This window comes from Limosilactobacillus sp. WILCCON 0051 (assembly GCF_039955095.1).
Lineage (GTDB): Bacteria > Bacillota > Bacilli > Lactobacillales > Lactobacillaceae > Limosilactobacillus > Limosilactobacillus allomucosae.
The window spans coordinates 1-115,343 of sequence record NZ_CP154878.1 but is presented as its reverse complement, the minus strand read 5'-3'; the positions used below and the strand labels follow the sequence as shown (position 1 = coordinate 115,343).

At 47.4% G+C, this 115,343-nt stretch carries 94 protein-coding genes, 2 tRNA genes and 1 other annotated feature (1 of these 97 running past the window's edge); of the genes, 17 read left to right on the top strand and 79 right to left on the bottom strand.

What is annotated here, in order from left to right:
• From ABC765_RS00480 to ABC765_RS00310, 35 genes are all read right to left on the bottom strand, one after another.
• Positions 1-324, bottom strand: the beginning of a protein-coding gene (locus ABC765_RS00480; RefSeq protein WP_347980491.1) for an FRG domain-containing protein. 909 nt of this gene lie to the left of the window's left edge; 324 of the gene's 1,233 nt are visible here — the first part of the coding sequence; it begins with the start codon at positions 322-324; its stop codon lies off the left edge, out of view.
• Positions 325-651: 327 nt separating this feature from the next.
• Complete coding sequence (gene rfbD / locus ABC765_RS00475; protein ID WP_347980490.1) at positions 652-1,503, bottom strand: dTDP-4-dehydrorhamnose reductase; 852 nt, start codon at positions 1,501-1,503, stop codon at positions 652-654.
• 70 nt (positions 1,504-1,573) lie between these two features.
• Positions 1,574-2,614 carry a dTDP-glucose 4,6-dehydratase gene (gene rfbB / locus ABC765_RS00470; RefSeq protein WP_347980489.1) on the bottom strand — a complete coding sequence of 347 codons (1,041 nt, stop codon included), beginning with the start codon at positions 2,612-2,614 and terminating at the stop codon, positions 1,574-1,576.
• Positions 2,615-2,625: 11 nt separating this feature from the next.
• On the bottom strand, positions 2,626-3,207 hold the full coding sequence (rfbC, locus tag ABC765_RS00465) for a dTDP-4-dehydrorhamnose 3,5-epimerase (protein ID WP_006499898.1): 582 nt from the start codon (positions 3,205-3,207) through the stop codon (positions 2,626-2,628).
• 3 nt (positions 3,208-3,210) lie between these two features.
• Entirely contained in the window at positions 3,211-4,080 is an 870-nt protein-coding gene (gene rfbA, locus ABC765_RS00460) for a glucose-1-phosphate thymidylyltransferase RfbA (protein WP_347980488.1), read from the bottom strand.
• A gap of 19 nt (positions 4,081-4,099) precedes the next feature.
• The gene (locus ABC765_RS00455; RefSeq protein ID WP_275264484.1) at positions 4,100-5,191 is read right to left on the bottom strand and encodes a glycosyltransferase; all 1,092 of its coding nucleotides are present in this window, start codon (positions 5,189-5,191) and stop codon (positions 4,100-4,102) included.
• A 29-nt stretch (positions 5,192-5,220) separates the two neighbouring features.
• A complete protein-coding gene (locus ABC765_RS00450; RefSeq protein ID WP_347980487.1) occupies positions 5,221-6,642 on the bottom strand; it encodes an oligosaccharide flippase family protein in 1,422 nt (473 codons plus the stop codon).
• Between the two features lie 3 nt (positions 6,643-6,645).
• On the bottom strand, positions 6,646-7,548 hold the full coding sequence (locus tag ABC765_RS00445; protein WP_347980486.1) for a glycosyltransferase family 2 protein: 903 nt from the start codon (positions 7,546-7,548) through the stop codon (positions 6,646-6,648).
• 1 nt (position 7,549) lies between these two features.
• Entirely contained in the window at positions 7,550-8,143 is a 594-nt protein-coding gene (locus ABC765_RS00440) for a CatB-related O-acetyltransferase (protein WP_347980485.1), read from the bottom strand.
• Positions 8,144-8,145: 2 nt separating this feature from the next.
• Positions 8,146-9,054, bottom strand: a complete 909-nt coding sequence (locus ABC765_RS00435; RefSeq protein ID WP_347980484.1) for a glycosyltransferase family 2 protein — start codon at positions 9,052-9,054, stop codon at positions 8,146-8,148.
• Between the two features lie 2 nt (positions 9,055-9,056).
• A complete protein-coding gene (locus ABC765_RS00430; RefSeq protein WP_347980483.1) occupies positions 9,057-10,052 on the bottom strand; it encodes a hypothetical protein in 996 nt (331 codons plus the stop codon).
• A 254-nt stretch (positions 10,053-10,306) separates the two neighbouring features.
• A complete protein-coding gene (locus ABC765_RS00425) occupies positions 10,307-11,038 on the bottom strand; it encodes a glycosyltransferase (RefSeq protein ID WP_347980482.1) in 732 nt (243 codons plus the stop codon).
• A gap of 16 nt (positions 11,039-11,054) precedes the next feature.
• Entirely contained in the window at positions 11,055-11,828 is a 774-nt protein-coding gene (locus ABC765_RS00420; protein ID WP_347980481.1) for a glycosyltransferase family 2 protein, read from the bottom strand.
• Complete coding sequence (locus ABC765_RS00415) at positions 11,825-12,460, bottom strand: sugar transferase (RefSeq protein ID WP_302517503.1); 636 nt, start codon at positions 12,458-12,460, stop codon at positions 11,825-11,827. The genes ABC765_RS00420 and ABC765_RS00415 overlap by 4 nt, the downstream gene beginning before the upstream one ends.
• Positions 12,461-12,537: 77 nt before the next feature.
• The gene (locus ABC765_RS00410; RefSeq protein ID WP_180304911.1) at positions 12,538-13,308 is read right to left on the bottom strand and encodes a tyrosine-protein phosphatase; all 771 of its coding nucleotides are present in this window, start codon (positions 13,306-13,308) and stop codon (positions 12,538-12,540) included.
• A gap of 33 nt (positions 13,309-13,341) precedes the next feature.
• Positions 13,342-14,100: a CpsD/CapB family tyrosine-protein kinase gene (locus ABC765_RS00405; RefSeq protein ID WP_347980480.1), complete on the bottom strand. Its 759-nt coding sequence runs from the start codon at positions 14,098-14,100 to the stop codon at positions 13,342-13,344.
• Between the two features lie 12 nt (positions 14,101-14,112).
• Positions 14,113-14,967 carry a Wzz/FepE/Etk N-terminal domain-containing protein gene (locus ABC765_RS00400; RefSeq protein ID WP_347980479.1) on the bottom strand — a complete coding sequence of 285 codons (855 nt, stop codon included), beginning with the start codon at positions 14,965-14,967 and terminating at the stop codon, positions 14,113-14,115.
• Between the two features lie 12 nt (positions 14,968-14,979).
• Positions 14,980-15,987 (bottom strand): LCP family protein, encoded by a 1,008-nt coding sequence (locus ABC765_RS00395; RefSeq protein WP_347980478.1) that lies wholly within the window; start codon positions 15,985-15,987, stop codon positions 14,980-14,982.
• A gap of 250 nt (positions 15,988-16,237) precedes the next feature.
• Positions 16,238-16,849 (bottom strand): hypothetical protein, encoded by a 612-nt coding sequence (locus tag ABC765_RS00390; protein ID WP_347980477.1) that lies wholly within the window; start codon positions 16,847-16,849, stop codon positions 16,238-16,240.
• A gap of 149 nt (positions 16,850-16,998) precedes the next feature.
• Positions 16,999-18,147: an IMP dehydrogenase gene (locus ABC765_RS00385; protein ID WP_006499311.1), complete on the bottom strand. Its 1,149-nt coding sequence runs from the start codon at positions 18,145-18,147 to the stop codon at positions 16,999-17,001.
• Positions 18,148-18,374: 227 nt separating this feature from the next.
• Positions 18,375-19,154, bottom strand: a complete 780-nt coding sequence (locus tag ABC765_RS00380) for a DUF1129 domain-containing protein (RefSeq protein WP_347980476.1) — start codon at positions 19,152-19,154, stop codon at positions 18,375-18,377.
• A gap of 34 nt (positions 19,155-19,188) precedes the next feature.
• On the bottom strand, positions 19,189-20,286 hold the full coding sequence (gene ychF, locus ABC765_RS00375; protein WP_006499309.1) for a redox-regulated ATPase YchF: 1,098 nt from the start codon (positions 20,284-20,286) through the stop codon (positions 19,189-19,191).
• 22 nt (positions 20,287-20,308) lie between these two features.
• Positions 20,309-20,509 carry a DUF951 domain-containing protein gene (locus ABC765_RS00370; RefSeq protein WP_006499308.1) on the bottom strand — a complete coding sequence of 67 codons (201 nt, stop codon included), beginning with the start codon at positions 20,507-20,509 and terminating at the stop codon, positions 20,309-20,311.
• A gap of 15 nt (positions 20,510-20,524) precedes the next feature.
• Positions 20,525-21,400, bottom strand: coding sequence for a ParB/RepB/Spo0J family partition protein (locus ABC765_RS00365; RefSeq protein WP_278783291.1), 876 nt, complete (start codon positions 21,398-21,400; stop codon positions 20,525-20,527).
• A gap of 18 nt (positions 21,401-21,418) precedes the next feature.
• Positions 21,419-22,384 (bottom strand): nucleoid occlusion protein, encoded by a 966-nt coding sequence (locus ABC765_RS00360; protein WP_347980475.1) that lies wholly within the window; start codon positions 22,382-22,384, stop codon positions 21,419-21,421.
• 16 nt (positions 22,385-22,400) lie between these two features.
• Positions 22,401-23,126: a 16S rRNA (guanine(527)-N(7))-methyltransferase RsmG gene (gene rsmG / locus ABC765_RS00355; RefSeq protein WP_270637666.1), complete on the bottom strand. Its 726-nt coding sequence runs from the start codon at positions 23,124-23,126 to the stop codon at positions 22,401-22,403.
• 276 nt (positions 23,127-23,402) lie between these two features.
• Positions 23,403-24,323, bottom strand: coding sequence for a ribonucleoside hydrolase RihC (gene rihC, locus ABC765_RS00350; protein ID WP_278768964.1), 921 nt, complete (start codon positions 24,321-24,323; stop codon positions 23,403-23,405).
• 136 nt (positions 24,324-24,459) lie between these two features.
• Entirely contained in the window at positions 24,460-25,662 is a 1,203-nt protein-coding gene (locus tag ABC765_RS00345; protein ID WP_347952557.1) for a nucleoside transporter C-terminal domain-containing protein, read from the bottom strand.
• 496 nt (positions 25,663-26,158) lie between these two features.
• Positions 26,159-27,280, bottom strand: coding sequence for an aminotransferase (locus ABC765_RS00340; protein ID WP_347980474.1), 1,122 nt, complete (start codon positions 27,278-27,280; stop codon positions 26,159-26,161).
• An 11-nt stretch (positions 27,281-27,291) separates the two neighbouring features.
• The gene (locus tag ABC765_RS00335) at positions 27,292-28,701 is read right to left on the bottom strand and encodes a basic amino acid/polyamine antiporter (protein WP_347980473.1); all 1,410 of its coding nucleotides are present in this window, start codon (positions 28,699-28,701) and stop codon (positions 27,292-27,294) included.
• 71 nt (positions 28,702-28,772) lie between these two features.
• Positions 28,773-28,895 carry a hypothetical protein gene (locus tag ABC765_RS00330; protein ID WP_347980472.1) on the bottom strand — a complete coding sequence of 41 codons (123 nt, stop codon included), beginning with the start codon at positions 28,893-28,895 and terminating at the stop codon, positions 28,773-28,775.
• A 77-nt stretch (positions 28,896-28,972) separates the two neighbouring features.
• Entirely contained in the window at positions 28,973-29,212 is a 240-nt protein-coding gene (locus ABC765_RS00325; RefSeq protein ID WP_347980471.1) for a hypothetical protein, read from the bottom strand.
• 1,894 nt (positions 29,213-31,106) lie between these two features.
• On the bottom strand, positions 31,107-32,471 hold the full coding sequence (locus ABC765_RS00320) for an amino acid permease (protein WP_278764203.1): 1,365 nt from the start codon (positions 32,469-32,471) through the stop codon (positions 31,107-31,109).
• A 331-nt stretch (positions 32,472-32,802) separates the two neighbouring features.
• Complete coding sequence (locus tag ABC765_RS00315) at positions 32,803-33,546, bottom strand: amino acid ABC transporter ATP-binding protein (RefSeq protein WP_275264371.1); 744 nt, start codon at positions 33,544-33,546, stop codon at positions 32,803-32,805.
• 1 nt (position 33,547) lies between these two features.
• Complete coding sequence (locus tag ABC765_RS00310) at positions 33,548-34,963, bottom strand: ABC transporter substrate-binding protein/permease (RefSeq protein WP_347953962.1); 1,416 nt, start codon at positions 34,961-34,963, stop codon at positions 33,548-33,550.
• A 581-nt stretch (positions 34,964-35,544) separates the two neighbouring features.
• Here ABC765_RS00310 and tyrS point away from each other — a divergent pair.
• Complete coding sequence (tyrS, locus tag ABC765_RS00305) at positions 35,545-36,801, top strand: tyrosine--tRNA ligase (protein WP_347980470.1); 1,257 nt, start codon at positions 35,545-35,547, stop codon at positions 36,799-36,801.
• Between the two features lie 324 nt (positions 36,802-37,125).
• Positions 37,126-38,151 carry a tryptophan--tRNA ligase gene (gene trpS, locus ABC765_RS00300; protein WP_006499294.1) on the top strand — a complete coding sequence of 342 codons (1,026 nt, stop codon included), beginning with the start codon at positions 37,126-37,128 and terminating at the stop codon, positions 38,149-38,151.
• 48 nt (positions 38,152-38,199) lie between these two features.
• On the opposite strand, the gene hdcC is transcribed toward trpS, so the two are convergent.
• From hdcC to ABC765_RS00275, 5 genes are all read right to left on the bottom strand, one after another.
• Positions 38,200-39,684 (bottom strand): histidine-histamine antiporter, encoded by a 1,485-nt coding sequence (gene hdcC / locus ABC765_RS00295; protein WP_347980469.1) that lies wholly within the window; start codon positions 39,682-39,684, stop codon positions 38,200-38,202.
• Positions 39,685-39,866: 182 nt separating this feature from the next.
• Positions 39,867-41,036, bottom strand: a complete 1,170-nt coding sequence (locus tag ABC765_RS00290; protein ID WP_347980468.1) for an MFS transporter — start codon at positions 41,034-41,036, stop codon at positions 39,867-39,869.
• Between the two features lie 164 nt (positions 41,037-41,200).
• Positions 41,201-42,505 carry a serine--tRNA ligase gene (gene serS / locus ABC765_RS00285; protein ID WP_270371818.1) on the bottom strand — a complete coding sequence of 435 codons (1,305 nt, stop codon included), beginning with the start codon at positions 42,503-42,505 and terminating at the stop codon, positions 41,201-41,203.
• 285 nt (positions 42,506-42,790) lie between these two features.
• Complete coding sequence (locus ABC765_RS00280; protein ID WP_347980467.1) at positions 42,791-45,901, bottom strand: SMC family ATPase; 3,111 nt, start codon at positions 45,899-45,901, stop codon at positions 42,791-42,793.
• Positions 45,898-47,019 carry an exonuclease SbcCD subunit D gene (locus ABC765_RS00275; RefSeq protein WP_347980466.1) on the bottom strand — a complete coding sequence of 374 codons (1,122 nt, stop codon included), beginning with the start codon at positions 47,017-47,019 and terminating at the stop codon, positions 45,898-45,900. Before ABC765_RS00275 ends, ABC765_RS00280 begins: the two co-directional genes overlap by 4 nt.
• A gap of 304 nt (positions 47,020-47,323) precedes the next feature.
• Between ABC765_RS00275 and ABC765_RS00270 the strand changes: the two genes are divergently transcribed.
• The 5 genes from ABC765_RS00270 to dltD are packed head-to-tail and all read left to right on the top strand — an operon-like array spanning position 47,324 to position 51,782.
• Entirely contained in the window at positions 47,324-47,464 is a 141-nt protein-coding gene (locus ABC765_RS00270) for a teichoic acid D-Ala incorporation-associated protein DltX (RefSeq protein WP_006499288.1), read from the top strand.
• Between the two features lie 11 nt (positions 47,465-47,475).
• The gene (gene dltA / locus ABC765_RS00265) at positions 47,476-49,008 is read left to right on the top strand and encodes a D-alanine--poly(phosphoribitol) ligase subunit DltA (protein ID WP_347980465.1); all 1,533 of its coding nucleotides are present in this window, start codon (positions 47,476-47,478) and stop codon (positions 49,006-49,008) included.
• The gene (dltB, locus tag ABC765_RS00260) at positions 49,008-50,225 is read left to right on the top strand and encodes a D-alanyl-lipoteichoic acid biosynthesis protein DltB (RefSeq protein ID WP_376752308.1); all 1,218 of its coding nucleotides are present in this window, start codon (positions 49,008-49,010) and stop codon (positions 50,223-50,225) included. Before dltA ends, dltB begins: the two co-directional genes overlap by 1 nt.
• 29 nt (positions 50,226-50,254) lie before the next feature.
• On the top strand, positions 50,255-50,494 hold the full coding sequence (dltC, locus tag ABC765_RS00255) for a D-alanine--poly(phosphoribitol) ligase subunit DltC (protein ID WP_048345643.1): 240 nt from the start codon (positions 50,255-50,257) through the stop codon (positions 50,492-50,494).
• Positions 50,487-51,782 carry a D-alanyl-lipoteichoic acid biosynthesis protein DltD gene (gene dltD, locus ABC765_RS00250; protein ID WP_347980464.1) on the top strand — a complete coding sequence of 432 codons (1,296 nt, stop codon included), beginning with the start codon at positions 50,487-50,489 and terminating at the stop codon, positions 51,780-51,782. The genes dltC and dltD overlap by 8 nt, the downstream gene beginning before the upstream one ends.
• 56 nt (positions 51,783-51,838) lie before the next feature.
• Here dltD and ABC765_RS00245 read toward each other — a convergent pair whose 3' ends face one another.
• The 3 genes from ABC765_RS00245 to brnQ form a co-directional block, all read right to left on the bottom strand.
• Positions 51,839-53,095 (bottom strand): NAD(P)H-dependent oxidoreductase, encoded by a 1,257-nt coding sequence (locus ABC765_RS00245; RefSeq protein WP_347952546.1) that lies wholly within the window; start codon positions 53,093-53,095, stop codon positions 51,839-51,841.
• Positions 53,095-53,691, bottom strand: coding sequence for an NADPH-dependent FMN reductase (locus tag ABC765_RS00240; protein WP_275691265.1), 597 nt, complete (start codon positions 53,689-53,691; stop codon positions 53,095-53,097). Before ABC765_RS00240 ends, ABC765_RS00245 begins: the two co-directional genes overlap by 1 nt.
• A gap of 258 nt (positions 53,692-53,949) precedes the next feature.
• Complete coding sequence (gene brnQ, locus ABC765_RS00235; RefSeq protein WP_347952544.1) at positions 53,950-55,326, bottom strand: branched-chain amino acid transport system II carrier protein; 1,377 nt, start codon at positions 55,324-55,326, stop codon at positions 53,950-53,952.
• 92 nt (positions 55,327-55,418) lie between these two features.
• Positions 55,419-55,667, bottom strand: a binding site (T-box leader).
• 141 nt (positions 55,668-55,808) lie between these two features.
• Between brnQ and rlmD the strand changes: the two genes are divergently transcribed.
• Positions 55,809-57,236, top strand: a complete 1,428-nt coding sequence (rlmD, locus tag ABC765_RS00230; protein ID WP_347980463.1) for a 23S rRNA (uracil(1939)-C(5))-methyltransferase RlmD — start codon at positions 55,809-55,811, stop codon at positions 57,234-57,236.
• A 730-nt stretch (positions 57,237-57,966) separates the two neighbouring features.
• On the opposite strand, the gene asp1 is transcribed toward rlmD, so the two are convergent.
• The gene (asp1, locus tag ABC765_RS00225) at positions 57,967-59,463 is read right to left on the bottom strand and encodes an accessory Sec system glycosyltransferase Asp1 (RefSeq protein WP_347980462.1); all 1,497 of its coding nucleotides are present in this window, start codon (positions 59,461-59,463) and stop codon (positions 57,967-57,969) included.
• Entirely contained in the window at positions 59,463-61,004 is a 1,542-nt protein-coding gene (locus tag ABC765_RS00220) for a glycosyltransferase (RefSeq protein ID WP_347980461.1), read from the bottom strand. The genes asp1 and ABC765_RS00220 overlap by 1 nt, the downstream gene beginning before the upstream one ends.
• A gap of 149 nt (positions 61,005-61,153) precedes the next feature.
• Between ABC765_RS00220 and ABC765_RS00215 the strand changes: the two genes are divergently transcribed.
• Complete coding sequence (locus ABC765_RS00215; RefSeq protein WP_006499275.1) at positions 61,154-61,564, top strand: hypothetical protein; 411 nt, start codon at positions 61,154-61,156, stop codon at positions 61,562-61,564.
• A gap of 33 nt (positions 61,565-61,597) precedes the next feature.
• Here ABC765_RS00215 and pyrE read toward each other — a convergent pair whose 3' ends face one another.
• The 5 genes from pyrE to ABC765_RS00190 all read right to left on the bottom strand — a co-directional run bounded on the left by pyrE (position 61,598) and on the right by ABC765_RS00190 (position 66,083).
• A complete protein-coding gene (gene pyrE / locus ABC765_RS00210; RefSeq protein ID WP_347980460.1) occupies positions 61,598-62,236 on the bottom strand; it encodes an orotate phosphoribosyltransferase in 639 nt (212 codons plus the stop codon).
• Between the two features lie 2 nt (positions 62,237-62,238).
• Positions 62,239-62,970 carry an orotidine-5'-phosphate decarboxylase gene (pyrF, locus tag ABC765_RS00205; protein ID WP_270635079.1) on the bottom strand — a complete coding sequence of 244 codons (732 nt, stop codon included), beginning with the start codon at positions 62,968-62,970 and terminating at the stop codon, positions 62,239-62,241.
• Positions 62,970-63,884, bottom strand: coding sequence for a dihydroorotate dehydrogenase (locus tag ABC765_RS00200; RefSeq protein WP_347980459.1), 915 nt, complete (start codon positions 63,882-63,884; stop codon positions 62,970-62,972). The genes pyrF and ABC765_RS00200 overlap by 1 nt, the downstream gene beginning before the upstream one ends.
• 133 nt (positions 63,885-64,017) lie before the next feature.
• Positions 64,018-64,548: a bifunctional pyr operon transcriptional regulator/uracil phosphoribosyltransferase PyrR gene (gene pyrR / locus ABC765_RS00195; protein ID WP_006500912.1), complete on the bottom strand. Its 531-nt coding sequence runs from the start codon at positions 64,546-64,548 to the stop codon at positions 64,018-64,020.
• Between the two features lie 245 nt (positions 64,549-64,793).
• Positions 64,794-66,083: an adenylosuccinate synthase gene (locus ABC765_RS00190; RefSeq protein ID WP_056968127.1), complete on the bottom strand. Its 1,290-nt coding sequence runs from the start codon at positions 66,081-66,083 to the stop codon at positions 64,794-64,796.
• A 210-nt stretch (positions 66,084-66,293) separates the two neighbouring features.
• Here ABC765_RS00190 and ABC765_RS00185 point away from each other — a divergent pair, with 210 nt between their 5' ends.
• Positions 66,294-67,268 (top strand): GMP reductase, encoded by a 975-nt coding sequence (locus ABC765_RS00185; RefSeq protein WP_033934575.1) that lies wholly within the window; start codon positions 66,294-66,296, stop codon positions 67,266-67,268.
• 1,040 nt (positions 67,269-68,308) lie between these two features.
• On the opposite strand, the gene arcC is transcribed toward ABC765_RS00185, so the two are convergent.
• Positions 68,309-69,241, bottom strand: coding sequence for a carbamate kinase (gene arcC, locus ABC765_RS00180; protein WP_006500909.1), 933 nt, complete (start codon positions 69,239-69,241; stop codon positions 68,309-68,311).
• A 49-nt stretch (positions 69,242-69,290) separates the two neighbouring features.
• Positions 69,291-70,292, bottom strand: coding sequence for an ornithine carbamoyltransferase (gene argF / locus ABC765_RS00175; protein ID WP_347952537.1), 1,002 nt, complete (start codon positions 70,290-70,292; stop codon positions 69,291-69,293).
• A 290-nt stretch (positions 70,293-70,582) separates the two neighbouring features.
• Here argF and ABC765_RS00170 point away from each other — a divergent pair, with 290 nt between their 5' ends.
• Positions 70,583-71,425, top strand: a complete 843-nt coding sequence (locus ABC765_RS00170) for a DNA-binding domain-containing protein (RefSeq protein WP_347963170.1) — start codon at positions 70,583-70,585, stop codon at positions 71,423-71,425.
• Positions 71,426-71,461: 36 nt separating this feature from the next.
• Here the strand turns inward: ABC765_RS00170 and addA are convergent, their stop codons facing one another.
• From addA to cls, 3 genes are all read right to left on the bottom strand, one after another.
• Positions 71,462-75,295 (bottom strand): helicase-exonuclease AddAB subunit AddA, encoded by a 3,834-nt coding sequence (addA, locus tag ABC765_RS00165; protein WP_347980458.1) that lies wholly within the window; start codon positions 75,293-75,295, stop codon positions 71,462-71,464.
• On the bottom strand, positions 75,288-79,001 hold the full coding sequence (locus ABC765_RS00160; RefSeq protein ID WP_347980457.1) for a PD-(D/E)XK nuclease family protein: 3,714 nt from the start codon (positions 78,999-79,001) through the stop codon (positions 75,288-75,290). The genes addA and ABC765_RS00160 overlap by 8 nt, the downstream gene beginning before the upstream one ends.
• Positions 79,002-79,463: 462 nt before the next feature.
• A complete protein-coding gene (gene cls / locus ABC765_RS00155; RefSeq protein WP_347952533.1) occupies positions 79,464-80,933 on the bottom strand; it encodes a cardiolipin synthase in 1,470 nt (489 codons plus the stop codon).
• A gap of 142 nt (positions 80,934-81,075) precedes the next feature.
• On the opposite strand from cls, the gene ABC765_RS00150 reads away from it, so the two are divergent.
• Positions 81,076-81,210 (top strand): hypothetical protein, encoded by a 135-nt coding sequence (locus ABC765_RS00150; protein WP_278768225.1) that lies wholly within the window; start codon positions 81,076-81,078, stop codon positions 81,208-81,210.
• Positions 81,211-81,249: 39 nt separating this feature from the next.
• Here ABC765_RS00150 and ABC765_RS00145 read toward each other — a convergent pair whose 3' ends face one another.
• Positions 81,250-83,373: an ATP-dependent Clp protease ATP-binding subunit gene (locus ABC765_RS00145; RefSeq protein WP_347980456.1), complete on the bottom strand. Its 2,124-nt coding sequence runs from the start codon at positions 83,371-83,373 to the stop codon at positions 81,250-81,252.
• A gap of 105 nt (positions 83,374-83,478) precedes the next feature.
• Positions 83,479-83,703: a hypothetical protein gene (locus tag ABC765_RS00140; protein WP_033934622.1), complete on the bottom strand. Its 225-nt coding sequence runs from the start codon at positions 83,701-83,703 to the stop codon at positions 83,479-83,481.
• Positions 83,704-84,143: 440 nt separating this feature from the next.
• On the opposite strand from ABC765_RS00140, the gene ABC765_RS00135 reads away from it, so the two are divergent.
• From ABC765_RS00135 to ABC765_RS00125, 3 genes are all read left to right on the top strand, one after another.
• On the top strand, positions 84,144-85,397 hold the full coding sequence (locus ABC765_RS00135) for an argininosuccinate synthase (protein ID WP_006500899.1): 1,254 nt from the start codon (positions 84,144-84,146) through the stop codon (positions 85,395-85,397).
• A complete protein-coding gene (gene argH / locus ABC765_RS00130) occupies positions 85,387-86,769 on the top strand; it encodes an argininosuccinate lyase (RefSeq protein WP_347980455.1) in 1,383 nt (460 codons plus the stop codon). The genes ABC765_RS00135 and argH overlap by 11 nt, the downstream gene beginning before the upstream one ends.
• Positions 86,770-87,541: 772 nt before the next feature.
• On the top strand, positions 87,542-90,457 hold the full coding sequence (locus tag ABC765_RS00125) for an LTA synthase family protein (RefSeq protein WP_347980454.1): 2,916 nt from the start codon (positions 87,542-87,544) through the stop codon (positions 90,455-90,457).
• Between the two features lie 101 nt (positions 90,458-90,558).
• Here ABC765_RS00125 and ABC765_RS00120 read toward each other — a convergent pair whose 3' ends face one another.
• The 8 genes from ABC765_RS00120 to yycF form a co-directional block, all read right to left on the bottom strand.
• Complete coding sequence (locus ABC765_RS00120; RefSeq protein ID WP_347980453.1) at positions 90,559-90,981, bottom strand: Rrf2 family transcriptional regulator; 423 nt, start codon at positions 90,979-90,981, stop codon at positions 90,559-90,561.
• Positions 90,982-90,995: 14 nt separating this feature from the next.
• Entirely contained in the window at positions 90,996-91,475 is a 480-nt protein-coding gene (gene rlmH, locus ABC765_RS00115; protein WP_056968141.1) for a 23S rRNA (pseudouridine(1915)-N(3))-methyltransferase RlmH, read from the bottom strand.
• A 394-nt stretch (positions 91,476-91,869) separates the two neighbouring features.
• Complete coding sequence (locus ABC765_RS00110; RefSeq protein WP_347980452.1) at positions 91,870-93,117, bottom strand: trypsin-like peptidase domain-containing protein; 1,248 nt, start codon at positions 93,115-93,117, stop codon at positions 91,870-91,872.
• Between the two features lie 63 nt (positions 93,118-93,180).
• Complete coding sequence (locus ABC765_RS00105; protein WP_347980451.1) at positions 93,181-93,990, bottom strand: MBL fold metallo-hydrolase; 810 nt, start codon at positions 93,988-93,990, stop codon at positions 93,181-93,183.
• Between the two features lie 21 nt (positions 93,991-94,011).
• Entirely contained in the window at positions 94,012-94,839 is an 828-nt protein-coding gene (locus ABC765_RS00100; protein ID WP_347980450.1) for a two-component system regulatory protein YycI, read from the bottom strand.
• Positions 94,840-94,850: 11 nt separating this feature from the next.
• Complete coding sequence (locus ABC765_RS00095) at positions 94,851-96,158, bottom strand: two-component system activity regulator YycH (protein WP_347980449.1); 1,308 nt, start codon at positions 96,156-96,158, stop codon at positions 94,851-94,853.
• Entirely contained in the window at positions 96,158-98,011 is a 1,854-nt protein-coding gene (walK, locus tag ABC765_RS00090; RefSeq protein WP_347980448.1) for a cell wall metabolism sensor histidine kinase WalK, read from the bottom strand. The genes ABC765_RS00095 and walK overlap by 1 nt, the downstream gene beginning before the upstream one ends.
• A gap of 15 nt (positions 98,012-98,026) precedes the next feature.
• On the bottom strand, positions 98,027-98,734 hold the full coding sequence (gene yycF / locus ABC765_RS00085) for a response regulator YycF (protein ID WP_347952519.1): 708 nt from the start codon (positions 98,732-98,734) through the stop codon (positions 98,027-98,029).
• A gap of 212 nt (positions 98,735-98,946) precedes the next feature.
• On the opposite strand from yycF, the gene ABC765_RS00080 reads away from it, so the two are divergent.
• Both ABC765_RS00080 and ABC765_RS00075 read left to right on the top strand, forming a co-directional pair.
• Positions 98,947-99,019 (top strand) — tRNA-Lys (locus ABC765_RS00080).
• Between the two features lie 169 nt (positions 99,020-99,188).
• Positions 99,189-99,261: transfer RNA gene (locus ABC765_RS00075), tRNA-Lys, on the top strand.
• Positions 99,262-99,356: 95 nt separating this feature from the next.
• On the opposite strand, the gene ABC765_RS00070 is transcribed toward ABC765_RS00075, so the two are convergent.
• The 14 genes from ABC765_RS00070 to dnaA all read right to left on the bottom strand — a co-directional run bounded on the left by ABC765_RS00070 (position 99,357) and on the right by dnaA (position 115,343).
• Positions 99,357-99,668, bottom strand: coding sequence for a hypothetical protein (locus ABC765_RS00070; RefSeq protein WP_347980447.1), 312 nt, complete (start codon positions 99,666-99,668; stop codon positions 99,357-99,359).
• 17 nt (positions 99,669-99,685) lie between these two features.
• Positions 99,686-100,885, bottom strand: coding sequence for an MFS transporter (locus ABC765_RS00065; RefSeq protein ID WP_347980446.1), 1,200 nt, complete (start codon positions 100,883-100,885; stop codon positions 99,686-99,688).
• 104 nt (positions 100,886-100,989) lie between these two features.
• Positions 100,990-102,390, bottom strand: a complete 1,401-nt coding sequence (gene dnaB / locus ABC765_RS00060) for a replicative DNA helicase (RefSeq protein WP_270359538.1) — start codon at positions 102,388-102,390, stop codon at positions 100,990-100,992.
• 18 nt (positions 102,391-102,408) lie between these two features.
• Positions 102,409-102,861, bottom strand: a complete 453-nt coding sequence (gene rplI, locus ABC765_RS00055; protein ID WP_006500883.1) for a 50S ribosomal protein L9 — start codon at positions 102,859-102,861, stop codon at positions 102,409-102,411.
• A 3-nt stretch (positions 102,862-102,864) separates the two neighbouring features.
• Positions 102,865-104,895 (bottom strand): DHH family phosphoesterase, encoded by a 2,031-nt coding sequence (locus ABC765_RS00050; protein ID WP_347980445.1) that lies wholly within the window; start codon positions 104,893-104,895, stop codon positions 102,865-102,867.
• A 147-nt stretch (positions 104,896-105,042) separates the two neighbouring features.
• Complete coding sequence (gene rpsR / locus ABC765_RS00045; RefSeq protein WP_006500881.1) at positions 105,043-105,279, bottom strand: 30S ribosomal protein S18; 237 nt, start codon at positions 105,277-105,279, stop codon at positions 105,043-105,045.
• Positions 105,280-105,316: 37 nt separating this feature from the next.
• Entirely contained in the window at positions 105,317-106,060 is a 744-nt protein-coding gene (gene ssb / locus ABC765_RS00040) for a single-stranded DNA-binding protein (protein WP_347952515.1), read from the bottom strand.
• A 50-nt stretch (positions 106,061-106,110) separates the two neighbouring features.
• Positions 106,111-106,407, bottom strand: coding sequence for a 30S ribosomal protein S6 (gene rpsF, locus ABC765_RS00035; protein WP_048345664.1), 297 nt, complete (start codon positions 106,405-106,407; stop codon positions 106,111-106,113).
• A gap of 204 nt (positions 106,408-106,611) precedes the next feature.
• The gene (gene gyrA / locus ABC765_RS00030) at positions 106,612-109,122 is read right to left on the bottom strand and encodes a DNA gyrase subunit A (RefSeq protein ID WP_347980444.1); all 2,511 of its coding nucleotides are present in this window, start codon (positions 109,120-109,122) and stop codon (positions 106,612-106,614) included.
• Positions 109,123-109,144: 22 nt separating this feature from the next.
• Positions 109,145-111,097: a DNA topoisomerase (ATP-hydrolyzing) subunit B gene (gene gyrB, locus ABC765_RS00025; protein ID WP_347980443.1), complete on the bottom strand. Its 1,953-nt coding sequence runs from the start codon at positions 111,095-111,097 to the stop codon at positions 109,145-109,147.
• Entirely contained in the window at positions 111,094-112,218 is a 1,125-nt protein-coding gene (gene recF / locus ABC765_RS00020) for a DNA replication/repair protein RecF (RefSeq protein WP_347980442.1), read from the bottom strand. The genes gyrB and recF overlap by 4 nt, the downstream gene beginning before the upstream one ends.
• Before the next feature lie 3 nt (positions 112,219-112,221).
• Positions 112,222-112,446, bottom strand: coding sequence for a S4 domain-containing protein YaaA (gene yaaA / locus ABC765_RS00015; RefSeq protein ID WP_006500875.1), 225 nt, complete (start codon positions 112,444-112,446; stop codon positions 112,222-112,224).
• Positions 112,447-112,727: 281 nt separating this feature from the next.
• Positions 112,728-113,867: a DNA polymerase III subunit beta gene (gene dnaN, locus ABC765_RS00010; RefSeq protein WP_347980441.1), complete on the bottom strand. Its 1,140-nt coding sequence runs from the start codon at positions 113,865-113,867 to the stop codon at positions 112,728-112,730.
• 165 nt (positions 113,868-114,032) lie between these two features.
• Entirely contained in the window at positions 114,033-115,343 is a 1,311-nt protein-coding gene (gene dnaA, locus ABC765_RS00005) for a chromosomal replication initiator protein DnaA (RefSeq protein ID WP_270648516.1), read from the bottom strand.

Genomic DNA, 115,343 nt, shown 5'->3' with positions numbered 1-115,343 from the left:
ATCAACATTATTTTGACAATCTTTGAATAAATCAGGATACTTGGCAATAAAATCATTAATCATGTTTGCTTCATATTCATAGCGTTCATTATTGCGAAATAAACTAGGACATGTATTTCCATATTCAATGTTGTCTTGTCCACGGAAATATAGTTCCTTTCTATCATAATCCCCATTGTTAACCATGTTTTCTTTATTGTCTCTATCTTCTTTTTCCAATATCGAATAGAGTTCTTCCACTTTTTTTACATAATCAGCTAGACTAGTAATCTCATTATCTTCAAAATATTGATTACCTAAATTTTCAAGTTTTAATTCGTGCATACTTATTCCTCCCAACCATTTAGTTTATCCATTAATATATACTAATTATACATTAAGCGCTTACATCGCGAAACAAGGAAATAATTTAATGATGCATTTCCTTGTTTCGTACTATAATAAACTTAAATTAGACATCTAAATTTAAATTCATGCAAGCTAATAGTAGCTACTTACAAGCTGCTTCCTTAAACTGCCATAATTATACACTTTGAGATTACCATTTCTGTACAATTTTCGATTGCCTTATATGTATGCGCTTTCTTAGATAGCTAATATGCACCCTTCTATACGCGAGTCATCTCATGTATAGAAGGTTATTTTCAATTATTAATAATTGTCTTGAATCTGGTTCATAAATTCCTGTAAAGCAGTTTGCCACGTTGGGATGGTGAATCCAGTGACTTCCGCTTTCTTCAAGCTCATAATGGAATGACGTGGCCGATATGCCTTTTGCGGATATTCTTCAGAGGTAACTGGAGCAACCTCTACGTCCTTGTCTTTCAAGATTTCACAGGCAAATTCATACCAAGAGCAACTGTCTTCATTCGACAATTGATAAACGCCATATTCACAATGATGGTCAACTAGATACGTCATAAATTCTGCCAACGTCCGAGTCCATGTCGGGCGACCAACTTGATCATTAACTACTGTCAGACGATCATGATCCTTAGCCAGGCGCAGCATCGTGTAGACAAAGTTCTTGCCATATTCGCCAAAGACCCATGAAGTCCGAATAATGTAATAATCAGTCATAGCAGTTTGAATAGCCTTTTCTCCAACCAGCTTGGCTTTGCCATATTCGTTTTTTGGATTGGTTGGATCATCAACCTCATATTCACTGACCTTGGTACCATCAAATACATAATCAGTACTGAGGTAGACCATTTTAGCCCCAATCTTGGCAGCTGCTTCAGCCAGATTACGCGTACCATCTTCGTTAACTTTCCAGTTGATTTCCTTACCTTCATCCTCGGCCTTGTCAACTGCTGTGTAGGCTGCACAATGATAGATTACTTCTGGCTTCAGTTGATTCAACTGTTCATCAACCGTTTGCCGATCCGTAATATCCATATCTTTAGCATCACGGGCAGCATATTCAATTCCGCGTTCGTCCAGCAAATGACGCAGTTCAGTACCCAGTTGACCATTGGCACCGGTAATTAAGATTTTTGCCATTATCATTTCCTCACAATCTTTTTGATGTTAAAAATCGCCGAATATTTTATAATTCGACGATTTCAGCAATTTATTGACCGTTCTTTGCGTACTTGGCTTCCACAGCGGCTTTTTCCGCTTCCCACCAATCACGGTGTTCGGTATACCACTTGATCGTGTCCTTTAGGCCTTCACAGAAGTCCGTGTACTTAGGCTCCCACCCCAGCTCGGTCCGCAGCTTAGTAGCGTCAATCGCATAGCGCAGGTCATGGCCAGGACGGTCCTTAACGTGATCATAGGCGTCTTTAGGCTGACCCATCAGTTCCAGAATCAATTCCAGAACCTCTTTATTATTTTTTTCGCCATCGGCACCAATCAAGTATGTCTCGCCAATCTTGCCCTTGGTCAAAATCGTCCAAACCGCTCGTGAATGATCATTAGTATGAATCCAGTCACGCACGTTCTTACCTGAGCCATAAAGCTTTGGCCGAATACCACTCAAGATATTGGTAATCTGCCGCGGAATAAACTTTTCGATGTGTTGGTAAGGACCATAGTTGTTTGAACAATTGGAAATCGTTGCCTTTAATCCAAAGGAACGAACCCATGCCCGTACCAGCAAGTCGGAGCTGGCCTTGGATGATGAGTAGGGGCTGGATGGACGATATGGTGAATCAGGCGTGAATTTTTCACCCGGACCTTCACCGTGACCAGGCAAGTCTTCCCGCAATGGCAGATCACCATAGACCTCATCAGTCGAGATATGGTGGAAACGGACATCATACTTGCGGCAAGCTTGAATCAACGTGTAGGTGCCGACAATATTGGTTTGAATAAATGGATCCGGATTCTGCAGTGAATTGTCATTATGGCTTTCAGCCGCGTAGTGAACTACGGCATCAGCTTTTGAAATCAACTGATCAATCAGTTCTTTGTCACAGATGTCGCCGACTACCAGTTCCACCCGATCAGTTGGTAGTCCCGCCAGATTGGCCTTATTGCCGGCATAAGTCAGCTTGTCCAATACCGTGATGTGTTCTACTTCCGGATGGTTGTTAACGACGTAGTGAACGAAGTTGGAGCCAATAAAGCCGCAGCCACCCGTTACGATAATATTCTTAAATTCCGTCATGCTCGCGTCTCCTAGATTTCACCGTAGACAAACGGATTGTCCTTTTCGAATTCCGTCAGGGTTGGCTGCTTGGCATCTTTTTCGGAAGTAATCGCCTTGTCAAATTCAATTGGCCAGTCAATGTTGAGTTCAGGCGTCTTAAACGAAATGCCGCCATCAGCTTCAGCATCGTAGTAGTTGTCGCACTTGTAAACAAAGTTGACATTGTCAGTCAGCGTCAGGAAGCCATGCGCAAAACCGCGTGGTACCAGCAGCTGACGATGGTTGCTGGCGGAAAGAATGTAGCCTTCCCATTGCTTGTACGTTGGTGAACCCTTTCGCAGATCGACAATGACATCCAAAACCGCTCCGGTAACTACACGAATCAGTTTGGTTTGCGCAGCCTGACCACGCTGAAAGTGCAAACCACGTAAAACACCGGCTTGAGTGGACAGCGACTGGTTGTCCTGGACAAAGTCAAAATCAATGCCAGCAGCTTTAAAGTCACGATCGGAGTAGGTTTCTTCAAAGAAGCCGCGATGATCGCCAAAGACGGCTGGCGTGATAATCTTAACGTCTTGTAATTTTGTCGTTTGAACGTTTAATTTACCCATAGTCTATTTCTCCTCTGCCAAACGCAATAAGTACTGACCATAGTCGTTTTTCTTTAATGGCTGTGCCAGTTTAATCAATTCATCCTTATTTATGTATCCCATCCGGTAGGCAATTTCTTCAATTGCAGCAACCTTCAGATTTTGCCGTTTCTCAATCGTGGCGATAAAGTTGGCTGCCTCAAGCATTGAGTCGTGCGTGCCAGTATCGAGCCAGGCATAACCGCGACCCATCAACTGCACGTCCAGCTGACCACGTTTTAAGTACTCTTTATTGACGTCAGTGATTTCTAATTCGCCCCGTGCCGACGGCTGAATATGCTTGGCGATCTCAACGACATCATTATCATAGAAGTAAAGCCCAGTTACCGCGTAGTTGCTCTTAGGCTGTTTTGGCTTTTCTTCCAATGAGAGGGCATGCATGTTTTGATCAAACTCAACTACGCCAAAACGTTCTGGGTCATTGACATGGTAGCCAAACACCGTTGCCCCGTTTTCTTTTTGTGCGGCATTTTGAACCAACTTGGAAAGTCCCGAGCCGTAGTAGATGTTGTCGCCTAAAACGAGAGCAACTGAGTCATTACCGATAAAATCTTCACCTAAAATAAATGCTTCGGCCAAGCCATTTGGATGTTCCTGTACTTGATAGGAAAAGCTCATCCCAATTTCTGAACCGTCCCCCAACAGTTCCTCAAACAACGGTAAATATTCTGGCGTTGAAATTACCAAAACCTCACGAATCCCTGCCAGCATCAAAGTTGACAATGGATAATAAATCATCGGCTTATCATAAACCGGAATCAATTGCTTAGAAATACCACGGGTAATTGGGTAGAGCCGCGTTCCGCTTCCCCCGGCTAAAATAATACCTTTCATAAATATATTTTCTCCATGATTATAAAATACTAAGAATGTACTTTTTTACCCTTCTTTTATAAAGAGGCAACATAAATTTTTCAGAAGTTTTTACTATAGTGTTGCTGTCTTTTGGTAGTGAAGGATTATCAACTAATCCTTGTAAATAATTCCTCAATTGTTTAATATTTCCTAATTGATATAAAGCCCCATTTTCATTGTTAATGATGTCACTCGGACCAGTATCAACATCAGAACTAATACAGTATATTCCATGCGATATGGCTTCACATAAAACCATCGGCAACCCTTCAAATTTAGATGTAAGTATTAGTGCAGTTGCCTCATCAATGTTGTTCCAAGGATCATCAACAAAACCATGCCATTTTATATTATTAAATATCCCTATTTCCTTAGTATATGATTTTATTTTCTGTTCATTTTCTATTTTTCCATACACGTTTCCATAAATGTCTAGAGACCATTTTCCTTTCAACCCATGTAAAGCGTTAAATAGCTCCTTAACATTTTTTTGTCCGTCTAACATAAGGCGTCCTATATAAAGAAACTTTGCATAATTTTTTGGCCTAGGTATTATCTGTTTATTAGAAATAATCGGATTATAAATCAGGAAAATTTTTTGAGCATTAATGCCCTTTCTTTCTAATTGCGCTTTTATACCAGAACTAATTGCAAAATAGTAATCTGCTGACTTGAGATACTTTTGTTTCACTGGATGTTGCTCAAGAGAATAATGATACCAAGCAACAATTTTTGTGTTTATCCTAAGTAATTTTACAATTTGCTTAGAAAGGTACCACATAAAAGGATTTGTTGAAATTATAAAATCAGGTTTATTTTTTTTTATAAACTTAAATAAACTAAAAGGTAAAACAGATACATAAAACGTATTTCTAATGAATTTATTTTCATTAATACTATATGATTTACTAATGCTTACCATATTATAATTTAAGCCTTCTAACCAATCGAAATTTGATGTACCACCTATTGATAGTAAATCAATCTTTATATCCTTATCATCTTTAAATGATTTAAGAAAATTTCTTACAACGGTTTCTGTTCCACCATTTCCCGAAACATATGGCATTAAGATTATTCCCTTTTTCATAAAAAAGCACCTGCACCGTCCTTTTGCACTTAATTACGCTTAAAAATAAATTTGCTAATCCAAGATATAATTGTTGCATTTGTTAAGTAAAGTAACGCAATATATACAAATATTCCGATACTTATTTCAAATAACAAGCTAAAAATATTCATTACAAAAATGAAATTCAAAATTCTAACAACAATAAACATTGCAACGCTAGCAAATAAATATTTTTTTACGTCCTTAAACATTTTTTTATACGGTAATTTATTTGATGATTTATATATTTGATATGTCGTTACAACAAATTCAGAAATAACTGTTGAGATTATCGCTCCATATAATCCCTTAAAATATATTAAAGGAAAGTTAATAACAATATTTGTAATTGCACCAAGAACTACAGATGTAGTATAAATAGAAACCCTATTTGTAGGTACCAAATATTGATTACCTATAACGCTAGCTAAGGAAATTGGAATTATTACTACTGACTCAAGTAAAATCGCTTGTCCAACAGCAATATATTGTTTTCCATAGAAAAAAACAGCAAATTTTTGTGCAATTGCTGCAATTCCAAATGCCATTGCCAAAGAAACGCATAGAACAATATTGAACGACTCTTTTACCATCTGTATCACCCTAGTAGTTTCTTTATTCGAATAGGCATTAGCAATGTGTGGAAGCATCACAGTACCAATTGAAGTTATAATTGTCAAAACCATTTTAATTAAACTGTCAGAATAATTATAAAAGCCAGAATCAACTTGACTTTTCATAGCTCCCAACATAGTTTTATTTAGTTGAGCATAAACTTGAATGGCTATTTGTGGTATGAACAAAGCAATTGTGGGTTTAATATGCCGAAAAGGGTGTAATTCTTTTAATGAAACCCTATTTACTACTCCATGTAAATAGGGCCAAAAAGTTATATTACCTAGAAATGTCCCTAACGCCATTATTAACACATATATTCCTGTGTCTTGGGAGCTTCTCACAAATATAAAGATAGCCGCCACTGTTACAAATTTAACCAAAGTATTCCTAATAACTATCTTCTTGAAATCTTCTATTCCCATAAACAGCCATGAGATATCAAAAAAAACTGCAATAATATATAATGACTGAATTAATAGATATTTCTCATCAAACTGATAGAAAAAAATAAATAGTAAATATGAAAATAGTGAAATAATAACTGTGTTAAATTCTAAAATCAATATTTCCCAAAAGTTAACAGATAATTTATTATTGCTGTCCCTAACATATGCAATTTGCCTATTACCATATAAAGGTATACCTAGGCCAGCAAACAAAACAAAATATTGAACGATAGAATATGTATATGAATAAATACCTACACCTTGAGGCAATAATGTTCTGCTTACATATGGATATGTGATAATCGGTAGTATAATCGCTAAGATTTGATAACTAACATTATATATATAATTCCTTAAAACCTTCATTATCTAAGAAATTTCCTTCCTAGGTACAATTACAGTTAGATAGGATATAAACCAACAAAATATACAGAAAATTTTGTTATAACTAATATAATCAATAGATTTATTCATTTTTTCATTCTTTTTATGTGAAATTTCAAAATATCTACAAAGCAGTTTAAATTTATACAGCCCCGTAAATTCCTTAATATTAAGCCGTTGATTAACTATGTATCTATAAGTTTTCGGGTTATTGTACAATTTATTATAAATATTTTTTGTAATCCCATCTGATCTATATTCTGTATAATATACTATTTTATTAAACCACCGGAGTTTATATCCATCAGCTGCTATCCTATTATAAATAATACTTTCATCAGTATACGTTTCACCCTCAAAAACAGGAAATGGCAAGTATTTTCTTAAAACATCAGTGAAATAACACTCAGCCTTATCACCGTCTAAATTATATGAACTTCTTTGAAGATTTGTAGCATCTATAAATTTTGCACTATTGAATTGACCACTACCACCAATGACTTTGCCATTAGGATAAGCTCTTAAACCTGCAACACCAGCGTAATTATCTTTGGAAACCAAAGTTAAATAAACGTTAAGTATGTCTTGCAACGAATTTTTTGTTAGGAAATCATCATCGTCAACTTTAAAAAAAAGTTCCCCTTTTGCAACTTTTATCGCAAAATTATAAGCTCTATTTATTCCTGCTTCCTTTACAGAAAAATATCTAATATTAACTTTATTTTCATTCTTAAATTGAGTGATTATTTTATCTATACGCTGTGTACCATTATCTATTATTAGCCATTCAAAATCACTATATGTTTGTTCACAAAGTGAATTATATAATTTTTTTATTATATTTCCTCTATTATAAGTGGGAGTAAAAATTGTAAATTTCACTGACATATTATATTTTTCCCTCAGATTCAAGATTTATTATTGCTTTTTTATCTAAATGATAAATATCATATTTTTTTATAAGATTAATTTTTTTATCATCATAAAAACGATTTTTTATATATCGTGCTGGCACTCCACCAACAATAGTATAAGGTCTTACGTCTCTAGTTACGACAGCACCAGCACCTATGACTGCTCCATCGCCAATATGTACTCCTTCTAAAATAGTTGCATTATGTGATATTAAAACATCATTTCCTATAATGACCCGTTCTGTTTTTTTCTCACCAAAAATCGGATGTGACAAGATTTTATTTATTCTATGTTCTGAGGGACATATCATAACATGATCAGAAATACTACAATAGTTACCCAACGTACAATTTTCCAGCCATGATTCAAAATTAACGTACGAATAATTACCTATTATAACGTTATCTAAAATATGAGTATTTTGGTCAATCAAAACACCAATTCCATATTTCGCCTTAGTTGAAGCATACTTTGATTTTATTTTTGTATTATGTCTTAAATTAAAAATACTTAAAATAAAAGTTTTGTATAGTGTAAAAAAAATAGATTTAATTGCGGATATTATCATTATCACTTCACCAAAAAAATAGCAACCCAGTGCTTTAAAACTAAAATTATTTTGTTCATAAAATTAATTAAACCAAGTCTAAATAAACCTTTCCCTTGATAATATCTTTTACAAACATATCTTCTAGAATCATAAGTCACGTTATATTCATCTTTTACGTTTTTAAACTTATATTTATATTTTAATAGTATATCTCTTTTGCTTAAGCAATTATGATTGTGATAATAACATACTGATAAATCTAGAGCTGCTATCATTCCAATATTCTTTATTTTGATCCCCAAAGCTATTTCTTCGTTATACATAAATATATTATCGTCAAAGTATCCAACTTCACTAAATACATTATCTTTAATAATAAAGAAACTCCCCGGCAGGAGTTCTGTTTCAAACAATGTTTTGCCTACGACTGGATAGCTAAAGCGTGTTGGTAATTTTTTAGATAACAATGAGTGTTGTAGAATTAATTGTTTTACGGAAGGTATATTCCATGATTGATTGAGTATATTAAATTTATTTTGGAAAATGACTCCACAACTTATCATGCTTATTTTATCGTTACTTTCAAGCTTAGGTATCAATACATCAAACACATCTGAATTAAAAGTAACGTCTGGGTTGACAATTGCTATATATTTAAATTCATAATACTTTTTAGCATATAAAATTCCAAAATTATTGCCATAAGAATATCCACCATTATGGTCCGTTTTAATTACTTTTATGAAATCTTTCTTATAAAAATATTTTTTTAATATTTCAAACGACTCATTTTTCGAACAATTATCCACTATTACTATCAAAAAATCATTTCCAATATCATTGGAACTAATTAAGCTTTCGACACATTGTTTTGTGTTTTTATAATGATTATAGTTAAGTATAACTACTAGCGTTTTTTTGGAAATCATAGTTATTTGGACCTCACTGCTCCATCTACAAGTGCCATATAAATAGCAAGTACAGGTAATCTTTCAGCATCAACAAGTGATAAATTAAATAAAGAGAAAGTTGACATAACTAAGATAGCTAAAATAAGCATTTTTTTCTTTTCTTTTAAGATGGAGTAAGTTTTAAATGGAAAATAAAGAGAAATAAGCATTCCTAAAATTCCAAATTTACCCATTTGACCGATAATACCTATATCATTATAAGAATTACTTGCAAAAGAATTAAATCCATGTATGCGTTCATAATCTTCTAACAAATTAGGTACATCTTTAAGTAACCCATTACCAAATAAAAAATTATTTTTAAACACTTCAATATAATATGCTGCCTCATCAACTCGATGGTAATATGAATAATCTAAATGATTAATATACTCAATTTTCAATTTTATAAATAAAAACAATGAAAAAAGAATGGCCATAATAAACATTGCAACTTTTTTTAATCCATTTGATATAAATGATATTTTTAAAATAAATAACAATAAAAATGTCATTAAAGTAAAGATAAAAACAGAGCGCGTTTTAGAAATAAATAATTCATAACTATAAATTAATAGAAGATTTATCCAAGCGTAAATTTTAGATATATTAACATTTTTTTTATTATTAAGTATTAAAGAAATAGGTATCACTGAAGAAAAATCTATAAGATCAGATCCTATAAGTCTTGACTGGCCATTCCTTGATAAATCTATTATGGCATTTTTGCTAACACTAGTAACTTGACCATAATTAAATCCAAAAAACTTAAACAGAGAAATACCATTATACAAATAAAGAAAATATTCTACTATAGCAAAAGCGGATGCTATAGTACTAAAAAACATTAATTGTTTAAGAAAAGAAGAATAATTTAATTGACAGGAACTAGAAAAAATATAATAGGATAATAATGCTAAGTAAGGACACGTTTCAATAAAAGCCGATGTACTTGGTTCTCCTGTATATTTAATCATTGTAAATAGCATCTCAATAAAAACTATGATATATATCAAAAATAAATATTTAGTATATTGAAAATTTAGATTCAACGTTTTCCTATTTTTACTATAGATAAACACTAAAAACATACAAACTGTTACTAATACAAAAAGTATTTCATTTGATCTTTCGCCATAACTATCAGGCAGTTTAAATAAATATAAGAACTTATAATTTACTAGTAACAATATAAAGGAGGCTATTGAAAAAAGATTATATCTACTAGTACTCATTTGTTTTTCCTTAAATAATTACGCAATTTTTTTACCATCCAAGTCGGCAGAATTTTTTTTATACCCATAACAACTTTTATCCAGTTTCTTTTATAAGAAGGTAACCAACTAGCATTATATTGATGGATTGAAATTGTATTGTTTGTAATTTTCCTTTTTCCGTCTCCTAAGGTTTGCGGACAAAGGTATTCCATTGGCAATATCGCTATATCGTCAATTTTTTGCATCTGATTATTTCCAACTAAGCCATGAGTTATTAAAATCTTTGTATTTAAAATTGGGCAAGCAATTTCCTCCAATTCTGTTTTATTAAATACAATTGCATTATAATAGTCCATCATTTCACTAATGATTTTACTATTCCTTTCTGCAGCAAAACCTAATCCAGAGTTAATAAATTCATTATTCTCGTATCCAATATATCCGGTTGGAAATTCCCTCAACACTTCATCTAGTGGTCTAAGTAATTCAACATCAGTGTCTAAATAAACTCCACCATAATTATAAATTGCATATAATCTAACATAATCACTTACAAATGCCCAATGTTTATTTAGATACGCATTCTTTACAAAATCATTAGCTTTAGTTATATCAAAGTTAGACTCATCCCATTTAATAATTTTAAAATCTGGATTAGTTTTCCGCCAAGATTCAATGTTTTTAACTAATTTTCTAGGAATCTTATTATTACCGAACCAACAGTAATGAATAATCTTAGGAATCATTTATTAAATCCCCCGTCTAAACCCTATACTTTTGGAATCCATTAACTGCCCATTTGCCAACACTAATACAACTCTTAATAACATTCTGCTTTAAGACGGTTCTATAAAACTTATAATGTTTAGATATTAATTTCTTCTTATTTCCAGTTAAAGAATTTTTTCTAACCCTATATTTGGCTAATATCTTTTGATTACCATAAGCAGTACCAGATAATTTAATAACATCTATCCAATATTCATAATCATCTAATAAACTTTTTAACTCAGTATGTAAAAATACCTTGCCATACTTAGAACAATCATACAAGCCTGTTAAACAGCCAATGTAATCAATTGCTTCCATGTCTTTTAGTGTAATAACTGGTTTTGCAATTACTGGCGACAAAGTCTCATCAGAGTTTTCATCAATTCTCCTATAAGATGAGCATACACAAAAGGCTTTCTTTTCACTCATAAATCCTATTTGATCATTTAAAAATTCTGGTAACCAAATATCATCAGAATCCAATAATGCAATATATTGACCTTGTGCATGACGAATTCCATTATTTCTAGCCGCTGCCGATCCAGCATTTTTTTGCTTAATTAGTTTAATCCGCGAATCTTTTTCTACATATTGATTAACTATTTTTTCCGAGTTATCAGTAGAACCATCATCTATAATTAACATTTCCCAATTCGGGTATGTCTGAGACTCAACAGAATCAATTGTTTCTTTAATAAACCGTTCACCATTATAGCAAGGAGTAATAATCGATACTAATCCTTTAACATAATTTTCTTTGTTCACTTCTTTTTCCCTTCATGTATTCCCCGACTGCAAATAACATCAAAGAACGTTTTGTAACAAATCCTGGCATCCTCGGCCAACGTTAGATTTGCCGCATATTCACCATCATAAGCAGCCTTCTGTTCATCAGTCACTAAGTCGCGGCCACGGACCTGTGCTAAGCCAGTAATCCCCGGTAGAACTGCCTCAGCTCCGTTTGCATGCCGTAATGACAAGACTTTCTTTTCTTTCAGAATCAATGGTCTTGGACCGATAATGCTCATTTCACCTTTGAAAACGTTGATTAATTGTGGTAATTCATCCAGGCTTGATTTACGCAGCCATTTACCAACTTTAGTTATGTATTTTTCTGGATTTTCAAAGCTCGCAGTTGCTAGTTGCGGAGCGTTTATGTACATTGTTCGAAATTTATAGATTTTAAATGGTCGGCCGTTTTTTCCCATTCTTTCTTGACGGAAGAAAACCGGACCGCTTGAGTCTAATTTAATCCACCCCGCCAATATCAAAAAGAGTGGCCACAAAATTACTAGTAATAGAAAACTGATAATAAGGTCTATCCCCCGTTTGATGTACCTAGGATAAAATTGCGACTTCCTGGCTTTGGCTATTTCATTGTCAGTAACCTTCATCATACTAATCCTCCTCCCTTAATCATCCTCTTTAGTCGAAAAGAGGGGCGAGGTCACCCCCCCCCGCCTAATTTTCTTAACTAAAAGAACCAAAAATGCTTCTTTTTAGGCAATGGCTGCCAATCTAAATTAACCTGATCCCCATTAATTATGTCGCGCGCGTTTTGTTCATATGTATCAGCCAGCTCAGCGCCAAATTCACTGCGCAGTTTCTGCAGCGCTTCACTGAGCTCGTATTCGCGATGACTCAAGGCATGCGCGTCAGAGGCAAAGATTGCTCCCTGCCCGGCCTTGATCATGCTGGTCGTAACCTTTTCAATCTTTTTGCCGAACCGGCCCAGATAGCTGCTGGACGTCAATTGGGTCAGGCATCCCTGCTCCAAGAACGGCTGCAGTCTTTCTGGATGTTCCAGCAGCTCGGCATTTCGTTCGGGATGGACGATAATCGGCACGATACCTTGCTGCCGCAGCTTAAAGACCATTTCCTTCGCGTACTGCGGCACTTCTTGGCTGGGAAACTCCAGCAGCATGTAGCGGCCGCCCTCATCCGCGAACAAAATATCGTCTTTCTGCAAGGCTTCCAGCAGCTCACCATTGATCCGGACTTCCTGACCTGGAAAAACCGTTAATGGAATCTCGTTTTCATTCAGCGCTTGCTGAAAGTCCGCCGTCAGCTGCAATACATCGGCTTTATGATTGATATAGTGCCCATTCATATGATGCGGCGTCAATAAAGCGTGCGTTACGCCATCATTAACCGCGTCCTGGGCCAGTTTTAAAGAAGTCGCGAGGTCAGGTGAACCATCATCCACGCCTGGCAACAAGTGACAATGCAGATCGATCAAAACCATCTTGATTCACCCTTCCTGATGTATGCGACGAGCCTAGTTTTCCGATTCTTTTTCGTAGCCGTAGCCATATCCATAGCCGTAGCCATAACCGTAGCCCGCGTCGTCTTCTGGTACGACGTCATTCATAACATAGCCTAACAGATGCGCGTGACTCATCTTCAACAGTTCAACGGCCCGCCGCACGCCAGCTTTTTGCGTTACACCCTGTCGTACAACCAGCACCACGCCATCCACGCTGCCCGCAATCGTTTGCGTATCGGTAACTTCCAGCATTGGTGGCACGTCCAGGACAACCAGATCGTATTGGGCCTGCACGGCTTCCAAAAGTACCTTCATGCGCTGTGAGCTGAGCAGTTCGGCCGGGTTAGGCGGTACGGCTCCACTTGGCAGCAGGTCTAATCCTTCAATGCCGCTTTCCTGAATCACATCGTTTAAGTTGACTTCTGCCTGGTCACTGCTCAAAACCGTTGACAATCCTTCTTGACCAGCCAGATCAAAAGTCGAGTACAGCGTTGGACGGCGCATGTCGGCGTCAATCAGCAGCACGCTCTTGCCTTCTTGCGCCCAGACGATGGCCAGGTTGGCCGCGACGGTACTTTTCCCTTCACTGATGTTGGCGGAGGTAAAAGCAATCGTCTTTAAGCGTCGGTCCACGGCCATGAAGTGAATGTTGGTACGCACGGTCCGAAACTGTTCCGCGGCGACGCTCTTTGGTTTAGCCACCGTGATCAGCTTGGCGCCGTTTTTCATCGTATTGTTGTCAACTCGCGATTTACGTTTGAAGATTCCCATCATAACCCTCCTTTAGACCCGGCGCGTCTGCGTGTTTTGCGAACGCTGCTTGATTGAGAAACCATCCAAGTTGATGTGGGTAATCTGACCAAGATTCGTCAAGCCCAGTTCATCAACCATGAAGTCGTTGTCCCGCACACTGGTATCCATCAGGTCGCGCATCAGTACGATCATAAAGCTGATCAACAGCCCTAAGACCGCCCCAGCCAGCGTAAACAGCTTAACGTTAGGCGATGATGGCTTACTTGGCGTTGTCGCACGGGCCACGATCGTCACGTTGTTGACATTCATGATCTTCTTGATTCGGCTTTTGAAGACGCTGGCAATCGTGTTGGCGGCCGCCGCGGACTTCTTCGGATTGTCGGTTTCCACGCTGACCGAGAAGACTTGCGAGTTGGTCTGCGTCTTGATCGTGATCGCGTCTGACAGCTGGCTGGTCGTCATGCTGTAGCCTTGACCGGTGTGTTCAACCTTAGCTGGCTTGGCCGCGCTGACCAGCCGCTTGGTCCCATCAGCCAGCGTCTTGTACTTGGCTGGCTGGGCCTTGCGAACGACCTTGACTGGGTTGGCCAGTTCTTTTTTGGTTTCTTTTAGAATTACTGGACTGGTAATGATGTCCTTGTAGGTATTGATGACCTGAATATCGGCCTGTTGGTTGTTGTAGGCCTGACCATTGGCATTGTTTTCGTTTTTTTGGTTAACCAATAATTGCGTGGTTGCCGTGTATTTCGGCGTCATAATGAATTTAGAAACGATAAAGCCGGCCAATGCCAGGGCAATCGTACAGGTAATCAAAAACTTCAGATGTTTACGGCACAGATTAAACAGGCGACGCAAATCGATCGTGTTGTTGCTGCTGTTTTCCAATGTTTTCCTCCTTTAATCAGTCACGCTGACGTGTTTAAGCTGCAAGGCATCACGAATCTCATCGGACACGCGCTGCATCTCGCTGGTTGGCACGACTTCAAACGACTCGCCGCCTTCACTGTCGCCATGGCCCTGCGCGTGATCAGAAACCACTTTGCCATTGGCCTTGCGATACTTCATGGCTAAAGTCGTCATGTCGCTGAACGTCAGATTGGTCTTGGACTGATCAGCAATCGAATTCAAGAATTTTTGGTTAAGCACTGACTTATATGAAGCAGCTTCTTTCATTAAAGCGGTAATGACCAGGCGCTGCCGTTCTTGCCGGCCATAGTCGCCTTGTGGATCGTCATAGCGCATTCGACTAAAGGCCAGGGCTTGGTCGCCATTCATGTGGTACGTCTTACCTTTTTTAAAGCTGTAGCCTTCATAGTCAAACGTCAAAGGCGAAGTCACGCTGACGCCGCCGACCTGATTGATGGCTTTTTCCAGCCCGCCCATGTTGACCATTACATAGTAGTCAATTGGCACGTTAAAGTATTTTTGAATAGTATTGATGGTTTCTTTAACCCCACCATATGTATAGGCCGCGTTGATCTTAGCCGGTGAATATTCGGCATATCCTGGCAGATTAACCTTCATGTCCCGCGGCAGGCTGACAATCGTGGTCGTCTTTTTTTGCGGATTAAGCGTCATCATCATGATCGTATCCGTCCGGCCTTTATAGCTGCGGCCCAGCGCCCCTGTATCAGTCCCCAAAAGCAGAATGTTGATCGGCTTGCCCTGCTTGAGGACCTTGTCAGCATTCCGGTATGTCTTGGCGCCTGATTCGCTGTACATATTATTAGTAGCAACATGGACGTTTCGCCAGGCAACCCCCGCGAAAATCAAGGCGAGAATCACCAAAAGTCCAATAAATGACCACAAAATCTTCAAACCTAATCGTTTCCGACGATGGTGATGATGATGGTGGTGATGGTGCGAATGGTGCACCGGTTGATTTTGATTCGATTCTTCATTCATATTTACATAGTCCCATTTTTTAAAAAAATTTTACATCTACATACCTTAAAATTATCTATGCATAAGCCAAAAAAATCAAGGCGTCAAGCCCCATCTGCCATGTCGCACTAGGGTTTAACGCCTTGTTTGTTAAAAGATTAATTTATTGTTTTATGTGCACAGTTACGGAATGTTACGTTTGTTAACGCTATATATTTATATTTTATAAATAATTTAATAGAATAAAATTCGTTAATAAAAATTTTATTGTTTATTGGCCGATACCGCGCACAGTCAAATCTTTATCAATGGTCTGGTCGCCATTATGAGCGGTAACGTGGTATTTGCCTGGCTTTTTAAAGTTATAGGTTTGATCAGCTCCCTGCGCGTTGCCGTTCAAAGTCGTCACGACGTTGTTATTGCTGTCTTTGATCTCAAACTGCGTGTTGGCTGGCGCCTTAAAGCTGACGGTCGCATCCCCGGTCTTATTTAAGGAAACGTCAGTCGGAAAATCGACCTGCAGCTGACTGCTGGATGAAGAACTTGTCGATGAGGATGAAGAACTCGCTGATGATGAGCTGGCTGACTGCGAGCTGCTGGATGCGGCCGCGGCTGACTCTGAGCTGGACTGTGCCTTGCTGACCTTAGTGGCATGTTCATTAGCAGGATGATGTTCAGCCGGCTCACTGGTTTTATCTCCCGGCACGGCAAATGCGCCCACCAGACCGATCACAAACAAAACGATCAAGCCCCAGTTCATGACTACCTGTCTTTTGCCGATTGGTGCCTGGGCATTCTTTTTGAGCCGCTGTGTCTGATAGATCCAGACGCCGACAAAACAAACGGCTGCTAAAATCATCAACAAAATGAACAGTTTCTTCATTATATAACTCATCCTTTTTCGAAGTTTGGCTAACTGTTATCTTAACACATTTAGCCAACTAGCCAATCAAACAATCATCAAATGACGTTTCAGAACGCAAAAAAGCGCTGCTCGCTTTTAAGCAGCGCTTTTGAATTCAGGCTTAGCCATTATTTGTAGTTAGGAGCAGCCTTGGTAATTTGAACGTCGTGTGGGTGTGATTCACGCAGACCAGCGTTCGTGATCTGAACGAATTGAGCGTTGTCGATCAAGGTTGGAATGTCCTTGGCGCCAACGTAGCCCATCCCGGAGCGCAGACCACCGACCATTTGGAAGATCACGTCAGCCACGTCGCCCTTGTATTCAACCCGAGCTTCGATACCTTCTGGAACCAGCTTGTTGGCTTCGTTGACCCCACCTTGGAAGTAACGGTCAGAAGAACCATGCGATTGAGCCATGGCTGCCACGGAACCCATGCCACGGTAGCCCTTGTACTTCTTGCCGTTTTCTTCAAAGACTTCGCCAGGGGCTTCCGTCGTACCGGCAAACATGCTGCCCAGCATTACGGCGTTCCCACCAGCAGCCAGGGCCTTAACGATGTCGCCAGAGTACTTGATCCCACCGTCAGCAATGATGGCCTTGCCGTATTCATGAGCCACGGAAGCAGCATCGTAAATTGCCGTAATCTGTGGGACACCAACACCGGCAACCACCCGCGTCGTACAAATCGAGCCAGGGCCGATGCCGACTTTAACCACGTCAACACCAGCGTCAAACAGCGCCTTGGTACCTTCACCAGTGGCTACGTTACCAGCAATCAGCGTAACTTCTGGGAAATGTTCGCGAATTTCGGCAATCTTGCGCAGCACCCCAGCCGAGTGACCATGGGCCGTGTCGATTACGATCGCGTCAACGCCGGCCTTCAGCAGAGCTTCAGCGCGTTGGAACGTGTCGGACGTAACCCCAACGGCAGCCGCAACCAGCAGATGACCGTTTTCATCAACGGCAGCGCGGTTGAAGTTTGAGTTGGCAGGCAGTTCAACGCCTTTAACCGTGGCTACTTCGCCGGCTTGAGCATCGATGGACATGTTCTTGTGAACGACCCCCATCCCGCCTTGCAAGGCCATCGCAATTGCCATTGAGCTTTCAGTAACGGTATCCATCCCGGCACTGATAAATGGCACGTTCAGTTTAATATTCTTTGCCAGCTGCGTACTCAAATCGACTTCATTTGGCAAGACATGACTTTCCGCTGGAATCAGCAGCACATCATCAAACGTTAAGCCTTTCTTGGCAAACTTAGTATCCCAATTCGACATCAATCTGCACTTCCTTCTTTAAATATTAGCTACTACCTTACTAGGTTTTTGGCGATTGGTCAACGAATAATCGTGATTCTAACATAATTCTAATAATATTTTTCGGATTGTTCGGTTTTAACTCCTTTTAACCATCATTTTAGGACCAAATACCAAATCTGTCGGGGGTAGATTCTGACGATTTGTAAAAAAGCACCGCGTTTCACGTGGAACCGCGATGCTGATTTTTATTGCCGCTGCTGACGGCGTGGCGAAAAGGCGCTGGTAATGTGGTAGCGTCCCCGCAGCCAGATGTCGAGCGCAAAGGCTGCCACCCCTAAAATCAGGTAGAACCATTGATTCAAACGTGGGTTGACGCTGTTTGGCATCATGGCCGTCAGAATGTAGATCAAAATCCACATTACCAGACCACTGATCACCGTAACGATCCGTGCCCATAATGGCCGCTTGACGTACTTGCCGGTTTCTTCGTTCTTAACTGGCAGCATGTACTTGGCAATCCAGCCAAACAGAATCCCACCAGTAATGGCAACGATGATGATTGAGGTGATCCCCATATTGCCGTTGTGCGCAACCTTCATTGATTGTGGGGAGATCCAGTCCATCAGCCCAAACATAAAGGTAAAGATGGCAAAGAACATGATCCCGTTATCCAGTGCCATCAATTTTAATGAGCTCTGCGTCTGAGATTGTTCGGTTGGTTCAGGGTGCAGCAGAGCGTGGGCCCGCTGTGTTGGCGTGCCAAACAGGCCGCGCGCCGTTTGACCAGTCTTTTGGCCTTCCTGCAGCGCTTTGAGCGTTTCTTCAAGCATGGCTGGCTTTTTAGCTGGGTCAGCGCCCTGTGCGTCCAGCTGCTTGTTTAATTGGAACATGAATTCTTCGTTTTTACGCGTCAGTCCCTGCTTGCCAAAAGCTCGCGCCGTTTCTTGACGCTGGTCTTTGGCGTATTCTTTTTGTCGCTGGCCGGCAGCGGCATTGCGTGGTTGTTGTTCTTTTGATTCAGCCAAGATGTTCTTCCTCTCTATTTAATTGTTTCAATGATTAGACGTTGAAGCGGAACTCAACGATGTCGCCGTCCTGCATTACGTATTCCTTACCTTCCAGCCGCAGCTTGCCGGCTTCCTTAACGGCCTGGGCACTGCCCAATTCGTCAAGATCCGCGAAGCTCATAACCTCAGCTCGGATAAAGCCGCGTTCAAAGTCAGAGTGGATGATGCCGGCTGCCTGTGGTGCCTTAGTGCCTTTCTTAAAGGTCCAGGCCCGCGTTTCTGGTCCGCCCGCCGTGAAGAAGGTTTCCAGGCCCAGCAGTTTGTAGGCTGCCCGAATCAGCCGGTTCAGGCCGGGTTCTTCAACGCCTTCCATTTCCAGGAAGTCAGCCTTTTCTTCTTCATCCATTTCGGCAATCTGTTCTTCAGCCGCTGCCGCTACGCCAATGACCTCGCCATCGCCCTTAACGTGTTCTTTGATGGCATCCATGTATTTGTTGGCATCTGGATCGGCCATGTCTTCTTCAGCGATGTTGGCAACGTACAGGACCGGCTTGCTCGTCAGCAGGAATAGACCCTTGACGATTTTTTGTTCTTGGTCGTTGAATTCGATGGAGCGCACGCTTTGACCATTTTCCAAAACCGGCTTGATCTTGTTTAAGACTTCCAGTTCAGCCAGGGCTTCTTTGTCGCGACCCTTAGCTGCCCGTTGAACCTTGGCCAGGCGCTTGTTAACGGCATCCAGATCGGCCATTACCAGTTCCAGGTTGATCGTGTCAATGTCTTCGATGGGGTCAACCTTGCCAGAAACACTGGTGATGTCCGTGTCGTCAAATGCCCGTACGACATGCACGATGGCGTCAGTCTGGCGAATGTTTTCCAGGAATTGGTTCCCCAGACCTTCACCTTTTGAGGCCCCCTTGACGATCCCGGCAATGTCGGTGAACTCAAACGTGGTTGGCACGATCTTTTTGGCGGGAATCAGTTCTTGAATTCGTTCCAGGCGCTTGTCTGGCACTTCCACCATCCCCACGTTGGGTTCAATCGTGGCAAATGGGTAGTTGGCCATTTCAGCACCAGCCTTGGTAATAGCGTTAAACAGCGTGGACTTGCCGACGTTTGGCAGTCCCACGATACCTGCAGTTAAAGACATGAAATAATTGCTCCTTTTTTAATTAGTCTGCTTCGTTTTCGGCATGTTCCAGCACCTTTTTGAGATGCTTTTCAAAGTTTTGCCGCGACATCATCACGATATGACCGCAGCCCGTGCACTGCAGCTTGACGTCGATCCCCGTTCGGATGATCTGCCAGCGGTTGGTGCCGCATGGGTGCTGCTTTTTCATCTGCACAATGTCGTTTAGTTCATAGGTTTTCATCGCAACTGCTCCTCTCTAATCGAACTTGACTCCCAAAAGATCCAAAATCCGCGTCAGGTCATCATCCGAGGTATACGGGATCTCGACCTTGCCGCCCCGTTTGCCCGCCGTCATCACGACCTTGGTGCCAAACCGGCTCTGCAGCTGTTCTTCGGCTTCACGAACATAGGCCGGCTTTTTGGCAGCCGCCTTTTTCTTCGCAGGTTTAGCAGGCTTGACAGTTTGATTTTGTTCGGCCACCAGCTGTTCAAGCTGCCGCACGGTCAGATTTTCCTTAACCGCGCGCTGAGCCAGCTTAACTAAAGCCTGTTCATCTTTTAGCCCTAATAGCGTCCGAGCCTGCCCCATTGATAAGCGGTGGTCCTCCAGCATGTCCTTGACCGGCTGTGGCAGTCCCAGCAGCCGCAGATAGTTGGCAATGTAAGGCCGGCTCTTGCCCAGCTTTTCAGCGACCTGGGCCTGAGTCAGCTGCAGGCGGTCCATCAGTGATTGATAAGCCTGTGCTTCTTCCAGCGGCGTCAGATCCTCGCGCTGCAGGTTTTCTAAGACGGCAACCTCCATCATCTGCGAGTCGCTCATCGTCCGTACGATCGCGGGAATCGTTGTTTTGCCAGCCAGCTTGGAAGCCCGGAAGCGTCGTTCGCCAGCAATGATCTCATAACGATTCAGATCTGGATCCGGCTGCCGCAGAATGATCGGCTGAAAGACGCCTGATTCTTTGATCGAAGCCGCTAATTCCTGCAGAGCCGCTTCGTCAAAAGTACGCCGCGGCTGGTATGGATTGGGCCGAATCGCCGTTAGTTCAATTTCTTCTACGCTTTGCTCGTGGTCTTGCTTGGCATCATTATCGCCAAACAGCGCCGCGAGACTAAAGCCACGTTTTTTTGCCATGTTTCGCCAGTCCTTCCTTTAGTGCTTCGGAATGCGAATGGTAATCTCATATGAATCGGCCGTGTCTTTTTCACTGACCTTGGCTGCCACGCCGCTGTCCTTGACCATCTTAATGGAGTGCTTGATCGTGTTGACGGCAATCCGCGGGTCACTGACCTTGATTGATTTGGGCTGCTTTTTCTTAGCCCGTTTCTGCTTAGCAGGCTTTTTGGCAGCTGGTTCAGCAGCGGCATCATTTTCGGTTGCTGGGCTTGACGGGGCCGCCGCATCGCTTTGACTGGCAGCGGTTTTTTCCTGAGCAGCCTGTTGCGCGGCCTTTTCCGCACTGGTTGGCTTGCCCAGCATTTGTGCCACGGCATCTTCAGTCTGGCGAACGTTCCAATGCTGGTTGACGATCTCCATTAAAAGCGTGCGCTGCTGATCCTCATCCAGACTCAGCAGGGCCCGGCCATGACGCTCGGTAATCCGGCCATCCAAAATCGCGTTTTGAACGGGCTTGATCAGTTTCAAGAGCCGCAGCTTATTGGCAACGAACGACTGGCTCTTGCCCATTCCCTTAGCCAGCGTTGCCTGGGTCAGATGGTTGAATTCCATCAACTGCTTGTAGGCCTGCGCTTCTTCAACCGGACTCAGCTGGGCGCGTTGCAGATTTTCGATCAGTGCTAATGAAGCTGATTCCGCGTCAGTCATCTTTTCAACGATCGCCGGAATCTTTTCCCATTGCAGCAGCTTAACGGCCCTAAACCGCCGCTCACCAGCAATGATCTCGTATTCGTCTGGTCGAAATTCCCGCACAACGATTGGCTGCAGCAGACCATGCTCGCTGATCGTCTGGGCCAGCTCTTGAATCTCGGTTTGGTCAAAAACCTTCCGCGGCTGGTATTGGTTGGGCACGATGGCGGCAACCGGAATCTCAACGACTTGATTTTTGGTTTCGCTGGCGGTTCCCTGGTGCTTGCCAAGGCCAAACAGTGAAAATGCCATGTCTCAATCCTCTTTTCTACTCAATTGGCTGCTTGTTGGGCAGTCCTGGCCGCCGAGGGTATTTTTTCGGCGTGGCGGCAACTTTTTCAATTACGATCAGATTGCGTTCCTCATCCGTACCGGGCAGGGTCAGCTTAGTGGTGTGCTCAACCTGGCCGCCCAGTACCTTGACCGCCTTGCCGCCTTTTTGCAGCTCGTCTTTAGCGGCACTGGCCTTATATGCGATAAACTCGCCGCCGACCTTAGCCGCTGGCAGACAAAGCTCGCTTAAAACTGCCAGTCGCGCCACTGCCCGCGCCGTGACCACGTCAAAGCTTTCGCGGTAGGGACTCTTTTTGGCACTGAAAGTCTCAGCGCGATCATGAATCAGATTGACGTCAGTTAGGCCCAGCTTGGCAACCAGATCAGCCAAAAACTTGATCCGCTTGTTCAGTGAATCCACGATCGTAATCTTGAGCTGTGGAAAGGCAATCTTCAGCGGCAGCGAAGGGAAACCAGCGCCCGCGCCAATATCGCAAAGCGTCAGGGCTTCAGTCTGTAGACGAGGTTCGGCCAGCGCTCCCGTCAACGAGTCATAAAAATGCTTGAGATAAACTTCTTTTTGATCCGTAATGGCCGTCAGATTAACATGTTCGTTGGTGGCCACCAGATCTTCATAATAAATCGCAAATTGGGTCATCTGCTGATCAGTCAGTTCAATGCCGTGATCCTGCAGTGCCCGTCGAAATTCTTCCGGTGTCATAAGTCCTCCTTTGTGAAACAGGAAGATGTTTCACATACTCCATTACTTTACCCCAAAAAAGCCGTTGTTTCAAGCAATCCAACGATTTACAGCGGATTTTTAGATGCCGTCGCAACAGCTCGCTAAACCCGTTGTCAGCCCCACGTCTAACAACGAGAGCAAACCATTTTCCGTGCCTGGTCAAGCTACGCAAAAAGCCGGTTGAAACGCGCTTGGCGAATCAATCGGCTTTTTGTCTGAAACCTGGGCAGCCAGCTTCCAGATGATTATTTGGTTTTAGCGCATCTTGCTGACTTCTTCAACAAACCACTTGTTAAAGGCTTCAGCGTCGATGTCAACACATACCTTGGCGTTGGTCTTGCCATCGTGATAGGCACCGCGAATGTCGCCGACCATGGCACCAATTGCTGGACCATCAGTTTGAATGTCGATCCAGACATCCTTAGTCGTAAATGCTTCAGGGTGCAGCAGGTAGAAGATCGTGTTGACGTCGTGCATTGGGTGACCGCCAGTTTCAGCACTGACGTCGTTGTAGTGGCTGATCAGACCATAAAGCATCTTACCAGTCTCATTCATGTCCTTGATTGCGTTCAGGCTGTCCTGCGTCAGCAAGGCCTTCAGCGTAACGTCCAGACCAACCGTTACGATTGGCACACCAGACTTGTACATGATTTCAGCCGCGTGAGGATCAGTGAAGACGTTGAATTCAGCAACACTGGTCATGTTACCGCCAGTCAGGGAACCGCCCATGGCAACGATTTGCTTGATGTGGCTCTTAACTTCTGGGAATTCCTTGAACAGCAGCGCAATGTTGGTGTAGGAACCAGTTGGCACCAGCGTGATTTCGTCTTCAGCCATGATGGCATCGCGCAGAGCTTGAACGGCACTCTTTTCAATTGGCGCACCGTAGTCATTGCCAAAGTCGTAGCCTTCCATCCCAGAAGCACCGTGGATCCGAGCTGCATCTTCAAATGGCTTGATCAAAGGTTCCTTGGCGCCTTCTGCAACTGGAATCTCGTCACGCTTGCCAAAGAAGTTAACGATCTTCAGTGCGTTGGCCGTCGTCTTGTCAACCGAAACGTTACCAGCAACCGCCGTGATCAGCTTCAAGTCGATTTCAGGGTTGTTGATTGCCATCGTCAAAGCAGCTGCGTCATCAATACCAGGATCAGTGTCCATAATAATCTTAGTCGTCATCATGAATTCCTCCTCAAAATTACAATCAAGCGTCAGTAAGCGCTTTTACTTTTCTAGGAAACAAAAGGGCCAACCGGAATGGACGGCCAGCCCCTTTTGACTGGCAAAACGCGTTAAGCGTAAGCAGTCGTAGATCTTACCAAACGAACAGACCAACAAAGGCTGCAGACAGCAGTGATACCAAGATACCAGACAGCAGCAGGTAGCCAATGTTTTGAGCAATGTAGTCGTTGGTTTCCTTGTCGGCGATACCCTTGAAACAACCAATGATCATACCAAGCGTACCGAAGTTGGCAAAGGAAGTAACGAACGTGGTCAGAACGGCTTGCAGGTGGTGTGGGTAAGAAGCAATCTTGCCCGTAACTTCACCCATAACAACGAATTCGTTCGTAACCAGCTTCATACCCATGTCTTGTGACAGCATCCATGCTTGGTGAACAGGCAGACCCAGCAGCCAAGCAAATGGGAACATGATCACACCCAGGATGCTTTCCAAAGACAATTGCTTCCAGAACAGAGCCAGGATGGCGTCGATCAAAGCAGCCAGAGCAACGAAGGCAACAACGTTAGCAATGATGATCAGGATCAGCTTACCGGCACCCAGGATGGAGTCGCCCAGGAAGCTGAAGAATGGTTCCTTCTTACCGTTGTCAGAGTTACCAATCTTTTCAATCGTGTCTTCAGATTCATCAACCGTAACTGGGTTCAGCAGGCTGGTAGCAATCAGTGAGTTAACGATGTTGATTGGAACGGCAGTCAGGATAAATTGACCAGGCATCATTTGGATGTAGGCACCCAGGATCGAAGCAGTAACACAGCTCATGGACATCATGGCGATGGTCAGGTTACGAGCCTTGGTCAGCTTACGGATTTGCATACCGGAAACGGCCAGAACTTCCGTGTTACCCAGGAACATCATTTCAACGGCAAAGAACGATTCGAACTTTGGTTGACCCGTGATGAATGACAGGCCTTTACCGATCCACTTGATGATCCATGGCAAGAAGCCGATGTAAGTCAAGATGTCGAACAGTGGAACGATCATCAGGATTGGCATCAATGCAGAACAGATGAAGTTCAGGTTCTTAACATTGTACCAACCACCCAGGGCAAAGACAGTACCCTTAGCAGAAATGTTGACGACCCAAGCAAAACCGTCGGCAGCAGCCTTAACGCCGGCACGACCAGCAGCTGAACCAGTCAGGAACCAGGCCAGGACCAGGTTCAATACAATCATGATAGCAATTGCTTTCCAGTTGATCGCTTTTTTGTCCTTAGAGAACAGAAAACCGATACCCAAGAAGACAAGCAACCCAAGAATGTTAATTGCAAGATACATGGATATAACACCTTTCTTAAAAACTGAATCTAACTTTTTCTCAATCGCAATTTCTCAGTATCTCAGAATAGCGGAATAATTGCAGTCGAACTGAGAAAATCTTGCGTGCCATAATAATATACCCATCTTTTGTAAAACTGTAAACCGCATACATTTATCAACTTTGTGAAACTATGAAACCGTTATCAGTATTGTTCGGAAGTAAACCGTTTTAAATCAAGGCAGAAGTTTAAAAAATGTTAAAGAAGTGTGATTTAAATTTCACAAACTTTTTTCTGATTTCTTTGGTAAAACGTTTAAAACTTCATATGTTTTTTTATAGACCATTTGACAATACAAAATAAAAGCGAGACTGTAACCACTTACAATTAAGTAGCAATCAGCCCCGCTGCCCCTGCCAAGGATCTTTAGTATACCACATTGAAATCGCTTTGTTTTTCAAAACAGCGGCAATTAGTGAAAAATGCAATCGTTTGAAATTGAACAAAGTCGTTAATCAGTCGTATTGATGTAAAGCTGTCGAGAGTCGTTTCAGCCCCTCTTTTAACGTAGCTTGCGGCGCGCAGTACCCCAATCTGACGTGGCCTGGCGTATCAAACGCATCCCCCGGCACCAGCAAAACGCCCTGGTCAGCCAGCAGCTGCTCGCAGAACTGGTGAATGTCAACCGGTACGTCCAGCTTGGGAAATGAGGTTGAGACGGCTTGCGGCATGACCACGCTGGCCCGCTCCTCATTGGCAATCCATTCTTGATAGATCCGCAGATTGCTCATGACCAGCTTTCGATTGCGCGCCAGGACCTGTTTTTTATGACGCAGGACATAGGTAGCCATTAGATCGTTAAAGACCCCGCCGCAGATCATCGTATAGTCGCGACACTTGCGGAAACGCTCGGTCAATTCAGCATTAGCCGCCGTCCAGCCGATCCGGATGCCGGGAACCGAATAAGTCTTGGAAAGCGAGTTGGTAGCAATCCCCTTGTCGTACAGATCCACAATTGAAACGAACTTTTCTGGCTGATCTAATGGCAGATAGACCTCATCAACCAAGATATAGGCGCCAACCTGAGCTGCGAAGTCAACGACCTGCTGCAGAAATTCCCGATCCAGGACAGTTCCCGTCGGATTGTTGGCATTATTGAGACAGATCAGCTTGGTATCAGGACGCATCAGCTGCTTTAGCTCCGTGATATCGGGGTACCAATCAGCAGACTCATGAATATGCCAGTAGTCAACCACAGCCCCCAACGATTTTGGAATGTCATAGAGCTGCTGATAGGAAGGATATTCAGCAATCACATGGTCGCCAGGGTTCACCAAACTATAGAGCGCCAGGAGATTTGCTCCCGTCGCGCCATTGGTCTGCAGGATGTTGTGCGGATCTACGTGGCGATAAAGCTTGGCAACTTCGGTCTTAAAGCTGGGGGAGCCTTCAATCCAGCCGTAGTTCATCTTTTGGGCATTGAGCATCTCGTAAAACTCCGCGCCATGATGACCATCCAGATTCATCAGCTCATCCATCGTCAATGAGGCGATCGTGCTTTGCGAAATATCGTAGCGGGCGCTTTTTTCCCACTTGTTCAACCAGGCTTCCACGCCAAATGGAGCAATCTCAACCATAACTTTTCCTCCTATTCGATCGGAATCGTACCATTCAAAATCAAAACCAGCGAAACAACGGCTAATATACTGATCAAGCCCATCGTCAGCCATTCGTTTTTGGCAAGTCTCAGCTTTCGCGTGCGCCGAGCCTGCCAATAAATCAGAAAGCCGGGCAGCAGACTCAGTGATAAGATCATCACCTGCCGCCAGCCAGCCAACGCCATCGACAACAGCTCAAAAATTGTCAGCAGGATGCCAATCGCCAATTGACCATAAGCGCGCTGCTGCCAGCCATCTTTAATCTGCGCCAGTCCGACAAAAAAATAGACGATCAGTCCCGCGGCCGTCCCCAGCGTGTAGGCAAAGCGATAAGCATAGGTCGTAAACAGCAGCGAGCACAGAAACAGGCACTGAACAATCGCCGTTACCCAAAGCGCAGTCGTCGGGGCATGATGCGAGTTGAGCCTGCCAAACGAACGCGGCAGCACCTGGTCTTTGGTCATCATCAAAAATGCCTCTGCCGGCAGCATTGTCCACGAAAGCCAAGCCACCAGCACTGAAATGAGCAAGCCCAGACTGATCAGAGCCGCGCCCCAGGGTCCAACCAGCCGGCTTAGAATCGTCCCCATTGCCGGTTGCGCTGCCCCAGCCAACTGCGCGCGCGTCATTACGCCATAAGGAAGCAGCGAGATCAGCAGGTAGACGACCAGCAGAATCAGCCAGCCGCCAAATGAAGCCATGACGGCATCCCGCTGACGCTTAGCCCGGTGCGCCATGACTGAGGCACTTTCCACACCCATAAACAGCCACATCATCACCATAATCGAGTTCTTGACCTGGTCGGCAACTGCCAAAACCGGACGCGAAGACTGCGCAGCCGAGCCCCAGAAGTTATTGACAAATGTCGACCAATGAAACGCCAATGCTGCTACGATGGTGAAGATCAGCAATGGTACGAGTTTGGCAATCGTGCCGATCAAATTAAGCAGCGCGGTAGCCTCAACGCCATAGCTGACGATCACGGTAAATCCAATCGTCAAAAGCATGGCCAGCAGAATCGACGGCAGGTTCTGACCACCTTGAAAGAGCGGCCAAAACGTTCCCAGCGCGCTCATCGCAATCGTGGCAAAGGCGAGGTTACCCAGCCATGAAGCCAGCCAGTATGCCCAACCGGAAATAAACTCGCCCAGCGGCCCAAACGAAAGCCCCGCGTACGCAAAAATTCCGGCGTCCTGCTTGGGATAGCGCAGCAAGAGATGATTCAGCGCGGCAATCAGGCACCACACGCCCAGGCCGACGATCAGCCAGCCCAGGATTGCCGGTCCCGGTGCCGCCGCGTTGGCCAGATCACTGTTGACGCCAAAGATTCCCGAGCCAATCGTCGCACCCACGATCAAAGCCGTCAGTTCATACTTGCCGATTTTACTTGAATCAGCCATCGCGGACCTCCTTTCACGCTGCTTTTATACATCCAGCCGCCGCGACACTATCTTCGCACTGCTTTTGCGTATCAGCCGCGACCCCCCTGCTTTTGTGCATCAGCCACCGCGGTCTCATCTTCGCACTGCTTTTGTGCATCCAGCTGCCACGGTCCCATCTTCGCACTGCTTTTGTGTATCAGCTGCCGCGACACTGACTTCACCCTGCTTTTGCGTATCGGCCACTGCGGTCTCATCTTCGCACTGCTTTTGCGTATCAGCCGCCGCGGTCTCATCTTCGCACTGCTTTTGCGTATCCAGCCGCCGCGGCACTATCTTCGCACTGCTTTTGCGTATCAGCCGCCGCGGTCTCATCTTCGCACTGCTTTTGTGTATCAGCCGCCGCGGCCTCATCTTCGCACTGCTTTTGCGTATCAGCCACCGCGACACTATCTTTGCACTGCTTTTGTGTATCAGCCGCCGCGGTCTCATCTTCGCACTGCTTTTGTGCATCCAGCCGCCGCGGTCTCATCTTCGCACTGCTTTTCCATGACTTTTAGCATTACGCACCATAAAAGCGGCCTGTTGCTGTTGCTGTTGCTGTTGCTGTTGCTGTTGCTGTCAGTTTACCGGCTTTGGCAGCGGATTTCAAACGCTTTCTCCAGTCTGATGATATCGTGTTTTTTATACAGCATCGAGATTAGTAATGTTCGTTTGACCGGATTGGGAATTACCTAATCATTTCCGAAAGCACAGACCCACTTGATCAAGATTGGGCCGAGCATTCATTCAGATTTGGGCAGTTTCAGCGACATGTTCATTCGATTCTGACCAGCTTTAGAGAGCACGGTGCTAATTGGCGGGGATTCGGCAGTTTTGGCAGGCATTTGGCGGCAGCTTTGTGAAGGAAATTAGGCAATGATCAGCTCGCGGCCCCGAAATTACCTACTTTCCGCTGATTTCTTGCCAAAAGTAGGTAGCTGTATATTAGTTCAGCTTGACTTTACCTACTTTTGACGACTTTTCTTAAAATCGTAGGTAAAAATGTATATTTATGGGCTGATTGGGTTAGACCGACTTTGTGAATTACCTACTATTATTGGATTTTCGGCTAATAGTAGGTAATGTTAGGGGGCCCTAACTCAATATACATTAATTTTTACCTACTATACATCGCTTTTTTGAAAAAAGTAGGTAATCAGTTTTTGGCATCGAGCATTATGCAGGATTTTTTGCATAATTTGCGTTCATGACGTTGGATGGCGGCTTTTACGACCAGCAAATGACCAAACGTGCAAAGATATTGATTCTGGTCAGCCACGGATTCTGCTACATCACCCCAATTAATGCTAACGCTAAATCATTCACCCACAGCCATGCCAGTTTGCAAGTTTCAATGTCGATAAATCGTCCTCGCTGCTCGAATGCATAGAGATCTTTGGAGTCGCAACGTCAGTATCCGTTCCCTGTCCAAATGTTCGATAACTTCCGCGGCTATGACTTCTATATCAGCTCTTGGCTCGATTGTTTGAAAACTTCCGCGGCTATGCCTTCTATATCAACTGTCGGCCTGGCTTGCTCAACGACTGACGCGACTGCTCACCGGTTGCGGCATCTGGTTTGATAATCTCTCAAGCCGCCTGCATAGCTGTCTGTCACGACGCACTGCCTAAACTGTTGCCTGGCTTGCTCAACGACTTCCGCGACTGCTCACCGGTTGCGGCATCTGGTTTGATAATTTCCAGAGTTGCCCAACCACTCGCTCATCTGCTGTATTTGACAATCTCCAAAACCACTCGAACGGTTGGACGACTGCCATGCCTAGACTCCAGCAATAACATACCGGCATCGGTCAGCATGTTAACGATGTCTTCCTGGATGCCTGTCATGCCCCAACTCTGGCAATAACCCCCGATCAATCCGGGCACTGGTCTTGAACGCCATACTAAAACGCACAAAACAAAAGACCCGGTGAATATTCACCAGGCCTTGGGGGAAGAAGCGCTTGCCGTTGCCATACTTAATATCAAAACTCGATTATTTACCTTGCTTACTTAATCTGGTCTCTTTATGCCAAGAGATCTCATGCAACTTCGATTGTCGACGTTCTCAAATAAGGTTGTACATTAGATACGGCCACTAATTTAGTTTAGTTAACAAGCTTTCTTCAGGAAATTCAATTTATTGTGTGATGTGGGGTGTGTTATGCTGCCATCGCCCTGATTGAAGGCGATTGCTGGATACTTTTACATTTGCAACGGATGAGGTTTCTTCCATGCTTTTATTATAAAATTCCCGCATTTAAAAGTCAACTCAAACCGCGCCGTTAAGCCAATGGAAGCGCTGTCTTAATTATACGATTATCCAATTTTTTTCGTCTAAATTAAATGATCTAAACAGGCTTTTTAATTTGGTATAAAATCTTTTTAATCTTTGGCCTGCTTGCGCTTGTCAACGATCGTATAGCCGACAAACAGAGCAATAAACCAGACAAAGCTGATCAGCAGCGGCAAACGCGTTGACTTAACAAAGAACAGGATTACCAAAACGCCGATAAAGAAGATAATCGTCAGCCAGCTGGTAAATGGGAAGCCTGGCATGTTGAAGGCAGCCACGCCTTTTGGATGCTTTTTGCGGTAAACGATGTGGCACCACAAGATGATCAGCCAGACAAAGACAAAGTTGATCGTTGAGACCCCGGAAACAATATTAAAGATTCCGGCTGGCATGATGTAGTTCAAAATGACGACGATAAACAGAATCAATGACGAGAAGCGCAGGGCATTGTTCGGCACGGCCTGGTTGCTCAGCTTGGCAAACTTCTGCGGTGCGTTGTGACCTGTTGCCAGCGCGTACAGTGATCGACTGGTACTGAAAATTGAGCTGTTGGTTGCTGACATGGCAGCCGTCAAGACCACGAAGTTCAAAATTGCAGCGGCCCCCGGAATCCCCACGGCTTGGAACAGCTGAACAAATGGGCTGGAAGTCGTCTTGATCATGTTCCATGGGTAAACCGACATCATGGCAATCATCGAACCGATGTAAAAGAGCCCGATCCGAACTGGCAGCGAATTGATGGCCTTAGGAATGTCATTGTTGGGATCCTTGGTTTCACCAGCCGTCAGACCAACCATTTCAATTCCGACAAAGGCAAAGACAACCATTTGGAAACTCATCAAAAAGCCCAGGACGCCTTTCGGGAAGAAGCCGCCGTGCGACCACAGATTGCTAAATGAGGCTGGGTCAGAACCCTTGACTGGGAAGTGAACGAAGACCATTACCAAACCGATTACGATCAGAGCCAGAATTGCGATCACCTTGATCATCGCAAACCAGCTCTCCATTTCACCGAACAGCCCCACGTTGATCATGTTGACCAGCATCAATAAGACGATGATGACCAGCGGACCGATCCATTGCGGCAGATTAGGGAACCAGTAGCGCAGGTAGATCCCAGTTGCGGTCAGATCGGCCATTGCCAGACTCAGCCAGCAAGACCAGTAAGTCCAGCCGGCCACGAATTCCATGCGGTCGCCCAGGTATTCCTTGACCGAATCAATGAACGAGTGCTTGGTAGTATCAGCTAAAATCAGTTCACCCAAGGCCCGCATCATAAAGAAGCAGAAGATCCCCACGATCAGGTAAGATAAAATGATCGAAGGACCCGCAGCGTGAATGGCCGTCCCCGAACCTAAGAACAGCCCGGTCCCGATTGCCCCACCAATGGCAATCATCGTGATATGACGGCTTTTCAGCGCTCGCGATAGTTTTTGTTCTTGTTGTTCATCCATACTTTCTCTCCTGTAAAACTCTCAATGACAAACATTCCTGTACAGGAGGGTGGCAACACTGACGAAAATAAAAACGTCCCTGACACTAACTTGTGTCAGGGACGTTTTTCAACGCGGTTCCACCCATCTTGCAGACATCTTATATGCCCGCCGCTCTAGCAGTCGATAGAGGAACCACCCTTCATTTCAACGTTGATGCCATAAGATCGATCCCGTGCTTGCAGCTGGGCAGCGGGTCTCTGTAAATCGACCAATAATTAAAAGTTACTAATCATTATAACGATTTTATAACGTTTGTCAAACATTAAATCCAGAAATATCGAACGAACCCTTAAACGTTTAAGACTTTGTTAAGGAAATTCTGGGTATCTGGGTGCTGTGGATGGTCAAAGATCTGTTCTGGCGTACCATCTTCTCGGATCTTGCCGTCATGGAAGAATACCACGCGATCAGCCACCCGCTTGGCAAAGCCCATTTCGTGGGTAACGACGATCATGGTCATCCCTTCTTTGGCCAGGTCCTGCATAACGCCCAGCACGTCACCAACCATTTCAGGGTCAAGGGCACTGGTTGGTTCGTCAAACAGCATCACGTCCGGCTTCATGGCCAAGGCGCGGGCAATTGCCACCCGCTGCTTTTGCCCACCAGAAAGCGTTCGTGGGTTGACGTTGGCCTTTTCCTTTAAGCCAACGATATCCAAGTAATGCAGCGCGGCCTCTTGTGCTTCTTCCTTGCTCATCTTCTTCAGTTCCACGGGTGCCAGCGTGATGTTGTCAATTACCGACATGTTGGGGAACAGGTTGAAGTGTTGGAACACCATCCCAATGTTTTGACGCACCAGGTTGATGTCAGTCTTAGGGTCGGCAATGTCGTAGCCGTCAATGTAGATATGACCGCTGTTTGGCACTTCCAAGCGGTTCAGACAGCGCAGAAACGTACTCTTACCCGAACCAGAAGGCCCAATCATGCAGACAACCTCACTTGGCTTAACGGCAAGATCGATCCCTTTTAAGACCTCATTTTCGCCATAGCTCTTGTGAAGGTCCTTGACTTGTACCTTGTATTGCTTGTCCATGCTATGCCTCCATTCTCTTTTGAACGTAATTCGACAGCCAAGTCAGCAGCGTAATGATGATCATGTACATTACGGCGATGATCAGCCACATCTTGAATCCTTCCATATTCCGGGCAATGATGACGGTCCCGGTCTGCGTCAGTTCCATGACCCCAATTGCCGAAAGAATCGAGGTATCCTTCAGCGTAATGATCAATTGGTTAACCAGGGATGGCACCATGATCTTCAGTCCTTGTGGCGCGATAACCTTAACCAGTGCCTTGGAGTATGGCAGACCAAGACTGCGGGCAGCTTCCCACTGACCAACGTCAACGGCCTCAAAGCCACCACGTACGATTGCACCGACATAGGCCCCTTCATCAAGCATCAAAGTCAAAACCCCAGCCGTAAACAGCGGAATCTTTTGACCAGTCAGGTTTGGCAGCCCAATGTAGATGAAGAATGCCAAAACCATCATTGGAATCCCACGGAAAATGTAGATGATCGTGCTGGAAAGGCCCTTCCAGAACTTGCCTTCCGCGATGCCCATGACACCCAGTACCAGACCGAATGCCAACGCGCACAGCGAACCGATAATCGTCAGTTCAATCGTTTCCCAAAGACCAGTCAAGAGGGCCTTGCGGTTGTTCTTGATCAAGCCAAAGATCGTCCGGTCCTTGCTGCTTTCAGTCTTCGTACCGCTGCCCTTGGTGTACTTGTCGATCAGCTTTTGCATCCGGCCAGTCTTTTGCATCCACTTGATCCCATCGTTGATCTTAGCCTGCAGCTCTTTGTTTTGGCCCTTCTTAAAGCCGATTGCGATTGGCGTGGCGTTGATCTGCTTAGTAACGATCTTCAGCGGCATGCCATTACGGATCCCGTATTGCAGAACCGGACCGTCATCAAACGTCGCCGCCCCGTTGCCGCTCTTAACATCGTTCCACATTGCGTTAGAAGTCGTAAAGTACTTGATCTTAAAGCCGTACTTGTCCTTGATGGATTCAGCATACAAGGCACCGGCAGCCCCAGACTTAACGTCAACCGTCTTGCCTTTCAGCTGGCTCATCTTGGTGATCTTGCTGTTCTTGCCGACCGCCATTACGATCCCATCTTTGTAGTAGGAAGTTGAAAAGTCGATTGTTGCCTTTCGTTCATCGGTAACACTCATCCCACCCATACCGGCATCGATCTGACCAGACTGCATGGCCTGCAGAATGGCGTTAAAACTCATGATCTTGTATTGGTACTTAAAATGCTCGTGCTTAGCGATCATTCGAATCATTTCTGGTTCAATGCCGGGATTCTTGCCGGTATAAGTCCCTTGTTTGTTTTGAATTTCAAAGGGAGCAAAGGTGTCGACAACCCCGATCGTGTAGGTCTGTTCGGCATGCGCCACCTGCTTATTGACAAATAATCCAGCGAACGTTGTCATCAGCATTACCGCGCAGCTGATGATTGTGCGTTGCAACCATGACTTCTTCAAATTCCTCACTCCTTTTTACTTATTTTTTAACCGTTTATTAATATTCGCGTACTGAATACTTTATCACCTTTTTAATATAAAAAGAAATATAATCATCATAAAACCATGAACAATTAATATTATTAGGTCGTTGAAATTAATTAAATAAGGTAAAACTTTTGAAAAACTTAATTAATTAAATCTAAAATTCGCCTAACCAAATTTTCGGCAACTATTAACTTTTAATTTTGAAACCGCTGTCGATTTAACATTCTTAAGCGACTTGACTTTTTGCACAAAATTATGTTTAAATACCTCTAATTAAGACGCGTAGGAACCCAGTAGGCAGCGACTCCCTGTTCAAAGAAAACCGGCCCAGCTGAAAACCGGTACACAGTCGTTTGGCGAATTACAATCCTGCAGCAACGTCGCTGAACTGAAGTCAATGAGGTGCGTCATGCACGAAGATGGGTGGTACCACGAGCAATTCGTCCCAGAGCCGTTAAGCGGATCTGGGACGTTTTTCGTTCCTCATGGCATTTTTTGGAGGTATTTAAATGAATATTATTGATGAACTGACCTGGCGCGGGGCCGTTAATCAGGTGACTGACGAAGAAGGCCTGCGCGAACTGACGGAAAACGAAAAGATCGGCCTCTACTGCGGGACCGATCCGACTGGCGACAGCCTGCACATTGGCCATCTGATTCCATTTATGATGCTGAAGCGATTCCAGCTGGCCGGTCACCATCCCGTTATTATCATCGGGGGCGGGACCGGTGCAATTGGGGATCCATCCGGGCGCAAAACCGAACGGACCCTGCAGACGGAATCACAGCTGGAGCACAACGTTAAGGCCCTGACCAACCAGATGATCAAGCTGTTCGGGACGGAAAACTTCACCATCGTCAACAACTACGACTGGCTGTCCAAGCTGAGCATGATCGACTTTCTGCGCGACTACGGCAAGCTGTTCAGCGTAAACACGATGCTGAACAAAGAAGTCGTAGCCAGCCGTTTGGAAACCGGGATCTCATACACTGAGTTCACCTACCAGATCCTGCAGTCCATCGACTTTTTGCACCTCTACCGGCATAATGACGTTCACCTGCAGATCGGCGGGGCTGATCAATGGGGCAACATTACTTCCGGGATTGATCTGATTCATAAGATTGAAGGTCCCGATGCCAAAGCCTATGGTCTGACGATTCCGCTGATGCTCAAGGCAGACGGCACCAAGTTCGGCAAGACGGCAGGCGGCGCAGTCTGGCTGGATCCAGAAAAGACGACGCCATACGAGTTCTACCAATTCTGGATCAATCAAGATGACCGCGACGTCGTTAAATACCTGAAGTACTTCACTTTCCTGAGCAAGGAAGAAATCGACGCGCTGGCTGAAAAAGTCAAGACCGAACCATGGAAGCGCGAGGCCCAAAAGACGCTGGCACGTGAGGTTACCAAGTTCGTACACGGTGAAAAGGCCGTTGAAGAAGCCGAACGTATCACGGCAGCCCTGTTCTCCGGTGACGTGGCCCAACTGTCTGCCAGCGAGATCGAACAAGGCTTCAAGAACATGCCATCCGTTGAGGTTGCCAACCAAAAGCAGAACATTATCCTGTGGCTGGTTGACGACACCAAGATCGAGCCTTCCCGTCGTCAGGCCCGCGAAGACGTTAAGAACGGCGCCATCCGCATCAATGGCGAGCAGATCACGGACGAGAATGCCGAAATCGATCCAAGCACGCATTTTGACGGCAGGTTCGTAATCGTGCGCAAGGGTAAGAAGCGCTACTGGCTGGCACGGGTAAAGAAGTAATTGGAGAACCTGGGGCAGCAGTTCCCAGATTATGAATAAGACGCGCTGCTGCTAATATGGGTGAAGAAGTAGTTGACCCAGGCAGCTGATTTCGCGTTATAATATAGCTATCATGCACGGTGCGATAGTAGTCAGGCCAATGACAGAGAGATTCCAAATGCTGAGAGGGATCGCGGCTAAGCGAAATGGAGCGGTGCCGACAACTGAATCAAAAGCATTTAAGTGAGGGGCTTTCCCCTAAATTAGGTGGCACCGCGGCAAAGATCGTCCTATTCTCGTTTGGAGAGGACGGTCTTTTTTTAGGTGCTGAAAGGAGTTTTTCTTATGAAGTTTGATCCCAGCAAAAAAGTCGTTTTAACCGGTGACCGGCCAACCGGCAAGCTGCATATTGGTCATTACGTTGGTTCATTAAAAGAACGCGTGAAGATGCAAAACAGCGGCAAATACAACATGTTTATCATGATTGCCGACCAGCAGGCTTTGACCGACAACGCCCGCGACCCAGAAAAGATCCACAACAGTCTGATTCAAGTCGCCCTAGACTATCTGGCAGTCGGTCTGGATCCGGCCAAGTCAACGATGTACATCCAGTCGCAGATTCCCGCTTTATCTGAGCTCAACATGTACTATCTGAATCTGGTTACGGTATCGCGGCTGGAACGCAACCCAACCGTTAAAGCCGAGATTCAGCAAAAGAACTTTGACCGTTCGATTCCAGCCGGCTTTTTAACCTACCCTGTCAGCCAAACCGCCGACATCACGGCATTTAAAGGTGAACTGGTGCCGGTTGGCGATGACCAGGAGCCAATGATGGAACAGGCGCGGGAAATCGTGCGCTCGTTCAACAACATCTATGGCGACATTCTGGTTGAACCAAAGGGCGTCTTCCCACCAAAGGGCCAGGGTCGGATTCCGGGGCTGGACGGCAATGCCAAGATGAGCAAATCGCTGGGCAATGCCATCTACTTGAGCGATGATGAAAAGACGCTGCAAAAGAAGGTCATGTCCATGTACACCGACCCAACCCACATTCACGTTGAAGATCCTGGTCATATTGAAGGCAACGTGGTCTTTACCTACCTGGACATCTTCGACCCTGACAAAGAGCACGTGCAGGAATTAAAGGACCAATATCAAGCTGGCGGTCTGGGCGACGTTAAGATCAAGCGCTACCTGTTTGAAGTCTTGAACAACGAGCTTAAGCCAATTCGGGAACGCCGCGAAGAATTTGCCAAGGACATTCCGGCAGTTTACGACATGCTCAAGCAGGGCTGTGCCGATGCCAATGAGGTTGCCAACCAAACGCTGGCGGAAGTGCGGCATGCCATGGGGCTGGATTACTTTGCCTAATTGAATCAAAAAAGCTTTGCGCAACTCACGCAAAGCTTTTTTTAGTCTCTAGTGGCCCAGGGAAAGCAGCGTCATAAACGGCTGTTTGATCAGCCCCATCAAAACGTCGATTCCCAAAACGGCAATGACGATAATCACGGCTGCCAGGATCTTTTCAGCATGACTGAAGACGGTTTGACCATGCTGACGACGCGCGTACAGATACATCGGCATCCCCACCAGGTAGACGATGAATTCGGCCACCGTGTACTTTAAGCCCGCTGAAACGCCCATCAGCAGCGTGTAGACAAAGGCCAAGCCCGCGATGATCATGCCCCGCTTTGGATGATGCTTGCCGCTGTATTCATGATTCATGGCAATCTTAAACAGGTAGGCCTCAGCAACCAGATAAGGCGGAATCGTGGTCGCCGCGCTGATTAAAAGCAGCTTTTCATAGGCCTGGCCGTCAAAATGCGCCATCAGAATAATGGCCTGAATCGTTACCGTGGCAATCAAAATGGCAAACACCGGCTGATCGTTGGCGTTGGTCTTGGCAAATGCCTGCGGAAAAGTACCATCCTGCTCGGCGGCGTGCTGCGGCAGCTCACAGATCATTTCCAGCCAAGAGATCCAGCTGGCCAGCACCGTCAAGATCAAGGTCAGACTGATGATGTTGCGGCCCCAGACGTTGTGCCAGATACTGGTCAGGATCGCGGCCGTAGAAGGCGAGGCCAGCCGCATCAACTGACCATATGAGAAGACTCCCAGCGAAAGCAGACTGATCAAAATGTCAATCGTAATGCAGATTAAGAACCCGACCATCGTGGCCATTCTGACCTGGCTGCGCTTCTTGGCCCGGCCCGCCATGACTGCTGCTCCTTCAATCCCGCTGAACATCCACAGCGTAACCATCATCGTGGCCAGCGTCTGCTGAGATACGCTGCCCAGATTCAGATTGTGTACGGATGGCATCACCACATTGGCCTGCATGTCCATGGTGAATTTCTGCCAGCTGAAGTTGCCCATTAAGGATACGATCAAGACGGTAATCACAATCATCAGCAGCGTCATCGCGATTTTCTGCATGCGATTGGAAGACTTGGTGCCTTTTAAGGTCAGCCCCGTCATTCCCCAAGTCAAAAGCGAGGCCCCGATCATTGACGGCCAGTTGTTGCCGCCCGCAAACGTACCAGGGAAAAAGTAGTTGAGCGTGTTCATGACCAGCACCGCGAACGCCGCATTGGTCGCACAGTTGGAAACAAAATATCCCCACGCGGTCAAAAAGCCGACAAACGGACCAAAGCCGGCCACGCCATAGTCATACATCCCAGCCGTCAAATCAGGCTTCACGGCACTTAGAATCATAAAGACCTCGGCAATCAGCCACATGCCGATCCCCGTTGTAATCCAGGCCAGAATCTGCGCTGTCGCCCCGGCAACCGTCGCCATGTTTTTAGGCAGATCAAAAATCGCCGAACCAATCATGGCACTGACACAGATCGCGACCAGCCCGGCAAAGCTTAATTGATTATCCCGTACCTTTGGATTCGTCATTGCAATCGCCTTCCCCTCTAAATATCCACTCCTTTTTCCGAAAACGATTTCATTTCTACTTATATTATAGTCGTCGACAGCTGCTGCTGGGATCGTCAATTTTCGATAGCTGTCATTATCTATGCCAAAATAAGTCAAACACTTAAAAATGCCTTGCCGCACCTAAGCACGACAAGACATTTTTATTTGATTACCTTGACTGAGCGTCTGGACACCACGATCGCGTATAGCCAGGTTACCAGCATCATGATAAAGACTGAGACAAACAAGAAGTTATAGCCGGCTTGGTCAACAACCCAGCCGCCATACACTGGTCCCAGCGCCCGGCCAATCGACATGGCAACGTTGGGCATTCCTTGATACTTACCGGTTTCCTCAGCGACGGTCAAGACATCGATATAGGCCGGCACGGAAGGAATCCCGACCATTTCCCCAATCGTCAGGATCACAAAGTCAACGACAAACATCGCAAAGCTGTGTACCCAGATCAGCAGCGGAAATGAAATGGCAAAAATCGCAATCCCAATAATAATCTGCCGCTTAACCGAAAGATAGTCGGCCAGTCTGGTAACCAGCGGCTGGCCCAAAACGATGACGGCCCCATTGATCGTCCACAGCAGACTATAGGCAAAGAATGGAATATGCATATCGGTAATGTGCACCGACATGACGCTTTCCCATAAGGCATAGCTGAGGTAGACCGTTACTAGGCACAGACAGTAGGCATAGACGATGTGGACGTTGTGACGTGGGCTCTTAACCGCCGCGGCCTGCTGACTTTTACCCGTTGACTTGGGCCGCACGTCAACGTTAAAGTGCAGCACCGTAATCAAAAGGTAGGCACCATAGCAGACGCTGGCTACGATAAAGACGATCTCGATTCCCAGGTCCAACAGCGTCCCGACCAACAGCGTGCCAACTACGACCCCCACGTTAAGCGCCATGTACAGCATGTTATAGACATAGCGGGCAGTGTGTCCCGTAACGGCCGAGCCATAGGAATTGATCACGGTCAGTCCCGAGCCGTCAGCAAAGCAGATCACGGCCAGCAGAATCGGAAACATCGGCCAGCCATGAAAGAAAATCATCAAGATATTTCCCAAAGTGGCGACCGTTACAGTGATCACCGCGGCCGCGTAAGGCTTCCAGTTGTCAAACAGCCAGCCGCCCAGGTAGTTGCCAAACATCATCCCCATGGAACTGAAAAAGATTACCAAGCCCGCGACCGTCATCGACTTGTTCAAGTACTCATGCACATAGATCGTCGTCAATGGCCAAAGCATCGCGGCGCCGGCATTATTAAGCAGACTCGCCATGAACAGCCACTTGAGCTTGATTGATTGGCGTGGCATAAATATGCACCCTTTCTAAAGCACTAATAAAGCCCCTTTTCCGTGCAGCAAGCCGACACGGCAAGGGGCTTTATTTTTTCCGTGTCTGGCTTGGTTGAAACTTTCTTTGCCTCTAGTTTACCAGACATTCTCAGCAGACTCCAAACGCGACCGCTGATCGGATTTTACTTGTGCAGGTAGTTGAATGGCACCGCGTTTTCCGGCGTGATCTTGGTGATGCCATGCATGTAAGGTACCAGTGCTTCTGGAATCGTTACCGTACCGTCTTCGTTTTGGTAGTTTTCCAAAATTGCGGCTACCGTCCGGCCAACTGCCAAACCAGAACCGTTCAGCGTGTGGACCAGCTGCAGCTTGCCGTTTTCGTCACGGTAGGTAATGTGCATCCGGCGAGCTTGGAAATCAGTACAGTTCGAGCAGCTGGAGATTTCACGATACTTGTCTTGAGCTGGCATCCAGACTTCAATATCATGCGTTTCCGCTGAAGTAAAGCTCATATCGCCAGTCGACAGCGTAATGACATGGTATGGCAGGCCAAGCTTTTGCAGAATGTTTTCGGCATTCTTAGTCATCTTTTCCAGTTCGTCAAATGAGGTTTCCGGCTTAACGTACTTAACCATTTCAACCTTATTGAACTGGTGCATCCGGATCAGACCACGCGTGTCCCGGCCAGCCGAGCCAGCCTCAGAACGGAACGATGGCGACAGCGCCGTGACGTATACTGGCAGCTTGTCGGTTGGAATCTCTTCACCAGAGAAGTAGTTGGTCAAAGGCACTTCCGCCGTTGGAATCAGCGTCATGTCCTCGCCATTGACCTGGTAGACGCCTTCCTTAAACTTAGGGAACTGACCAGTACCGTACATGGATTGAGCCTTGACGATATATGGCGGCAGAACTTCCGTGTAGCCTTCCTTCATGTGTTCATCCAGCATGAAGTTGTAGACGGCCCGTTCCAGTTGAGCACCCAAGCCGACGTAGTAGACGAACCGCGCGCCAGAAACCTTAGCTGCCCGGTCGAAGTCCAGAATGCCGAGCTTTTCGCCCAGGTCCCAGTGGTGCTTAGGCTCAAAGGCAAACTTAGTCGGCTCGCCCACCTTGTATTCTTCACGGTTGCTGTCTTCATCGGGACCAACCGGCACGCCATCACGCGGCACGTTTGGCAGATGCGCCAGCTTGTCGTTTAAGATCGCGTCGTTTTCTTCGACCTCAACGTCCAGCTTCTTGATGTCTTCACCAACCTGACGCATTTCGGCAATCGCGTCATCGGCTGATTCATGGTTGCGCTTGGCCTCGCCGATCTTCTTGGAGGCCGCGTTGCGCTTAGCCTTCAGCGTTTCGGTCTGCTGCAGCAGTTCACGCCGTTTTTCATCCAGGGCCAATACTTCGTCAATGTCTTTTGGATCAACGTTGCGCGTTGCCAGCTTCTGCTTAAAGAATTCAGGGTCTTTACGAATCTTCTTGATATCGAGCATCTAAAATTCCTCCTAAGTATATAAAAAGAGCCACTTCATCCATATTTTGGGACGAAATGGCTCTGGTTCCGCGGTACCACCCAAGTTCGACAAAGATTTGTCACGCTCTGCATGGATAACGGCCATGAACCCGTGCGGCATTACCCGCCCACATTTAATGACACCGGAGTTTCGATCGCTGCCTTGCACCACCCGACAGCTCTCTTAGGATCTACTTTAAAATGTCTTCGTGTTTTATATCATCGCTATCTTATTACATCCTGCCTGATTTGGCAATCTTTTCGGCTAATTTATTGCAAAGTCGTGCTGATAGCTGACATGACTGTGGCCCTTATCGGAACTGATCTTGAGCTGATCGGGAATCCGTTCTTCCAATTCGGTCACGTGACTGATGATCCCGACCATACGCGAATTGCCTTCCAAAGTCTGCAGCGCCTGCAATGCATTATCCAGTGCGGCTTGATCCAGCGAACCGAAGCCTTCGTCGACAAACAGAGCATCGATTTGAATTCCCCCGGCCTGCTGCTGAATGATCTCGCCAAGCGACAGCGCGAGGGCCAGTGAGGCAGCAAAAGTCTCTCCTCCAGACAGAGTATGCACGCTGCGATCCTTGCCAGCATCACGATCTCTGACGCCGACTTCCAATCCGCTCCATTTGTTGTTTGAGCCGGTGCTTTCTTCCAAAAAGAACTCATAGCGACCAGCAGTTAATTGTCTGAGCCGTGGATTGGCGTTGCTCAGGACCTCTTTGAAGTAGTGTCTGAGCACATATCTTTCCAAAGTCAGCCGCATTGAATTCTTGCCATTCATGGTATTGACCAGATCACTGAGCCGATCCAGTTCGGCCTGCTGTTTGCCTTGTTCCTGCTGGATCTCATCAACCTGCTGAACCGTTTTTTGCTGCTGTTGGAGCTGTTCTTTCAAGCGCCCTAATTCCCGCTGTTTTTCATCGCGCATTGTCGTGGCCGCCTGCAGAGCTTTTTGCGTCTCAGCCAGCTGTGGCCGGGGCCGTTCGTTGATAGCTGCCAGCAGGTGCTGACGCCGGTCAAGATTGATCTTGACTGCCTGCTGATATTCGTTGACGGTCTGCTGCAGAGATTCCAGCTGATCCAGTTGGGCAAAGTCTTCTGCATAGCGCGACCACTGAGCATTGGGATCATGATCTTTTAAGGCCTGCTGCAGCTGCTTGACCAACTGTTGGCGATGATTCTGCTGCTGCGTCAGGTTTTCTTGATCATGACTGATCGTTGCGGCGACCGCGGCAGCGCGCTGTTGTTGATGCTGCAGTTCGGTTTGGTTCTGATCCTTTTTTTGCTGATAATCCTGCAGCTGAATCTGCCAAGCATGCAGTTGTTTTTTAGCTGTGATTAAATCAGCGTATGCTGGCGGCAGCTGCTTTACTTTGGCCGTCAGCTCGCCATTGAGTCCGGCCAGTTGAGCCGTCAGCAGCTGCTGATCATGATCCAGTTTCTGCTGCTGGGCCGTCAATTCATCCAATGTCTGCTGCTGTTTTTGCTGTTCTTGCTGCGCCTGCTTTAATTCTTCAATGGCTGTCTGCGTCTTTTTAAGCCGTTGTGCGGTCTCATTCATACGCTCCTGCAGTTTTGCGGCCAGCTGGGCAAGATCGGTCGCTGGCAGCTGACTGTCATGTCTTAATTTCGTCAGCTCAGTCGTGTATTCAGCTTTTAAAAGCGTCAACTGCTGGGTCAGATTGACCGTTTTTTCCTGAGCCTTGACTTTTTGAGCCTGCGCATCGTCTAAAGCCTGGCGCGCCTGTTTTAAAGCCACACCGGCAGCTTGAATCTCATCAAGCGAGATCTTAGCGGCTAGGTTGCCTGGCTGGGGATGATCAATTGAGCCGCAGACCGGACAAGGCTGACCCGGAACCAGATGAGTCGCCAGTTCGGCAATCTGAAGGGCCGCGTGCTTTTGATCAGCTTCTTGAAAAGCAGTCTGCGCGGTCTGATAATGCTGTCCAGCCAATTCCTCCTCATGCTGGGCCTGCTGTAGGCTGGCTTGCTGATCTGTTATCGTCTGGTGCCTGCTCTGCAGATCCTGCAGCCGCTTGAGCAGTGCCTGTCCGGTGCTGCGTTCCTCAAGCATTTTTTCAATCAGCTGCCGATCGGTTTGCTGCTGCAGGTCTTGAATCTGCTGTGCTGTTTTCTCCAGTAAAATCGTCTGCTGCTGACTGACGGCTTGAACCTGCTGATGGCTTTTTTGGAGTTTAGCCAGTTTTTGCTGTTCGGTTTGAATGCGTTCTTTAAGTTCAGCCGTTTCTTGATAGCGGGGCAGCAGGCTTTCCAAAGCGATTTTTTGCTGGTTGATCGAATCGATGGCCGGCTGCTGCTGGTTCAGCTCTTGAGCGCGATGCTGCAATTGCTGCAGTTTTTGATCAAGTTCCGTAGCCGTTGTCTGCTGTTGCTGCAGATCGTTTTGCAGGTCTTGGATTGCCGCCTGGGCATGCTGCCAGGCAGCGTAATCGGTTTGCTGATGGCGAACCCACTGCAGCTCGTCAATCAGCTGCTGCTTGGCTTGGATTGCCGATTGCTGCTGATTCAGCTGTTGTTGAGCGGCTTGGTTTTGGGCTAGTTCATCATAGGCGGTCTGCAGATTTTGTTCCACGTGAAACTGTTCATCGAGTTTTTTAGCCTTTTCCTGTGCAGCGGCAGCATTCTCAGCTTGCTGAGCCAGCTGCTGAGAATGCTGTTTTAACAGCGTCGCGGCAGCTTGCAGCCATTGAACGGGATCGGTTTGGTCGGCAAGCTCTTCAATGCTGGTCATCAGATGTTCCATTTGCTTTTGACTGTCATGGCTGGCATCCTGTGCCGCCGTCAGCTGATCCTTGAGTTGCTGAGTCCAGTCCGCGTATAGCTGCGTGCCAAACAGCTCCGCCAGCAATTGATTTTTATTGTTGCTGTCCGACTCCAGAAACTCACGAAACTTACCCTGCGGCAGCAAGACGATCTGGCGAAACTGATCAGCATTGATGCCGATTAGATCTTCAATAAATTGATTGGCGTCGGTAACTTTGGTAATTTCTTCTTTTTGACCGTTTTTTTCATAAAACAGGTCTACTTTTTGGCTCTTGTGCCGGTCCTGTTTAGGTTCTCGAATGATCTGATAGGTCTTGCCTTGATGCTCAAACCAAAATGAGACCCGCGTCAGATCCTTTTCCTTGGCAAAATCAGAGCGCAGTTTTTCGGCAGTACGGCCATTGCGATTATTATCAGTCGTTGTACCAAACAGACTAAAACACATTGCGTCAAAAATCGTGGTCTTGCCGCTGCCCGTCTTGCCACTGATCAAAAACAGCGGCACTTCGTCAAATTGAGCAAAATCAACGGTCTCATTGACATATGAGCCAAAATACTCCATTTTCAGTTTTAAAGGCTTCATTTTTCTTCCTCCTCAACCTTGGTCAAAGCTGCCGATGCCCATTGCCGCTGCTGATCATCCAGCTGCTGATCCGGATGTACCTTTTCATAAAATTCATCCAACAGCGTCAGCGGATCATGACTGGCCGTCGTCATGGTCGCGATGCTGGCGTCGTCCTGCTGGTTGGGGCGCTTGATCTCGACAATTTTAGGATAACGAGCCCGCAGTCGATTCATCAGGTCGCTGATCAGCTTGGTATCGGTCAGGCGGATGGCAACATAGTCTTGGGTTTGATCGTATTGAGCCGCGATTTTCCCTTCTGTCAGTTCATCAAACGAGCCTTCCAAAACAATCAGATCATGCTTAGGCTGCAATGGGGCCCAAGTGAGCTTGAACGGATCCGTATCGACAATCCAGACCCCTTTTTGAAGATTGGCCTCTGAAACCGAAAACTTAAGCGGCGATCCGCTATAGCGCATGCGTTCCTCATTTAAAGCCCGCGGATTATGCAGGTGTCCCAGTGCCACGTAGTCAAAGTCTTTTAGCAGCGTAGTCGGCACGGCATCCAATCCCCCAACCTCAACTTGAATCTCAGAATCGGTATGCGTACTGCCCGCCGCGAAAAAGTGCGCTACCAGGACGTGCTTTTTATTGGGATCGAAAAGCTGCTTCATCTGATCAACAATCAAAGTCATCGCCTGGCTGATCGTCTTAACGTCTTGTTCGAAATAATTGCGGACCGCCTGCAGGTTAAAGAATGGCAGCAGGAAAAACTGCGTATCCATAATCGTGACTGGTTCAAACGCACTGGCCAGCGTGGTATGCAGATAAAAATCAGTCGTCTCAAACCATTCACTGCCCGTAGCCAGGCGCGCGGCCGAATCATGGTTGCCGCTGATCGCCAATAGCGGTAGATGGTCGTTTAGATTCAGCTGTTTGAGCATTCCATTCAGCTGCTCAACCGACTGCTCGCTGGCTAAGCCCCGATCATACAGATCACCTGCAATAACAACGGCATCGACCTGATAGTCTTTAGCCAGCCGTTCAATCTGGTCAAACGCCGCGGCTTGATCCTCAGCAAGCGAAAAATCATGCAGTTTCTTACCGATATGCCAATCGGCCGTATGTAAAAATCTCATGAGACCTTCCTTTCTATCGAACAAACATTCGCGTTGATGACATTATAGCACAGATCGCGTGAAAGTTTCAGCACGGCAAAGTTCAAACTTTCTTCGTATTTTATTAATATTTTATTTAGATTCACCACCTGGTTAGGACCCGCTCAAACATTGATATATCAACGTTTAAGTGGAAGAAGCAGCTTTATTTAAAGATTTTAAATATGTTTTTCTTAAGCAAGGCTTAACATTTGCTTGGCTTGACTTGGTATATAGTAGGGTAGTACCTTTCCAAATCCGATTTAGGTAAAGGAGTGATTAGTGAATGTTGGCAGCTCTCAAACGCCACCCTGTCGCTGGATTTCTGCTTAAAACGTTCTTTTATTTTATCGTCTTAATGCTGTTGATCTACTTATACGGATACTATGGCGCTGGACAGGCACCGTTTATCTATAATGAATTCTAGCGGAGGAAAAAATGATTTCTAACATTGTTCGCGAGTTTGACCGCGTCGCAAAAGAAAATGCCACGCGCGTCGTCTATGACGAAATGGGTCAGACTCACACGTACCAAGATTTATTGGTTGATTCAAATGCTTTCGCGGCTTGGCTTGACCAAGAAAAAATCGTTCCTAAAGATGGTCCGATCATGTTTTATGGCGACCATCAATTTGAAATGGTGGCCGGTTTTGTCGGCGGCCTAAAAGCGGGTCACGCCTACATTCCCGTTGAGGTTGGCTCAGCTCTGCCCCGCATGCAGTCGATTATTGACGCTGCCAATCCGCGGCTGGTCGTTGCCATTGATGATTTTCCCGTTGAAAAGCTGAACTACGACGGGGCTGTGATCAATAAATACGAATTGGAACAGATCTTTGCCCAAAAGACTTCATACGAGGTTACGCATGAAGTCACCGGCGACCATCCCTTCTACGTGCTGTTTACTTCCGGCACGACCGGCTCGCCAAAAGGGGTTGAGATTAGCCACGACAATATCTGTTCATTTGCCAACTGGATGCTGGGCGACAGTTTTGACATCCCAGCCCACCAGATCTACCTGGGTCAGGTGCCATTCTCGTTTGACGTCTCGCATATGTACTGGCTGACGGGTCTTTTGTCCGGCAGCACGGTGCAGACTCTGCCACTGGCCGTTGTTCAAAACCTGGGTCAGCTGTTTACCACGCTGCCTAAGCTTGATATTACGGTCTTTGTCGGCACGCCTTCATTTGGCGACATGGCACTGCTCAGCCCCCAGTTCAATCAAGAACAGATGCCGAACCTAAAATACTTTGTCTTCTGTGGCGAAGAACTGACCACCTCGACCGTCAAGCGGCTGTTCAAGCGTTTCCCTGATGCGCGCGTCTTTAACACCTATGGCCCAACCGAAGCTGCTGTGGCCGTTACCAGCATGGAAATCACGCCGGCAATGGCCAACAGTCACGAACGGCTGCCAATCGGCTATGACAAGCCTGGCGTAACTACCACGATCTGGAAGGACGGGCAGCCCGTTGATGAGCCAAACGTCCATGGCGAGATCATCATCAGTGGTGACAGCGTGGCTAAGGGCTACATGAACAACCCTGAAAAAACGGTCAAAAACTTCTTTAAATACAACGGCGTCCAGTCATATCGCACCGGTGACGAAGGCTTTATCGATCAAAACGGCATCCGTCACATCATTGGCCGGATGGATTTTCAGATCAAGCTGCACGGTTTCCGAGTTGAGCTGGATGAGGTCCGCAACAGTCTGGAACTGAGCGAATACATCAAGCAGGCCATTGCCGTGCCGAAGTACAACAAGAAGCATCAGGTCAGTCATTTGATCGGCTACGTGATTGCACAGCCAAACGACTTTAAAGATGAGAAAGAATTGACTCAGGCCATTCGTCAAAGTCTGGCTGGCAAGATCATGGACTATATGATGCCAACCCAGTTCGTCTACGTTGACAGCTTCCCGAAGTCCGCAAATGGCAAGATTGCGGTTAAGCAGATGATCGCGGAGGCCAATCAATAATGAGCTGGCTTGAAAGTCTTCCCAACTACACGGCTTATGGCACGCCATCGTACTTTATCTACCTGTTGATTGCCGTCTTGCCAATGGGAATCAGCCTGTACTTTGGCAAGCGGCTGGCTTGGTATGAGGCCATCGTCAGCTTCCTGTTTATCTTCTTTATGTTTGATGGCTCCAGTGCCCCGCAGATGATTTCTCTGATCGGCTACGTAGTCTATCAAACAATCCTGGTAACGGGTTACTTCCATTATCGGCAAAAAAAGAACGCGGCGGGTGTCTTCTACTTGATGACGCTGCTATCGCTTTTGCCGATCATCATCGTCAAGTTCACGCCGGCAATGGTCGGTCACAACTCGCTGCTGGGCTTTTTGGGAATCAGCTACCTGACGTTTCGGGCGGTCGGAACGATTATTGAAACGCGGGATGGCGCCGTTAAAGACCTCAACTGGTGGAAGTTCATCCGCTTTTTGCTGTTTATGCCAACCATCACTTCCGGGCCGATTGATCGCTACCGGCGTTTTTCAAAAGACTATCGCAAAGTCCCCAGTCGTGAAAAATACCTTGAGATGGTCGGTAAGGCCGTTAAATATCTTTTCATCGGCTTTTTATACAAGTTCGTGCTGGCCTACCTGTTTGGTCAGGTCTGGCTGCCATTCGTTGAGCGCCAGGCATTAATGTACGCACCGCATTTAAGCTGGTGGGTCGTTGCCGTGGCTTACGTCTATGCCGGCGATCTTTACTTCGACTTTGCCGGCTACTCGCTGTTTGCCGTGGCCATCAGTTATTTGATGGGTGTCGAGACGCCAATGAACTTCAACAAGCCGTTCGTTTCCAAAAACATCAAGGAATTCTGGAATCGCTGGCACATGACGCTCTCATTCTGGTTCCGCGACTATATCTTCATGCGATTCGTCTTTTTGGCCAGCAAGAAGCATTGGTTTAAAAACCGCAACGTCCTGTCATCGGTTGCCTATATGATCAACATGATGGTCATGGGTTTCTGGCACGGGGTTACCTGGTACTACATTCTCTATGGTTTCCTGCATGGGAGCGCACTGGTCATCAATGACTGGTGGCTGCGTTACAAGCGCAAGCACCTGCATATCAAGACCAATGCTTTTACCAAGGGTGTGGCCATGTTTATTACGTTTAACTTTGTCGTCTTTTCATTCTTGATCTTCTGCGGCTTTTTGAACACGCTGTGGTTTGTCAAACATTAATCTGAGTACTTATTTTTGGAGGTTATATCATGCAAGAACAAATTCAACAACTTTTAGCTGAAGCAACCGGCCGTGACGCCAGCGATTTTGCCGACACGACTGAAGATCTGTTTGCCGACGGTCTGCTGGACTCCATGGCAACCGTTCAGCTGCTGCTGGCTCTGCAGGACGAATTCGACATTCAGGTTCCCGTTTCCGAATTTGACCGCAGCGAATGGAGTACGATCGATAAAATCGTTGATCGGGTAAAGGAACTGGAAAATGAATAACCGTCGCAAACTGTGGTCGATCTTTGGCCCGGTCATCGTAGCCTGCCTATTGGTACTAGGCTTCTTTGCCTTGCCATGGGGCAGCTCGCATTCCCAGGCAACCCTGCAAAAAGCCGCCGATTCGCTTAGTCCGCGCGTTTTTAAAAACAGCTCGATTAAAGTGGCAGCCATGCAGGATAAAAAGAAAAACTACATTCCATTCTTCGGCTCCAGTGAGTTGAATCGAATGGACCGCTATCATCCCGCGGTTATGGCTGCTCGCTACCACAACTACACGCCATTCTTGTTCGGTTCCCGTGGTACGCAGTCTTTGCCGCAGCTGTTTAACATGACGATGATGGCCCCCGAAATGAAGAATGGCAAAGCCGTCTACATCATTTCGCCACAATGGTTCGTCAAAGAAGGCGTCATGCCATCAGCCTTTAAATACTACAACGGCACCTACGCTAATCTAACCTGGCTGAAACAGGCCAACCCTGATTCGCCTTACGATCGTTACACGGCTAAGCGGCTGGTCAAGCTTTTAGGTACGGAAGGCTCAGTTGCCAACTATGCCCAAAAGATCGCGGACGGCAAGCACCTCAGCTCATGGGACCGTACCCGTATCGATATGGAATCGACGCTGCTCAAGCATGAGGATGACCTGTTCTCCGGCTGGTTCTTAAAAGACAACTACAACAAGCGTATCCAGCCACGCATCAAGGAGCTGCCCAAGACTTACAACTACAGCGCCTTGACTAAAGAAGCCATCAGCGACGCCAAGCATTCCAGCAACAACAACCGCTTTGGCATCCTGAATCAGTTCTATGATCGGCGTGTCAAAGGCCATCTCAAAGGCGTTCCTGGCAGCCAAAAACACTACAGCTACCTTAAATCGCCAGAGTATGCCGATCTGGAAGTCGTCTTGAATCAGTTTAAACAAACCAATACCAACGTCGTCTTCATGATCACGCCGGTTAATGCCAAGTGGGAAAAGATGACTGGTCTTTCCATGCCGATGTATTATCAGGCAGCCAACAAGATCAAGTATCAACTGCGCTCGCAAGGCTTCAATAATATCGTTGACTATTCACATGATGGCGGCAAGCCTGGTTTTATGGAAGATACCATTCATATCGGCTGGGCCGGCTGGGTCAACTTTGATCACCGCATTGCGCCGTTCTTGGAGCAAAAACAGCCGCAGCCTCACTACCATATGAATAAAGCCTTTTTGTCACAGAAATGGCAAAATCTTGATCCTACAACGGCCAACTTAAATCAGTTCACCAAGGATCATCTCAATAAATAGCAAAATAAAAAGAGTTCGCAGCTATCTGCGAGCTCTTTTTGCATCTGATCAGGATTTTAGTTTTCAGAAGCACCCGTCATGGCATCAGCATCCGTTTCTTCCGGATCATCAGCCGCTTCAGATGCGCCCGTGCTGGCATCCGTCTCGGCCTGCTCTGCGCGTTGGGCAGCTGCCGACATTACCGGAGCAGCTGGTTCGCTGGGAGCAGCCGGTTCCTCATCGGTATCTTCAGAAGCACCCGTCGTCGCATCCATGGCTGGGGCAGGTTCTTCAACTGGTGCTGGGGCAGCGTGACCATGTGAGGCGCTGGAGGTTGCATCCGCATTCCAGGCACCATTTTCAGCCAGGTTCAAGATGTCATCAACTGAACCCGTAAATTCAATCGTCCCCAGGTAGTGACCATCAACATCCCGCAGCGCATAGTAGCGAATCAAGACACGGTGACCGTTCATCATCAATGGGCGGGCAACCACGTCTTTGGTGCCGTTCTTAAAGCTGTCGATAATAGCCTTAACAGCAGGAACAGCCTTTGGTGGGTGGCATTCACTGTAGGTTTCGCCAAGCTGGTTGACGTTACGAACGTGTTCACGGTTAGGCTTGTCTGAGTAGTAGGCAAAGCGGTCGTCAGCATCGATCAGGTCAATTTCAAATGGAATCGTGTTGAAGATGGCTTGGACTTCTCGCAGCGACAGGCGGCCGGTCGGGAAGCTGACATAGGCATCTTCAATCATAGGACGTTTAACAGACATGAGTTGTTCACCTCGAGAAGCATTTTTGAAAAGTTCCGCATATTCAACAAAATTGGTAAAGCATTTTTCCAGATTATCAACGTAGGCCTGGTCAATCAGACGGCCATCCTTGCTAAAGACCTTGGCAGCATTGCCGATCAGCACCTCGTTGCCAGACAGCAGGTTGGCATTGCAGTCCGGACTCAAAAGCATCTTGCGCATCTGCTGCTGGGCACGTGCGGAAGCCTGGCGACCATAGGATACCCCCACGATCATCGCTGGCTTGCCATGCAGGACCTTGGATTGATATGAAAGCCATTCAACGGCACTCTTCATCGCAGCTGGAACGGCATGATCATATTCCGGCGTCGAGAAGATCACCCCATCGGCAGCGTTGATCTGCTGCTTAAGTTTCCAGACCGGCGTCGTTTCCTCAAAAGGCACGTCCTTGCTAAAAGCTGGCAGATCCTTGATTTCGGCAATCTCAATCTCCGCCATGCGCCAGAAGTGTTTCTTCATAAACTGCAAAAGAATACGGTTGTAGGAAAAGTCGGCGTTCGTACCGACGATTGCAACGAATTTCATTACTTGGCAGCCTCCTTTTCCGCTTTGGCCAATGCTTCTTCTTCCAGCTTAACTTCTTGATCATTGGCGATCGCAAAGCATTCAAAGTCGCGCAGACACTTGTCCAAGAACTTGATCGTACCAGGATCGGTAATATCGCCGTTTTCATCAAACAGATTCTGGGCAAAACTCATAAAGAAGTCTTCTTTTTGAAAGACGCGCGCGTTGACCCCCGGCGAGATCATAACGTCACGCAGATCAACCTGAGCCCGTGAAGAACCCTGCGCGTCAGTAGAAGCCCCAACCAGCAGCACTGGCTTGTTGGTAAATGGATGCAGCTGATAGGAAAGCCATTCAATGATGCTCTTTAAAGAGGAAGGTACCGAGTGATCAGTTTCAGGGCAGGCAATCACTACGGCATCGGCAGCATCGATCGCGTCTGACATGGCCTGGATGGCAGCCGGCGTTTCTTTGGCGCTTTCGTTGAACAGTGGAATCTTGCGCACGTCAACGACCGTCATATCATGTTCATAGGCTTTGCTGATGTATTCAAGCAGCATGCGATTGTACGAATGGTTGGCATTGGAACCAGGAATCCCAACAATCTTCAAATTCATTCACTCCTTATTAATGATAATACTCTCCATACTTGGCATTATTGCACTAGCTTATTTTAATATAAATTTTGGGGAAATTGTATAGCTTCGCACAAATTTTGTGAAAATAATTTCAAAATGTGAAATGAATAAAATTATAGCCAAATTAAAAGCTGTTATCTCAACGTTTAGATAACAGCTTAGTTTGTTCAATAATGATTTAATTACTTTTTATCCACTGTCTGGTAAACCTAATTAAGAAACATGTTGACCTTTTAATCAGTTTTCTTCACCGGCTGCTGCCAGACTGTGCTCCCGATACCAGTGCACCATCAAGCCCAGCGCCAATCCAATCAGTGCTGGGACCAACCATGACAGACCATAGGCAGCCAGTGGCAGGGAAGCCCGCCAGCCAGCCACCAGCTTGCCAAACGCGCTGGCACTGACCACGCTTGGGAAGGAAACTACCATATCCCCCAATGCCGGCACGACGGTAAACAAGACGACAAAGAAATAGACAACGCCATCCCGCTTAAACAATGGCGAGGCAACCGACAGCAGGATCAGGACCATGGCCAGTGGATACAGAAACATCAGCATTGGCGTTGACCAGGCAATGATCTGCTCCAAGCCAAAATTGGCAACCAAAAATGAGGCCAAAGTCGTCAAGAACAGCCAGGCATGATAGCTCAACTGTGGAAAATGCTTGTGAAAGTCCTGCGCGAAGGCTGCCACCAGACCAACCGCCGTCGTTAAGCAGGTGACCGTGATCAAAACGGCTAAGACGGCTTGTCCCAGTCGGCCAGCATAGGCATTAACCAGCTGCGTAAAGGCCACCCCGCCATCAGCTGAAACCTTGAACCGGCCTAGAGTCATCGCGCCAACCACGATCAGCAACACATAGATCAAAGCAACGGCACTCATTGCCAGGACGCCTGATTTGGCAACCACTTTGGCAACGTCGCTATCCCGCTTCTGGCCCAGCTGACGAACCGCTGTCACGACCGTAACCCCAAAAGCCAGACCAGCCAAGGCATCCATCGTATTGTAGCCCTGCAGGAAGCCATTGACGAACGAGCCATGCACGTAAGCCGTCGTTGCCTGCGTCTGGAATGGATTGGCAAACGGATTAACGAACGCAACGGCAAAAACGACAAACAACAGGACTAAAAAGACTGGATTCAAAACCTTACCGACGTTGGTCAAGATGTCGTTTTCACGATAGGCAAATGCAAAGGCCAAAGCAAAAAAGACCAATGAGAATAAGAACAGGGCCAGCGTCTGATCAGCCTTGGGAACAAACGGTGCGACCCCAACCGTGTAGGAAACCGTAGCCGTCCGTGGCGTCCCAAACAGCGGTCCGATCGTAAAGTGAATCAAGACCATAAAGACCAAAGCAAAGCCAACTCCTAATGGCCGACCGATGTCAAAAACCCCTTCAGCACGCGTTACCGCAACGGCCAGGACCGACAGCAGCGGCAAGGCGACCCCGGTTACCAAAAAGCCGACTGCCGCGCCGACCCAGTGACTGCCGGCCAGCTGCCCCAGATGCAAGGGAAAGATCAGGTTGCCGGCCCCAAAGAAGAGACCAAACAGCAATGATGCCACGACCAGATACTGCTTGGTCGTTAGTTTTTTCGATGTGAGTTGTTCCATTTTTTTGCCCCCGAAATGAATTAAAATTAGAAATCACTCATGTCGAATACTGGCTGCGCCGAAAATAAAAAGTCCCTTGACCGAGAACTCGGCCAAGGGACGCAATCGCGTGGTACCACCCTGATTCACCATGCCATCGCTGACACGGTCTTTTACGTACGGCCCCATTCAAGCTGGAGCGATACGCGTGCACGGTAATGGGTGCGACCATCCATCCTTACTTGGTTTAAGGATGAAAACTAGAAAGTGATTTTCGTCTAAGACTTTAACCGATCCCCTCACACCTAGCAGGACTCGCTGACGGTGGCCAAAGACTACTCTTCTTTCTTCATTGCATTCGATATGATTAACTTTTAACAATATACTAATGCAACGTTAATTTTTCGTCAATGCATTTTTAATAAAAATCACAAATAATTTTTGGCCATTCTGCCAATGTGCTAAAATAAGACCACTGAAACGCAATAGAACGGAGAAAAACAATGGAAAAAAATCACACCCGCTTTAATCATCGTCGGCCACAAAAAAGCCCATACCCACAGCCCCAAGTCGAAGTCAGCCTTGGCGATCGCTTCCCCTTGACCATTCGCAAACTGGGGATCGAAGGCCAGGGCATCGGCTACTTTAAACACAAGGTCTGCTTTGTCCCTGGTGCCCTGCCAGATGAAGTCGTCGTAGCTGAGGTTACTGCTATCCATCCCCGCTACCTGGAAGCCAAGATTCATAAACTGCGCAAGCCCAGCCGCTTCCGAGTTGAGCCGCGCGACAGCTATGCCGATCAAGCAGGCGGTTTTGAATTTGAATGCCTGGCCTACCCAGAACAGTTAAAATTCAAACGGCAGGTCGTCTTAGACAGTCTGGCCAAATTCAAGCCGCGGGGATGGCAAAACTATGACGTGCGCCCAACGATTGCCGCCCCAGAACAATACGGCTACCGCAACAAGGCTCAATTCCAGATTCGCGAACAAGATGGTCATTTGATTGCCGGTCTGTACCGCGCTAACAGTCATGACGTGGTCGACATGCCAACATGTGCCGTTCAGATGCCAGGCACGATGAAAGCCATGCGCGCGATCGTCAAGATGTTGGATGAGCTAAAGATTCCAGCCTACGACGAGACCAGCAACAGTGGGATCATTAAAACGATTGCGATTCGGGAGTCATTAGCAACCGGTGAGCTGCAGGTGACCCTGATTACCAATACTGCCAAGCTGATTCATAAGGGACCGCTTTTAGCCATGATTGCTGAACAGCTGCCTGAGGTCAAGTCGGTCGAGCAAAACGTCAACCCTGGCGATACGCCGCTGGTTTGGGGTGATCAAACGATTCATCTGGCCGGTCAGGAATACATTACCGAATCATTGATGGGACTTGATTTTCATCTAAGCGCCCGTTCGTTTCTGCAGCTGAACCCCGCTCAGACCGAAACGCTCTATGAACAGGCAGCCAAAGCCATGGAGCTGGGGCCCGATGACGTCTTGGTGGATGCCTACGCGGGGATTGGGACGATTGGACTTTCCCTGGCCAGCCGCGTCAAAAGCGTACGCGGGATGGAGGTCATTCCTGAAGCCGTGGCCGATGCCAACAGCAATGCCAAGCTTAACGACATCCAAAACGCCAGCTATGAAGTCGGCACCGCGGAAGAAGTCATGCCGCGCTGGCAGGCTGAAGGATTCCGGTTCAATGCTCTAGTCGTCGATCCGCCGCGTACCGGTCTGGATGAGGCCTTGATCGAACAGATTCTTAAAGCCAAGCCCGCTAAGTTTGCGTACGTTTCCTGCAACATGTCGACCATGGCGAAAAATCTGGCACGACTTTCCAGCGTCTATCGCGTCGACTGGATTCAGCCTGTCGATATGATGCCGCAGACGCCGCGCTGTGAAGCCGTCGTCAAGCTCAGCCGCCGCTAAAATCTGATTCTAAACAAAAACTGCAGCCGCCTGTCGACTGCAGTTTTTTTGATGAGCCAGCTTCAGCCTTGATAGCACCGAACGGCTGGGATTGTGAAGCCAATTAGGCCGCAACCAGCTTCGGGCACTTAAATTACCTACTTTTCGCTGATTTCTCGCTGGAAGTAGGTAACTGTATATTCCGCCAGCCCAACTTTACCTACTTGAGACGGTTTTTTCTCAAATAGTAGGTAAAGATGTATATTTTAGGGCTGATTGGGGTAGACCAACTTTGTGAATTACCTACGATTGCGTGATTTTCATCAAATAGTAGGTAATGTTAGGTCGCCCAAACTCGATATACAATAGTTTTTACCTACTATGCATCGGGTTTTTGAAAAAAGTAGGTAATGAAATTTTTGTCATATGTTATTATGCAGAGTTTTTTGCATAATGCTCACCAATCAAGGCGTTCTGCGACAAATCACCTTAAATTGAGCACAATCTTGGCAGCCGCATTCGCACTTAATCCGTTATGCCATAGACCATCTTAACTGCTGGCGAACACTTCATTGCAACGGTGACTGGCGGCTCTAAAACGACGCTACTGTTCGCTGACCAGCTCAACTGCCAGCGGTCACTTCATCGCAACTGCTGACGAGCCACTGATTTTCCACTCCCAGTCAGCTTTACCAATGACGTAATCCATTGCATTTGCTGACCAAAAATCGTTTCAGGCCAGCTTCAAATTCTACTTAACTGCCTGCCACTGTTTCCAGGTTGCCGCGGCACTGATATTATCCAGATCATCATAGGCGTGATCGCTCATCTGCTGAAGCTTAGCCGGACTGCTTAAAAGCTCAACGACGGCCTTAGCCATGCTTGCAGAATGATTCAGCGCGATCAGCCGGCCATTTTCATAATTGACGATCATCTCATCAGGACCATACGAAAAGTCGTAGCTGACGACCGGAACGCCATGCCCCAGCGCCTCCCCCATTGCTAAAGGCTGCGCATCGATGCGACTGGTATTAAGCAGCAGCTGGGCTTGATCAAAGGCAGCGTCCAGCGGATATTGATAATCAGCAAACTCAACCGCGGCGTCAATCTGAAGGTCTTTGGCCAGCTGCTTGAAGTTGGCTGTGTCATTAGGCGCGCCATAGCCATAAAGCGTTAGTTTCGCGTCAGGTACGGCAGCTTTGATTTTGGCAAACACCTGCAGCAATTGGTCAGTCTGCTTGTCGTAACCCAAGCGGCCGACACTGATCAGCTGGTGAGGCGTTCGCGCAGCTATCTTGATGCGCTTGGCTGCCTTTTTAACCGGCGTGCCGTTAATCGTCAAAACACGTGCCGATTTGCCCAAGCGCTGACGCAAAACGCGTGCCTGCGCCTGCGTCATCACGATAATGCCATCCCAGCGATGCAGATTTTCCGTTAGGGCGTTTTGCAAAAGGCTGTTCAAAGGCGCCTTCAATGGATCTTGGCCATCATTGACGTGACTCATCGGCAGCCACAGATAGCGATGAACCTTGGAATGCATATGCAGAATCGGATCAATGGCAACAGCCGGCCGATCCGCGATAAAGACGTTGTTCTCGCCATGAGCACGATTCAATTCATCCAAAAAGAAGGCAAACATTTCATTTTCACTGGCAAACCAATGATCCTGACCATGCCAGTTTTTTAAAATATTCAGCGAATTGATCGGCGTGTTCTGGACCGATTTGACAAAGTAGCGCTCCAGATACAGCTGGCCATCGGGACGATAGTAGCGGGCATTGAACTCATGACCATCCTGACCAAAGAACTCGTCAACGGCCTTAAAGCCCCGAATGTCATAGGTATTGCGCAAAGTCAGGCTGCCGGTCTGATCGTACCAGTCGATGTGATGAATCTGACCGATCGTCCCACCGGCAAAATAGATCGTTGCTGCCAAGCGTCCCCCGTCTCTGACCTCGCGAAAGTTGTTGCCCGTGCCGATCTGATAGTCGACGGCCAGTTTCAGATCCTCGGTATGCAGTGGCTGGCCTTGATAGTCAGTCGTCTGGGCAAAAAAATCATAAAGGTTGGTCAGTTGGTCATTAGCGACGCCAAAACGCTGCATCGTGCGGTGAAGCACTGGATCAAAATCGCGCGTAACCAGCTGGGCCGGCGTCTGATGATCCTTAAACAGCTGCAGACGCTTTAATTCGGCATGTTCGACACTGGAGTTTTTTCCCAGCAGATACTGATTAACAAAGAAATCCATCAGTCATTGGCCTCCTTTGGCATATCGCTAAGCAGCTCGTTCCATAGTTTCATGACATTGGCTGCCGAGTAGCGGGCACTGTCTTGATAGGCATGCGCACTAAACTCAGCCAGTCGCTTCTGGTCGGTCAGCAGACTGATGATTGCCTGCGCCAGTCCGTCAATGTCGCCGTTTTTAGTCAGCAGCCCATCTCGTTGATCAATCACGACATCGGCCGGACCGTACTTGATGTCATTAGCCACGATTGGCAGCCCGTGCGACTGCGCCTCCACCAAAGACAGCGGCAGACCTTCCGCACGGCTGGGCAGAATCAATAGCTGCGCCCGTTCATAGACTGCATTGACATCGGTCGTATAGCCGCAAAAGGTGACTGAGCTCTCAATCTGCTCGGCACTGACCTGAGCTTTGAGCTTCTGGTCGAAATTATCATTGGCATATCCCCAAAGCTCCAGCTGGGCATCGGGAACCTGTTGCAGAATCTTAGGCCACGCCTGCAATAGATGATCCTGCTGTTTTTCTGGCGAGAGCCGCGCTACCATCACGACCAGATCGCGCTGCCGCTTAGCAAAATCAACATGCGGCGCTGCCAAGACCTCATCAGCTACGATCGGCCCCGGAATCCGATAGATCTTGACGCCCTGCTTGCCAAAACGATCCTGGACGTCAGCCTGCTGCTGCGGCGTTAGAGCAATAACGCCATCCCAGTCCTTCAGATGATCCAATCCCCATTGATAGTTGTAGTTTAGCGTTGAGTGCAGCATGTCGCTGGGATTATTGACATGGTCGTTATGCAGCTGCATGACGCGGAAAACGCGATGATGCATGTTTAAGACTGCCCAGCCCAATTCATAGACGCGATCCACGACCAAGCCCAGCGGACCATCGCCATTCAAGGCAGGATCCACGGCCAGCTGATCATAGAAAAAGCGCGTCAATTCGTCAAAATTGGCAAACTGCCAGTCCTGACCGTGCCAGTTAAACAAATGGTAGCTGGTTGTTTTTTGCTGGCGCCGATCCTTAAAGTTCACCTTCTGCAGCGCCAACTGGCCATCAGGACGCAGATAGTTTTCCACGGCGATCTGTCCATTCCAGTCGTACAGCTGCTCAACCGAAGCAAATCCCCGATTGTCATACCAGACTACCTTCAACAGCTTGCCAAAATGATCAAAATACTGCAGATTGATGATGCTGCGATCGCGATCATTGCGGCGCCGAACGTACATGACCCGCGTCTTGCCGTCATAGTAGTTGTAGCTGATGCCATCTGCCTTGCGTTTCCATTTTGGATTCAGATGCAGATCCTGAAGCTTGACGATGCGATGCGGCACTAAGCAGGCATTTTGAAAATAGTCGAATAGATTGATAAAGTCCTGATCCTTAATCCCAGCTGCTTCCACGACCAGGTGCAGCTCGTTGGAATACTGCCGCGTCACGATCTTGGCTGGCTGCTTGAACTTCTTAAACAGATTGAGTCGCTTGATTTGGGCGTGCTCAATTCCGGATTGATTGCGCTGAAGGTTATCGTTTAAAAATAACAGCATTGTTTCACCCTTTTCTTTGCTCGCACTTGCTTGATTAAGTTTAACATTTGAATGTGAAGAAAGCATGATTGAGCTGTTGACATTATTAGGCCCGTATTCTCAGTTATGTTATGATTAATGGATAAACGTACAAAGGGAGGCCTGGACGGATGCAGAATCCATTTGGCAATAACAATCAAAATAATCAGGATTTTTTTAATAATCTGCCAATACCGCCAAACTACGCCAAGATCAAAAATGATGAGGGCGAAATGCGCATTGCCAAGGTAGGCTTTTCTTGGACCGTCTTTTTGTTTGGCCCGTTTCCAGCTTTGTTTCGCAATGACTGGTACAACTTCTTTTTAATGATCGTCTTGGATCTGGACTATGTTTTGGTCGGTCTGTTTTTCAAATGGAACTGGATGCTTGATTTCCCATGGCCAACACTGTTCTTCTGCTTCTTTTACAACATGATGTACTTTAGACATCTGTTCACCAAAGGATACTATCCAGCCGATGAGCGTTCAAAAGAGCTTTTGACCCAATCCGGCTATTGGAAAGAAAAATATCGGCAAAAATAAAAAACGATAGCGATTTGGCTATCGTTTTTATTTTTAATGACGAGCTGACCAAGCGGCAGGATCCTTGCGCCATTCATGCAGATCCTTCATTTGATTGCGGTCGATCAGATCTTCTTTTTCCGCGGTCTCAATCAAGGTCGTGTAGTTGGTTACCGAGTAGTATGGAATGCCAAACTGCTGGAAGTTGTCGTCGGCAGCCGGCAGTTCATAGGTGAAGACGGAAACCACGCCCACCACATCGGCGCCTTCTTTTTCAACGGCTTTAACGGCTTTTAAGACGCTGCCGCCAGTCGAGATCAGATCATCAATCACAACCACGCGCTGACCCTCATAAAGAACGCCTTCCGTCTGCTTGCCTTGGCCATGATCCTTAGGCTTAGAACGCACGTAGATCATTGGTAGGCCCATTTCTTCGGCAACCCAGGCCGCGTGTGGAATCCCGGCCGTGGCGGTCCCGGCAATTACGTCGACGTCTTCGAAATGTTCGTTGATCAGCTGGACCATGCCTTCATAGATGTTGCGGCGAACGGCTGGATAAGAGATCGTCAGCCGATTGTCAGTATAGATTGGCGAGTGCAGTCCGCTGGCCCAGGTAAATGGCTTGTCGGGGCTTAAAGTGATTGCTTGAATGTCTAAAAGATCTTTAGCAACGATTTCGGCTTGTGTTGACATGTTTAGTTTTCCCCTTCCATAAATGCTTGACGAATCATCTGGTAGGCACTGACTGGATCTTCCGCCAGCGTGATCGGCCGGCCAACCACGATCCCATTGCTGCCCAATTCGCGAGCCTGCTGTGGCGTAACGACCCGTTTTTGATCATCATGAACCTGCAGATTAGGCCGAATCCCTGGGGTAACGCACAGAAAATCGGGACCGGTAACTTCGCGAATCGCCTTGACTTCTTGAGCTGAGCAGACGACCCCATCCAGACCGTTTTTTTCCGAAAGCTGCGCGTAGTTCTGTACGGCTTCGATCAGGCTGAAGTCAACGTGCTGTTCCTCATGCAGAATCCGATCGTCAATCGAAGTCAGTTCCGTAATAGCCAGCAATTTAGGCATTGGACAGCCGGCCGCTTTGGCACCTTCTGCCAGCCCCGCCTTGGCTGCCTGCAGCATCTCACTGCCGCCAGCCGCGTGCGTCGTCACAAAGGAAACGCCCATCTTGCCGATTGCCGTCATTGCCCGCTTAACGGTGTTGGGAATGTCGTAGAGCTTTAAATCCAAGAAGATCTTAAAGCCGCGCTGCTTGGCTTCTCTAACAATGCCGGGACCAAACGCGTAGTACAGCTCCATCCCGATTTTGACGATCGGCGTGTGATCCGTGTCGTTGGCGAGTTCATCAAAAAGCTTCAATGCGGCCTGTTTCGTGTCAACATCAATAGCCACCATTGGTTCAAATCGTTCCATTAAAATCGTACCTCATTCAGATCTGTCAGTTTCTCAATACCATAATAATCCATCACCGTCGGCAGCTGGTCAATAATCTTAGGACAGGCCAGCGGATCATGGAAGCTGGCCGCGCCAACCTCAACCGCATTGGCACCAGCCATCATAAATTCCAAAACGTCTTCTGGAGTCTCGATCCCGCCAACGCCAATAATCGGAATGTTGGAGAATTGGCGAACCTGGTGAATCATGCGCAGTGCAATTGGTTTTAAGGCCGCCCCGGAAAGCCCGCCCGTGACGTTGGCCAGTTTTGGCTTGCGCGTCTTCAGATCGATTGCCATGCCAGTTAAAGTGTTGATCATCGTCAAACCGGCCGCGCCACCATTGATTGCGGCTTTGGCCAGCGGAACGATGTCGGTAATGTTTGGCGTCAGCTTAACGTAGACCGGTACGTTGGAAACCGCTACGCAGCGCCGCGTCAAGCGTTCCAGCAATTCTGGATCGGTTCCCATTGCCAGACCGCCATGCTTGACGTTGGGGCATGAGACATTAAGCTCCATGGCACTGACGTAAGGCGAGGTCCCCAGCTTGGCCGCTACTGCTTCATATTCTTCCTCGCTAAAACCGGCTGCACTGGCGATCACTGGCAGTTCAGGATAGTTTTGCGCCAGCCATGGCAGCTTTTCTTGGACCACGTTGTCAACCCCGGCATTGTTCAGACCATAGGCATTCAGCCAGCCGGCAGACGTTTCACAGGCCCGTGGCGCAGGATTGCCTTTGCGTGGCTGACTGGTGGTTGACTTGATGACCAATGAGCCCAATTTGTTTAAATCATAGTTGCGGGCAATCTCTTGACCATACCAGCAGGTTCCGCTGGCAGGAATTACCGGATTCTTCAAATACAGCCCTGGAAGTGAAACTGATAAACGACTCATAATTTTCCCCTTTCGAAAAAAAGCATCAGTTGCTCACTTCAGGAGAGCACTGATGCTTTTTAAGGTCGTTTAAAAACCTCACCGCACCGTTTGACCCTCTCTGGAGTTCATTAAATGGCAACGCTAAGTTAGACTATTCAATTGAGATATCTTCATGACCATCGTATTCTTCGACCGCCACGTGTACCGTTTCATTAGTTGACGTTGGAATGTTCTTGCCGACAAAATCAGGCCGAATCGGCAGCTCGCGGTGACCACGATCAACCAAGACCGCCAGCGAGATGCGCTTTGGCCGGCCCATATCCATCAAGGCGTCTAAAGCAGCTCGTACCGTCCGCCCCGTGAATAAAACGTCGTCGACTAAAATAACGTGCTTATCGTTAATGTCGACGCCGAGGTCAGTAGTCTTGACTTCTGGCTCAACCTTATGATCTGGACGATGACGGTCATCACGATACAGCGTAATGTCAAGCGTTCCTACTGGTACCTTAACCCCTTCCAACTGTTCCATGCGCTTGGCAAGACGTTGGGCCAGGTAGACGCCGCGCGTTTTGATTCCAACAAAGACCAGGTTTTCGACACCCTTGTTTTGTTCGATAATTTCGTAGGTAATTCGGGTCAGTGCCCGTTGCATGCTCGAACCGTCAACGATTTCATGAGCCATGAAGTTCACTCCTTTATTTTATTTGCTGAAAGAAAAAGCGTCTCTTCGCACCAAAACGAGGAGACGCAACATTTATCCGTTCCTTTTCAGCCTCACGGGACCAAGTTAAAGGTGCTCATACTTTATTTGTTAGTGTAACTGCCTCAATTAGCAGTGTCAACCGCCAGAACCAATTCTAATCAAACCATAATAAAAAGATCCAACCATCAGCGACGGCTGGACCTGATTGATTGATCTGCCAAGGTCTAGCCCAGCCAAGGGTCATGCAGAATAATCGTCTGTTCACGGTCAGGGCCAACCGAGATCGTAGCCAATGGCGTTTGTGACAATTCACAGATCCGCTTCAAATAGTTCTTGGCATTTTCTGGCAACTCATCATAGCTCTTGATCTGCGTGATGTCGCCTTCCCAGCCCGGCAGCTCTTCATAAACCGGTTCGCAGCGATCCAGTTCAGCCAAGCTGGCAGGGTAGTAGTCGATTTCTTGACCATCTAAACGGTAGGCCTTGCAAATCTTGACCGTCTTTAAGCCAGACAAGACGTCAAGCAGGTTCAGGCTCAGGTAGGTCATGCCATCAACACGACGGGCATGGCGCATGGCAACCGAGTCAAACCAGCCAACCCGCCGTGGACGACCGGTTACGACCCCATATTCATGACCAACTTCGCGAATGTGGGCGCCGATCTCATCGTGCAGCTCAGTTGGGAAAGGACCAGCCCCAACCCGCGTGCAGTAGGCTTTGCAGATGCCAACGACCGTATCGATCTGGTTAGGTCCTACGCCCGCCCCAGTTGGCGCACCAGCAGCACCAGAATTAGAAGAGGTAACGTATGGGTAGGTACCATCGTCGATATCCAGCATCGTACCTTGCGCACCTTCAAACAGTACTTTTTTGCCGGCATCCAATTCATCGTTAACCAACAGAGAAGTGTCGGTAACGTATTTTTTCAGTTCTTGACCGTACTCGTAATATTCATTAAAGATGTCATCGAATTCGAGCGGCTCAACATGGTAGATCTTCGTAAACAGCTCGTTTTTAGCAGCCAGGTTAGCGCGCAGCTTTTCGGCAAAGACATCGCGTTCCAGCAGATCGCACATCCGAATCCCCGTCCGCGCAACCTTGTCCATGTAGGTTGGGCCAATCCCCTTTTGCGTCGTACCAACCTTCTTGTCACCCTTGGCTTCTTCTTGGCACTTGTCAAGCAGCAGGTGGTAAGGCAGGGTAACGTGGGCGCGGTTAGAGATCCTAAGACCATCCGTGCTGATGCCATTATCGTTTAAGTAATGGATTTCTTCGAGCAGCGCCTTAGGATTTACCACAACCCCATTACCGATCACGGAAAGCTTTTTAGCGCCGAAAATCCCTGATGGAATCAAGCGCAGAGCAAATTTCTTGCCGTCAAAGCTAATGGAATGGCCGGCATTGTTGCCCCCCTGCGAACGAACGACGACATCGGCTTCCTGACTGAGATAGTCGGTCATTTTGCCCTTGCCTTCGTCGCCCCATTGACTGCCGACGATTACTACTGATGCCATTAATTAGTCACCTCATCCAAAATTTCTTTATGAGCACGTACTTACTTAATGATATTATACGATTTACCAAAAATTTGCAAGATATTAACCGAACGTTTTCAAAAAGCCTAATTAAAAATGTGCGTTTTATGCTTGACGCCACGAATTTGTTTGTGCATAATAGCTAAGGTTTAACGTATTACATTTTTTACCAAAAAGGAGCCTTGACTCATGGAAACTTTTGATTACGATGACATTCAGCTGGTGCCTAACAAGTGCATCATCAAGAGTCGCAGCGAAGCCGATACCAGCGTTAAATTTGGTCCCAAGACTTTCAAGATTCCCGTCGTTCCTGCCAACATGGAAAGCGTAATTGACGAGGATCTGGCAATCTGGCTGGCCCAAAACGACTACTACTATGTAATGCATCGTTTCCAGCCTGAAGACCGTGCCGACTTTGTTAAGCGCATGCATGATCGTGGCTTGTTTGCCTCCATTTCGGTTGGAATCAAAGATAGTGAATACGATTTTATCGATCAATTAAAATCCGAACATTTAGTCCCAGAATACATTACGATTGATGTTGCTCACGGACACTCAGATTATGTAATTAAAATGATTCGCTATATTAAGCAACAATTGCCTGAATCATTCTTGACTGCTGGCAACGTTGCCACTCCTGAAGCCGTTCGTGAACTGGAAAATGCCGGTGCGGATGCTACCAAAGTCGGCGTCGGCCCTGGTAAAGCCTGCATCACCAAGCTCAAGACCGGCTTTGGAACTGGTGGCTGGCAGCTGGCCGCACTGCGTCTGTGCAGCAAGGCCGCCAGCAAGCCGCTGATTGCCGATGGTGGGATTCGGCATAACGGCGACATTGCCAAATCAGTCCGCTTCGGTGCCTCAATGGTTATGATTGGCTCGCTCTTGGCCGGTCATCAAGAATCACCTGGTCATCTGATCACCATCGACGGCAAGCGCTACAAGCAGTACTGGGGATCTGCTTCCGAAGTGCAAAAGGGCGCCTACCGCAATGTCGAAGGCAAGCAGATGCTGGTGCCATTCCGCGGTTCAATTAAAGACACGCTGCTGGAAATGCAAGAAGATCTGCAGTCATCGATTTCATATGCCGGGGGCCGCGACCTCAAGTCAATTACCAAAGTTGACTATGTAGTCGTTAAAAACTCCATCTTAAACGGCGACTATTAATCAAAAGGATCAGTCCAGACAAGGCTGATCCTTTTTTGCTGCAATAATTTAATCGCTGGCAGCGGTCAGCATCGGCATGTGCTTTGCCCGCTGCTGCCTCAGCATGACGACAGCCAGTTTCTTAATCGCCAAGCAGCCATGGTTAATTTCTCAATCTTTGCGAAACTCATCAGCAACTTAGGCAGCTTAACGCGAGCATCGTGGCAAGTAATTCAGCCACGTGCCTCGTCACCCATCTAATCAGCAATCTTATTTGATTAGCGACCGTTATGCAAAAAATCCTGCATATCATCTATGACAAAAATATCATTACCTACTTTTTAAAAAAAAGCGATGCATAGTAGGTAAAAATCAATGTATATCGAGTTAGGGATCCCTAACATTACCTACTATTTGATAAAAATCGCCCAATAGTAGGTAATTCACAAAGTCGGTCTGGCCCAATCAGCTCTAAAATATACATCTTTACCTACGATTTAGAAAAAAAACATTAAAAGTAGGTAAAGTTAGGCTGGCTGAATATACAGCGACCTACTTTCTGCCAAAAATCAGAGCATAGTAGGTAATCTCGGTTCCGTTTGCCCATCCTAGCGCTCCAAGTCTAAATTGTTTCACAAACTCAGAGCTCTGATCGGCAATAGCTGCTGTTCAGCAAGTCTTTGAGATTGCTAAACGGTGACGTCTCAATGACTGATGTCTTCTTGAGTTTTTAATAAATGGCTAAATTGAAGCTGGCTTCTCTAATTACTGTTGCACTTTTCAGATTGAACGGATTTAATTGCTTTGGATAAGCCTTAAGTCGCGGCCAGCCACGGCGACTCTTGATTAACGGATGACGCCGGTCTCATCAATCAGCAAGTCCAATTGCTATTTCTTTCTTCACTTTGCCGTCTATTTTACATATATTGAGCTGAATCCTTGATATCAATCCAGTTGGCAGCACTAAAAAAGTCGCCCCGCGTTTTGCGAGACGACTCTTTTTGCTATTGGTATTAATGCTTGGGAGACTTACGTCAGTGGATTTAAGGAGTTATTTTGAACTAGCCATCAACGATAACCGTGCCCAGCTTGCCAGCCAAGGCATCCTTCAAACCGCTCAGTGAAGTGATAATAGCTTCACGGTCTGGGTGATCCTTAACGAATGACATGCAGGCTTCGATCTTAGGCAGCATACTGCCGGCAGCGAATTCCTTTTCGTCGATGTACTTCTTGGCTTCGGAAATCGTTAATTTCTTCAGCGTCTTTTGATCTGGTTGGTTGTAGTGAACATAGACATAGTCAACCGCCGTCAGAATGATCAGCTTGTCGGCATCAATGTTGTCGGCCAGCAGTGCACTCGTCCGGTCCTTGTCGATAACGGCTGGCACACCTTGCAGACCATCATCAGTAAAGATAACGGGAACCCCGCCCCCGCCACCTGCAATTACCAGGTCGCCGGCTTCAATCAGCTTGTTGATACTGTCGATTTCCAAGATCCGCTTTGGCAGTGGTGATGGAACGACTTGACGATAGCCACGGCCAGCGTCTTCAACAAACGTGTAGCCTTTTTCCTTTTCGATTGCTTCGGCTTGTTCCTTAGTGTAGAAATCACCAACTGGCTTCGTTGGATTTTCAAAAGCCTGGTCCTTTGGGTCAACGGCAACTTGCGTAACCATCGTAACCACGTTCTTGTTCATCCAGCGACGGTGCAGTTCGTTTTGCAGACTCTGCTGCAGGTGGTAGCCGATGTAGCCTTGGCTCATCGCACCACATTCTGGGAATGGGAAGGCAGGTGCCTTGCCATTTTCAGCGGCGTAGTTCATACCCAGGTTGATCGCCCCAACCTGTGGACCATTCCCATGACTGATAACTACTTGGTTACCTGAAGATACCAGGCTGATCAAAGACCAAGCCGTGTTCTTAACCAATTCAAGCTGTTCTTCAGGTGTCTTGCCTAAAGCATTGCCCCCTAATGCAACTACTACTTTAGCCATATGCAGTTCCCCCTCGGTAATAGAATCAATTAATGATGTGGATGTTTAATTATTCACCAAGAGTGGCAACCATAACGGCTTTGATGGTGTGCATCCGGTTTTCAGCTTCACGGAAGACAACGGAGTGTTCGCTTTCGAAGACTTCGTCAGTAACTTCCATTTCCTTAAGGCCAAACTTCTTTTCGATTTCACGGCCCACTTCAGTGTCCAGGTTGTGGAATGCAGGCAGGCAGTGTTCAAAGATAACGTTAGGATTTTCAGTAGCCTTCATAACGTCCATCGTTACTTGGTATGGCTTCAGCAGCTTGATCCGCTTTTCCCACATGTCGTCGGATTCACCCATGGATACCCAAACGTCAGCGTAGATAACGTCCATGCCCTTGACACCTTCCTTGATGTCGTTGGTTACGACAATCTTGGCACCGGTCTTCTTGGCAATCTCGTTAGCCTTGTCCAGCGTTTCCTTGGTTGGTTCAAGTTCCTTAGGAGTTACGACGTGGTATTCCATACCCATAACAGCGGCACCCAGCATCAGAGCGTTGGATACGTTGTCTTGACCGTCACCAACAAAGGCGAACTTGATGTCTTGGTAGTTCTTCTTCAGAACTTCCTTAGCAGTCAGGAAGTCGGCCAGAACTTGGGTTGGGTGGTCTTCGTCAGTCAGACCGTTCCAAACTGGCACACCAGAGTACTTAGCCAGGATTTCAACGTTGCGTTGTGAGAAGCCACGGTATTCGATACCATCGAACATGCCACCCAATACGCGGGCCGTGTCCTTAACGGATTCCTTGTGGCCAATGTGAGAGCCAGATGGGCCAAGGTAGGTTACGTGAGCACCTTCGTCTTTGGCACCAACTTCAAATGAACAACGAGTACGAGTAGAACTCTTTTCAAAAATCAGGGCAATGTTCTTGCCTTCCAGACGCTTAGCTTCGTTGCCCGTGTACTTAGCCTTCTTCAGATCTTCAGCCAAGTTCAGCATGTATTCCATTTCACGGGTGTTAAAGTCAGCCAGGGTTAAGAAACTGCGGTTACGTAAGTTAAATGACATTTTTAAGTTCCTCCTTCTTAATTACAGTCTCTATCATAGAAACCGTTTTCAACAATCTTCACATTGATTCAAAATACTTCAAAAGAAAAATTTATTTTTTAGGTTATCTTAATCTTGATATATCAAGGAATGTAAACGCTATCTTAGGAATATGCATTAAATCGGTGCATAAAACATCACCGCTCAAAAAGGGATGTTGCTGGTTAAATAAAAATGTTAAAATTCAAGAAGCATCAAAAAGTTTCCAAAAACTTCAATTTGAGAACGTTTATGCTTTAGGAGGTATTTTTATGAATTTTTACATTGCTGACGATGATCCGGATACCATTGATCTGCTTAGCGATTTGATTGAAAACGACTTTAATAATTCAATCGTTGGGGTCGCTGATAATCCTCAGCAGGCCTATGATGATCTTTTAAGACTGCGCGTCGACATCATGCTGGTCGACTATGGCATGCCAGTAATGTCAGGAATTCAGCTGATTGAGAAGCTTAAAGCCGCCAACAGTCAACCGCATTTTATCATGATGTCTTCAGTAAGCGATGCCAAGACGCGGACCGCTGCCTACCAGGCTGGCATTGACTTCTTCTTAGAAAAGCCAATCAACCTGGCCGAAACCAAGCATATTATTCGACTCATTGCCGGTTATACGCTGATGACCGATAAGCTCAACCGCATCTTTGAGCTGGTTGGCAGCAGCGCCCCCTATCATCTGCCGCAGTCTCAACAGCGGCAGCAGGTTGACCGCATCAAATCAATTCTGCGCTTTTTGGGCATCACGGCAGAAACCGGCTGCCAAGACATCATTCGTATTATTTCATTAATGGTGGATCAAAAGCTGGGCTTCAACGACATTGATTTTGCCAGCGTGCTGCATTTTGACGCGCACACCAAAAAAATCGTCTTTCAAAGAATTCGGCGGGCTTTAAAGGTCGGTCTCAATAATCTTGGCAACATGTTCTTGGACTATCCGGAAAATGAGATCTTAATGGAATATGCCAACAACCTTTTCGGCTACAAAAACGTGCATAATGAAGTACTCAAGCTTAAAGGCGTTCAAAACAATGGCGGCCAGATCTCACTGCAGCACTTTTTTGACGGTCTGCTGCAGGAAAGCATTATTGAAAAATAGTCAAAATGGGACTCGGCAGCAACCGAGTCCCATTTTTTAGATCTCTTTTAATTCTCGCGTAGCCACCAAATACAGCCACCGATGCGCAACCTTTTGCCCTTCGACATTCTGCAGCGCGCCGGCGTACAGGTTCAGCTGCCCGCTATAACGATCAACGATGCGCTGTTCAGAACGTTCCTTAAGCGCTGCCGTTGATTGATCAACATGGTCGGTCTTATAGTCAAACAGTTCCAAACCATCATCACCGACAAAATAACCGTCGATAATCCCGTGAATCAATACGGGAGCATCCTCTTTTTCATCTGCCAGATTCTTAAAGAGCTGGGCGGCATTGATCAGCATTGAAAAAGGAGCCTCACGCCGCAGACTGACCGCATGCGTCAAAATCTGCCGACCCAGTTCGGTTTGATAAAAGGCCACGATGCCATCAACGTCAATGGCATCGGCCAGTTCATCGCTGCCTAGCAACTGATCCATTCTTAGTTGAGCGATCGTTTGGCTGACCAGTTTGGCATCGACCTTACCACTGCTCAGATCCAGTTTTTGAAAGACCAGGTGCGTTGCCGTTCCGATCTCAGTGGCCGAGGGCTGATGTTTTTGAGTCGTCATAAACTTAGGCTGGGCAAAATCATCGCTGCGGTACCAGCCGCTTGTCTTGACCTGCTGCTGATCAAACGTCAGCCGGCCCATTTCACGATCATCAGGGTCCTGGACGGCAAACAGCTGCTTGATGTCGCTGACTGCTTGGTAGGCCGTCGTCAACACTGCTTCAGGATGCGGATATTCCATTTCCACGACCTGCTTAAAGGCCTGCTGCTGGTTAGGCGTCAGCTGGGTTGCCGGCGCGGTCGTCTCCTTAGCCTGTTTACCACGCTGCGCCGCCAGATCATCAAGCTGTTTTTGAACCTGCGTCTGGTTATAGCGCTGGGCAAAGAAATCGCCTGCGCTGGTCTGCCAGGCGGCTTCATCATCGTTTGCCTCCATCCCCAGATCAGCCAGGTCAAAATCAGCTGCCCGCACCATTCCCATGCCGATCCAATCCAAAAGCGAATGGGCATTAAGCCGAGCTTGAGAACCAATAACGGCAGTACTGCTCTGCAGGGCCTTTTGCCAAGTCTTGGCAGCCTGCTTCAACCCTGAGCGGCCGGTACCTTCTTTGTTTTCATTGACTGAACCTGTAATGATCAAACGCTGCTGAGCCCGCGTCAAGGCAACGTACAAGACCCGCAGATCCTCTGCCCGGCTGCTGGCTCTTTGGGCTTCAATAATCAGGTTGCGCTGCGGCAGGTCATAGAGAATCTGCGGCAGTGCGTCAGGCGCCTGATCCGCGGCCTGGCCAAGATACTTGATTCCCAAACCCGCGTTGGCATCAATAATCGCCTTGCCGTTTTCATCCTTAAAGCCATGCGCCGTGTCGATCAAAAAGACCACGGGAAATTCCAGCCCCTTGGCACCATGGATCGTCATGACGTTTACGGTATCACTGGCAAGCTGTGCGGGAGCCTCGCCAAGATCCTGATTGCGTTTTTGCATGCGTTCGACAAATCGAATGAATTGATAAAGTCCTTTAAAGCTGCTTTCCTCATAGCCGTGCGCTCGTTCATACAAGGCATGCAGATTGGCCTGCCGCTGCTGTCCCCCGGGCATGCCGGCCACATAGTCCAGATAGCCCGTTTCTTGATAGATCGTCCAAATCAATTCAACCAATGAACGGCGCTGGGCAATGTTATGAAACTCATGCAGCTGGTCCAAAAAGCGGGCCGTCTTTTGATGCAGCGCCGCTAGGTCAATGCCATACGGATGATCATCAGGCAGCTTTAAGTCATGGTAGGTTGTCACAAAACGCTCCAATGCCTGGAAATACTGATCATGCCGGTCATTGATGCGCAGATAGGCCATTTCCGGTTCCGTCAGCCCAACGATTGGCGAGCGCAGAACGGCAACCAGCGGAATGTCTTGGTATGGATTGTCGATAATCTTCAACAATGAAACGATCGTCCGCACCTCGGTCGACTTAAAGTAGTTTTCCACGCCATGAACGGTCAATGGAATATTTAATGATGCAAACTCGTTGACCAGCGTGTTGTTGATTGACTTGGCCCGTTCCAAGAGCACGATATCGCCTGGCTTGATGTCACGATGACCATCAGGAGCGTCAGGATCAAAAATCTGTTCATGATTGTCCAGCATTTGGCGAATCCGCATGCCGACCATCCGCAGCTCGCCTGACTGACGATCAGCCTCATGACTGGCATTGGCGTCATTGTCCTCAGCATTGGCATCATAGAGCATCACCTCAACTGGCTTGACCTGCTCTTTAGGATACCATTTTGCGGCAAATTTCAAATGAGCGGCCTCATCATAGTCCATCTCGCCAACTTGATGATCCATCAGCTGACTGAACAGCAGGTTGGTAAAATCGGTTACGTTAGGCATGGAGCGGAAGTTTTCAGCCAGATTGATCAGCTCGCCTGGCGAATCTGGCTGCAGCTGATCCTCGCTGACAAACGTTTCATATTTATGCAGAAACATCGTCGGGTCAGCCTGCCGGAACCGATAGATCGACTGCTTGACGTCGCCAACCATAAACAGCCGGTTGACGCTTGGATCATGAAGCTGCTGGAGGATCTTTTCCTGCAGCGGATTGGTGTCTTGATACTCGTCAATCATAATTTCCCGATAGTGCCGCTGCAGATTCTTTAAGGTCTGCTTGCCGGCATTCGTGTCAACCGTCAGAATCTGGTAGGCATAGTGCTCTAAATCGGAAAAATCAAGCAGGTGCCGCTGCAGCTTGATCTGCTGATAGTTTTTGCGGTACTGCCAGGCTACCTGAACCAACTCATCAACGACTTGCTTGGCCCCTGCCGACAGCTTGACCAGCAGCTTGGCATCCATAAAGTAGTGATCATGCAGGCTTTGAATCTGTTCGCGCAGCTCGTTGCGTGAATCCTTGATTGCATCGTATGCCGCCAATGCAGCCGTTTCATCTTTTTTGGGCCGGCCTTTGATCGTTGGAAACATTTTTTTGGTCAGTTGAGCGCTGATTGCTTCCCAAGTACCGGTTTCGGCCAGTTTCAGCAGCTGCTCTACCCGCTCGGCATCGTCAGCCAGCATCTGCGAAGTCGTCGTCAAGTCAGCTGCCTGAGCCTGATGAGTCAGCGTGACAAAATCGGCATGAATCTGCTTTAGTTCACGCTGCAGTACCGGCAGCAGCTGTTTTTGGTAAAAGTTCGACTTGGTCAGCTCTTCATCGTTCAACTCATATAATTTAGGCAGTTGCCAAAGCCAGGCATGCGGGTCGGCCTGCGCGTTGGCAACTCGATCCAGTTCCATCACGATATCGCTCAGTGCGTCATCGCTGCGGTCATTGACAAAGTTCATCACCAGCCGCTCAAATGGTCGCTGACTGGGATCCTCAATCAGTGCGTCTCTGGCATACAGTTCTTCTCTAAGATCATCCCAGACCTGATCTTGCAGAAGCGTCGTCTCGGTTTCATCAGTCAGCAGGCGAAACTGTGGGTCCAGATCAATCAAGTAGTAGTAGCGCTTGATCAGCTGTTGGCAAAAGGCATGAATCGTACTGATGTGGGCAATCGCCAGCCGGTTGATCTGATCACGCAGATGACGGTTGTTGGCCTCTTTTTCCAAACGCCGCCGAATCCGCTCGCGCATGTTGTCGGCGGCTTCGTTGGTAAAAGTAACCATCAGCAGCTGATCGATGTTGAGATTGGGATCTTCTTTCAGCATTTTGATAACGCGGTCAACCAACACCGTCGTCTTCCCCGCGCCAGCCGATGCCGACACCAAAATATCATGGGTTCTGGCATCAATGGCGCGCTGCTGCTGTGGCGTAAACCTGGTATCACTCATGTTTTTCCCCCTGTGATTCTTGTTTCAGCTTTTCCTGTACGTCGCGCTCGGTTAGCAGAATGTCGCGATAGTTCTTTTGATCCAGCATTGGGTCAAAGCGGTAGATGTCTTGATAGTCGCTGTATTGCAGGCCGTCGCGCTTATCAAGCCGATATGGGCGCAAAGACGTGTCCCCCGCAAAAATCTGCGTCGCCGCGTTGACGATGCGTTCCTGATTACGCTGTAAAAGAGCGGCCAGCTGTGATTCATCAACCAGTGCCATGCCGCTGTTGGCCTTGATGTTGCCGTTCTTAAAGGCGCGCAGGCTCAGAATCTGCGGTTTGAAATTGTCAAAGCCCTGATCCAGATCATTCAGCAATTGCCGATCGTTCAGCAGGACCCCTCGATAGCGATGACTCTTTAATTCTTCAGATGCCAGACTGCCGCTGAGATCCTCCCATTTAAAGACGGGATTCTGCAGGTGCAGGTACAAAGCCCCGGCGATCTTGGCCGACTGCTGATTCAGCTTGAGCTGGTGGCTGAGGCTGTTTAGATATGACAGCATCTGCAGTGCCAAGCCATCATAGGCCTCGACCAGATTAAACTGCTGATTGCCGGATTTATAGTCAACCACCATCAAATAAGGCTCCTGATTCAGCTCAACGGAATCAATCCGGTCGATCCGGCCACGCAGATAGACCTTGTGACCATGATCAAGCGGATAGATCAAAGGCGCAAAGCTCTGCTGCCCTTGATCGCTCAAGTCCATCACGCCGAATTTCTGTTCCGTTACCACGTTTTTGGCGCGCGTCAGCTTGGATTGATCACGCAAAACCTTCGTCATCGTTTCGACCAGACGTTCCAGCTGTCGCTTGCGAAAGGCCAATCGCTGATAGTTCTGTGTTAATTGAATCAACTGCGGCTGCTGATCAAAGGCCCAAGCCATTGCCTGATGGGTGAGACGCTGCAGCTGATCATCGGTCAATTGGCTGAGTGTTAAGCCCTGCTCACTAAGCAGCCGCATGAAGCGATCCAGACTGTCATGGAAAAACGTCCCAGATTTATCAGCCGAGATTTCCAGCTCTTCTCGTTTTTGAATGCGCAGACCATATTTAAGAAAGTATTCATATGGGTTGCGATAATAGTCCTGCAATTGAGAAATTGAGGCATACAGCGTGTCATGCTGCAGCGCGGGTGCTATTTCGCCTGGCCGTTCACCGTTCTGCAGTGCCTGTGTTCGTGCATCCAGTGCTTCTGGATCCCATTGACCATACAGTCGTTCTGCCAGATCAGCCGGCAGCGGCATCGTTTCGTTGGTATAGTCAAGACTTTGCGCCGTCCAGTCGTAGCGCTTGACCTTTTGCGCCATCAGCTCGCTTAAAAAGTTCCAGGCCGCGCCCAATGGCTGATGATCATCCAATGCCTGCCGCTTAACCTGCATCAGCGTGCCCAATACGGCAAATGGCGCGCTGACAAACGGCCAGGCAGCTGTCGCGGTATCCTGGGGCTGGGCCATAAACGGCAGATCATCTTTGAGACGTTTCTTATCGGCATCCCAGCAATCAAACGCCATCGCCAGATCAATCATATAAGGCGACATGCCAAGCGGTTTTTCATCATTGCCGATCTGCGGTGCCGAAATGATCAAACGCTGGCGGCCGCTCATAAAGCCCAGGTAGTTTAAAAACGGCTCGTTGCTCATTTTTTCAACCCCGCTGGCTGGCAGAAACTGTTCGTCATCCAGACAGGCATTCAGCAGCTCGCGGTCCGGATCACTAAGCAGACCCGTGGCTGACTTGGCTTCCGGCATGACGTCGCTGGTTGCGCCCATCATAAAGACGACTTTGCGCGTGGTGGTTTGCACGATCCCGGTTTCTGAAATCACGACCTGATCCAAGGTTGATGGAATCTGCGAGTATTGCGCGGCCTCAAAACCGGCCATCAATAAATCAGCAAACTCATCGATTAAAAATGGCTGCTGCTGACCTAAAATCTGCACGTACTCGTCCAACAGATTGCAAAAGACCTGCCAGACCTGCTGAGGTTCCTGCGCTCTTGCCAGATCAGACCGGCTGTCGGCAAGCGACCATTCCTCCAGCCGCTTGACAACGCCGGCATTGACCAAAAAGCCGTACAGTGCCTTGGCTGCCGCCGCGCCGTTTTCTGCCTGATCAAGCTGGCTGAAAAATTTTTGCAGTCCGCTGACGTAATCCTTGACGACGTTTAATGGTGCCGAGGCATACTGATCGCGTTTCTGCATATCCGGATGGTGCCGCAGCTCTTCGGCATCGACGTTGGGATCAAAATGCCACTGCTGACTGCTCAGCCAATCATCACCCGTGCGGCCATACTGGAGACACCAGTTTTCCGTTTGGTAGACGGCCTTTTGAAAATATTTTCGCGTAACAGGCCGGCCCAGATCATCATGCATTTTTTGCGGAATCAGCAATCCAGTCTTCAAAAGGTGCATCACGTCACTGGTTGCAAAATGACGCTGATAAACCTTAAACAGCGCCTCAATCAGATTTACCAGGGGATGATTGTTCATCAGGCGCTCAAGGTCATTAAAAATCGGCACCTCATGCGCTTTAAAAACCGACTCAAGCATCGTGGCATAGCCGTCCAGATGGCGCGTCAAAATCAAAAAGTCCCGGTAGCGGTATTTACCCGTGCTGACCAGCTGACGAATCTTGGCTGCAATCAGATTCAGCTCTGCCACGCGATTAGGGGCCGTAAAGAACTGAATGCTTTGGGAATCTTGAAGCGGCGCGCTCGGCAGCTCATTCAGCATCTGAGCCTGAGCCGCCAAGACCCGATCCAGCACCTGCAGATCTGCAGTAACGCGCGGCTGGTCGGCCATCACGTCTGCCAGCTGCTTGACGCCCGGCGTTTGCTTGGCGAATTTTGACAAGCGGTAGTACTGACGTCCCGATTCATAAAACAGATTATGCTCATCTGGCAGCTGATTTTGGTATGGACGATCTAAAACCAGTGCAATCGTGGTCGCCTGAGCATTTTTGATCAGCGCTTGTACGATCTGCAGCTCACGAGCCGTAAACTGCGAAAACCGATCCAGATAAAAATAGGCATGCGACAGATCCTTTTGCTGCAGATACTTCACCAAAAGCGCGTCAATCTGACTGATATCTTGATAGTCGCCCAGTGCCTTCACGAATTCGCCGTAAACCAGAAATATGACTTTAAGCTTAGCCTGCCAGACGTCATCTAAGATCTGATGATTGTCTTTGGCCCAGGTCTGTGCACGTTCCATGATAGCCGCATAGTCAGTCGGTGCGATCCGAGCCGTCTGCAGTTCAGTCAGCTGCTGCGTCAGTTCCTTGATAAAACCTGGCCGCTTGATTTCGCCGGCAAACATCTGCATTTCATTTTGATGCTGGTTGACGATTTGAGCCGTCAGCATCGTCAGCCCGGTTGGCGAAAGCCGTGGCGCCTGAAAAGCCGGTGTGTCGCGCAGCAGGTACCACGCCAGCCGACTGAACGACAGTACCTGTACCTTCATCTGAGCATATGGCTGATCCGGATCCTGCTCAGCGGTATTTTTCAGCCGATTCAGCACTTCGATTTCGGTTGCAAACTTAATATGGTTGGGAACCAGGTAGAAGAACTCGCCTTTAGGATCAGCGGCCAGCTGCTGTTTCAGCTCAGCCAGCAGACCAGCCTGATGATCATACGCGGCTGTCCCTAAAATAAACTTTAAGCTGCTCATTAAATCGCTCCTCCGTTTTGATTGATTGACTTAATTTTATCATGCACCCCCGCCGTTAAAGACCGCGACTGTCAATTCTGTTTTTAATTATAATCAGTAAAGTTTGTGATTTTATGATCAATAGTATCACGAGCTAAAGATCCTTTTAACATCAGCATTTCAAGCCGTTTTAAAATAAAAAAAACAAATTTTGATTTCTTGGTTGTCTTTGTCAGATAAAAGTGGTTTAATGTAATTGTTACTTAGTGAGCAATAACTAAGTCAAGGTTAGGACTTCCATCCCAATAAAGTCATCTTTTATCTCAAATTCAAATCTCTCTACTCCATACTTGGTGGTTTTTAATCGCCTCAATGATAACTTTTTTGATGTGTCAGTCCAGCTGACGTCCTAACCCGTTGAAATAAAAAACACGATGGCCAATCCCTGGTCATCGTGTTTTTTATTGTACTGCCCATCCAGCATTACAGAATCGGCGAAAACAGGCGAGAGAACGTCTGCTTAAAGCGCAGCCACACTGGTTGAGCCGCAAACATTTCCGGCGTCATCACCTTACAGTTGCGAATATCATTGACAAAGATCTGTTCCAGTTGATCCGTGATGCGATGGTCATACATAAAGGCATTGATTTCAAAGTTAAGCTTGAAGCTGCGAAAATCGAGGTTGGCCGATCCAACTGAGGCCATCTTGCCATCTACGACCATGGTTTTGGCATGCAGAAAGCCATTTTGATAAAAATAGATCGTTGCTCCTTCGTTAGCCAATTGATGAGCATAGTACTGCGTGGCCCGGTAAACAAAGGGATGGTCCGGCTTGCATGGAATCATGATGCGAACATCAACGCCAGAATGAATGGCAATCCGCAAAGCATCCAAGACACTGTCGTCAGGAATCAGATAAGGCGTTTGAATCCAGATATGATCCTGGGCCGCGTTGATCAGCCGCAGATAGCCAAGCTTGATTTTTTCCAACGGCGATTCAGGACCATTGGAAACGATCTGCAAAGCGGTGTTGCCCTGCTTAACCGTAATCGGCGGAAAATATGGCCGATAGTGGATGATCTTGTCCTGGACGTGGCGCTGGGAGGCATTCCAGTCACGAATAAATCGCTGCTGCAATGAGTAGACGCCCCCGCCGATCACACGCAGATGCGTATCGCGCCAATAGCCAAACTTAGGCAGTCTTCCCAAGTACTGATCACCTACGTTAAAGCCGCCCACATAGCCGATTTTGCCGTCAATGGTGACGATTTTTCGGTGATCGCGATAGTTCAGCCGAAAATCAAACAAGTTGCTGTGCGTCATCAAGAAAGGTTCAGCCAAACCGCCATTTTGTCTTAAAGCATCATAAAAACTGCGCTTAACGCCCATCGATCCCCACGAGTCATATAAAACCCGGACCTCAACGCCTTCTGCTGCCTTCTGTTCCAACAGCGTACGCAGCTGATTGCCGATCTGGTCGTTATAGATCGTGTAAAACTCAATATGGATGCTTTTTTGGGCATTGGCCAGATCATCAAACATCTTTTGAAACAGTTTTTGCCCATCCGTATAGATATCAACCTGATTATGCCGAGTCAAAAACGCGTTGTCGATGCTTTGGAACAGCATGATCGTTCGTCGATACATGCGCATGGTTTGTTTTTTAGGCCGCGGCATGTCCAAAAACTGCTTTTTCTGTTCTTCAATAGCCGCGCTCAGCTCTAGTTCCGTTTGCGATTGGATCCGCTCCATCTTGTCCTGCGGCAGTTTGCGTCCCAAAAACGCATATAGAATAAAGCCCAGCACTGGGATCAGCGTTAAAACCAACAGCCATGCCCAGGTCGCGGCAATATCGCGCTTTTCACGAAACACCGTATAAAGCGCGGCAATTTCATTGATTATGATGATTCCCCAAATAATCAACTTGATAATCTGCCACGTCGTTAAAAGCATTGTTCTACCTTCCTTTCGCTTGCTTTTTTTATTCTAACGCACCTTTTGATTCGAACCAACAACTTAATTGCGCTATAATTTTTCGAAATATAGTTAAATCTGGCAGTTATTTACTGAAAGATTAAAAAAGGAATGAACAACCATGTTTGACTCAATGCCATTGGGAATCGGCCAGTATCATCTGTTTCATGAACTGTTCAAGGCCAATCCGCGACTGGCGATTATCGTCTTGGCGCTGATCGTCATTTTAGCTATCTACTTGAATCAACGCCGATAAAAAAAGAGCTGGCTTTTTGGCCAGCTCTTTTTGATTTGCTTATTCAGCTTTTGGTGCCTGGTAGTCTTTGTTTTCACTGATGACCAGCTTGCCATCCTGCATGTCGGCGCGCAGATGCTTAACGTCCAGGTGATCCAGATAGTAGTCGGTAACCTGGTCGCGAATCTGCTGTTCAACGACCCGCCGTAATGGACGAGCCCCCATTGCCTCATCATAGCCTTGGTCGATCAAGAAGTTCTTGGCTTCTTCACTGACTACAACGTCCATGCCCTTCTTAGCCAGGGTCTTGTTGACGTCTTTAAGCATCAGGTCAACGATTTGCTTGAGATCTTCTTTAGTCAGATGGTGGAATTCGACAATGGCGTTGAACCGGTTGAGGAATTCAGGACGGAAGTATGGCTCCAGCCGCTTGGTCAGGCTTTCTTCCTTGTTGTCGGCTGCCTTGATCATAGCATCGCTGGAGTAGCCGGCATTAGAGGTGGCAATAATGATCGTGTTCTTAAAGTCGACCGTATTGCCTTGTCCATCCGTCAGCCGACCATCATCCAGCACCTGCAAAAGCAGCGTAATGACTTGTGGATCAGCCTTTTCAATTTCATCAAGCAGCACGATTGAGTAAGGATGACGACGAACCTTTTCCGTCAGCGTGTTGCTGTTGTCATCGTAGCCAACGTAGCCGGCCGTAGTCCCAATCAGTTTGGAGACGGCAGTCCGGTCAGCGTATTCAGACATGTCCAGCCGAATGATATCGTCTTTATTGCCAAACATATCTAAAGCCAGCTGCTTAGCCAGTTCAGTCTTACCGACCCCAGTTGGCCCAACGAACAGGAAGCTGCCGATTGGACGATTGCCTTCATCAAAGCCGGCCCGGTTCCGCCGAATTGCGCGGGCAACGGCATCAACGGCTTCGTCTTGACCGATGACCTTGCTCTTGAGGCGACCAGCCAGGCCCTTAAGCCGTTCAATATCGCTGGCGCCCATCTTGGAAACCGGAATGCCAGTCAGCCGTTCTACCGAGTCAGCGACATCACTAGGCGTTGCCGTAACTTTTTCAGAAGCCGAGTGATCAGCCAGCTCTTTTTTCAGCTCGGCAATCTTGTCTTTGCATTCTTGAGCTTTTTGATAGTCTTCTTTTTCGGCAGCTGTGGTCTGCTCTTTTTCGATCCGCTTGATTTCAGCTTCAATCTCCTTGGCATCCTTGACTGGGTGCTTGGCTGCCAGGTGCGCGGCCGTCATGTCAACCAGGTCAATGGCCTTGTCCGGCAGACTGCGCTGTGGAATATATTGAACCGAATAGTCGATAGCGGCTTTTAAGACGTTGTCAGGCAAGGTTACGTTGTGGTGCTTTTCATACAGACCTCGAATTCCCTGCAGGATCTTAAATGTATCTTCCTTGCTTGGCGCGTTAACAACCACTGGATTGAACCGCCGCGACAAGGCTGCATCCTTCATGATCGTGTTACGGTATTCATCCTGCGTCGTAGCCCCAATAATCGTAATCTCGCCTCTGGACAGGGCAGGCTTTAAGATGTCAGACATCCCTTTTGAGCCATTGCCATCGCCAGAGCTGCCGGCACCAATGATCTGATGAATCTCGTCAAAGAACAGGATCACGTTGCCGGCTTTTTTGACTTCATCGACCAGCTTTTGCATGTTTTCCTCAAAGCTGCCCCGGTATTGCGTCCCGGCTTCCAGACTGGAAATATCAATGCTGATGATCTGCTTGTTTTTAATTGCGGCTGGTACGTCGCCGTTGACGATGGCCTGTGCCAATCCTTCAACGACCGCCGTCTTACCAACCCCGGCATCACCGACCAAGACTGGATTGTTCTTGATCCGGCGGCTGAGGATTTCCGCAGTTTCTTGAATTTCTTTGTTACGGCCAATCACTGGATCCAATTTGCCAGCCTTGGCTTCTTCAGTTAGATTGCGCCCCAGTTTGGCCAGCATGCCGCCTTTTTTAGGTGCCTTCACAGTTGGCTGCTTGGCATCTGCTTGCGGCAGCTTGCCGGTTCTTCGATACTGAGCGTACTCTTCTGGGGTCACTTCACGTCCATTGATCAGATAGCGGCGATTTTCGGTATTAAAGCCGTTCAAGCCGCCCATCATCTGGTTAAAAATGTCATTCATGTCATCGAATGGATCTACTGGAATTTGTGCCATAAGCTATTCCCCCTATTGTTAATATTCAATTGTAGTTCGCTAAATCAGTGGTCAATAAAAGGCCCAATGCTGTTACACTCGACCTCCTACTGCTACACTATGCGATTATCGCTCCAGGTAATGCTCTTCCAGCTCTTTTAACACTTCCCACATCTTGCGGTGCTGTGCCCGAGCCAAAGCATCCAAGTCGCGCAGATTCAGCGGTGTGGCACTGGTCTGCTCCTTGTTGAACGATTTGTGCAAGGTCGTGTAGCCGTAGCCGGATCGTTTGGACACTTGATAGATCGTCAAGTGATTCACGTCCAAATAATGCTTGATGTCGATTCGCACCATGCTCACTTCCTTTACGTTTTTTATTATATCACGTCTGTGTTATAACACAAGTGTAAAATACCACATTTGTGAAATATTTTTTTGTCAAATCAAAAAGGTTCTCTTCCTTTTATATACTCCGTTTTGATATCGCTTTCAAAAACTGCTGAATCAATGGCTGATCAAACTGACTGATGACGGCCTGCTTAGTGCATAAAAAAATGGATAAAAATTTTTAACCATTTTCTCACTTTAGCTCCCAAGGACGTGAAATACCGTACTGCAAACGTTTGGCGCAATTATGCATCCTTTAATCTTCTCTGTTTATCTTTTGAATAAAATCCAAAAATATAAAGAATTGTTGACTTTTTATTCGTTTTTATGTATATTTAATGACAATTTATAAATCAATTATAAATTAAGAGCAATCAGAAACAGAAATATCGGAGGAAGAACTTATGAAACAAGAAAAGGAAAAAATCGTTTTAGCTTATTCTGGCGGCCTGGATACCTCAGTCGCTATTGCCTGGCTTAAGAACAAAGGCTACGACGTAATTGCATGCTGTATTGACGTTGGTGAAGGCAAGGACCTGGAAGCCATCAAGGCCAAAGGAAGCCAAGTCGGCGCCTATGCATCCGTCGTTATCGATGCAAAAGAAGACTTTGCGGAAAACTTTGTCCTGCCCGCTCTGCAAAGCAATGCCATGTACGAACAAGAATATCCCCTGGTTTCTGCTCTTTCCCGACCTCTGATTGTTCAAAAGCTCGTTGCCGTTGCCAAGGAATACGGTGCTACTGCCATCGCCCATGGCTGCACTGGGAAAGGCAATGATCAGGTTCGTTTTGAAGCCGGCATCCATGCACTGGCTCCCGACATGAAGATTGAAGACCCAATTCGTGACTGGCACTGGTCACGGGAAGAAGAAATCGACTATGCCAAGAAGAATGGCATTCCCGTTCCAATCACCATGGAAAGCCCCTACTCGATTGACGAAAACCTGTGGGGCCGTGCCAATGAATGTGGGATTCTTGAAGATCCATGGGCCAGCGCTCCTGAAGACGCTTATGACCGGACCAACCCAATTGAAAAAACGCCGGACACGCCAGAAATCATGGAGATTCAATTCGCACACGGCAAGCCGGTTGCCCTTAACGGTGAAGCCATGCCACTGGCCGAACTGATCATGAAGCTCGACAAGATTGCCGGCAAACACGGAATTGGCCGGATCGATCACGTTGAAAATCGGCTGGTCGGCATCAAGTCGCGTGAAATCTACGAATGTCCTGCAGCTACGGTTCTTTTGAAGGCGCACAAAGATCTGGAAGACCTGACTCTGGAACGTGAGGCAGCTCACTTCAAGCCGGTCGTTGAACTGAAGATGGCCAACCTGATCTACAATGGTCTGTGGTACTCGCCATTAATGAAGGCCATTCAAGCATTCATTAAAGAAACGCAAAAAGACGTCAACGGCACGGTTCGGGTCAAGCTGTTTAAAGGCAACGTTGTCTGTGAAGGTCGGAAGTCTCCTAATTCCTTATACGACAAGAATCTGGCTACCTACACCTCTGCCGATGAATTTGATCAGGAAGCTGCTGGTGGCTTCATCAAGCTTTGGGAACTGCCTGACAAGGTCTATGCTCAAGTGCAGGCCAATGCTGCCAAGAACCAATCTGAACCTAGCGTAAAGGGGGAAACCATCAGTGCCGATTAAGCGGATGTGGGGTGGACGGTTTGAAGAGTCTGGCTCCGATTTGGTAAATAAATTCGGGGCTTCAATCACCTTTGACCAAGAGATGGCCCAAGAAGACATTCAAGGATCATTGGCCCACGTCAAGATGCTTAAGGCAACCAAGATCCTTGACGCTGCCGACGCCGATGCCATCATCAAAGGCCTGGAGACGCTTGATGAAAAGCTGAAGCAAGGCAAACTGTCCTTCAATATTGAAAATGAAGACATTCATATGAACATTGAGGCACTCTTGACGGCAGAAATCGGTCCGGTAGCCGGCAAGCTGCACACTGGGCGGAGTCGAAACGACCAGGTTGCCACTGATCTGCATCTGTACGTCAAAGAGCGGCTGCCTCAAGTAATCGCGGCCATCAAAAAGCTGCAGCAGGTCCTGGTTGACAAGGCCAGCGACAATGTTGAAACCATCATGCCGGGTTATACTCACATGCAGCATGCCCAGCCGATCTCATATGGTCATTATCTGATGGCATATTTCCAGATGCTGCAGCGTGACGCTGAACGATTCAAATTCAACATGCAGCATACCGACGTCTCTCCGTTGGGCGCGGCGGCTTTGGCGGGAACGACTTTTCCAATCGATCGTCAATTGAGTGCGAAGTACCTTGGTTTCTCAGATATTTATCACAACTCGCTGGACGCGGTATCTGATCGTGACTTTGTCTTAGAATTTCTCAGCAGCGCCAGCATTTTGATGATGCACCTGTCGCGGATGTGCGAGGAATTGATCTACTGGTGCAGCTATGAATTCGGCTATATTGAGCTTTCAGATGCCTACTCCACAGGCAGCTCGATCATGCCGCAAAAGAAAAATCCCGATACGGCAGAACTGATTCGGGGCAAGACTGGTCGGGTTTATGGCGACTTGATGGGACTTTTGACCACCATGAAGGGCCTGCCGCTCGCATACAATAAAGACATGCAAGAAGACAAGGAAGGCGTTTTTGATGCCGTCAAAACCATCATCCCTAGTCTCAAGATCATGGCCGGCATGGTTGAAACGTTGAAAGTCAACCGAGACAAGATGGAACATGCCGTCCACAATGATTTTTCAAATGCTACTGAGCTGGCGGACTATCTGGCCAGCAAAGGCATTCCATTTAGACAGGCTCACGAAATCGTTGGCGAGCTGGTCTTAAAGGGATTGAAGACCGGTAAGAACCTTAGCGATATCAGCTTAGCGGAATATCAAAAGATCAGTCCTTTGATCACTGAAGACGTCTATCACGTGCTGCAGCCAAAAGTAGCCGTTGAACGACGGAATTCAGCAGGCGGAACTGGCTTTGCTCAAGTCGAGGCCCAGATCAAAGCTGCCAAAGAACTATTAAAAGATTAAGCAAAGTCCTGCAAGACTCATGAAGTTTTGCAGGACTTTTTATGTTTTAGCGATCATTTGCAGAAATTCATTTATAAACGTGCCCCAAAGTACTGCCTATACGCATGACCACGACAATCGTTAACAGCTTTGCCCAGATTCAACAAAGCAGGCGAGAATTCGTAACTAGTCAAGGCAGCAGACTGTGTAAGTTTGGTCGGATGTCAGTCAGAAAAGCCGCCGCTCAACGTCATTAGCTGTTATTATGCAAAAAATCCTGCATAATGACTGCCGAAAAAAACTGATTACCTACTTTTTTCAAAAAAGCGATGCATAGTAGGTAAAAATCAATGTATATCGAGTTAGGGATCCCTAACACTACCTACTATTTGATAAAAATAGCCCAATAGTAGGTAATTCACAAAGTCGGTCTAACCCAATCATCCCATAAATATACATTTTTACCTACTATTTTTAAAAAAGCCGTCAAAAGTAGGTAAAGTTAAGCCGGCCTAGTATGCAACTACCTCCTTCTGACAAAAAAACGCGGCATCGTAGGTAATTTCAGCCCTCTAGCCAGTCAGAAGCTGATTTTCTTCACAAAGCCATCCTTTAGCAGGCTCCTTAATCATCATCCAATAATACCTAACCGCCATTTCATTTGTTATATCGAAACATTAAACGTTTTAAATACTCCAGTAAGACACTTATTGGGGCTTTGTCGATTGATTTTTACTGACTAATCCGTTTCGATATTATATGAGGATATTTGACAACGTTAGGGAGATCTAAATTGAAGTTAAAGAAATCAAACATCAACTGGTTCAGCATTCTTTGGCTAACGGTCCTTTTGATCACGACAGTCGCGGTCAGCACTACCGCTCGCCAAATGCTTTCTCATACTGCTGGCCAGTCTTTTTTATTTTTGTGGCTGATTAAAAACGCGGCTGCTTTGAGTGTCTTGATTCTGCCAATGATGCTGGGAGCTTTTGACATCAAGATTCCGCATCGGCAAACCGCCGTGATTCTATTAGCGGGGACCGGCCTGATCCTGTATGGCGTGGCTAATCACCTTCCACAGCCGGCTGTTTTGGAAAGCGTCCCTTCTGCTGAGCGCTACGTCGTCCAAAACATCTTTGTGACCTGGCTGGCCTATTTGACACTGCTGCTTTTCTCTCCCTGGCTGAAAAAGCGGCTGCATCAATTCACAATCAAACAGCGTCGGCATACTTTGCTTATCTTGACGCTGGCGATTTGGCTGCTCAATCTCAACCATGCCGTGGGGGTCTTGGGGCTGGCAGGCGGCAGCAGTTTTTTATGGTTTGGCTACCTTTTTGCCATGGGAGATTGGCTGGGCAGCGATCAGGCACTGCTGCAGCCATTGAAGACCGGCTGGCTGATGATTGGCGATCTGCTGGTCTTTTTGGCAATGTGTCTGGCTGCCTGGTTCAACATCAATCAGCTGACCTATAATCCGCATGATGGTCTGCTTTTGACCACTCACTATCAAGTCGCCATCAACGCCTTTCAAAATACCTACCTGGCAATGGCAATCCTGGTCATCATCACGCTGGTCAAGCTGCTGTCATCACGATCGTTAAGCAGCTTTTATGCCATTTTAGGCGGTTTGATGCTTAATCTGCTGGCCATTCCCAAACTATTCGTGCCGTTCTTAAAGTATCAGCCGCGCTGGCACCTGTTGATTGCTATTGCAGCAGGCTGGGCCGTCAGCTGGGGCCTGGCCGTTTTGCTCAGTCAGTGGACGACCCGCTTTGACTGGCAGCTTAAGCTTGATTTAGGCGCTGGCTGGGACGTTTTAAAGAAAACTTTTGCCAAATGCTGGCCATTTCTATTGACTGCCGCCGTTATCTGGGGAATGACGATCTGGTCGTTTGGCTACCTGTGGAACTGGCAGCTCAACATGCTGCAGTGGATCATCACGGATCATAATGCCATCGTCTGGGCCAACGTAATGATCATGATGGCCCTGGCTGGAATTTTAATGGCCTTGACCAATCGCTGGTGGCTCAGCAGTGCTTTAACGATCATTATCTATGGCGGCTGGCTGACTGCCTCGCTGCTTAAGATTCAAGCACGGGCTGAGCCGATTCTGCCAACTGACCTGGCTACGCTAACCGCACCTAAAGAAATGCTGGGCATGGTCGAGCCAACGATTCTGCTGGCCGCGGGTGTGGTCGTCATCGTTCTGCTTAGCTTTGCCGTGGCAATCGAGATTCGTCATGGCCGAAAATACCGCCTTAAGATTCAGTGGCGCTATCTGATCGGTGCGGCTGCCATCCTTTATCTAAGCGGTTTTGCCTTTATCAATCACACCAATTCGCCAACCTATCGCTGGGCTGAGAAAGTCGATGACACGCCTTATTTTTACGCGCAGCTGCGTGGTGCCAAGGTTAACGGTACGCTCCTGCAGTTTGCCAATAACGTTGACGTTCGCGTAATGGACAAACCCAAGGGATATTCAAAAGACCGCATGGAAAAAATCGGTCAAAAATATCGTCAGCAGGCTAAAATCATCAACCGGCAGCGAACTCACGCCAGCGTTGGCAATCAGCGGCTCGTCTTTATCTTAAGCGAGAGTTTTGCTGATCCGCGCCGCGTGCCGGATCTAAAAGTCAGCGGCAACCCACTGCCTTATCTGGACCAGCTCAAGCATCGTACGACCAGCGGCTTGATGATCAGCACTGGTTATGGCGGCGGGACGGCCAATATGGAATATCAAGCCTTGACCGGACTTTCAATCGTCAACTTCTCGCCAACCATGCCAACGCCATATTCGCAGCTGGTTCCCTATCAAAAACGCGCCGTATCCATCAATCAGCTGTTTTCTTACAGTGATGGAATTCATCCGTTTACCGCCAACCTATACAGCCGCGTAAAAGTCTATCGCAAATTCGGTTTCAACCGTTTCTATCATCTTGATGGCGGCAGCCGGCTTTCCTATACGCATAAGATCGACAACAGTCCCCGCATTGACGACTGGTCCGCCTATCAGCAGGTATTGTTAAATCTTAGGAATCATCATGGCAACCAGTTCATCCAATTGGCCACCATGCAAAACCATATGCCATACGACAATTTCTATCATCACAACAACTACAAGGTCAGCGGAACGGCCTATCGAACTCCTCAGGCTCAGCAGCAGATCGAGACCTACACGCAGGGCATTCACTATACTGACGAGGCACTGAAAAAATTCATCAGCCGGTTAGACCAAAGCAGCCAGCCGACCACCGTTGTCTGGTATGGCGACCATCTGCCCGGTATCTACAATGGCGTTTCGATGGCTGAGCATGGTTTGGTGATGCACGAAACCGACTACTTTATCTACAGCAATCCAGCTGCTCAAAAGATCAATCACAGCCGCGTTGACAAAACCAAAATCGTCAGTCCAAACGAGTTTATCCCAATGGCAATGGCGCAGATGGATCTCAAGGTTTCACCATACTACGCGCTCTTGACCCAGGTTCATGAAAAGCTGCCGGCCATTACGCTGGATACCAACGTTCACAGTCACAGCAACCGTCCGCACAGCACGGCCGTTGAATACGTCGATCAAGACGGCCTGCAGACGACGCTTTCTCTAAAGCAGATGCGGCTGTTTGATGACTATCGCATGGTTCAGTATGATCTGACGGCTGGGCACCATTATCTGCTGCATGACTGGTTTATGCTTAAGGTGCCGCATTAATCTGACTGCTCAACCATCACCAAATCAGATCAAGACAGATGCCGAGAAAACGCGTTTCCGCTCTTGCTAAAAAAGACGCCCAATTATTGAGCGCCTTTTTTTTATTCGATTCGATCAGCCACCTCGTCAACGACATCCTGCAGCGTAATCTGCTTCATCATGGCTTCTGCGGCTGCTTGAATCTGATCATAGGCCTTGCCTAGTACCGGCTGAATGTTTTTGCCGACTGGACACTGCTGATTGGTCTGTTCGTCAACATGCAGCAGATGATGGTTTTCTTCAACTGCGTAATACACATCCAACAGCGTGATCTCAGCTGCCGAGCGACTCAGCTGTGGTGCCGGAGCGTCGGACTTGGGCTTGAGAATGCCGGCCTTGACCATTTTGGCAATCAGACTGCGAATCAGACTGGGATTGGCATCCACGCTGGCGGCCAGATCCTGACTGCTGATTTTTTGCCCATGATAGATTTCCAGATAGGTCAGAATATGCACGGCATCACTTAAACGATGAGAATATTTCATAATTCAGCGCACCTTTATTTATGATATGGGAGACCATTGATAATCGTAAAGGCACGGTAGATCTGTTCAGTCAAAACCAGCCGCATCAATTGGTGAGGCAGCGTAAAGCGTCCAAACGAGATCTGCTCATTGGCCCGTTTTAAGACAGCCGGACTCAGCCCCAAAGATCCGCCAATCACAAACGTAATGTCGCTGTGACCATAAGTTGCCAGCTGATTAAGCGTCTGGGCAAATTCTTCCGAGCTGCGTTCCTTGCCGTTGATCGCCAGGGCAAAAACGTACTCACGATCCTTAATCTTGCTTAGGATGCGTTCGCCTTCTTTGGCCATAACCTCATCCATCTCGGCTTGGCTCAGCGATTCGGGTGCTTTTTCATCTGGGACCTCCACGATCTCAAACTTGCAGTATCTTCCCAAGCGCTTGGCATATTCAGCAATTCCAGCCTTAAAGTATTTTTCCTTTAATTTGCCAACCCCAATTATCTTAATGTTCATTTAAAACTCCTTTTAATCAATTGTTCGGTAATTATACCAATTCTTCTCCCAACTAACCACGACTAGTTATCCACAATTCAAAACCAAAACAGCCGTTTGTATCCAACTGTCAAATCCGTTGATATAACAGCATTTATCAATCATCAATAAATATGATAAAGGGTTTTCCACAATTGTGCAATCTTTACTTGTGGATAACTAAAAGCACTGATATTAATGAATTTGATTCTTATTTTCCCAATCGTCATCTTTTACACGAAGCGTGGCGGTAGAATCGATCAATTTAAAGTTATCCACTGTTTTTAGAACATTTATCCACAGAAATTGTGGATAATTCGTCAAATAAAAAACGTGATCTTAATAATCAATTAATCATTAAGAACACGTTTTAAAGCTACTGGTTGTTTGATGAGCTGCTGCTGTCGGCGCTGGCAGACTGAGTCAGCTTAACCGATACCGTCTGCTGCTTGCCTTGCCGATACAGCGTCAGCTTAATCGTGTCGCCAACCTTGTATTTGTAGAGCTGGGTCTTCAAATCACCGCCATCATTGACTTTTTTATTGTTGATCTTGGTAATTACGTCATACTTTTGAATTCCCGCTTGATCAGCTGCCGAGCCGCTTTGAGTCTTCATAACCACGACCCCTTTGGTAATGCTCTTTGGCAATTTCAGGATGTCTTGCTGATCTTGACCGTCCACATTGCTCAGATCGATCATCTCAATGCCAAGCGATGGCCGCGTAATCTTGCCATTGGCTACCAATTGATTGATGACCCGCACGACTTCATTGCTTGGGATCGAGAAGCCCATCCCTTCAACGCTGGTTCCTTGACTGTCACTGGCCAGCTTCATTGAGTTGATACCGATAACCTGCCCTGCCATATTGACCAGCGGACCGCCTGAGTTGCCGGCATTGATCGCCGCGTCGGTTTGGATGACCGTGGTATTGGTGCCCGAGTTGCTTGAGCTGGCGCTGATCGTTCGTTTTGGCGCTGAAATGATCCCTTTCGTAACCGTGTTGGCATATTCGCTGCCCATTGGCGAACCGATTGCCAAGACGTCTTGACCAGCCTTGATCGAGTTGGAATTGCCGAACTTGGCAACCGTCGTTACGTTAGCAGCACTGATCTTTAAAACGGCCAGGTCAGTCGTTGAGTCCGTACCAACCAGTTCAGCCTGGACCTTCTTGCCGTTGCTCATGATTACCTGCAGCGCGCTGGCCCCAGAAACCACGTGATTGTTGGTAACGATATAGGCAGCGTTGCCTGACTTCTTATAGATTACCCCTGAACCTTCACTGGCCGTCTGCAGCGAACCGGAACTGGAGCTGGATGAATCTGAATCCGCACCAAACATTGACAGAATATCATTGTCGTCAGAAGAGCTGGCCTGCTTGTTGATGACGCTGACCACGGCCCCCTTGACCGCATTATAGGCCTCAGTTGACTGATTGCTCTTGGTATCTTCATTTTTATTGATCTTGGTGCCCCCAGACTTGTTTGATCCAGATGGCACTTTGGTAGCTGCGTTTTGCTGATGAGTGACGATCGCATTGCCCACGCCATACGAAACACCGCCACCTACCAGGCCCGCTAAAAGTCCTACCCCTGCAACTTTGACGATTAACCGCTTGCCTGCCATAATCTAATACTTCCTTTGTTTTTTTTCAGTATAACAAAAAAGTATGAATATTAGTTGAAATATTTACAAAGCCAGCAGCTTGCTTGGCTGATCGGGCTCGGCATCCTTTAAGTCAAAATCCTGGTCCACGCCTAGATCATGCTGCTCTAAAATCGTGGCAACCGTTAGATGAGCCAGCGAGCGAATATTGTTGTGCTGACTGCGGTGACCTAAAAAGACCTGTTTCGTGTTGGTGCCGATTACGTCCAAAAGCGCCTGGGCACTCTCCTCATTGGAAAGGTGGCCCTCATCGCTTAGGATCCGCTGCTTGAGCGGCCAGGAGTACGGTCCCATTCTAAGCATTTCAGTATCATGGTTGCACTCCATCAAATAGGCATCTGCATTTTCAATCGTTTTAGCCACGCGCTGTGAGACATAGCCCGTATCCGTCAAAATACAGAAGGTCTGATTATCATGGTGCATCTGGTAAAACTGAGGACAGGCAGCATCATGTGAAACAGCAAAGCTTTCGACTTCCAGATCACCAAAGTCTTTCACCTTGCCGGGCTCAATAATGTTTTTTTGAGCCAGCGGGATCTGGCCCACTTTTTTAGCCATTGCCTGCCAGGTTTTAGCATTGGCATAAACGTCCATACCATAGCGCCGGGCCAAAACACCGACGCCTTGAACGTGATCGCTGTGCTCATGGGTTACGAACAGCGCCTCAACGTCTTTAAGGGAGCGGCCAATCGCCTGCATACGCTCTTCCAAACGTTTGCCGCTCAGCCCTGCATCAATCAGAATTCGATGATGCGCGGTTTCTAAATAGGTGGCATTGCCTGAGCTGCCACTGGCTAAAATACTGTAGTAAAGCTTGTCATCCGAATTTGTCACTGCTGTTTTTCCTTCTTTTGGTTATTGGTTCAGCTGCGTCGTATCGATTTCTTGTGGCGTATCGCGCATCAGCGTACTGTTGAATGCATTGACCCTGAGATGCTGTACGTCATCAGAGTTCTTGGTCTTGATCTCAACGTACCAGGTTGGCACATAGACTGCTTGATCTTTAGTCAGCAAAGTTTTGGTATAGCCAAGTTTTGCGCAGCGAATCTTTGAGTTGTTGGGAATATAGTTATGCTTATACAGCCAGGTCACGGCTGCTTGCTGACTGATCGTGACTGAGCGCGGCCTTAAGACTTGAATGTTGTTCAGATAAGTCTGCGTGTAGGCATAGACTTTATGATTCTTGCCGACCTTAAAGCGCAGCTGGCCTTCACTGCCAAGCACCGGGCGACCTTCCATCATCTGGGTATAGACGATCGTGCTGGAACTGGACAGGGCCTTGTTGTAGACATAATGCGACCCGTATAAGACGTGACGCGAATTTTTGATGTAGTCGTTTAGCCGCCGTTCTGGATTCAGCACGCTGACTTTAAATGGCACGTCCAATTCACTGATTAAGGTTCCATTGCTCAAGCGCACCGTCTGATCGTTAAGCTTGGCCGCAGCATTGGTCAGCTGACTGTTGGCCCGGTTGGCGGAAATGTAATATCCCATTGGCTGCTTGGTGGAAAGTTCAGAAAAGCTGATCTCGTCATTATGCATTTCCTTTAAGATCAGCTGCTGTTGACTCTGCTGCTTGACCATCGCCGTAAAGTGAGTGCCGATTAAAAAATAGCTGGCTAAGACGATATCAAAGATCGCAAAGGCAATCACGAAGATCCATTGAATTCGTTTAAAATTCATGCCGCGTCCTCCTATTTATCGTCAATCAGCGTCTGGTAGTCAACCCACTTGCCATGATAGTAGACATAGTAGGTTGGCTCCAGTTTAACGACTTTACTGTCTGTGTTTTGATCATCCCAGCGATAGCCGATTCTCAAGCCAGTAACATCCTTATCCTTGCCAGCCTGCCGCAGCTCATTATAGACGACTGAAGAAGGCGGCAGTTTGACTCGCGACTCCTTGATCGGCAATGGCACGCCAAGTCCAAACAATGACAACTGACCGCGCTCGACGCCATCCGCATTGGCCTGCAGCTTAACTGCGCCATAGCCATGCTCATTAAAGATCGGAAAGCCTTCGACATAGCTGCGGAAAACGATGGTCTGCTTTTTTTCATTGACCGAGTCAAAACGCATCCAATCAAGCGTCGTTCCCGTAGCCGTCAAGCGTTTATACAGATGACGATACAGGCTGGTTCCCTGATAGGTGCTGTCCTTGCCTAAATAGTTGTTGAAACTGACCGTATGCGTATCGCGATGATAGTCAAGCCGCTTGCTGGCCCCATCCATATAGGTCGTATCATTACCTTTTTTCTTAACGGTGAACGCCGAGGAATTGGTTGACCGCAGCAGATTCTGCGTCAGATTGTCAATATCCTGCGTTGACAGCTGGTAGGCAAAAATTGGCAGCTTAATGGCATGTGGGTAGGTCACGGTTGGCTGATTATCAACGATTTTGTGATCAACGTCGATCCGCTGACCCGAATTTTGGACCAGCTTTTTGATCTTAGACCGGTTGGCGTTTTGAGTAATATTCAATCGATAGACCGTAAAATCATCATCATCAAGCAGATAGACCACATCGCGACCCTTCAGCGGAATCACGATATGGTTGATATGCGACATTTTTTGGGTATCAATCGATTTGGAAAACGTCTGATTAAAGATCCCCGTTGCCATGGCATCTGGATAAGACAGCATGATTGAATCATCATTGCGCAGATAGTTCAGATAAGCTGACGAATCATTGCGGGCAACGCGGCGGAAACCGGCCAGCTGCCATTTTTGCATCTCCTTGCGCAGCGTCAGCACCAGATTCTTTTTTTGTCCATACAAAAGCTTTTGCGACTCATCGGAATTGGTTAGGATCACCTGCGTTGGCAGATAGATATCGCCGACTGACTGCAGGGCCGTCTGCTGCGATGCGCCTTTTTCCGAGTCATTATTGGCAATCCATTCATAGCCAAGCGAGTTCGTCCACAGCAAAGCCGAAAAGATCATACTGAGAATGACGACCACGGCTAATAGAATGCTCAGCCAGTTTTCTTTGATTTTGGCCATTAATCCCAGTCATCTCCTTCATCATCATAAGGTACGTAAGGCAGTGAGATATAAAACGTTGAGCCCTTGCCTTCCACACTGTCGACCCAAATCTGACCGCCCAGCATGTTGACGACTTCCTTTGAGATCGCCAGGCCAAGTCCGCTCCCGCCCTGCTTGCGGCTGCGGGCCTTGTCAACCCGGAAGAAGCGATCGAAAATATGGCTCAGATCCTTTCTTGGAATCCCCAGGCCTTGATCGCTGATGCTTAAGATCACATGATTATGCGTTTCCAGCAGGCGCGCCGTAATCACGCCACCATCCGGCGAATATTTAACGGCATTGTTCATAATATTGTCCACGACCTGCGTAAACTTATCCGGATCGATCTCAACCCAAAGATCCTTGCGCGTAAAGTGCCGCTCAATGGTATAACGCTTCTTTTTGGGATCCTCTTCTTTTTTGATGATCATATCAAAGCGATCCAGAATATAGCTGAACAGCTCGTTGATGTTTACGTATTCCAGGTTCAGCTTGGCCGTTCCCGAATCCATGCGCGACAGGCTCAACAGGTCATTGATCATCCGAATCATGCGCTCGGTCTCATCCTGCACGACCTTCAAAAACTGGGGCGCAATCTCGGGATCTTTCCAGGCGCCATCACTTAACGCCTCAACATAGCTCTTAACGCTGGTCAGTGGCGTCCGCAGCTCGTGTGAGACGTTGGAGACAAACTCCTTGCGCTCACGTTCTTCCTTTTGCTGGCTGGTAACGTCATGCAAGACGCATACCAAACCAGAGACAAAGCCTGATTCGCGCTGAATTGGCGAAAAATAGGCACTCAAGATCATGTCATTGCCATCAACGTTTAAATCAAACAACGTCTGCTGCTGCGAATTGTCGATCAGCTGACGCACCGTATAGTCGCGCCGCACGTCTAAGACATCCAGAATCGACTTGCCCAAGACGTCATCTTCTGAGTCAATATCCAGCATCTGCAGGGCCATGTTGTTGATGATCGTAACGTTGCCGCGCCGATTGGTTGCCAGCACCCCATCACTCATATGCGACAAGACGCTGTCCAAACGCCGCCGCTCAGAATCAGTTGACTCTTGAGCCTCTTCTACGCGGACAGACAGATTGTTGACCGCCCCCGCCAACTGACCAAGCTCATCATTTCCCATGACCTTAACTTGACCGGAATAGTCGCCCCGTGCGATTCTTAATGCTTGTTTGCGCATCTCTTCAATCGGCCGCGTAATCTCGCGCGAAATCAAGACCGCCAGCCCCAGTCCAAGCACCACGGTAACCAGAGCCGCGGAAAGATAGATCAATGAAATACTATTGACGCTGTCATAGACGCTCTCCAGATTGGCCCGCAGATAAACGGCGCCTACGACATTATTGGTCGCCGCTCCAACTAAAGGAATAACGTTGACATAGTAGCGGTTGTGACTGGAGTTGTCGTATATGTTTTCAGTATGGGAACGATTGTTGAGCAGCGTATTCTTGACGGCTTCATCGGTCGTTCGCTGCCCAACGACGTCTTGATTGCCGGCATTGCTGGTACCGCGCACGATTCCCTTGGCATCAACTACGCGAATCTCGGAGATGTTGTTGTTCTTGACTTCAGAGAGAATCTGCTTGATCTGCCGGTTAGCAGCCTTTTCATTGGTGCGGCTCAGCTGTTTGGCCAATGAACTGTCAACATAGGTCGGCAGCTCGATCTGCTGTTTAAAGGTATTGAGGTTTTCCTGCTCTAACTGACGCACAAAAACCGCCCCGACGACTTCCAAGGTCAGCATCAGCATTAAAGCAAACACCAGGGCGATTTTAAAATGAATGGTTTGATAAAATTTGATTTTGCTGTTCAAAACTAACGAACCTTTTTAGTTTTGGCTTGGGTTGGCCAAATAGTAGCCGACCCCACGACGAGTAATCAGCCATTGCGGATGACTTGGATTATCCTCGATTTTTTCGCGCAGCCGCCGAACCGTCACGTCAACCGTCCGCACGTCACCAAAATAATCATAGCCCCAAACCGTCTGCAACAAATGCTCACGATTGATAACCTGACCGATATGCTGTGCCAAATAATACAGCAGCTCAAACTCCCGGTGCGTCAGATTGATATTTTCGCCGCGCTTGGTAACCGTGTATGCATCAGGATGAATCGTCAAATCGCCAACCTGAATATCGGCATTCTGGTCTTCGGCTGCTGGCGCTGCTGCTGCTTCTTGACGGCGCAGGTTGGCCTTAACTCGTGCTACCAGCTCACGGTTGGAAAATGGCTTGGTAACATAGTCGTCGGCCCCCAGCTCCAATCCTAAGACCTTATCCAATTCGGAATCCTTAGCCGTTACCATGATAATCGGCGTTGTATGCTTGGCCCGGACCCGCTTGGCAACTTCCAAGCCGTCGATCTTAGGCAGCATCAAGTCCAAAACGATCAGATCCGGCTGCTCGCTTTCAACCTTTTCCAGGGCCTCTTCGCCGTCATAGGCAACCACGACTTCATAGCCTTCTTTTTCCAAGTTAAATTTAATGATATCCGAAATCGGTTTTTCGTCATCAACTACCAATATCTTTTTAGCCATTAATTATTCCCCCATGGAGTTGTTAATAAGATCAAAATTCATTTAAATCGAGTCGCAGAGGTTGTTTTTTACCATAAATTGCGGTTCTATTATAGCATAGTCGCATCAGGGCTTTTAAATCTGATTATTTTTTTGCTAAAACCGTTGACAAATTACCTCAATGCATTTAATATATATAACTGTTGTTGATGTTCAACAGCAATTAAAAATTTGGGCAGTTAGCTCAGCTGGCAGAGCAACGGACTCTTAATCCGTGGGTCCAGGGTTCGATCCCCTGACTGCCCATCAGAGGTTTACAAAGCGATTGGTCATTTGATCAATCGCTTTTGTTTTACCATAAAACAGTATTTTAGGCAGTTTGACGGTTGATTGCAAATTTTTTCAACTTTTTATTGGGAAAAGTATTGCATTAGCCTAATACATCTGGTAATATAATATCTGTTGTTAAGGACATGGGCAGTTAGCTCAGCTGGCAGAGCAACGGACTCTTAATCCGTGGGTCCAGGGTTCGATCCCCTGACTGCCCATCATGTCGCCATCGGCTGTTAGTCGGTGGCTTTTTTATTACCCAAATCCACCCATCAAAAAAAGATCGCGTCACCTAAAACGCGATCTTTTTTATTTAATCTGCTAAATCTGCCGTGGTCGGAACAATCTTGGCATGTTTAAGCCGACTGATTTTATTTTCCTGACCGGCATTGACCTCAAACTCATCCACAAAGCCGCAGTTGGCACAGGCCACTACGATCTGATAGCGCTGTGAATGATCCGAATTGGTCGCTTCCCAGTTGCGCTCGGCAATCACCAGCGGCTTTTGATGACACTTGCTGCAGGCAATCTTTAAACTACGATCTTCGCGAAAGGGATCGCCAACCTTGCCGACCATTCCCCAGCGATCCTCGCCATAAACCTGATCAAAGTTATTGTAAAACATAATCTCACCTTGAATTATCAGAACTGTTCGGTAGCATGCTGGCGAGCCATTACCACCGCAATGACTACGGCCTCAACTACCAAAATCGAAACCGCACAGATAACAAATAATGGCCGATATGAAAATCTTTCAATAATCAAACCGCCAAACAACGGTCCAATTGCCTTGCCAGTGGAAGCAAAGGCGTTCAGCATTCCTTGATACTTTCCCTTATCGTCAACCGGCGACAAAAGATTGATGATTGCGGGAATCGTTGGAAAGGCGGTTGCCTCGCCCAAAGTCAGGATAACCATTGCCAAAACAAACATCCCATAACTTTTGGCAAACAGGAGCAGAACAAACGACAGGCCGCACGTCAGAATGCCAAAATAGACAAAATAATAGTCGTTGGTAATTTTTTTGGTCAGCCAGCTGATGACGGCCTGGAACAAAACGATCAAAATTCCATTGATCGTCCACAGCATACTATACAGCGTCATTGAAATTCCCATATCCGTCATGTAAACCGACATGTTGCTTGACCATTGTCCATACATGATCCAGATAATGGCAAATGAGATGAAAAGCGTCCAGATGATCTGCGCGTTGGCAGCCGGCAGCTTGCCTTGGTGCGGGCCGAAATCGACGTCGACCGTGTGATGCTGCCGCGGCTTGACCGGCGTGATCTGGAAAAACATAACTACGACCAGCAGGAAAAAGGCATACATGACCACCGTAATGGCAAATAAAGGTGACACGCTGTTATGTGCCAATTGATAAAGCGGTCCGACAATCGTAGTTCCTAAAACCATGCCCAGGTTGTTGGCAAAATACAGCATGTTAAAGACGAAGCGACCGTCATGACTGCGGACACGGGTACCAAACGAGTTGACCATCGTAATGATCCAGCCATTAAAAAAGCCGATAATCGTCAGCATTACCGGATAGATCGGCCAGCCGTTGCTAAAGATCAAGACTGCCATCGAAATCATCGCCAAAATCAGGCCGCCAATCATTAAATGACGCGGATTTTTTCGGTCAAACAGCAATCCTGCGATATAGCTGCCCACAACATTGGCGCCAGAATAAAAAAGCAATACGACCCCTGAAACGGTCAGCGACTGGTGCAGCTGATCGTGAATATAGATCGTTGTCAACGGCCAGACAAAACTGTTGCCGATACTCCCCAAAAACGATCCCAAAAGCAGCCACTGCAGTTTAAAGCCTGTTTTTTTCATTTATCTGCTCCTTTCCTTCTCAATAATCCTCTCTTAATTTTAGTGCGAATTTGCTGCAAGACAACAAACAAGCAGCTGCTGATCACTCAACTGCTGCTTGTCGTTTAAGCCGGTTCGGTATGTTGATAGTCAACCGCCGCGAACTTGTTATAGGCTTTGTTAAAGAGCAGCTTGACGGTTCCCCGTGGGCCGCTCCGGTTTTTTTCAATAATGATCTCGACTTCGCTAAGACTTTGATCGGGATCATTAAAGGTTTTCTCTTCTTTTTCGTCATCATCATCGGCGCCTTCTCGCTCATAGTAGTCGGCCCGATACAAAAAGCTGACGATATCGGCATCCTGTTCGATCGATCCTGACTCACGAATATCGGAAAGCACCGGCCGCTTGTCCTGACGCTGCTCAACGCCACGCGAGAGCTGCGAAAGGGCAATTACCGGCACGCTGAGCTCTTTGGCAAGTTTCTTTAGCTGCCGCGAAATCTCAGAGACTTCCTGCTGCCGGTTTTCCGGGTTGCTTCCTTCAATCAGCTGCAGATAGTCGATCACAATCAGCCCCAGATTGCCGTTTTCCTTAGCCAGCCGCCGACACTTGGCGCGAATTTCTGGAACCTTGATGCCCGGCGTATCGTCAATGTAGATATTAGCCTGTGCCAAGACGCTTGAGGCAACCATAAAGTTGTTCCATTCATCCTGATTCAGCTGACCGGTTCTTAAGTGATTGGCATTGATGTTTCCTTGCGCACAAAGCATCCGGTTGACCAGTGATTCAGCACCCATTTCCAGACTGAAGATTGCCACTGTCGCATCAGAGCTGGTTGCTACGTTTTGCGCGATGTTAAGCGCAAAAGCAGTCTTCCCCATGGCTGGACGAGCAGCAATAATTACCAGCTCATCATCATGCAGCCCCGTTGTCATTTCATCCAATTGCGGATAACCGGTCGGCAGGCCCGTCACGTCGCTTTCGTTCTTGGAAAGCTCATAGACATGATTGATCGAATCGTTTAAGACCGTATCAATGCGCTGAAAGCCAGCCCGATTGCTTGATTCAGAAACGCGCAGAATCGAGGTTTCGGCTTCATCCAGCAGCTCATTGACGTTTTCCTGACCATCATAGCTTTTTTGAACGATTTCCGTTGCCACATCAATCAGACGTCTGGCCGTTGCCTTATCGTGAACGATTTTGGCATAGTAACCGACATTGGCCGCGGTTGGCACCGAGCCAGCCAGCTCCGCCAAATACTCAGTGCCGCCAATGTTATCCAATTGATGTTCGCTTTCCAGCTCAGACTGCATCGTCAAGACATCAATCGGCTTTTCTTGGTCGTTAAGCTTAACCATCGCCGCAAAAACGATCTGATGCGCGCGCTGATAAAAGTCATTGGAAGAAACAAACTCCATTGCCTCTTCAATCGCGCCCTTTGACAAAAAGGCCGCACCCAAAACGGCTTTTTCCGCGGCCAGATCGCGCGGTGCGGTACGCGTTGAACTTAAACTGGCATTGTCCATTTATTGACGGCCTTTCATTTATTTAGCAGCCACATGCACGTCAATGGTTGCTTCAACGTCATGATGCAGTTTGATCGGCACGTGGACAAAACCAGTTGCCTTGATTGGTGCCGGCAATTCGATCTTGCGCTTGTCGATCTTTAAGTTGAATTGATCCTCCAAAGCCTTGGCAATCTGCTTAGAAGAAACAGAGCCAAAGATGCGGCCATCAGTACCGGCTTTGGCACTCAGCTCAACCACCGTGTCTTCGCTTTCCAGTACTTCTTTTAACCGCTTGGCTTCAGCAAGTTCTTCAGCCTCGTGCTTTTGAGCGGCCCGCTGCTGCCCCTTTAATTCGCTCATAGCAGCTTTGGTAGCTTCCTTGGCCAGGCCGCGCTTGATCAGGTAGTTTTGAGCGTAGCCATCTGGAACTTCTTTTAACTCACCGCGTTTGCCACGGCCACGTACGTCTTTAATAAAGATAACCTTCATAGTTTAGTACTCCTTTTCTGTTTCATCTTCTGACCGATCACCAGTCGTCAGCAGCCTGATCAGCTCAGCTTTTACCTCACTGACGGTTTTACCGGCAATCTGTGTTGCAGCATTAGCCAGGTGACCGCCGCCACCCATCTTTTCCATAATGATCTGAACGTTGATGTTGCCCATCGAGCGAGCCGAGATCCCGACCTTATCGTTAGCACGCTTAGCAACTACGAATGAGGCATCGACCCCATCCATCTGCAATAAGGTGTCGGCAGCTTGAGCAACAATGACCGGATCATAGGTACGATCATCCTCACCGGCACATAACGCCATTTTATCATTATTCAAAAACTCAACGGTAGCGATCAAGTGATTTCTTTCCATAAAGCTATGGACGTTTTCTTTCATGAAATATTGAATCATCAGACCATCCGCCCCCGCTGAGCGCAGATAGCTGGCAGCCTCGAACGTCCTGGTCCCAGCCTGCTGCGTAAACGACTTGGTGTCAACCTGAATTCCCGTCAGCATTGCCGTGGCTTCCAGCTTGTTTAGCGACTCGCTTTCCCGCGGCTGATACTCAAACATTTCCGTAATCAGTTCACAAGTCGAGCTGGCATAAGGCTCAATGTAGACTAAAAGCGGATTTTCAGGAAATTCCTCGCCGCGGCGGTGGTGATCGATAATGATCGTGCGGTCCGCCAAGCGTTCATAAAGCTGTGGCGAAATTGACATGCTTGGTTTGGAATGATCAACCATTACCAGAAGACTGCTGTCGGTTGCCTTATTGATTGCTTCATCTGGAGTAATGATCCGATCGCGAATGCTTTGATAGTCATTGATTTCCATCATTAAACGAGCAATATCGCTATGAACCTTCTCCTTGTCCAAAACGATCCAACACTCATGACCATTCATTTCAGCAATTCTCCTGATCCCCAGACAGGCCCCCAAAGAATCCATATCTGGGTTGGAATGCCCCATTACAAAGACTTGATCGGCCTGGGTCATCAATTCCTGCAGTGCCTGACTGATCATTCGAGCTCTGACGCGAGTGCGCTTTTCCATTGGATTGGTACGGCCACCATAGAAGCGGGCTCGGTGATCTTCTTCTCTGACCACGACCTGATCGCCACCACGACCCAGTGCCAGGTCAAGGTTGCGCTGCGCCATGTCGGCCAGTTTGATCAAATCGCTTTGACCATACGCGATCCCTACACTGAGCGTTACTGGCGAATTCTGCTTGGAGGTGTTTTCGCGAATAACATCTAAAATCTTAAACTTCTGCTTTTCCAGTTCAACCAGCGATTGATAATGACCGATTACAAAATAGTTGTCTTCATTGATCACGCGCAGCAGCAGATGATTGTCCTTTGCCCAGTGACTCAATTCCGAAGTAACGTAATTATGCAGGTTGGAGACGGCCGAATCATTCATTCCCTGAGTCAGCTCAATGTAGTTGTCCAAATAGATATTTCCCAGGAAAATCTGCTCATGCTGATAACGCTCGCTGATCTGTTCATATTTGGTAACATCCAGCAGGTAACAGACATGATAACGGTCCTGCACTAAAAACTCAAATCGATGATCGCGCCACGAAACGACTGCCGGTCCTTTATCATGACGATGCTCATCAATCAATTTAGCCAGTTCATCATCAGCCTGCGCCAATGGCTTGCCGACAACGTGCTCAAACTGAAAATAGCGCGCCATATATGGATTGATCCAGCTGACGATGCCACGATGGTTCAGCATCACCATTCCAATCGGCATCTCCAAAAGCGCCTCTTGCTGGCCTCTTTGAACCTGATATGTCAGATTGTTGATATATTCTTCAGTATCAACTACCAGACGACGCAGCTGATGGGCACTGATCCAGATACCCACAAAGGCAATTGCCAATAATACCGTCCCTAGAATCCAACTGGTTTTAAAGGCCAGCATTAAACAGACAATCGTCATCAAAGCCAGATAGCAGAAATTCCAGCGAACTGCGTGATTCTCAATCAAAAAATTCCAATTGTTATGTCGAAAGAAATTACCCATATTTTTCTCCTATAACGACAATCTAGATATTCCTATCTTATCACAATCGGTTCGGCAACTCACCGTTCACGTTTTTCACCACTGTTTGAATAAAAGCAAAAAAAAACATGATGACACCGGCCATCATGTTTTAAATTATCAGCTGAATTAGTCTTCAGCAACGAATGGCAGCAGACCCATGATCCGTGCACGCTTGATAGCGACCGTCAGACGACGTTGGTTCTTGGCGCTGGTACCCGTTACTCGACGTGGCAAAATCTTGCCCCGTTCAGAGATGAAACGCTTCAGCAAATCAGTGTCTTTGTAGTCAATGTATTCAATGTGGTTAGCGGCGATAAAGTCGACCTTGCGACGACGACGACCGCCACGACGTTGTTGAGCCATGAAATTACCCTCCTTAAATCATGTATTTGGTTTTAAATTAAAATGGCAAATCATCTTCAGCCGCGCTGTCAGCAGACTTGTTGTCGTTTGACTTTGGTGCTGCGCTGGCATTGTTTGAATCAGCGGCAGGCTGGCCATTGGTTGGCAGAACGCTGTCGTTTAGATCAAACGTAGCGGCATCATTATTTGATGACGCAGCCGGCTGAGAATCTTCATTGCCGAATGGAAAATCATTGTGGACTGGTGCTTCTTGACCAGGCATTGGTGCATTTTCAAAGGGATTGTTGAATCCGCCTTGATTGCCAAATGATGAATTCCCCATTGGTTGAGAAGCACGACCGTTGTCAAAGCCTTGCTGATAGCCACCGCCATTATACTGTGACTGATTGTTGTTCCAGTTGCCTTGACCATTGCCAAAGTTTGACTGAGAACGACCGCCACTGTATGGCTGACCGCCGTTGCGACGTGGTTCCAGCAATGCAAAGTTATCAACCTGTACTTCCGTTACGTAGACGCGCTGGCCTTGATTGTTTTCGTAGCTGCGCGTCCGTAAAGAACCGTCAATTCCTACCAAGGCACCTTTGTGGGTGAAGTTGGCAAAATTTTCGGCTGGCTTTCGCCAGATAACACAGTTGATAAAGTCGGCATCACGCTCACCTTGAGCATTCCGAAACTGACGATCAACGGCCAGCGTGAAGGAGGCCACTGATGTGCCGCCTTGAGTGTAGCGCAATTCAGCATCTCTTGTCAGACGACCGGTTAATACGACGCGATTAAGCATGGACCTCGTACTCCTCTCTAAAACTTATTCAATTTGGATTGCAACGCGACTTAGGCTTCGCGCTTAACAATCATGTGACGCAGAATGTCGTCGCTGAACTTAGCCAGACGGTCAAATTCGTTCAGAGCTTCGTCACTGTCAGCAGTCAGGTTGACTACGTGGTAAGTACCTTCAGTGTACTTAGCGATTGGGTAGGCAAACCGACGCGTTGACCAATCCTTTGAATCGATGATGTTGGCACCATTGTCCGCCAGAATCTTGTCGAAGCGAGCTACCAGTTCGCTCTTAGCAGATTCTTCGATGTCTGGACGAATGATGTAAGTAATTTCATATTTGCGTGTTTCCATGAATGTTACACCTCCTTATGGACTCTGGCTCTTATTTTTAAGATTAATAAGAGCAAGGAGAGCAGACGTCTTTACGTATACTCACAGACAAAGATATTAGCATAAATAAAAATCAATTACAAGCGATTCAATCATCTAATCAAAAAAGCTGAATTGCGGCCCTCTGATTAAACTATATGCCGTAATTCAGCTTTTGCATTTTATTTAGTTGTTTTCTGTTTCAGATACTGCCGAATCTTCTTCAGCAGGTAAAGCATCATTATCTTGCTCCGTCTGATCTTCCTTGGCCACCTTAGCCATCGTAGCTACCTTGGAGTCATCATCCATTCGAATCAGGTGAACTCCCACGGCGGCACGACCAGTCTGTGAAACGGTCTCGATGCCAAAACGAATGATCACGCCCTTATCGGTTACCAGCATGATGTCCTCATCGCCCTTGACCGTCGTCAGACCAGCCAATGGACCATTCTTTGCCGTTACGTTGACGGTCTTGATCCCTTTACCGCCACGACCCTTAATTGGGTATTCAGCAGCTGGTGTCTGCTTACCAAAGCCATTCTCGCTGATTACGAAAACATTGCTGTCCGAATCAAGCGGTGCGGCGCCAATGACACAGTCGCCTTCCCGCAGCTTGGCTCCCCGTACACCGGCAGCCGAGCGACCCATGGAACGAACGTCTTCAGCATTGAAGCTGACTGCATAGCCAAGCCGCGTCCCCAAGATCATGTTCTGCTGGCCATCAATAATGTTGACGTGAATCAGCTCATCGCCATCATGCAGCTGGATTGCCTTCAGACCATTGCTGCGAATATTACGGAAGTCATCGACTGGCGTCTTCTTGACCGTCCCCTGCTTAGTAACAAAGAACAGGAACTTATCGGTATCATCAGCAGCGTTCGAAACGTTGATCACCGCGGTAATCTTTTCATGATTGTCGATGCCAAGCAGGTTGATGATTGGAATTCCCTGAGCTGAACGGCCATACTCTGGAACCTCATAGCCCTTCATGGAGAAGACCTTGCCTGAATTGGTAAAGAACAGCAGAATATCATGCGTGGAACTGGAGATCAGATGCTCGATAAAGTCGTCCTTGTGCACGCCCATTCCTTTAACGCCGCGACCGCCACGATTTTGCGACTTGAATTCGTCAACCGGCAGCCGCTTGATGTAGCCGTTATGAGTCAGCGTGACGACAATATCTTCTTCTTCGATCAGATCCTCGTCTTCAATATCGGTAATATCGCCGACCTGCAGCTCAGTCCGGCGCGGATCGCCAAATTTGCGCTGAATCTCTAACAGTTCATCGTAAATGATCTGATTGATGCGTTCTTCATGCGCCAAGATGTCTTGGTAGTCGGCAATTGCCTCGGTAAGCTTTTGATGCTCGTTTTCGATCTTTTCGCGTTCAAGTCCGGTCAGCCGCACCAGCCGCATGTCAAGGATTGCTTGAGCCTGACGATCATCCAGCGTATAGCGGTCGATCAGTTGTTCCTTGGCAATCTCGCTGGTCTGTGCCTCGCGAATGATTTTAATGATCTCATCAATATGATCAAGAGCAATTAAAAGTCCCTGCACGATATGGTCGCGACTCTGGGCCTTTTTCAGATCGAATTCCGTCCGCCGCCGAACCACGTTGATCTGATGCTCAAGGTAGTACTGCAGGATCTGCTTGAGACTTAAGACTTTCGGTGCTCCATTGACGATGGCCAGCATATTGAAATTGAAAGTCGTCTGCATCAGCGTCATCTTGTACAGATTGTTTAAGATGACCTCAGCACTGGCATCACGCCGAACGTCAATCACGATCCGCATCCCTTCACGGTCAGTCTCGTCATTGATATCGGTAATCCCCTCGATTTCTTTTTCACGAGCCAATTCGGCAATCCGCTCAATCAAGCGTGCCTTGTTGACCATGTAAGGAATCTCATGAACGACGATGCGCTGACGGCCATTCTTGGCTTCCTCAATGTCAACCTTGGCGCGGACAATAATCGTTCCGCGTCCCGTCTCATAGGCCTTGCGAATTCCAGACTTGCCCATGACTACGCCGCCGGTTGGAAAATCAGGTCCTGGCAGTACCTTCATTAATTCTTCAGTCGTAGCATCCGGATTCTGCATCAGCAGATGAATGGCGTCAATCACTTCGCCCAGGTTATGCGTAGGAATGTTGGTTGCCATCCCCACGGCAATCCCAGAGGCCCCATTGACCAACAGATTAGGGAAGCGAGCCGGCAAAACGGTTGGCTCCTTTTCACTGCCATCATAGTTGTCTTGAAAGTCAACCGTATTCTTATTGATGTCACGCAGCATCTCAACGGCAATCTTGCTCATTCTGGCTTCGGTATAACGCATGGCGGCAGCCCCGTCGCCGTCAACCGAGCCAAAGTTACCGTGGCCATCTACCAGCATGTAGCGATAGCTGAAGTCCTGCGCCATCCGCACTAAACCTTCATAGATCGAGGAATCGCCATGGGGGTGAAACTTACCCATAACGTCACCAACGATACGTGCGGATTTTTTATATGGCTTGTCCGGCGTCACGCCCAGTTCATTCATCCCATAAAGGATTCGCCGCTGAACTGGTTTTAGCCCATCCCTAACGTCTGGAAGGGCCCGGGCAACGATGACGCTCATTGCATAATCCAAAAATGAATTTTTCATCAATCCAGTCAGATTGACATCGGTAATGCGCCCTGGCATATCTTGATCTGCCACGTTTTTTCCTCCTTAGCTGATTTTACAGATCCAAGTTCTCGACAAACTTGGCATTTTCTTCAATAAATTCGCGCCGCGGACCGACTTTAGTTCCCATCAGCATTGGGAAGATCTTTTCCGCTTCAGCAGCGTCATCCAGGTCGACTCGCAACAGATGGCGTTTTTCTGGATCCATCGTCGTTTCCCATAGCTGCTCGGCGTCCATTTCACCCAGCCCCTTGTAGCGTTGAATAACCGGCTTGGGACTTGGCTGCAGCGTGTTCAAGACATTTTGCAGTTCTTCGTCTGATTCGACGTACTTGACGAATTTCCCTTGTCGAACTTGATATAGTGGCGGCTGTGCAATATAGACATAGCCATTGGTGATCATCGGCTTCATGTAGCGATAGAAAAGCGTCAGCAGCAGCGTCCGAATGTGCGCACCGTCCACATCGGCATCGGTCATGATGATCAGTTTGTGGTAGTTGGCCTTGGTAATGTCAAAATCACCGCCAAAACCTGTCCCCAAGGCAGTAAACAGCGAACGAATCTCATCATTGGCCAGAATGCGGTCCATCCCAGCTTTTTCAACGTTGAGGATCTTACCACGAATTGGCAGAATCGCCTGCGTCAAGCGGGAACGGCCCTGCTTGGCACTACCACCGGCCGAGTCACCCTCGACGATGAACAATTCTGAAATCTCTGGATCCTTGCTGGTGTTGTCGGCTAATTTCCCGGGCAATCTTGAAATTTCCAAGCCGCTCTTCTTACGCGTAACTTCACGAGCCCGTTTGGCGGCTACCCGCGCTTTGGAAGCCAGCATCCCCTTTTCAACGATCTTGTGCGCCGTATCCGGATTTTCCATCAAAAAGCGCGTAAACATCTCGCTGAAGATATGATCGGTTGCCGTCCGCGCATCCGAATTGCCCAGCTTGGTCTTGGTCTGTCCCTCAAACTGTGGATCAGGGTGCTTGATTGAGACGACTGCCGTCAATCCTTCACGCACGTCATCACCAGAAAGCGTCGTATTGCCCTTCAGCTGACCGCTCTTTCGGCCATAGTCATTGATAACGCGCGTCAAAGCAGTTTTAAAGCCGGTTTCGTGCGTTCCGCCTTCATAAGTGTGAATGTTGTTGGTAAAAGTCATCAGCGTGCTGCGGTATCCCGTCGTATACTGCAGGGAAACCTCAACCGTGATGCCTTTGTCCTCGCCTTCCACATAGATTGGCGGATCAAACAGGACTTCTTGACCTTCATTTAAGAATTCAACGTAGTGCCGAATCCCGCCTTCATAATGAAACTCTTGCCGGGTTGGCTTTTCTTCTCGCTTGTCCTCAATCGTGATCTTTAGGCCCTTGTTCAAAAAAGACAGTTCGCGAATTCGATCCGTCAGCGTCTTGATGTTGTAGATCGTCGTTTCACGGAAGATTTCTGGATCTGGCTTAAAGTGAACCCGTGTGCCGTGTTTTAATTCCGAGATGCCTTCTTTAACGACTTTCATCGGCGTCTTAACGTGGCCATGGTCAAAGTCCATATAGTATTCCTTGCCCTGCCGCGTTACGTAGACATCCAGCTCGGTTGACAGCGCGTTGACGACTGAGGCCCCAACACCGTGCAGACCACCAGAAACCTTGTAGCCGCCGCTGCCGAACTTACCACCGGCATGCAGAACGGTAAAGACCGTTTCCAGTGCCGGCTTGCCGGTTTCTTTTTGAATGTCGACCGGGATTCCCCGCCCGTTGTCGGTTACCGTAATGCTGTTGTCTGGTTCGACAACGACATTGATCTCATCACAAAAACCGGCCAAGGCTTCGTCAATACCATTGTCGACGATTTCCCAGACCAGGTGATGCAGCCCTTGAGCACTGGTGGAGCCAATGTACATCCCAGGGCGCTTCCGGACTGCTTCCAGCCCTTTTAAGACTTGAATTTGGCTGGCATCATACTCACTGGCCAGTTCCGCTTTCTTTTCTGCTTCAAGTTCTTTATCGCTCACTTTTTATCCTCCTTGTCAATCGTTCCATGGGCAATCTGAAAAATCGTTGGGCGATTGATCAATTGTCGTGCTACGCCGCTTAAGCTGGTCGTTGTCAAAAACGTCTGAACCTTATCCTGAATGGCAGTCAGCAGATGGGTCTGGCGATCATCATCAAGTTCGGACAAGACGTCATCCAGCAGCAATAATGGGTACTCGCCGGTCTGTTCATTCATCAGATCGATTTCTGCCAGCTTGACCGATAATGCCGTTGTCCGCTGCTGTCCTTGCGAGCCAAAGCGATGCACGTCTTGATCGTTAACCAAAAAACGAATATCGTCGCGCTGTGGTCCATAAAGCGTCGTTCCCAGCTTGATCTCTTGCGACTGATGCTCGTGATACAGCGTCTGCAGCTGCTCGGCGATTTCTTTTTCAGCCGTTTTCTCATCAATCATAACCTGGGAAATATATTTCAGCTTTAAGACTTCCTTTTGTTGGGAAATATGCTCATGCAGCTGAGCCGACCATGTCTCCAGCCGTTTGAGCAGCTTAAAGCGCATCGCCATTACCGCCGCACCGCTTTCTGCCAGCTGATCGGACAAGACCTCCAACAATACCTGATCAACCTGGCTGCCATACTTCAACTGTTTCAAATATTCATTGCGCTGCTTTAAGAGACCTCTAAACTGACTGATGGCATACAGATAGCGGCTGCTCATCTGGCTGAACTCCGTATCCATAAACTGACGCCGTTCCTGAGGTGCTCCTTTAACCAGTGCCAGGTCTTCTGGAGCAAATAAGACTACGTTTAGATTGCCGATATAAGTCGACAGCCGCGATTGGAAAAGATGATTGACCTTGACTCGTTTGCCACGCGTACCCAGCAGCACTTCCAACGGTACCCGTCCCGTCTGCTTGATAACCGTGCCCTTAACCATGGCTTCCTTAGCCTGCCAGTTGATCAGCTCACGATCATTGGCAGTTCGGTGGCTGCGCGTCATTGCCAAGACATAGATGGCCTCCAGCAGATTAGTCTTGCCTTGGGCGTTTTCCCCAATAAAAACATTGATGCCTGGGGAAAACTCAACTTGACGGTCCTCATAATTTCTAAAATTCCGCAGCTCGATTTCCGAAAGATACATTGATTATTCAGCTACGATCTCAACGTTTTCAATACCGCTGATCTCGATTTGATCGCCAACCCGCAGCTTGCGACCCCGACGAGCCTCTGATTCGCCGTTGACTTTGACTTCATGTTCACGCAAAAACCACTTGGCAGCTCCTCCAGTGGGAATAATGCCTTCTTCTTTCAGCAGCTGACCAAGCGTAATGAATTCACTGCTGATTGCGACTTTTTTTGAATTTTGCATACTTTTCACCTACTTTATGCTTGCTGTTCTATTATAGCTTTTATAAGACGTAAAAACAAATTAAAGGGCATTTTTAGGCCGTATCAGCAAATCTTATCCCAATTAATCATTTTTATCCAAAACAGGTTATCTTCGCTCAGAAGGCAAATTTTAGTGATTTAAGCGCTATCTTAAACTAGCGAATGATTTATTCACCAAATTTCGCTAATTTAATAACTTTTCCACAACAAAAAAGCATCCACTGTGGATAAGTGGATGCTTTTTCAACAGTTTTATTTTAATCAGTAAGTCCGAACCGGCGTAATCAGCTGAACAAAATTGGCTTTTTCTTCGGTTGGTACCAAGGTAAATGGCCGCAGCGCCGTCGTAAATGAAATCAGAATCTTGGTTTGACCAAATGACTTTAAGGCATCCCGCATATAGTCAGGGTTGAACGAGATTTCCAATGGATTGCCTACGACCTGGTCAGCATTGATTTCTTCTTCAACGTTACCAACATCAGCTGACGTGCCTGAAACCGTCGCAATCTTGTTTTCTGGGTTGACGCTCAGCTTAACGACATTATTGCGGCTTTCATGAGACAGCAGCGAGGCCCGTTCGATCGAAGCCAACAGATCGCTGGCCGTGATTTCCAAACGCGTATCGGATGATTCTGGAATCAAGCGGCTGGTTTCCGGATAGTTGCCTTCCAGCAAGCGCGAGTAGAAATGCGTATTGCCAAAAATAAACAGGGCTTGATTTTCTGTGATCTGCATCTTAACGCCATCTTTTTCATCGGCAATCATTTTAGCCAGTTCCGTCATTGAGGCCCCAGGCAAAACGATATCAAAATCACGATCAGCCGTTTCTGGCAACTCAACCTTGCGTTGTGCCAAACGGTGACTGTCGGTAGCCACTGCCGTCAAGATCCCATTATTTAAGGTTACGTGAATCCCAGTCAAAATTGGCCGGCTCTCTTGTTTGGAAACGGCAATCCGTGTCTGATCAATAACTTCGCGCAGCATGTCAGAAGCCAGTTCAACCGTATTTTCACTTTCCACTTCTGGCAGGTGTGGATAATTGTTGGCATCCTGACCGTTGATCGTAAATTCAGCCGTTCCCGAAGTAATCCGCACCTGCAGACCATTAAAGACTTCAATCGTAGCCTGCTTGTCTGGCAGTTTTTTAATCACTTCATTAAAGAAGCGGGCTGGCAAAACAATTGCGCCCGGTTCTTCAATTGACAGACCATAGCTGCTTTCACTGGCATCCAGAGTTGATTCAATCGTAATGTCAGCATCACTGCCAGTCAGGATGACGCTATGATCAGTTACGACCATTTTCAGACCAGTCAGAATTGGAATCGTGGTTTTGGATGAGATTGCTCTTAAGACGTTATTAAGCTGATTAATAAATGCTGGACGATTAATGGTGAATTTCATAAATGAATCTCTCCTTGTTGCTTTATATATATATTATATAAGTTTAGTAGTAGTAATAGGACCTGTGGATAATGTGGAAAACTGGCCTGAATTCAGTAGCGGTAAGTTTTCATAACTGTGGAAAAGCTGTGGATATCTTGTGAATAACTTTTTAGTTTTCCACAATCAAGGCTGCAGCTCCATTCTAAGGTTGCGGATGTCGTCTTGTAAATTATCATCCTCGGCCAGCTGTTTTTCAATCTTATCGATGGCATGGAGAACCGTGGTATGATCCTTGCCGCCAAATTCCTTGCCAATCTTAGGCAGTGAGCTTTCAGTCAGTTCTCGGGCAAGATACATGGCAATCTGGCGCGGAAAGACGATCTGCTTGACGCGTTTTTTCCCCACGATATCAGACTGACGGATATTATAATAAGCCGCAACCTTTTTTTGAATCAAGTCGATCGAGATTATCGCCTCATCGGCAGCTTCCATGCCCTTGAGCGTTTCATTGGCCAGTTCAATCGTGATGGGCGCGTGGTGAAGCTGGGCGGCTACGCGAACTCTCAGCAGCGCGCTTTCCAACTCGCGGACGTTGGTGTCGACCTTGCTGGCAATAAAGCTTAAAACGTCATTGGGAACGTTGATCTGTTCTTCTTCGGCCTTGCTGCGTAAAATGGCGGTCCGTGTCTCTAGATCTGGCGAGGTAATCTCGACTGGAACTCCCCAGACGAAGCGTGAGACCAGGCGATCAGTCAAATCGGGGATCTGCTTGGGATTTCGGTCGGCAGTCAAGACGATCTGCTTGTTGTTGTCATGCAGTGAATTAAAGGTATTGAAAAATTCCAGCTGGGTACCTTCCTTATTGGAAAAGAACTGGACGTCATCGACCAACAAAGCGTCCAGATCACGATACTCGCGCCGAAACTGCTCTTGGTTGTTGTTTTTGATCGAATTGATGTAGTCATTGGTGAAGGTTTCGCTGGTAACGTATTTGATCTTGGCGTTGGGGTTATGTCGCAGCATGTTGTTGGCAATGGCCTGCATCAAATGCGTCTTGCCAAGGCCGACGCCGCCATAGATCAAGAGTGGATTATAAAGTCCGCCCGGCTGTTCAGAGGCAGCATAGGCGGAAGCATAGGCCATCTGATTGCTGCGACCTTCAACGAAAGCCTCAAATGTATATTCTGGATTTAAGGGTGTCTGTTTGGTCATGATCCCACCGGCTGGCGAAGATGGAGTCATGAGCTCTCTCTCAAGCGTGTAGCGTGGCTCAATGTGAACCAGGGTTTCGTTGAACAGCAGGTCCTTGAGCTTAGCAGTCATCTCGTTTTGCCAAAAGTCTCGGTGAGATTTGGTTGGCAGCTCAATGGTCAGCTGATTGTTTTCGAGAGAAATTGCTTTGGCTGGTGCAATCAGGTTGTTATAGGTTACGCTGCCAGTGGTCTTGCGAAACTCTTTTTGAACCGATTCCCAGAGCGAGTTTAGCTCAATCAA

Bases quoted from the DNA above. Each gene is read 5' to 3' on its own strand.
- rfbD (WP_347980490.1), bottom strand. From the start codon at position 1,503: ATGGCAAAAATCTTAATTACCGGTGCCAATGGTCAACTGGGTACTGAA.
- rfbB (WP_347980489.1), bottom strand. From the start codon at position 2,614: ATGACGGAATTTAAGAATATTATCGTAACGGGTGGCTGCGGCTTTATT.
- rfbC (WP_006499898.1), bottom strand. From the start codon at position 3,207: ATGGGTAAATTAAACGTTCAAACGACAAAATTACAAGACGTTAAGATT.
- rfbA (WP_347980488.1), bottom strand. From the start codon at position 4,080: ATGAAAGGTATTATTTTAGCCGGGGGAAGCGGAACGCGGCTCTACCCA.
- ABC765_RS00455 (WP_275264484.1), bottom strand. From the start codon at position 5,191: ATGAAAAAGGGAATAATCTTAATGCCATATGTTTCGGGAAATGGTGGA.
- ABC765_RS00450 (WP_347980487.1), bottom strand. From the start codon at position 6,642: ATGAAGGTTTTAAGGAATTATATATATAATGTTAGTTATCAAATCTTA.
- ABC765_RS00445 (WP_347980486.1), bottom strand. From the start codon at position 7,548: ATGTCAGTGAAATTTACAATTTTTACTCCCACTTATAATAGAGGAAAT.
- ABC765_RS00440 (WP_347980485.1), bottom strand. From the start codon at position 8,143: ATGATAATATCCGCAATTAAATCTATTTTTTTTACACTATACAAAACT.
- ABC765_RS00435 (WP_347980484.1), bottom strand. From the start codon at position 9,054: ATGATTTCCAAAAAAACGCTAGTAGTTATACTTAACTATAATCATTAT.
- ABC765_RS00430 (WP_347980483.1), bottom strand. From the start codon at position 10,052: ATGATTAAATATACAGGAGAACCAAGTACATCGGCTTTTATTGAAACG.
- ABC765_RS00425 (WP_347980482.1), bottom strand. From the start codon at position 11,038: ATGATTCCTAAGATTATTCATTACTGTTGGTTCGGTAATAATAAGATT.
- ABC765_RS00415 (WP_302517503.1), bottom strand. From the start codon at position 12,460: ATGATGAAGGTTACTGACAATGAAATAGCCAAAGCCAGGAAGTCGCAA.
- ABC765_RS00410 (WP_180304911.1), bottom strand. From the start codon at position 13,308: ATGGTTTTGATCGATCTGCATTGTCACTTGTTGCCAGGCGTGGATGAT.
- ABC765_RS00405 (WP_347980480.1), bottom strand. From the start codon at position 14,100: ATGGGAATCTTCAAACGTAAATCGCGAGTTGACAACAATACGATGAAA.
- ABC765_RS00395 (WP_347980478.1), bottom strand. From the start codon at position 15,987: ATGAATGAAGAATCGAATCAAAATCAACCGGTGCACCATTCGCACCAT.
- ABC765_RS00390 (WP_347980477.1), bottom strand. From the start codon at position 16,849: ATGAAGAAACTGTTCATTTTGTTGATGATTTTAGCAGCCGTTTGTTTT.
- ABC765_RS00385 (WP_006499311.1), bottom strand. From the start codon at position 18,147: ATGTCGAATTGGGATACTAAGTTTGCCAAGAAAGGCTTAACGTTTGAT.
- ychF (WP_006499309.1), bottom strand. From the start codon at position 20,286: ATGTCTTTAACTGCAGGTATCGTGGGACTGCCAAACGTCGGCAAGTCC.
- ABC765_RS00370 (WP_006499308.1), bottom strand. From the start codon at position 20,509: ATGAAAACCTATGAACTAAACGACATTGTGCAGATGAAAAAGCAGCAC.
- ABC765_RS00365 (WP_278783291.1), bottom strand. From the start codon at position 21,400: ATGGCAAAAAAACGTGGCTTTAGTCTCGCGGCGCTGTTTGGCGATAAT.
- ABC765_RS00360 (WP_347980475.1), bottom strand. From the start codon at position 22,384: ATGGCATTTTCACTGTTTGGCCTTGGCAAGCACCAGGGAACCGCCAGC.
- rsmG (WP_270637666.1), bottom strand. From the start codon at position 23,126: ATGACACCGGAAGAATTTCGACGGGCACTGCAGGATCACGGCATTGAA.
- rihC (WP_278768964.1), bottom strand. From the start codon at position 24,323: ATGACGACTAAGATTATTATGGACACTGATCCTGGTATTGATGACGCA.
- ABC765_RS00345 (WP_347952557.1), bottom strand. From the start codon at position 25,662: ATGTATCTTGCAATTAACATTCTTGGGTTGCTTGTCTTCTTGGGTATC.
- ABC765_RS00340 (WP_347980474.1), bottom strand. From the start codon at position 27,280: ATGGTTGAGATTGCTCCATTTGGCGTGGAAGCCTGGTTGAACAAGTGG.
- ABC765_RS00335 (WP_347980473.1), bottom strand. From the start codon at position 28,701: ATGGCTGATTCAAGTAAAATCGGCAAGTATGAACTGACGGCTTTGATC.
- ABC765_RS00325 (WP_347980471.1), bottom strand. From the start codon at position 29,212: ATGAGACCGCGGCGGCTGGATGCACAAAAGCAGTGCGAAGATGAGACC.
- ABC765_RS00320 (WP_278764203.1), bottom strand. From the start codon at position 32,471: ATGGATGAACAACAAGAACAAAAACTATCGCGAGCGCTGAAAAGCCGT.
- ABC765_RS00315 (WP_275264371.1), bottom strand. From the start codon at position 33,546: ATGGACAAGCAATACAAGGTACAAGTCAAGGACCTTCACAAGAGCTAT.
- ABC765_RS00310 (WP_347953962.1), bottom strand. From the start codon at position 34,963: ATGCTGATGACAACGTTCGCTGGATTATTTGTCAATAAGCAGGTGGCG.
- tyrS (WP_347980470.1), top strand. From the start codon at position 35,545: ATGAATATTATTGATGAACTGACCTGGCGCGGGGCCGTTAATCAGGTG.
- trpS (WP_006499294.1), top strand. From the start codon at position 37,126: ATGAAGTTTGATCCCAGCAAAAAAGTCGTTTTAACCGGTGACCGGCCA.
- hdcC (WP_347980469.1), bottom strand. From the start codon at position 39,684: ATGACGAATCCAAAGGTACGGGATAATCAATTAAGCTTTGCCGGGCTG.
- ABC765_RS00290 (WP_347980468.1), bottom strand. From the start codon at position 41,036: ATGCCACGCCAATCAATCAAGCTCAAGTGGCTGTTCATGGCGAGTCTG.
- serS (WP_270371818.1), bottom strand. From the start codon at position 42,505: ATGCTCGATATCAAGAAGATTCGTAAAGACCCTGAATTCTTTAAGCAG.
- ABC765_RS00280 (WP_347980467.1), bottom strand. From the start codon at position 45,901: ATGAAGCCTTTAAAACTGAAAATGGAGTATTTTGGCTCATATGTCAAT.
- ABC765_RS00275 (WP_347980466.1), bottom strand. From the start codon at position 47,019: ATGAGATTTTTACATACGGCCGATTGGCATATCGGTAAGAAACTGCAT.
- ABC765_RS00270 (WP_006499288.1), top strand. From the start codon at position 47,324: ATGTTGGCAGCTCTCAAACGCCACCCTGTCGCTGGATTTCTGCTTAAA.
- dltA (WP_347980465.1), top strand. From the start codon at position 47,476: ATGATTTCTAACATTGTTCGCGAGTTTGACCGCGTCGCAAAAGAAAAT.
- dltB (WP_376752308.1), top strand. From the start codon at position 49,008: ATGAGCTGGCTTGAAAGTCTTCCCAACTACACGGCTTATGGCACGCCA.
- dltC (WP_048345643.1), top strand. From the start codon at position 50,255: ATGCAAGAACAAATTCAACAACTTTTAGCTGAAGCAACCGGCCGTGAC.
- dltD (WP_347980464.1), top strand. From the start codon at position 50,487: ATGAATAACCGTCGCAAACTGTGGTCGATCTTTGGCCCGGTCATCGTA.
- ABC765_RS00245 (WP_347952546.1), bottom strand. From the start codon at position 53,095: ATGAAATTCGTTGCAATCGTCGGTACGAACGCCGACTTTTCCTACAAC.
- ABC765_RS00240 (WP_275691265.1), bottom strand. From the start codon at position 53,691: ATGAATTTGAAGATTGTTGGGATTCCTGGTTCCAATGCCAACCATTCG.
- brnQ (WP_347952544.1), bottom strand. From the start codon at position 55,326: ATGGAACAACTCACATCGAAAAAACTAACGACCAAGCAGTATCTGGTC.
- rlmD (WP_347980463.1), top strand. From the start codon at position 55,809: ATGGAAAAAAATCACACCCGCTTTAATCATCGTCGGCCACAAAAAAGC.
- asp1 (WP_347980462.1), bottom strand. From the start codon at position 59,463: ATGGATTTCTTTGTTAATCAGTATCTGCTGGGAAAAAACTCCAGTGTC.
- ABC765_RS00220 (WP_347980461.1), bottom strand. From the start codon at position 61,004: ATGCTGTTATTTTTAAACGATAACCTTCAGCGCAATCAATCCGGAATT.
- ABC765_RS00215 (WP_006499275.1), top strand. From the start codon at position 61,154: ATGCAGAATCCATTTGGCAATAACAATCAAAATAATCAGGATTTTTTT.
- pyrE (WP_347980460.1), bottom strand. From the start codon at position 62,236: ATGTCAACACAAGCCGAAATCGTTGCTAAAGATCTTTTAGACATTCAA.
- pyrF (WP_270635079.1), bottom strand. From the start codon at position 62,970: ATGGAACGATTTGAACCAATGGTGGCTATTGATGTTGACACGAAACAG.
- ABC765_RS00200 (WP_347980459.1), bottom strand. From the start codon at position 63,884: ATGAGTCGTTTATCAGTTTCACTTCCAGGGCTGTATTTGAAGAATCCG.
- pyrR (WP_006500912.1), bottom strand. From the start codon at position 64,548: ATGGCTCATGAAATCGTTGACGGTTCGAGCATGCAACGGGCACTGACC.
- ABC765_RS00190 (WP_056968127.1), bottom strand. From the start codon at position 66,083: ATGGCATCAGTAGTAATCGTCGGCAGTCAATGGGGCGACGAAGGCAAG.
- ABC765_RS00185 (WP_033934575.1), top strand. From the start codon at position 66,294: ATGGAAACTTTTGATTACGATGACATTCAGCTGGTGCCTAACAAGTGC.
- arcC (WP_006500909.1), bottom strand. From the start codon at position 69,241: ATGGCTAAAGTAGTAGTTGCATTAGGGGGCAATGCTTTAGGCAAGACA.
- argF (WP_347952537.1), bottom strand. From the start codon at position 70,292: ATGTCATTTAACTTACGTAACCGCAGTTTCTTAACCCTGGCTGACTTT.
- ABC765_RS00170 (WP_347963170.1), top strand. From the start codon at position 70,583: ATGAATTTTTACATTGCTGACGATGATCCGGATACCATTGATCTGCTT.
- addA (WP_347980458.1), bottom strand. From the start codon at position 75,295: ATGAGTGATACCAGGTTTACGCCACAGCAGCAGCGCGCCATTGATGCC.
- ABC765_RS00160 (WP_347980457.1), bottom strand. From the start codon at position 79,001: ATGAGCAGCTTAAAGTTTATTTTAGGGACAGCCGCGTATGATCATCAG.
- cls (WP_347952533.1), bottom strand. From the start codon at position 80,933: ATGCTTTTAACGACGTGGCAGATTATCAAGTTGATTATTTGGGGAATC.
- ABC765_RS00150 (WP_278768225.1), top strand. From the start codon at position 81,076: ATGTTTGACTCAATGCCATTGGGAATCGGCCAGTATCATCTGTTTCAT.
- ABC765_RS00145 (WP_347980456.1), bottom strand. From the start codon at position 83,373: ATGGCACAAATTCCAGTAGATCCATTCGATGACATGAATGACATTTTT.
- ABC765_RS00135 (WP_006500899.1), top strand. From the start codon at position 84,144: ATGAAACAAGAAAAGGAAAAAATCGTTTTAGCTTATTCTGGCGGCCTG.
- ABC765_RS00120 (WP_347980453.1), bottom strand. From the start codon at position 90,981: ATGAAATATTCTCATCGTTTAAGTGATGCCGTGCATATTCTGACCTAT.
- rlmH (WP_056968141.1), bottom strand. From the start codon at position 91,475: ATGAACATTAAGATAATTGGGGTTGGCAAATTAAAGGAAAAATACTTT.
- ABC765_RS00110 (WP_347980452.1), bottom strand. From the start codon at position 93,117: ATGGCAGGCAAGCGGTTAATCGTCAAAGTTGCAGGGGTAGGACTTTTA.
- ABC765_RS00100 (WP_347980450.1), bottom strand. From the start codon at position 94,839: ATGAATTTTAAACGAATTCAATGGATCTTCGTGATTGCCTTTGCGATC.
- ABC765_RS00095 (WP_347980449.1), bottom strand. From the start codon at position 96,158: ATGGCCAAAATCAAAGAAAACTGGCTGAGCATTCTATTAGCCGTGGTC.
- yycF (WP_347952519.1), bottom strand. From the start codon at position 98,734: ATGGCTAAAAAGATATTGGTAGTTGATGACGAAAAACCGATTTCGGAT.
- ABC765_RS00070 (WP_347980447.1), bottom strand. From the start codon at position 99,668: ATGTTTTACAATAACTTTGATCAGGTTTATGGCGAGGATCGCTGGGGA.
- ABC765_RS00065 (WP_347980446.1), bottom strand. From the start codon at position 100,885: ATGAAAAAAACAGGCTTTAAACTGCAGTGGCTGCTTTTGGGATCGTTT.
- dnaB (WP_270359538.1), bottom strand. From the start codon at position 102,390: ATGGACAATGCCAGTTTAAGTTCAACGCGTACCGCACCGCGCGATCTG.
- rplI (WP_006500883.1), bottom strand. From the start codon at position 102,861: ATGAAGGTTATCTTTATTAAAGACGTACGTGGCCGTGGCAAACGCGGT.
- ABC765_RS00050 (WP_347980445.1), bottom strand. From the start codon at position 104,895: ATGGGTAATTTCTTTCGACATAACAATTGGAATTTTTTGATTGAGAAT.
- rpsR (WP_006500881.1), bottom strand. From the start codon at position 105,279: ATGGCTCAACAACGTCGTGGCGGTCGTCGTCGTCGCAAGGTCGACTTT.
- ssb (WP_347952515.1), bottom strand. From the start codon at position 106,060: ATGCTTAATCGCGTCGTATTAACCGGTCGTCTGACAAGAGATGCTGAA.
- rpsF (WP_048345664.1), bottom strand. From the start codon at position 106,407: ATGGAAACACGCAAATATGAAATTACTTACATCATTCGTCCAGACATC.
- recF (WP_347980442.1), bottom strand. From the start codon at position 112,218: ATGTATCTTTCGGAAATCGAGCTGCGGAATTTTAGAAATTATGAGGAC.
- yaaA (WP_006500875.1), bottom strand. From the start codon at position 112,446: ATGCAAAATTCAAAAAAAGTCGCAATCAGCAGTGAATTCATTACGCTT.
- dnaN (WP_347980441.1), bottom strand. From the start codon at position 113,867: ATGAAATTCACCATTAATCGTCCAGCATTTATTAATCAGCTTAATAAC.